Origin of the sequence: Pseudobutyrivibrio xylanivorans DSM 14809 (genome assembly GCF_900141825.1) — a bacterium.
Classification (GTDB): domain Bacteria; phylum Bacillota; class Clostridia; order Lachnospirales; family Lachnospiraceae; genus Pseudobutyrivibrio; species Pseudobutyrivibrio xylanivorans.
Genome location: NZ_FQYQ01000014.1, coordinates 1 through 82,632, shown reverse-complemented (window position 1 = coordinate 82,632; position 82,632 = coordinate 1). Strand labels below are relative to the sequence as shown.

Sequence of the window (82,632 nt, the reverse complement as noted above, 5' to 3'; positions counted from 1 at the left end):
ACAAATCTTGCTAATGTTTGTCAAGCTGATTTTTGGAGATCTTGAGCACTTTGAGAACAGAAAAAGAGTAACCTTAATAAGACCTGCTGTTGCAGGCCGGCAGTTTACGGCTATAATGAAGGCGGACGGATTTACTTGTACAACTCCATTGCACGAGCGTAGTAGATCCGCAGGAACTTATTGACGGCAGCCATCTTGGCTACGTTGTAGGGTTTCCCTTCCTGTTCCTTTTTGAGCAGAAAAAGGTATACAGGATCATCCTGAGGTTTTGTCAGTTTGAGAGCCTGCATAACCTCGAAACAAGCTTTTCTGAGAGCCGGGTTGCCACGTTTAGAGATGTGACGATTCCGGCTCTCAAACTGTCCGGACTGATACGGCGGGGCATCATTGCCGGCATAAGCATTGAGCGCTTTTCCACTGTGAAAACGGCGTACGTCACCGATTTCTCCGAGTATGATGGGGCCGAGCCGGTCACCTACGCCAGCCATGGAACGCAGCACTTTATATTCCGGTATGGTTTCTGCGATGATTCTCATTTGCAGGTTGATCTCATCAGCAGCTTTCTGCGACGTTGATACAAGATCAACACACTGATCCTGAGCCATGGATGACAAAGGGTTTTCACCGCGCGTTGTAATGCTGTTAAGGGCGAGTTCATAGATGGCCAATCCTTTGGCACCGGCATAATAATCTTTCGTTTTTTTGACCAAGACCTGATAGCTGTCAAGGAAACGCGATTTACCCATCTTTCGGATCACGTCAAAGGACTTGAAACGCTTAATGAAGCGCAGAAGAACGCAGTTGTCGGGATCCCGGCTTTTAAGAGGAAGGATAGTCGTAATACCTGGCATCGTTTCATCCAGAAGATTGAGTAGTTGTACTTTGGCAACTGTAAGGGTTGATATCCTCTGGGTGTATTGCCTGGAAAGAAAACGAAGATCTTCATACTTTTGATCAGTAGGAGTGTAAGGAACCAATGTGTAAGATTTTTCGAGAGCATACTGAGCAATCCGTAGGGCATCCCTTTTATCCGTTTTCGCCTTCCGAAGCTCGGTATCGCCATATTTCTTCATCTGGTAGGGATTGATTAGACAAACAGAAAGATCCGCTTCCTGAAAGGCTTTTAGGAGTGGATAATGATAGTGGCTGGTGGGCTCCATAAGTATGGTCGGGGGTTCAGAAGTTCCTTTGATGTAGTTGACTAATGCCTGCAAATCATCAGCGACGTGGTGAACATCAAAAGGCTTAGCACGGATACTACCATCTCCATTGAGGATGGCAACTGTGCTTTTGGATTTTGAAACATCAATACCAACAGCAATCATAGAGAGTATCTCCTTTCGATTTATATTGATTGGATCCGGCTCTTCATGGTTCACTCATATTCTTTAGTTAAACGGGAGAAATACTTTCCCAACTTGCTGAATCGAATGTAGAACGATGAAGGCGGGCTGACACATTTGTCTCCGGGCGTGGTGTCCCAATCGAAGATTCCGTCAGACCAATCACCTTCATCATAAATAAAGAGCAGAGACTATAAAAGCCTCTACTCATATATTAAGAATCGGGGTTTGTAGTGCTCTTTCATAAGAGAAAGAGCTCGGCAACTTCAAATTTATTATTCCAAATATATGTGGGGGCTAATGAAATGTACAGTTTTAGTACCAAGGGGATACATAGCAAGCGAATTAAAATAACAGCAAACGGAAGAAGGATTCCGCTGCTGATATTGAGACCCATAAATGAACCTTCAAATGCGCCGGGAGTTATGTGGATTCATGGTGGTGGATATATGACAGGAATGAAAGAGATGGCCTATATTGGACGGGCGGCGGATCTTGTGAGAAATCATGGCGCTGTAGTTATAGCTCCGGGGTATCATTTGTCGCTGTTTCATCCATATCCTACAGCTTTATATGATTGCTATGACACACTCTTGTATATTAAAGACCATGCTAAAGAACTTGGAATAAACCCAGACCAGATAATGGTTGGGGGAGAGAGTGCGGGAGGTGGATTAACTGCAGCCATCTCAATGCTGGCAAGAGATAAGGGCGAAGTAAAAGTTGCTTTTCAGATGCCGCTATATCCAATGATAGACAATTATGATACAGATAGTTCTAAAAATAATCATTCCAAGGTATGGAATACAAAAAGAAATCATCAGGCATGGGCGGTATACTTGAGGAAAGATGCAAAGAAAGATGTATCTCCTTATGCCGCACCGGCAAGGCAAACAGATTATTCTAATCTTCCACCTGCGTATACATTTGTCTGTACAGCAGAGCCTTTTTATTGCGAAACTTTGAAGTATATTAATGATCTTAAGGCTGCAGGAGTGGAGGCTAAAGTCGATATTTACGAAGGGATGTATCATGCCTTTGACATGAACGAACCTAATAACTCGATAAGCAAAGAAGCTATAAAGAACTTTAATGAGGTGTTTGCTTATGCTAAGGAACACTATTTTGCTACACAGGAGCATTAACTCGGAATATATTTCAATTTTACGGAGTTATCAGTATGAATAAAGAATGGTCTGAACTGAACAAAACAATGCAGCAACAACTCAAAAAGAAGGATTCATATGAAGATGGAATTTCTACTCTTGGTTTGCTACGTGAATATCTTTTTGAGACTTTACAGTCATTTAAAGATGAACTGGAAAGAGAAGATTTTGATGCCATGCCATTTATAAACGCTGATGGTTATCACAGTAAAAATATTGCTTACTCACTCTGGCATGTATTTAGGATAGAGGATATTGTCGCACATTCGGTTATATGCGGCGATGATGAAGTGTTTTTCGCTAAGGGTTATCAGAAGAAAATGAAATCTCCGATAATCACGACCGGTAATGAACTTGTCAGGGAACAGATATCAGATTTTACACGCGAATTAGATATTGATGCTTTATATTCATATATTGAAGATGTGAAAAAGAGTACGGAAAAGATTGTTAAAGAATTGCCTTATGACAGCATGAAACTGAAGATATCTGATGAGCGCAGAAAGCATTTGGAATCTCTTAATGTCGTAAGCAGTGCTGAGAGTGCGATATGGCTTATTGATTACTGGTGTGGAAAGGATATCCGCGGATTGATCCAAATGCCTTTCTCTAGACACTGGATCATGCATATCGAGGCGTGCCTTCGTATCAGAAAGAAGTTAATTGGCAGATAAGTTAATTAGTTTTTTTAGCAATAACAAGTAATATCGGAAGATAAAAGACAAAGACAAATTCCAGTTTGTCGGGATGAACGTTGGAGCATAAAATTGGAATATATTCCAGGTTAAGGAGGATAGATTGAAGAAAGTATTAGTTTTAGGCTGCTCCGGCAGCGGGAAAAGTACATTCTCCATAAAACTTCAGAAGAAGACTAAGCTTCCTTTATATCATCTTGATAATATTTGGTGGAATGCTGACAGGACACATATTTCAAGAGACGAGTTTGATGCGAGTCTTGCTGATGTTGTGAAGCGTGACACTTGGATTATAGATGGTGATTACAGCAGAACATATGAAAACCGTATTAAAGCTTGCGATACCATCTTTTTCCTGGATTATGGAGAAAAAGTTTGCATGGATGGAATTACCGGAAGAGTAGGTCAGGAGCGTCCTGATATGCCATGGACAGAAAATGAGCTTGATCCAGAACTTGTAGAACTGGTTCAGAACTACGAGCATAAGAACAAACCAAAGTTGATGGAACTATTTTCCAAATATCCAGATAAGAATGTAATTACATTTTTTAATAGAGAAGAAGCAGAAAAGTGGATTGCAGAAGGACAACCAGAGGTGTAAATAATGAATAAGCCAGGCATGGTGGATGCAGCATTTATAAATTGCAGGTTATAAAGTAAATTGGGTATGCAAATTAATTGGAGGGGAAATTGAACATAGTAAATGATGACTAATAAAGAAATATTTAAAGAAATAGTTGAAATTATGCGAGAAGATTCCGCAACCTGTAAAGATTACGGAACGGGTAATTCTCAGGAATATGAAAGCCAGATATCTGATGACATGGATCGAAAGGATTTTTTACATCTGGTACAGGAATATCTGGCTACTTTTGGTGTAGAAGGACATCTTTTATTTACAGATTTCAGTCTTGAAAAAATTGGCTTTTCAGTGATGAGGCAGGACGATGTACTATACGTGATAAAGGCAAATAAAGATACAGGGCTTGTCTCGGAAGATAAAATAGTTGCAATCGATGGGTTCTCAATAAAAGAATTATTTCAAAGAGAAAAAACATTTTTTATGGGGGAAACAGCGGAGCGTGAAGGTAAAATTTGGTCTGCAGTGCTAAAGTTTTACAACGTTTTAACTGTTATTCATCCAGATGATTCAAAAGAAGATATTTCTATTATTCATAATACAAAGGGGACAGAGACGGAATGTTATTCTTTTGAAGAATATGATGATACGCTTTATCTAAGATTTGCAGATTTTGCTGATTTGGACGCGATAAATCAGTTATTAAGCAAATGTAAGTGCATTCTGGAAAAATGTAAAAAACTTATTGTGGATGTCCGTGGAAATGGTGGAGGTGCAGATTCTGCATTTGTACCGCTCCTGGAGTATTGTTTTCCAGAAGGAGAATTCGTTACAGACTATTATAAGCCAGAATATCCTATTGAAATTAATTATTCTGTTAGAAATTGTAAAGATCGAATCGAGAATCTAAAAAAATATTTGGTTGGGGATATACCAGAAGAAATGACAGCAATGCTAAATACAATGATTGCCAATAACACTGAAAATATGGGCAAAGGATTTCTTGATGACGATGACGAATTTGCAAGTGGAATTATAGGGAAAAAAGGTCCTGAAAAGGTATTGATTATTACGGATGAAAGCTGTGGTTCTTCTGGGGATGCATTCGCAGAGGTTATGTCATGTTCTCCTAAAGTGACTATAGTTGGAAGATCTACTATGGGAATTACAGATTTTTCAAATTGTAATGTGGTTTCCTTTGATGATTTTAGATTTGTTTATCCGACGTCTAGAGACAAAAGGATTGATTATGGCAAAGGGCTTGCGCATAAAGGGGTACCTGTAGATTATTATATCCCATGGTCTCCTGAGCATATAGGTAAGGATGTGGAGTTAGATTATTGTTTGAATTATTGATAATTTGAAATCAAAGTGCCTGACCACATTCAATAATCGGAATCGTGGATATGGAACAGAGGGATTAAAACTTCTATGTGATGCTGCCAAAGACAACGGGATATTATATTTCCGTTTATAGCGTTACACATGGGATGATTAAGATGCAGTTGGGAGATTTAATGAAAAGAATATTTAAAATTTTAGGTTTTGTTTTATGCGGAATTATCTGTGTGGCACTAATTGCATTATTAGTATCTGGCATTAGGACAAAGCTGATTCAGAATGATTATTCATCAGTCTATACAAATCCTAAGTATCAGAATCCTGTAAAAATTGAAAATATCGATGTGATTACACAGCATGTGTCGTGTGGCTATGCTGTTATTGAGATGTTCTCTACATGGGCCGGAAAAAACATAACAGAAGACAGTCTGTATGATGAATATGGAACCATAGTTACTTCTACGGGAAACAAGTTTTGTGAGGAGATGAATAAGCAGTTCCCTGAATATGACACAGAGATTCATAAGTATCAGAAGAATACTGAGTTCATTGACATTATGTATGATACGCTGTCTTCAGGAAAGCCAGTTCCATTTGAGTGGGCAGCTTTGTATGGGGACGAGTGGACATTGCACTACTCATTAATCATTGGAGCAGATATTCCAAATGATAAAATTACTGTGGCAAATCCTTACGGTTACTATGAGGAACTTACATTAGAGGAATTATTGGATAGAACCAGCTTTAAGGCCTATGAGAATATGCCACTTTTCATGAAAATGGGCTTTGCAATTGGCATGTTTGAAAAGAATACTCTTTTTTCAATTAAATAACTTCACGATTCATTGAGCAGTACCAGATTATGAATGCGTAAATAAAAAGGTACTATATTTTTTGCACTCTGCTTGTGATACGGTAAAAGTAGGACAAGGATAACCTGATTGTGAAAGGAGTTGCCATGAAAAGGAATATTCGATTAGTTCTGTTAGGAGAATTACTATTATTTGTTGCCGTATTTGCACTAAATATTATAGGTGGGAATTGGGGCGCTAGTGCCATATTATGGTTTATTGATATACCATCTTTTCTTCTAATTGCGTTAGTTCTTATACCAGGTCTTTTGATAATGGGAGAGTGGAAGAACTTTACAAAGGCTTTTTCTGTGGGATTAAAGCCTTATAGCTTACTAGAATTGAAAAATATTATTGGGGCTGTGGAAGCTGCTCAGAAATTAACAGTTTTTGCAGCATTGTTTGCAATTATCATATCCGGAGTTTTACTACTTGGAAAGCTGGATGATTTATCTACCATAGGAGCTAATCTTGCAATATGTTTTCTGTCGGGGTTGTATGCGGTGATTCTTGAATTTTTCCTTTTGCCACTGAAGCTTAATGCTGAGCACAAGATGAATGAGGAAATGGATTTTGGAGAATAATATCAATATCTCTAAAGAGCAATATCTTGCAGTAGCCCAGAAATTTGGACTAACAAAGCGTGAACTGGAATTGGGCTTTATGAAGGTATCAGGATTTTCAAATCGTAGAATTGCTTATATGTTAGGTATTTCAGAGCAGACAGTGAAAAATCATTTTACTCATATTTACGAGAAGGCATGGGTTCCAGGTAGAAAAGAATTTATAGAATTATTTATTTCCAATTAACAAAGGAGATTATATTGCCCCAGAAAGCTGTGGCAGCAGCGGAAAGAATACGAAAAGATATTGAAAAAGATCCTGTTGAATATAAGAGTGGAACCAATGTACGAGTGACAGCTACTATAGGTGTTTCGGAATTTACTTCAGGCGCAACTATTGAATCCATGATGGAGGATGCAGATGCCAAGCTTTATTATGGAAAGAAGCATGGAAAAAATCAGGTTGTGGCCGAATTTAGTTAATGTTAAAACCATCGGAATGCAGTTCTGAATGTATTTGGAATTATATTTATGTAACAGTAATTTCACAGAAAATCTGTTTATATACATTGTGTAAAATGTTATTATGTAAAATAGAAGGTAAACATCTAGTATTTTCAATGGGAAAAGTATTGTAGGAGGGGTCTTATGAAATTTTATGTATGCGAAGTTTGTGGTAATTTTGTAGGCATGATTAAAGAGTCTGGCGCTCCAATGACATGCTGCGGACAGAAGATGAAGGAGCTAGTGCCTGGCACATCTGATGGCGCTGTGGAAAAGCATGTACCTGTTTTCACAGTAGAAGGCAATAAGGTTACTGTTACAGTCGGTTCTGTAGAGCATCCAATGGCTCCAGAACATTACATCGAGTGGATTGCACTTGAGACAGAAAAGGGCGCTCAAAGAAAAGTGCTTAATCCTGGCGATAAGCCATGTGCTGTATTTGCACTTACAGACGACGATTCAGTTAAAGCTGTATATGCATATTGCAATCTTCATGGTTTATGGAAAGCTGAATAATGAAGTTTATAGACCTCAGAAGCAAGTGAAATTGTTTCTGAGGTTTTTTGTTACCGTCTTCACTTTAACATGCTAAAGTGTTACTATTGTTCTATACTATTGGAACATGTTTTAGGAGGCAGTTATGTACGAGAAGATTTCGAGACTACTTATGTATGGAGATTTAACTGAGGAAAGCATTCTTTACAAGCTTGGAAGAGCAATAGATTCAGTAGAATCAGGAGATTATAACAAGCGAGAGATTACCCGCGAGATTAACGCGATTTCCAAGGAACTTCTGATGCTTGCGACAGATTATGGCTTTGATGATAATCTCTGGCACAATTACATTGCCTTCTATATTATTACAAATGAAAATCCATTTTCTCTTGTTACAGAGAAAACAGATGTAAAGCCAGGCTCTGTGAATCATCTTGTGGAAAATGATTTCAAGATTTTAAAGGAGCTTTTTGATTATGATTTTTCGGCACTTGAAAGTGAGCTTGGAATACAGAGCTTTTCTGTATTTACAAATTATAGTGCAGTCCAGAAGAATCAGCAGATGTATAACAGAAATGTTAGTGAAAAGGTTAGAAATCTCTCAAAAGCTCTTGAAAATGCAAAGGATGAAAAGGAATTTTTTACCGTAATTACGGATTTTTATAAGGCCTTTGGAGTAGGTATGTTTGGCCTTAACAAAGCATTTCGCCTTGAAGAGACCACAAACAACGATATAAAATTTGTACCAATCAACAACATGGATGAAGTAGTACTGGATGATTTGATTGGATATGAATACCAAAAGCAGCAGCTTATCGCAAATACGGAGAGCTTTGTTCAAGGAAAGAAGGCTAATAATGTACTGCTTTTCGGAGATAGCGGTACAGGAAAATCCACTAGCATTAAGGCTATAGTAAATCAGTACTATGATCAGGGGCTTCGAATGATAGAAATCTATAAGCATCAGTTCATATATCTTTCGAAGATAATTGCCAGCATCAAAAACAGAAATTACAAATATATCATTTACATGGACGATCTTTCCTTCGAGGAGCATGAGATAGAGTATAAATTTCTTAAGGCTGTTATTGAAGGTGGTGTGGAGACAAAACCAGACAACATTTTAATATATGCCACATCAAACCGTAGACATCTTATTAAAGAAACCTGGAATGATAGAAATGACCAGACCAATACAGATGATCGTCATCACTCAGACACAGTGGAAGAGAAGATGTCACTTGTTCACAGATTTGGTGTGACCATCAGCTACAGCAAGCCTATGCAGAAGGAATATATTGATATCGTAATTGGGCTTGCAAAGCGGGCTGGAATAACAATGCCAGAAGAGGAATTGATAGCAAAGGCAAAAATCTGGGAGCTGGAACAGGGCGGCTTATCAGGTCGAACAGCACAGCAGTTTATAAATCATATTGCAGGTACTCAATAGTGAAAAATCACCTTTTTGCCACAAAGCTGAAATTTTTGTGAAAATGCCTTTTAGCATTTACTAATGATGTAAAATGTATTATGTATAGGTGTCGAATATTCATTTTCTAATGATCATTGAACCAAATGGGGGCATTATGGGAAAAGAGGAGTATGTTGAAACTGGTGTGGGCGTGGTGCCTACAGGGTTGCCAGGCGGATTTTTCATCTACGAAGCAGAAGGTGACGAGAAGATTCTTTTTGCAGATTCCAACGTCATAAATCTTTTTGGGTGCCAAACTTTTGATGAATTTATGGAGTTCGTAGGCGGAACCTTCAAGGGCCTTGTCCATCCAGAGGATTTATATAAAATTGAGAATCAGATACAGGCACAGACTATATTTGGCGAAAAACGACACGACTATGTTCGATACAGGATTATAACCAAAAAGGGAGATGTAAGGTACATTGAAGACTTTGGACATCTTCTTCATTGGATGAATGGAAAGAGCTTCTTCTATGTGTTTATAGTTGATGTTGATCAGAATGAATATTTAAATAGCTCCCGTAATTCATATGCAGAAGCAGAGGTTCTTGCAGGAGATAGAGAGACAGATAAGCTCACTGGTTTATTTAACATGTCATTTTTCTACCATAAGGTTCAAATGCTTTTGAATTCCAACGAGGTAGCTCGTCAGGAAAGCTCATTTGTACAATTCGATATTCCTAATTTTAAGCTATACAATGAACGTCATGGCTTCAAAATGGGTGATGAGCTCTTGTGTGATTTAGGTAGAATCATAAAGGATGTTTTCTGTTCTTCAACGGTGGCAAGATTTTCAGATGATCATTTTGTAGTCTACAGTAATGATCCAAAGAATGTAGTAATAGAGAATGTAGAAGAAGTGTACAAGCGAATGCTTCTTGCAGATGATGTTAATAAGAAGGTAAGAGTTAAAGCGGGTATTTATTTCCTTGATGATCAGAGAGCAGAGGTGGGTCTCGCTTGTGACCATGCACGTTTGGCCTGCAACAGCATTAAGAATCGACACGATTTAAATTATTGTATTTACGATGATATTTTACGAGATAAGCTAAGACGTCAGCAGTATGTTATCGACCATATTGATGAGGCCATAGCGCTAGATTATATCAAGGTATTTTATCAGCCGATTATAAGAGTAGCCACAGGGGAAGTATGTGGAATGGAGGCATTAGTTCGTTGGGTTGATCCATCGGTAGGAATGCTTTCACCTCTGGATTTCATCGAGACACTTGAGCATTTCCATCTAATCCATCTTGTTGATGAATTTATGGTTAAAAAGGTTTGCCAGGATATGCGAATGCTTATGGATGAGGGACTTCCTGTAGTTCCTGTATCTGTAAATATTTCCCGACTGGATTTTGACGTGTGTGATGTGCTTAAGCTTCTGGATGATTTCTGTGAGATATATGAGATTACACGAGATTTGATTGAAGTAGAGATTACAGAGAGCGCATTTAATGATAATACAGGTCTTATTAAGCATGAGGTAGCTAAGATTCGAAATGCAGGTTATGAGGTATGGGTAGATGATTTTGGTAGCGGCTACTCATCACTCAACACAATAGCTGAGTATGAATTTGATGTATTGAAGCTGGATTTGATTTTCCTAAGAAGCTATCATAATGCACATACAAGAAAGCTTATGAGTTACATCATAAAGGGTGCTTCGGACTTAGGCATTAAACCTCTTTGTGAGGGTGTTGAATCAGAAGAGCATTACCAGTTCCTTAAGAGTATCAATTGTGAACGTGCACAGGGATATTATTTCGGAAAGCCAGCTCTTTTGGATGAAACACTTGAAAATATAGCTAATAAGGGAATGACATTTGAAGGTTACGGAGAATAAATAGTATATGAACAATTCACTAGTTGATTTTTTGCAGAGTACAAATGAGCTGGCAGTAATTCTCAGGTTGGTGCTTGCAGCAGTATGTGGCAGCTTGATTGGCTGGGAACGAGTGGTTCGTCGACACAGCGCAGGAATAAGGACCTTTTCACTTGTAAGTCTTGGCTCAGCTGTAGCCACATCATTAAATCTTTATTTGGCTGCGATGCCAGGATTTGATGCAGATGTAAGCCGTATACCTGCTGGAGTAGTAAGTGGAATAGGATTTCTTGGTGCAGGTACAATTATTGTAACTGGAAGAAATCAGATTAAAGGCCTTACTACAGCTGCATCTCTTTGGGTGGCATCCTGCATGGGAATGGCATTTGGCGCGGGCTACATTACAGTTGGATTGGCCTGCTTCGCACTTGTGATGCTTGCAAATCTAGTGCTAGTAAGAGTTACCCAGCAGATTGAAGAAAACAGTAGATATGTCAGCATGTATATTGAGGTTGAAGAGACCAATGGAATCAAGCAGCTTCGCAAGAAGTTCGCTGATATGGGATACCAGATTACAAGTATTAACAAGACAAAGGATAAGACCTTATCTGGAAATGATACAGCACTGATGGTGGAGCTGGATTTCGGTACCAAACACTCACATCAAAAGCTGTTTGATGAGTTGAATAATTTGGATTTTGTAAGTTATGTTGAGGAGGTGTAAATACCTCCTCATTTTGTTATAATAATACTCAAGATTATATTCAGAGTCGAATAATTCGGGAGGGTTATTATGGTTAGAGACGGTAAGATTTGGATTGCAAATAGTGAAAGTGGTTCACCAGTTTTTGTTTTACCAAAGATGGCAAACAGACATGGTCTTATTGCAGGAGCCACAGGAACAGGTAAAACTGTCACACTAAAAGTCTTAGCAGAGTCTTTTTCTGATATGGGAGTGCCTGTTTTCCTGGCAGATGTAAAGGGCGATATAGCCGGAATGCTTGAAGCTGGCGCAGACAGCGAGAATATACAGGAACGTATCAAGAAATTTGGACTATCAGACCACGGATTCTCATATCAGAAATATCCAACAACTTTATGGGATGTATACGGTAAAAATGGAATTCAAGTACGAACATCTATTTCAGAGATGGGACCACTTCTTTTGGGAAGAATATTGGACTTGAATGAGACTCAGAAGGATATCCTTACAATCGTTTTCAAAATTGCTGATGAGAACGGCTGGTTCCTTTACGATACAAAGGATTTGAAGGCAATGCTTAATGAAGTAGCTGAAAACAATAAAGAGTACGCTGCTGAATATGGCAATATTGCAAAGCAGAGTGTTGGAGCGATTCAGCGAGCTGTAGTAGCTCTTGAAATGGCTGGAGGAGACCAGTTCTTTGGTCAGCCAGATTTAGATATCAGAGACTGGCTTACACCGGATGCTTCTGGTAAGGGCATGATTCATATTTTAGATAGTCAGAATCTTATTAACAACGGTACATTATATTCAACATTCCTTCTTTGGCTTTTATCAGAGCTCTTTGAGACAATGCCTGAGGTTGGAGATTTGGATAAACCAAAGATGGTATTTTTCTTTGATGAAGCACATCTTCTTTTTAAGGACACACCAAAGGCTCTCTTTGATAAGATTGAGCAGGTGGTTAAGCTTATTCGTTCAAAGGGAATCGGAGTCTACTTCGTTACTCAGAATCCTAGGGATATTCCTGATGGAGTATTGGCTCAGCTTGGAAACAAGGTTCAGCATGCCCTTCACGCATACACTCCTTCAGATCAAAAGGCGGTTAAAGCTGCAGCAGATTCATTTAGAGAAAATCCATCATTCAAGACAGCAGATGTTATTGAGGCTCTTGGAACAGGAGAGGCAGTGGTATCCTTCCTTCAGGAGGATGGGACACCATCTGTGGTTGAAAAAGTATTTATACTTCCACCACAGTCTAAGATGGGTGGTATAGATGCTTCAGTCAGAGATAATGCCATTAAATCTAGCAATCTCTATTCTAAATACGCTGTAGCAGTAGATCCTGATTCTGCTTATGAGATGCTCGGAAGAAAGAATGAGCAGGAGGCTGTAGCTGAGGCTGAGGCAAAAGAGGCAGCCGCTGCAGCAAAACAGCAGGCTAAGGAAGAAGCTGCAGCAGCAAAGGCGGAAGCAAGAGAGAAAGAAAAAGAAGCTAACCGTAAGAAGCGTGCAGCAAAATCAGTAGGAACCACTGTTGCGGGTACAGTTGGCCGAGAGGTTGGTAAAAAGGTAGGCAAACAGCTTGGCGGAAAGTTTGGACAGACTTTGGGTGGAAATACTGGAGCCCAGCTGTTTAGAGGTATACTTAATACTTTGTTGAAATAACTTTTGATATACCGAAAATTTGACTCTATATCCCATGATTGTTAAAATTATATCCGAGTGTAACGATACACTTGGGAGAACAATAATTATGGATACAGCTGTCAAATATAGAAGATATAGTTATAGTAGGAAAAGAAAAAATAGGCTTCTTATTTTCATAGGCGTAGTGGCTTTATTTTTGGCATGCGTCGGAGTAGGAGCCTATTTTTATTATGATTATTCCCACCGTGTTTACGACACATGCGTGGTTGAGCTTGGAGAAGAAGTTAAGGCACGAGATTTTCTTAAGGATGAATCAAAGGAAGCTGTATTTACGCCGGAAAGCGTATTTTCTACAGATGTTGCAGGAGAATACAAGGTTGGAATTGTTTCGAAGCCATATACCTACAAATGTACACTTCAGGTTCAGGATACAGTTGCACCAGAGCTTTCAGTAATGCCTCTTACCCGCACTAAAGAGGAAATCCCACAGGCTAAGGACTTCGTGGAGTCATGTAGTGATTTATCCAATGATGTAAATATATATTTTGCAGAGTCAATAAGCTTTGATAACTATGGAGATATTCCTGTCAAAATAGCTGCTGAAGATCCATCGGGTAATAGAACTACAGCAGATACAGTTTTGCACCTTGTGGAGGAATATGATATTACCCCACCTATAATCGAGGGTCAGCTTGATAAAATAGTTTATGTGGGACAGGGAGCTAGCTTTAAGACAGGTGTGGTAGTTACTGACAATGTGGATACTAACATTGAGCTACAGGTAGATAGTAGCCATGTTAATCTTGATGTTCCAGGAGATTATCCTATTATATATACTGCTGAAGATTCCATGGGAAATATGGATTTGGCAGAGGGAACAATCACCGTTATTGAGGTGGTATATTCCGAAGAACAGGTAAATGAACTGGCAGATGCTGTGCTTGCAGATATTATCAAGCCTGATATGTCAGATTATGATAAAGCTCATGCCATCTATGTATGGATTCAGGGAAATATCGGTTACAGCGAAAGCGAGGACAGGGGTGACTGGTTAAAGGGTGCATATGATGGTTTGAAGAATCGTCATGGCGATTGCTACAATTATTTTGCTGTTGGAAAGGCACTTCTTACCCGCGCAGGTATTAAGAATGAAGATATAGAAATCATACCTACAGCTACCCGTCATCATTTCTGGAGTGTTATAGATTGTGGAGAGGGATGGCGACATTTCGATTCTACACCACGTACGGACAAGACATTTAAGGGCTTCTATATTACAGATGAGGATTTGATGGCATACTCAAACGAGCACTATCGTTCTCATAACTACGACAGAGAGGTGTATACATACTTCAATGACTAAGAAATTAGGAATCATTGGTGGTCTCGGCCCAATGGCAACAGCATATTTCATGCGTAGAATCATTGAGCTTACAGATGCAGCCACTGATCAGGAAAACATCGAAATGATTATATATAACTGTCCATCTATTCCGGACAGAACAGGATACATACTTGGCACCAGTGAGGAAAGCCCACTTCCTAAGATTACGGAGCTTGCCCACAATCTGGAGCATGCAAATGTAGATTATATTGCCATGCCATGTATCACAGCCCATTATTTCCACGACCAGCTTGCCGACAGCGTGTTTATTCCTGTCAGCAACGGAATCAAGGAAGCCGCTCAGTATATTTATGAGAGGGGGATTACAAAGGTTGGCATTATGGCCACAGATGGTACTGCATCAATGCATTTATTTGATTCAGTATTTAAAGATTACGACATTAAATGCTTATATCCTGACGAAGCTGGTCAGAAGCAGGTTATGAGCTTAATATATGATGATGTTAAGGCTGGAAAGCCTGTAGACATGGATAAATTCTTTCAGGTTAAATCTCAGTTGTTGGAGGCAGGTGCAGATATTATTATTTTAGGTTGCACAGAGCTTTCCATTGTAAAACGAGACAATGAGGTAGGACCAAAGGTCCTTGATATTGTTGATGTGCTGGCTGCAGATTGTGTGAAAAAGTGTGCTAAAGCCCGACCTGAATGCGATAATTTGATTACAGAGGTATAGAAATGCAAAATAACGTACTAGATTATTTGGAGGGAAGTCTGGCCCGTGTTCCAGACAAAATCGCATATGCGGATGATGAGGTCACCCTTTCATTTGCAGATGTAAAAAGAATTATGGATTCGGTGGGAACAGGATTATTGAATCGCGGTTGCAAGCGGGAGCCAGTAATTGTTTTCATGAAGAAGAGTCCAAATACTATCGCTACTTTCTTTGGTGTAATCAATGCTGGTTGCTACTATGTTCCAATTGATAGCGAGATGCCAGCTACACGTATTAATCTTATTCTTGATAATTGCAAGCCTAGAGTAATTATCTGTGATGATAGCACAGTGGGGATTGCTGAGGGCTTTGATTATAAGGCAGATATCGTTCTCTTTTCAGATATCGCAAATACGAATCCTGATGTTGATGCGCTTGCGATGGTACGAAAGAAGGCTATTGATACTGATCCAATCTATATCGTATTTACGTCAGGTTCTACAGGAGTCCCAAAGGGAGTTTGTGCCTGCCATCGCTCTGTAATTGATTACATCGAACAGCTTTCAGAAACACTCGGTTTTAACGAGAATACAGTCTTTGGTAATCAGACACCATTATATTTTGATGCATGCCTAAAGGAGCTTTATCCTACGTTGAAATTTGGTGCTACTACATATCTTATTCCACATTCTTATTTCATGTTTCCAATTAAGCTTGTGGAATACATTAACGAGCACAACATTAACACTGTATGCTGGGTAGTTTCAGCTCTTACTATGATTAGTGCTTTTGCAACATTCGATACGGTTGTACCTCATACACTTAAGACTATCGCTTTTGGTAGTGAGGTATTTCCTATAAAGCAGTTCAGACTTTGGAGAGCAGCAGTGCCTGAGGCAAAATTCTTCAATCTCTACGGACCAACAGAAGGCACTGGAATGTGCTGCTATTATCCAGTTGAGAGAGAGTTTGCTGATGATGAGGTAATCCCAGTTGGATTCCCATTTAAGAATACGGAGATTCTTCTTTTAAAGGAGGACAATACTCTTGCGGCAGATGGAGAGCAGGGTGAGATTTGTATCCGTGGAACATCTGTGACACTTGGCTATTACAACAATCCAGAAAAGACAAGCGAGGCATACGTTCAGAATCCGCTTAACACAGCATATCCTGAAATCATTTATCGCACAGGAGACATTGGTCATATCAATGAATATGGCGAGCTGATTTTCCATTCACGCAAGGATTTCCAGATTAAGCATATGGGACATCGCATCGAACTTGGGGAAATCGAAGCCAATGTAAACCTTGTTCCAGAGATTAAACTTTCAGGCTGTATTTACGCTAAGGAACAGGGCAAAATAGTCCTCTATTATGTGGGTGATATCACGGAGGGCGACCTTATTAAGGCTTTAAAAACAAAGCTTCCACGTTACATGTTACCAAATAAGGTAAATCGTCTCGAGGAAATGCCTTTCACAGCTAACGGCAAGATAGACAGAGTAACACTTACAAAAATGTATGAAAATAAATAACGGAGGATTATAAAATGAATGAATTAATCGAAATCTTAAGCGATTTACATCCAGAGGTGGATTTCACTACAGAGAAGGGCTTAGTAACAGGAGGAATCCTTGATTCCTTTGATATTGTATCTCTTATTTCTGAGATTAATGAGGAGTTTGATGTTACTATTGGCGCAGCAGAGCTTACTCCAGAGAACTTTGATTCTGCAGAGACAATTTATGCATTGATCAAAGCTAAATTAGATGATGAGGATTAATAAATGTTATTTACAAGCTACGAATTCCTTGGATTTCTGTTAGTAGTATTTATAATGTATTATTTGTTGCCAGGAAGGGCCCAGTGGTCCTTCCTGCTTCTTGCAAGTTATACATTCTATTTCATGGCAGATCCAAGATATTTGATTTTTATTGCAATCACTACAGTTAGCACATATCTTGCAGCAAAAAATATTTCTGAAAAGAAACAATCCTTTGATATTTGGTTTAAGGAACACAAAAAGGAAATGGAAAAGGAAGAGCGTAAGGCAGTAAAAGCAAAAGAGCATGCTGCTGAAAAGAAGATTTTCCTTTGCTGCCTTCTTTTTAATCTTGGTATTTTGGCTGTTACAAAATATACCAACTTTACCATTGCAAATATCAATTCAATCATAGGTGCCTTTGGAAATCAGGGGACTCTTTCCTTTGTAGACTTGGTTATCCCTATGGGTATTTCCTTCTACACTTTCCAGTCTATGGGTTACCTTATTGATGTTTATAATGGCAAGTTTGAGGCTCAGAAGAACCCATTTAAGTTTGCTTTGTTTGTTTCATTCTTTCCTCAGCTTGTTCAGGGACCTATCAGCCGCTATGCAGATTTAAGCCAGACACTTTTTGAAGAGCACAGATTCGATTGGAAGACGGTATCTTTCGGTTTAGAGCGTATAATGTGGGGATTCTTCAAAAAGCTTGTTATTGCGGATAGAATTCTTGTGGCGGTTCAGGCTATCATAGCATCCCCTGATACCTACAATGGATTTTATGCTTTTGCAGGTGCAATGTTCTATGCCCTTGAGCTTTATGCAGATTTCACCGGTGGTATTGATATTACAATCGGCGTGGCTGAGACTATGGGAATTAAGGTTACTGAAAATTTCAGAAGACCATATTTCTCAAAGAATATTAAAGAATACTGGAACAGATGGCATATCACCATGGGTACATGGTTCACCGATTACATTTTCTATCCAATCAGTGCCAGCCAGTTTATGATGAAGCTTTCTAAAAAATCACGTGCTCGTCTTGGAAACAATCTTGGCAAGAGAGTGCCGGTTTATCTTTCCAGCTTTATTGTTTGGTTTACAACAGGTATCTGGCATGGAGCCAGCTGGAACTTCATCGTATGGGGACTTGGCAACTTTGTAGTTATCATGATTTCTCAGGAACTGGAGCCATTCTACAGATGGTTCCACAGCAAGGTGAATGTGGATGGAACTTTCGGATGGAAATTATTCCAGGTTATCCGTACAGTGCTTATCATGTCTTCGCTTCGTATGTTTGATTGTTATCGCGATGTTCCACTTACATTTAAGATGTTTGGAAGCATCTTTACAAAGTCGAGTCTGTCACAGCTAAATGCAGATGCATTTATTGGAATGGGACTGGAAGCACATGATTATGCTGTTGTGTTTATTGGCATGCTTGTGCTTGTTGTTGTCAGCCTTGTGCAGCGCAGTGGAAGTGTACGTGGAAAGATTGCTGCTCAGGCTGCTCCAGTTCGCTTTATAGCCTGGTATGGCTTGTTTATGGCTACATTAATCTTCGGAGCATACGGAATCGGATACTCCGCAAGTCAGTTTATATATAATCAATTTTAGGCTTCCCCTTGAGGGGAAGCTGTCACCGCAGGTGACTGATGAGGTGTAATTAATGAAAAAGCTTTTAGCTATTATTTTAACTTTATTCATAGCCGTCGCAGGCCTGGCCTTCACCACCAGACTTTTAGAACCAAAGTACATGTCTGGGGTTCTGGAAGGAGCGATGATAAAAGAATACTATGACGATCCTACTGATCACAATGTAGTATTCATCGGTGACTGTGAGCTCTATGAGAACGTTTCTCCAGTGTATCTCTGGGAGAACTTTGGAATTAATTCGTATATACGTGGTAGTGCGCAGCAGTTAATATGGCAGTCATACTATCTTGCTGAGGAAACTATTAAGACTGAGCATCCAGATATAATTGTATTCAACGTTTTATCTATGAAATACAATGAGCCGCAGAAGGAAGCTTACAATCGTATGACTATCGATGGTATGAGGTGGTCTTCAAGCAAGATTGGTTCTATCAAGGCTTCAATGACAGAGGAAGAACATTTCATTGATTATGTTTTCCCATTACTTAGATATCACAGACGTTGGAGTGATTTGAATTCTGATGATTTAACTTATTTCACTCATAGTGACAAGGTTACATTTAATGGATATTACATGCGTGTGGATGTAAAGCCTGCTGAGAATATTCCAGAAGGAAAGCCACTGGCTGATTATCAATTTGGTGATAACGCATATGCGTATTTAGATAAGCTTACAAAGCTCTGTAAGGATAATGACGTGCAGCTTATTTTAGTTAAGGCTCCAACGCTTTATCCATACTGGTATGATCAGTGGGAAGAGCAGATTGTGGATTATGCTGCTGCCAATGACTTACCTTATATTAATTTCCTTGATTTACAGGATGAGATGGGAATTGACTGGACTAAGGATACCTATGATGGTGGTCTTCATCTTAACCTTGCTGGTGCAGAGAAAATGTCTCAGTACTTTGGACAGGTTTTATCGGAGGAATTTAATGTTCCAGACAGAAGAGGTGAGGCAGAGCTTGATTCATACTGGAAACAGGTATCTGAACGATATAACGCTGAAATAGAGCGTCAGAATACTAATTTAAAGTTATACGGAACTGTTCACGGACCAGAGGAGAATGAATAATGAAGTTTGTAATTCAGCGTGTAAATGAAGCATCAGTTGCTGTAGATGGCAATACTATCGGTGCCATTAAGAAGGGCTTTCTTGTCCTGATAGGAGTATCAGATTCAGATACAAAAGAAATAGCTGACAAGATGGTAAAGAAGCTTTTAGGACTTCGTATTTTCGATGATGAGAACGATAAGATTAATCTTTCGCTTACAGATGTTGGCGGTGAGCTTCTTCTCATATCACAGTTCACCCTTTATGCAAACTGCAAGAAGGGATATCGCCCATCATTTACAGATGCAGGTGCACCGGATTTTGCCAATGAGATGTACGAATATATAATCGCAAAGTGCCGAGAGGAAGGCTATCATGTTGAGACAGGAGAGTTCGGCGCCGACATGAAGGTGTCTCTCTTAAATGATGGACCATTTACAATTGTATTAGACTCAGCAGAGATTTGTTAATGGCGTAAAAAAGCTACCCGTTGTGGGTAGCTTAAATTTTTAATGTATTGATACCAAAATATGGGCAATTGTTTTTAATACACTTGGCTTCTTAGTAACCATTTTTACCAAGGTCTCTTCATAATGTCCTTCTTTGTAAGCTCTTACAAGTTTTGATTCCATTCTCTTAATGTTTTCTTCATTCATAGCATTTACCTCCTCATATTAGACTATGAAAATAAGTAGAAAACATTAATCTCCCCAATAAAAATCCACTCAATCGGTGGTGTGTACCTAGAAGTATAACCTATTTAATATGTAAAAATTATGAAAAGGGTTGGATTCTTTTGTGATTTTTATATGTCCACCATTGCGGAAGCCGGGGTGAGACATGGAAATGAAAATAGCATTGTTAAATGATATTTTCGTTTCCCACGGCGCACATCCGCCACGAAGTGGCATAGAATATGTGCGCCTTCCCGTAGTCGAACCGACCGAATCGGCACATAAAAAAATAACCAGAGCTTAATGCTCTGGTTATCTTTTTTAGGATGCGGAAGGCGGGACTTGAACCCGCACGCTCGCAATGAGCACAAGATCCTTAGTCTTGCTCGTCTGCCAGTTCCGACACTTCCGCTTGTCTTAGCGACAAGAAGTATAATATCAAAGACCCGCCTCATAGTCAACACTTAATTCACAATTTTTTTATAAAATTTTTTTAGGAGTTATGTTTACAAAAATATATTATGTGGTATGATAGATGAACAATTGGGATAAATTGAATTGTATAAAATCAAAGAAGAGGTTTATCATGGTTTTTTCGATAGTAGTTATTGCAGTTACATTATTATATTTGGTGCTTTTAGAGCTTTCCAAGAATATAGTCATTGGCTGGGTGGTAGCTTTGATGGCCGCAGCCATTATGTTGGTTGAAAGGTATATGCTGAAGAAACAGAATATTGTTTCGCGAAGAGCTAAGATTATGACCTGGGTAGCTTTTATTTTAGTTCTTTTTGTAAATCTAATTTTTACAAGACCTCCAATTAAGAATGTTCCAGCTGTAGATGTAAAGAATCCACAGATTACAGAGGTAGTTCAGGTAAAGCAGGGATATCTTAGAGGTGTATACAATAAGGATAAGACAGTAAGGGTTTATGCTGGTATTCCATACGCTAAAGCACCGGTTGGTGATTTGCGTTTTAAAGAGCCTCAGGAGCCAGAAGAATGGAACAGAGTGCGTGAGTGTAATGAATTTGGTCCTATGGCCATGCAGACTCGTTCCAATCCATTGATAGATAGTTTATCTCACATATTAGGCTGGCATGATTATCAAGTTAAATTTGGTGACGAGTATCTCGAGGCAATGAGTGAGGATTGTCTTTACCTAAATGTTTGGGCACCAGAGACAGATGATAAAGAGCTTAAGCCTGTAATTTTCTATATCCATGGAGGAAGTCTTACTACTGGTCAGTCTTCTTATTCAGAGTATAGGGGAGAGGATTTGGCAAAGCAGGGAGTAGTATTTGTAAACTTTGCATATCGTCTTGGCGTATTTGGTTATTATACAGCCGATGATTTGAAGGCAGAATCTCCTAATGGTACAACAGGAAACTATGGTCTTTTGGATCAGATAGCTGCATTAAAATGGGTTCGAGAAAACATTGAACAGTTTGGTGGAGATCCAAATCAGATTACTATTGCAGGTGAATCTGCAGGTTCCTCGAGTGTAAATGCTTTGTGCGTATCACCACTTACTGAAGGAATGTTTAATTATGCCATTGCTGAATCTAGTGGAATTGGAGCAATTGAGCCATTCCATACTTTCCGTTCTTATGACGTGGCTTTGGAAGAAGGACAGAAGGTTCGTGATGCTTTCGGAGTATCTTCTTCAGCTGAATTAAGAGATGTTTCTCCATGGAAGCTTGTAAATAACGGCAGCGACCAGTCGGCAATGACAATAGATGGATACGCAATAGTTGAGCAGCCATATCTTACTTACGAGAAAGGCAACAATCACGAGAAGGCTTTGCTTAATGGTTTTAACGCAAAGGAAGCCGATGCATTCTTATTGTCCACAAAAGCAACTGCTGATAATTATGTCGAGCTTTTGGCAGAAGATTTAGGCGACCAAGCAGAGGAAATGGCAAAGGTAGTTCCTGCAAATACTTCACAGCGTGACCAGCATTTTATAGTTGATGCTTTAGGAGATGCGAAGGGAGCACTTAATACTGCGTACTCAGCTATCTGGTTTAGCTATTCACATTATCTCTGGAACAATTATCTGATTGAGCAGGGTGTTCCTACATACGAATACTATTTCACTAAGAAGAATAATATTCTATCAAATTACCATGCAGGGGAGCTTCCATATGCCTATGGAAATCTCTGGAGACATCCGGGGCTCTATGAGGAAGAGGATTATGAGCTTTCCGAGATAATGCAGAAATATTGGGTGAATTTTGCTAAGACTGGAAATCCTAATGGAGAGGGGCTTCCAAATTGGGAGATGCGCTCATCTACGCAGGATAAGCTGATTCAGTTCGATACTGAGATTAAAATGGTAGAAGATCCTAATCAGGAAATCTATAAAGTTATTGATAAATATCAAGAATCTTTGAAATAAATATTAAGGCAATCTCAAAATGGGATTGCCTTTTATTTTTTTGTAATAAAAAGGTAATTTAAATTTAATGGAATAGGGCATATTCTTAGGGTATACTATAGTTGTGAAGTAGGGAGAATTATTATGACCTTTTCAGATTTGAATTTCATTTTTAGAGCAATGCCTCTATTTTTAATAATATATTATGTTTTCTCAGCCAAGCTCAGACCTTGGCTTCTTGTTGTTGCAAGCCTTGCTTTTTATGTAGTAAATGATTGGAAGTTTGTCGCTATTCTTGTTGGAGCTACAATTGTAAATTTCGGATTTGCAAAGCTTGTTTCGAAAAAGAAAAAGGTTGCACTTGCCGGCATTGTCATTTTTAATGCAGGATTATTGTCGTTCTTTAAGGTGGCAGGCAGGCTGAAGCTTGGAATCGCATTTCCTCTCGGACTTAGTTTCTATATTTTCAAGATGATTTCATATCAGGTGGATTTGTATAGAGAGCAGATTAAGACAGTAAGCTTTAGGGATATGTCCGCTTATTTCATTATGTTCCCACAGATTTTATCTGGTCCTATCAGCAGATATTCATATATTGAGGATAACAGTGCCTGGGTTGTTGCGCCAAAAGAAGAGCGCCCATCAAAGGGACAGCGTCTACAGACAGTTTTAGCTTCAGTAGAAGATGGTTTGAAATATTTCGTTATCGGTCTTTTTATGAAGGTTATGATAGCAGATCATTTGGCAGTTCTCTGGTCAGATATCAAGACTATAGGATATGAGAGCATATCTACACCGCTTGCATGGCTTGGCGCCTACGCCTATTCCATGAATCTTTATTTTGATTTCTGGGGATATTCCCTTATGGCAGCTGGTATCGGTGTGATGCTTGGATTCCCATTTATTGAGAACTTTATACAGCCATATGCCGCTAATTCTGTTTCTGATTTTTACAGACGCTGGCATGCTACGTTAGGAAGCTGGTTCAGGGACTATATCTACATTCCTCTTGGCGGAAGTAAGAAGGGCACAGGACGTACCATTTTTAATTTACTGGTGGTATGGCTGATAACAGGTTTGTGGCATGGTATGACTTTAAACTTTATTTTGTGGGCAATGGTTATTCTTGTGATAATCCTTGTGGAAAAGTTTATTCTTTCCAAGTGGGATAAGGCGTTTAAGATTATTGGTCACATTAATGTGTGGGTTTTAATTCCTTGTACATGGGTGATTTTTGCAATTCATTCCGTACGTAAGCTTGGTACCTATGGTCTTAGACTTTTCCCAGTAATAAATAATGGAATAGCTGTAAACCAGAATGACATTCTTTATTTATTACCTTCTTATTGGCCATATTTATTGATGGGTATTATTTTAGTCATTCCTTTTGTGCAGACTTTATATAGAAAGCACAAGGAAAATATTTTAGTTACTTTGGTTTTATTTGTGATGTTTTGGATTTCAATTATTAGTCTTGCAAATTCAGCTGGCAATCCATTTATGTACTTGAGATTCTAGAGGATTTGGTTATGAAGATTAAAAGTTATTTATTGATTATCTTAATAGTGATATCTGCTGTGGGGCTCTCAGTGTGCAGCTATATTTACACTCCTGCAAAATATCAGGAATATTCTGTGGGTGTTGATAAGGAGCCTGTTATGGCACCTATGTTGAAAGGGGCATCTGCCGGTGTATTTCCTTGGTCACCTGTCGAGAAACAGGAGGATCCACAGTCGCTGGCCAAGAAGGATAAAGTCGCGGAGACAAAGCCAGAGGCTAAGATTGAGGTTGTAGAGCCTAAATCATTTACAAAGGTAGATGATTCTTACTTTGATGATGCTGTATTTATTGGAGATTCCAGAATGGTTGGACTTTCTCAGTATTGTCCAGAGATTGATTCCAGAGCTACATTTTTTGCAAAGAAGTCTCTTACAATTTACAACCTTCAAAAGGATGCATGGATCGATGTTGAGAATGGTCCAAAGGAGACTATTTTCGATGCCCTTTCTAAGATTTCTTTTTCTAAGGTTTACATTATGGTAGGAATCAACGAAATTGGTCGCGGAACTAACGAGGGCTATAGAGACGCCTACGCTGATGTTATTAAAAGAATTTTGGAGATTCAGCCAGATGCTCTTATTTTTATTAACAGCACTATGCATGTAACAAAGGAGAAGAGTGATGGCGATGAGCTTTATAATAATGGAAATATTAATGTTAGAAATGCAGCACTTTTCGATTTGATAGACAATCAGCATATTTTTTATCTAAATGTTAATGATATGCTTGATGATGGAGAAGGCAATCTTGATGAGTCACTATCTGGTGATGGAGTGCATTTAAAGGGTTCCTGCTACGAGCCTTGGCATCAGTATTTACTGTTCAACGGAGTGGTTGATTAAGGTGTCAGAATTATCTGATTTAACAGCGTAAAGTTAGTCACTTTAATTTACTAAAAACCGTTGACGCATGGCGGTTTCTTTGATATATTATGTCTTGTCGTTAAGACAAACGAACTTCAAAAGAGTTCTTGCGGAAGTGTCGGAACTGGCAGACGAGCAAGACTAAGGATCTTGTGCTCATTGCGAGCGTGCGGGTTCAAGTCCCGCCTTCCGCATTACTAGGAAATGAAAAAGGCATCAGCTTTAGCTGGTGCCTTTTTTCGTTTCCATGTTTCACCCCGCCGTCCGCATTTGGATAGAAAAGCTTTATCAACTGGTTGAATTTTTTTTTAATTAGTGGGTGCAAAGTGCAATATGCATCCCAACACCAACTTTATTGAAAATGGGATGTATTTTTTCTTTCAGTGTCTATAAATTAATTCTCAGATTATACAAAGTTGTTTCTCAAAATATGCTTTACCAAATGTTTGAATGATACTAAATACATAAATCTGCGATTTGTACACTGAAAATGTAAATTTCTTACATCCCAAAATGAGTTTTTATTGGTTTGGGATGCATATGCGAAAAAGATATGCCACACTAAATAAATCTTCAATTGCAAAGTTACCATTTTTAAGATATTGTAGAATAATGAAAATATGGGGGGGAAAACTAGCTGTGAATAATGTATATAACGAATGTCCAATTATTGAATTTGAAGGAAAGGCTTGAGATGGATAAAATAATAGGCACTATTGTAAAAGGCCATATTGATCGTCCATTAGGCTCGGCTCACCCAGATTATCCGGACATGATTTATCCAATTAACTATGGTTATGTGGATGATGTTTTTGCAGCTGATGGCGAGGAGCAGGATGTATATGTATTTGGCACAAACGAGCCTATAGAAACCTTTGAAGGAAAGGTAATTGCTGTATATCATAGAACTAATGATAATGAGGACAAATGGATTGTTTCATTGGATGGTACCGATTATTCGGACGAAGACATTTTGTCTGCAATTGAGTTTCAGGAGCAATACTTTGAAGGTGAGCTTTTAAGATAACACAAGAATAGGGGGAATAATTATGGCAGCAACAATAATTTATTTATCAATTTCATTTTTAGTTTCATTAATTTTTGTGATTATAGGGATAGTCCAGGTTCATGCAAAAGAGCCAGTAAGTATAAATACAGGAGAAAAACCTCCTAAGGCAGAAGAGTTGGTTAGTGTCACAGAATGGAATCGTAAACATGGTAGAAATTTTATAATATATGGATGTTTATTGTTTATAACAATGGTTTTGTTTGGAATATCTCAGGTATTGATTGAGAATACCATGCTTTCATTAATCATATTTGCCTTGGCAATAATTGGTGAAATAGCTTGGCTTGAGTTTAATCACAATTATCTTAAGAGGAAGCTAATTATAAAGGAATAAAATGAGAATAAGCGCATTCGGGAGAAATAGTTAAATTGGTTTACTTAAAGAATTTTTATTTTGCATCAGGCATAGCTGAGGACTTGTATTTAAATGATATTCAAAGAACTTGCTATGACAGCTTTTATCCTTTTATGATTTTGCCACAGAAGGGGATTGATGAAATAGAGTTTAAAGATGTCACTATCCTCTATGGTGGCAATGGCTCAGGCAAGAGCACAATGCTTAATATAATTGCCGAAAAGATTGGTGCCGAGAGAATGGCTCCTTATAATCGCTCTAATTTCTATGAGGATTACCTGGGCTATTGTGATCTGGATTATATCAATGCACAGATGGAAGAAAAGCTTATTATTACCTCGGATGATATTTTTGATTATATGCTTGATATAAGAAGATTAAATGAAGGGATTGATACAAAAAGGGAAGAGCGATTGGAGGAATACCTGGATTACAAGTATAGCTCTTATCAGTTGAAATCAATAGATGATATCGAAGAGCTTAGAAAGCGTAATGCCGCCAAATCAAAGACTCAGTCCAAGTATATAAGAGAAACCCTATTAGATAATGTTCGTGAGTATTCTAACGGGGAATCAGCCTTTAAATATTTCACCAGCAAGATAAAGGAAAATGGCATCTATCTCTTAGACGAGCCAGAAAACAGCCTATCGCCAGAGATGCAGTTGGAACTGGTAAATTTCCTAGAGCAGTCCGTCCGTGCATTTAGATGCCAGTTTATTATTGCAACACATTCTCCATTTATCTTGTCATTAAAAAATGCTCTTGTTTATGATTTGGATAAAGAACCTGCAGGCCCTAATGATTGGCACAAGCTTAAAAATGTGCAGGCCTATTACAGATTCTTTATGGATAGAAGAGAAGAGTTTGAAAACTAGTTGGAAAGATGTGCCTCTAATACTTCCACTGCATTTCTAACGCAGTCATCGCACTCGCATTTTACCACGCCGGTTTCAACACCCTTAAGGTCCTTGCAGATTGTAGCACCGCATTTGTTTTCAAAAGCCTTTGCTACAGCTGCAGCGTCCCTAAGGATAGGCATACCTTCATATTTCTTCATGCCAAGAACCATCTGCGCTCCACAAAGTGCACCGCAGGTAGCTTCCATGCAGCCCATGCCAACACCAAAGGAGGCTCCCATTTTCTTTAAATCTCCCTCAGAGCATGAAAGCTCATCCTTAAATGAACAAAGCACCGCCTGGCAGCAGTTGTATCCGTTGTGCTTAAGTTCTACTGCTAATTCTTTTCTTTCCATTTTTAGACTCCTATTTATCATTATTTTTTAATTTACAGATTCCCTGTGTCATTGTACCCATAGGACAAAATGTACACCAGGTACGTTCTTTATATAATACCATAACAATCAATCCGATTAACGTTGAAGTTAACATAAGACTGTAGAATCCAAATCCAAACTGAGCTACCCAGTCAGGAAAAAGGCTTCCATTGTAAGCCCACTGCCAAGGAACCTTAAAAGTCCAAAACAGCTTGATGGCTTTTCTTAGTGTGCCAGCACCAGAGAATACAAGATAGGTCTGGAATACCATCGTTCCAAACATTGTAAGGAAGAATATCAAAAATCCATATCTGAACCACTTAGATGATAGCCATGCAGGGGCAGCCTTACCTCTGGAACATTTCATATTTCGTCCTAAAACCCAGAACAGCTGACCTCGACCACACATGTGATTGCAGAACCATTTATTTCCACCTACAATTGCAAAAATCAAAGGAAGAATGAAATCAATCATTCCAAGCCACGCAAAGAGAATATTGAAAAATCCTAAGGCAAAATAAACGATAGACCAAATCCATAGGTACTCATACCAATGACGTTTCATTTTATTCTTAGCCATTTGCCACCTCCTGCTTAATTTCATTAATTGTTATTGCATTGGCAGGACATGCTTTAGAACAAATTCCACATCCTACACATTTTTCTAATTCCACAACTGCATAGCATCCCCTATAAATGTTGATAGCCTTTCGTGGACACTGTAGTGCACATACTCCACAGGCTACACATCTGTCCTTGTCTGGACTTGCTTTTTTCTTAACCATATAGACTCCTATACTTGCTTTGTTTTTGAACTACGTTTATTATATGTGGTAAGGAAAATATATCAACTACGCAAAATAAATTAACCTGGTAAGAAAAAACTTACCAGTACGAGTAAAAGAATATGAGTAAAGAAAAGAAAGAACCATTATGTGAAGATATAGCAGGTGAGAGCTGTGGACTAAAGAAGGTATTAAATATTGTTGGTGGAAAATGGAAGATTATGATTCTTTGTGTCATCGATAATAATGAAGTAGTGCGCTACGGAGATTTAAGGCGTTCCGTTTTTGGAATCACAAATACTATGCTGGCTCAGTCTTTAAAGGAACTGGAGGGGGATGGTATGATTTCACGTGTGCAGTATGATGAAATGCCTGTGAGGGTAGAGTATTCTCTTACTGATAAAGCAAAATCATTAATCCCTATTCTTTTAGAACTAAAACGTTGGGGAGAGGACAATCTATAAAAGGAATTTTAGCCGTGGTGTTGAACACCGCGGTTTTTTTGTGAAAATTAGAGAAGTTATTGCAAATAACATTCAGGGCCAAGGGATTATCTAAAATCGTTTTATAACATAATTCATATTGACAAATTGAAAGTTATGGGGTAGATTCTACATGAAAAGGTTAGTGACGACTAACGCTGGATAGATATATCTAATATAAGGAGAAAAACAATGAAACAGCAAGACAGTAAAGGGGTAATAAAACAATTATTCGTATATGCGAAGAACCACAAGTATCTTACCATTGCCTCATGGATATTGGCAGCTATATCAGCACTTTTAGCGTTAGCGCCATTCTACTACATATGGGCAATTATCAGAGAGGTAATTGAGGTGAGGCCTGATTTTTCACAGGCAGTGCACATCAAGGCATATGGCTGGACCGCAGTTGGAATGTCCCTCCTTTCAATGTTGGTATACATAGCGGCTTTGATGTGCTCTCATATCGCTGCCTTTAGAGTTCAGGTAAATATGAGAGTTGCAATGATGGAACATATCATGAAGCTTCCTATGGGATACATTGAGTCGGAGGGAAGTGGAAAGATTAGAAAGATTGTGGCAGATTCAAGTGCTGCTACAGAAACATTTTTGGCTCACTCACTTCCAGATAAAGCAGTAAGCTATGTCACTCCAGTTGGTCTAATCTTTATGCTTGTTTATTTCGATTGGAGAATTGGATTAATTTGTCTTATTCCTGCACTTTTAGCCTTTTTATCTATGGGCTTTATGATGGGCGATAAGATGAAAAAGGCTATGGCAGAATATCAGGATGCTTTAGGAGACATGACATCAGAGGCAGTAGAGTATGTAAGAGGTATTCCTGTTGTTAAGACCTTTGGACAGACAGTATTTTCTTTCAAGCGTTTCAAAGAAGCAATTGATAAATATGAGGCATGGACAGTTGGTTATACCACAGCGGTAAGAATTCCTATGACTGCTTTTGTAACCTTGGCAAATGCAGTTTTTGCAGCACTTGTTGCCTGTGCCTTTATCTTTGGTGGAGAGGGTATCGCAAATACGTTTATATTTAACATCCTTTTCTATATTATCATCACACCAATCCTTACAGTCACACTTATGAAGGTGGCTTACTCAGGTGAGAGCGAGATGATTGTAATGGATGCCTTAAACAGAATGGATTCTATTCTTAATGTAGAACCTCTTCCTGAGGCTAGCAATCCAAAGACACCTAAGGATGCAGGCATAGTTCTTGATAATGTTAATTTCTCCTATGATGATAAAAAGGGAAATGCCATTGACGGAATTAGTCTTTCAATTAATCCTGGTGAGCATATCGCATTCGTAGGACCATCTGGTGGTGGAAAGACAACACTTGCTTCACTTATTGCAAGATTCTGGGATGTGAAAAGCGGTTCTATCAAAATCGGCGGCGTGGATGTAAAGGATATTGCTACAGCAGACTTGATGCAAAATGTATCCTACGTTTTCCAAGATAGTAAGCTTTTGAAAATGTCTATTTTGGAAAATGTCAGAATGGGGAATCCTAATGCTACTAATGAGCAGGTTGTGCAGGCACTAAAGGATGCCCAGTGTATGGATATCATTGAAAAATTCCCAGAGGGAGTTAACACAATGATTGGAACAGAAGGTGTGTATGTTTCCGGAGGAGAAGCACAACGACTTTCCATTGCAAGAGCATTTTTAAAGAACGCACCAATTCTTATTTTAGATGAGGCTACCGCATTTGCGGATCCAGATAATGAGGCAAAGGTGCAGCAGGCTTTTGCAAATCTTTCTAAGGACAAGACGGTGATTATGATTGCTCACAGACTTTCAACTGTTGTGGATGCAGATAAAATTTGCGTTCTCTCTGGTGGAAAAATTGTAGAAAGCGGTACACATGAAAGTCTTATAAAAGAAGCTGGAATTTACAACCATATGTGGTCAGAGTATAACAAGTCAATCAATTGGAAGGTAGGTAAGGGAGCATGAGATTAGAAGAAAAGTTACAACACAAATATGCCCTTTCTGAAAAAGGTGCAAAGGATATGGTAACAGCATTTGTGGCTTGTACAATTGGAAATCTTGCCCAGATGCTACCAGTAGGAGTTTTGTTTTCATTTTCATCTGATTTGTTAAGTGGAAAATCTCCTGCTGAAAGACCTGTGTTTTACATTGTAGGAATTCTGATTTGCCTTGCAGCAGTATTTATATCTCAGTATTACCAGTACGGTGCAACATTCTATTCTACATATATAGAAAGTGGCGTTAGAAGACGAAGCCTTGCTGAAAAGCTTAGAAGAATTCCACTTTCCTTCTTTGGGAAAAAGGATTTAGCAGACCTGACTAACACAATCATGATGGATTGTGCAATTATTGAGACGGCTTCATCTCACTGGCTTCCAGAATTGGTTGGCGCCATGATATCTACTGTCATTATCGTAATCAGCTTATTCTTCTTTGACTGGAGAATGGCTCTTGCAGCAGTGTGGGTAGTACCAATTTCATTCTTCATAGTTTTCTATTCCAGAACAATGATGCACAAGCTTAACAGAAAAGGAAGCAGATATAAAGTTGCATGCCTTGATGGAATTCAGGAAGCTTTGGAGACTGTCAGAGATTTAAGAGCATACAATGCACAGGAAGCATACATGGTTGGACTCACAAAAAAGATTAAGGCTGTGGAGACTCACAACATTGTATCCGAGTTTGCTAATGCAGCATTCGTATGTAATGCGCAGATGATTCTAAAATTTGGAATAGGAACTGTTGCGGTTGTTGGATCATCACTTCTTATAAAGGGAGAGATTAACGTAATTACGTTTTTCATGTACCTTCTTGTAGTGTCAAGAATGTATGAACCACTTCAGATTTCATTACAGAATTTTGCAGCACTTATCGCAACAGACACTCAGTGTGAAAGAATGGATGAAATCCTTTCCCATCCGGAACAGACAGGTATTTCGCAGTTATCAAATGACGGATATGATATTGAGTTTAAGAACGTTAAGTTCTCCTACGAGGAGGGCGAGGCTGTTCTTCGTGATGTAAGCTTTGTAGCAAAACAGGGTGAAGTAACAGCACTTATTGGACCATCAGGTGGTGGCAAGACTACAGTGTCAAGACTTGCTGCAAGATTCTGGGACATCGACAGCGGAAAGATTACTGTTGGCGGAATGGATGTATCAAAGATTGATCCAGAAACACTTTTATCAATGTATTCTATCGTTTTCCAGGATGTAACTCTTTTCAATAACTCAGTTTTGGAGAACATCAGAATTGGTAACAAGGATGCAACAGATGAGCAGGTTATGGCAGCAGCAAAGCTTGCCCACTGTGATGAGTTCGTGGAGAAGTTACCTGATGGCTATAACACATTGATTGGTGAGAATGGTTCAGAGTTATCAGGTGGTGAGCGTCAGCGTATTTCCATTGCCAGAGCATTCCTTAAGGATGCACCAATCATTCTCATGGATGAGGCAACAGCTTCCCTTGATGTTGATAATGAATCGCTTATTCAGGAAGCGCTTTCAGCTTTGATTCAGAACAAGACAGTTCTTGTTATTGCCCATCGTATGCGTACAGTAGATGGTGCAGACAAGATTGTTGTTCTGAAAGATGGTATCGTAGCAGAGCAGGGTTCACCAGAACAGCTTCACGGAACCAAGGGAGTGTATGCTCATATGCTTAATAAGCAGATGGTAACTGATGGGTGGAAATTGGCATAAAAAACTTTAAATAATTGTGAAATTACACTTGACAAGTTAGCATGTGCTAACTATACTTAGTAATGGTTAGTGGCTGTTAGCAGCTGCTAACCATATTTTAGGGTATACGGTTAGTGCTTGCTAATCGAAATTAGATAAATAAAAGCGAGGAAATGTATGATGCCATTGATTTATGCAGAACCAGGGGAACCTCAGATAATTAAAAAAATCGGTGGTAGCCCTGAGGTGAAAAAACATTTGGAACACCTAGGCTTTAACGTAGGTGGAGAGGTTAGCGTAGTGAGTACACTTGGCGAGAACCTAATCGTTAAGGTTAAAGAGAGCAGAGTGGCAGTCAGCGATGAACTGGCTAGAAAAATTATGATCTAGTAAGAGGAGGAATAATCATTGAAAACATTGAGAGATGTAAAAATCGGAGAGACAGCTACTGTTGTAAAGCTACATGGTGAAGGCGCTGTTAAGCGTAGACTAATGGACATGGGTATTACTAAGAATACTTCAGTATTCGTACGCAAGGTAGCACCACTTGGTGACCCAATCGAGGTTACAGTAAGAAATTATGAATTATCACTTCGCAAGGCTGATGCGGAAATGATAGAAGTGGAGGAGAATTAATTATGAGCATAACAATTGCACTTGCAGGTAATCCAAATAGTGGTAAGACCACTTTGTTCAATGCACTTACAGGTTCAAATCAGTTCGTTGGTAACTGGCCTGGTGTTACAGTTGAGAAAAAGGAAGGTAAGCTTAAGGAACATGATGACGTAGTTATCACTGATCTTCCTGGTATCTACTCGCTTTCACCTTACACTTTGGAAGAAGTTGTTGCCAGAAATTATCTTATCAACGAGCGTCCAGATGCTATCTTAAATATCATCGATGGTACAAATCTTGAGAGAAATCTTTATCTTACAACACAGCTTACAGAGCTTGGTATTCCAGTAGTGGTAGCCGTAAATATGATGGATATTGTCAAGAAAAATGGAGATCAAATCCACATTGATGAATTATCTCGTCAGTTAGGCTGCAAGGTTGTTGATATTTCAGCACTTAAGGGCGACAAGACAGCAGAGGCTGCAGAGGAAGCTATCAAGGCTGCTAAGAATGGTAAGACAGTTCCTCTTCATACATTCTCAGGTCCAGTTGAGCATGCAATCGCTCATATCGAGGAAGCAGTTGTTCACAATCTTCCGGACGAGCAGCAGAGATGGTATGCTATCAAGGTATTCGAGCGTGACGACAAGGTTCTTGAGCAGTTAAATATCCCAGCTGACAAGCTTGAGCATATTGAAAAAGATATCAAGGCTGCTGAAACAGAAATGGATGATGATTCAGAGAGTATTATCACAAATGAGCGTTATGTTTACATCGCTCAGGTAATCAAGTCTTGCTACAAGAAAAAGAACGAAGGCTCTCTTTCAGTATCAGACAAGATCGATAAGGTAGTAACTAACAGATGGCTTGGTCTTCCAATCTTCGCTGCAGTTATGTTCATTGTATACTGGGTTGCTATGGTAGGCGTAGGTGCACCTGCTACTGATTTTACAAACGATTGTATCTTTGGTGATGGTTTCCATCTCTTTGGTATGGATGGCGGATATGGTGATATCTCTGAAAGATATGCTGATGCTTCAGCTATCGTTGATGGATATGACGTTTTTGTAGAGGAAAATGGAAGTGCTCCTGTTGATGAGTTCACATACGAAGTAGAGGATGAGGAGACACTTGAAATTTCAGAAGAGACAGCAAGTATTTCTGATTATGAAGCTGCTGTAAAGACTCTTGAAGAAATCGGCGATGAGCCAGATCCATCAGAGTACGGTACATGGGTACCAGGTATTCCTGCTCTTGTTGAGTCAGCACTTGATGCAGCAGGTACTGCTGATTGGCTTAAGGGACTTATCCTTGATGGTATTGTAGCTGGTGTAGGTGCAGTTCTTGGTTTCGTTCCACAGATGCTTGTACTCTTCCTTATGCTTGCATTCCTTGAGGCATGTGGTTACATGGCAAGAATCGCTTTCGTTCTCGATAGAGTATTTAGAAAGTTTGGTCTTTCAGGTAAGTCATTTATCCCTATGCTTGTTGGTGTAGGTTGTGGCGTTCCTGGTGTTATGGCCAGCCGTACAATCGAAAACGAGCGTGACAGAAGAATGACAATCATGACAACTACATTCATTCCATGTGGTGCCAAGGTTCCATTCATTGCAATGATTGCCGGAGCTATCTTTGGTGGCTCAGCATGGGTTTCAACATCAGCATACTTTATTGGTATGGCAGCAATCGTTATCTCAGGCGTAATGCTTAAGAAGACAAAGATGTTCGCAGGCGATCCAGCACCATTCGTTATGGAGCTTCCTGCATATCATATGCCAACACTTGGTAACGTACTTCGTTCAATGTGGGAGCGTGGCTGGTCATTTATCAAAAAGGCTGGTACAATCATTTTACTTTCAACAATCGTTGTTTGGTTTACAAGCTACTTCGGATTCACAGAGGACGGATTCAGAATGCTTGCAGAGGATGAGCTTGAGTTCTCTATCCTTGCTAAGATTGGTAATGCTATCGCTTGGATCTTCATTCCACTTGGATGGGGTAACTGGCAGGCAGCTGTTGCATCAATCACAGGTCTTGTAGCTAAGGAGAACATCGTAGGTACTATGGGTATCCTTTATGGCGGTGGAGAGTTGACTGCTTGGCAGGCACTTTCACAGGCATTTACAGGTATTACAGGATTCTCATTCCTCGTATTCAATCTCCTTTGTGCACCATGTTTTGCTGCAATCGGTGCTATTAAGCGAGAGATGAACAATGCAACATGGACATGGTTTGCAATCGCATACCAGTGTGGATTCGCTTATGTAGTAGCATTAATGATTACACAGTTTGGAAATGCATTAACAGGTAATGTAAATATTATTGGTCTTATCGTATCAATTGTATTATTAGCAGGTATTATCTACATGCTTTTCTTCAAGAAGTACAAAGAGGCATCAAAGCTTGAGATTGCTTAGATATAATTAAGAAGGTAATAGATATGATTTCATGGATTACAGAAAATATTGGAACAATAGTTGTTTTAGCAGTGCTTATCTTAATCGTTGCTGGCATTATTCGTTCAATGATTAAGACAAAGAAGCAGGGTGGATCTTCCTGCGGCTGTGGATGTTCAGGATGCAGTGGATGCTCATCTTGTAATTCCACATCATCTAAATAACAGTAGATAAATGTGATTGAGGGACAAAATGAACAAGGCATCAGAGGATTATATCAAAAACATATATATACTTAAGCAAGATAAAGCCCATCTTCATTCTGTTGATCTGGCTAAAGAACTAGGCCTTTCTAGAGCCAGTGTTTCCAGAGCCATGTCGAACCTTCGTAAAGACAATATCATCGTCATGAAGGAAGACGGAGAGATTGAGTTCACTATCAAGGGGCAGAAAATCGCAGAAGTGATTATTGATAAGTATGTGACTCTTACCGGATTCCTTCAGGATGTTGCAGGAGTGGACGAGGAGACTGCTAAAGAAGATGCCTGCAAAATCGAGCACTATATCAGTGACGATACCTACGCAGGGATTAAGCAGTTCATAATCGCTCATCCTGAGTTGTAAATTTATAAATGAAAATAAGCTATTTGAGATATACCGGTCTTGAATAGCTTTTTTTTAAATGTAGAGTTAGTGATGACTAACTAGAACTGAATTAACGAAAAAGGGAGGACTTGAAATGAAAGCAGATTACAAAAATTGGATGCCTAAGGGAATGATTAACGGATTTGCATGCGCAGCTATTATTTGCTGGGTGGTATTTTACGTAATTAATAATTTTGGATTGATTACAGTTCAAACTATAAGAAGTGTAGTATCTGTAGTACTACTTGTTTTGTGGGTGATGTTACTATTTATGACAGTTTGGATGATTCTTATGCATCGTGCATTTTCCTATAAAGGGAAGAGACAGATGTCAAAGCAGATTATCGAAGGGGTTGCTGAGTATGTAAATATTCCTGATGGTGGCAAAGGGCTTGATGTAGGTTGTGGTAGCGGTGCACTTACCATTGCTTGTGCAAAAAGGAATCCTAATGCATCTTTCATGGGTATCGACAGATGGGGGAAGGAATATGCTTCATTTAACAGAAATCTTTGCGAGAACAACGCACAGGCAGAAGGTGTAAGTAATGTAAGCTTCCGACAGGGAGATGCTACAAAGCTTCCATTCGATGATGAAACCTTTGACGTTGTCACAAGCAACTATGTTTATCACAACATCCCTAGTAAGGACAGACAGGCCATTCTTTTAGAGACTCTTAGAACATTGAAAAAAGGTGGAACCTTTGCAATCCATGACATCATGTCCAACTCCAAATATGGAGATATGCAATTATTTGCAAAACAGCTTAATGATATGGGCTATGAGAAAGTACAGCTTATAGACACTACAAATGGAAAATTCATGAGCAAGTGGGAAGCCACATGGATGGGATTGTCTGGCTCAACATTGTTGGTGGGTAGGAAATAGGAGGTTATAAAAATGGGATTATTTAAAAATTTTGTTAGTCAGACAAGAAAACCTGAAGGATTTTTAGGTCAGATGATGGTAAATGGAATGAACAGTGGGCATGCTAAAATGGCTGATTGGGGAATGTCACACTTGCAGACAATTGAGCCAGAGTCAATCTTGGAAGTTGGATGTGGTGGCGGAAGAAATGCCTATGAACTTATGCAAAAATATCCTTCATCTAATTTAACTGCTATTGATTATTCTGATGTATCTGTGGAAAAAGCAACTGCTTACAACACCGATATGATTCAGAAAGGACGTTGCACAGTTAAGCAGGGAGACGTATCAAATCTAAACATGAATGAGCAGTATGATCTTGCCACAGCTTTTGAGACTATCTATTTTTGGCCAGGCTTGGAGAAGTGTTTTTCTGAAGTTAATAAAGCGCTTAAGCCAGGTGGAACATTCATGATTGTAAATGAATCTGATGGTACTGATGAGGCGAGCCTTAAGTTTGAAAAAATCATAGATGGCATGACATGTCATACTGTTGCTGAAATTGAAGGAGCACTAAAAGGTGCTGGTTTTTCAGCTATAAAAACAGACCATCATGAGAGCAAACCTTGGATTACTGTGATTGCAGAGAAATGAGAGGAGCATATTAATGCAATTTGAAGAAATAGGAAACATGTCAGGAAAGACGCTTATGCTACTTCCTGGAACATGCTGCGATTGGCAGACAAATTTTGGAACAGTCATATCGGAGCTTGCTGAAAAATATCATCTTATATGTGTAAACTATGATGGTTTTGATGGAAGTGATGATATATTTCCTGACATGATAACTGTAACAGAGAAAATTGAGAATTATATAAGGGAGAATCACTATGGCAGACTTGATGGTGCTATAGGTTCTTCTCTTGGTTCAAGTTTTGTTGGACAGCTTGTTATGAGAAAAAATGTGCATATAGACAATGCCATTTTTGGTAGTCCAGACCTTGACCAAAGTGGAAAAGTAGCTGCAAAGCTTCAGTCTATGCTTGTAGTTCCGCTACTTACCAGCTTTACAAAGAGCGAAAAGAAGCGGAATAAGACTAAAGAAAAATTGAAGAGTTTTTTTCTGATGAATGACGAGACTGCTGAGAAGTTCATGAGCTGTTTTTCAAAGTTCAATCCAGAGTCAATTAAGAATGAGTACTATACTGACTTATTGACTCATCTTGAAGATGATATTGAGGTAGAACATACACGGGCTCATTTTATATATGCCAATAAAATGGGGGAGAAGTATTTAAAGCGCTACAAGAAATATTTTCATGACCCTGATATTAGAGAGTTTGATATGCAACATGAGCAGTGGCTTTTCGGAGAAAAAGAATATTCTGAGCCTGTGCTGAAAGCTATAGATGAATTTATGGATGTGGCAGTTTAAGGGCGGCCAGAATTTTAGAAGCCATTTCTATTAGAATATTGATGGCATAATTTATTTACTAGAAGAGGTGATGGTTTTATGAGAACGGCAGAAGAATATAAGGACTTAACAATTAAAGAGTTTACCAAGGCGGCAGATATTTATGAGTCGAATCAGGCTGGTATTTATGAAATGTGTAAGGATGATTATCCATACATAGCTTCTGAATTAGCTCAAGAAGATTATCAGGATTTATTAGATTGTGGATGTGGTACTGGACCTATGATTTCTTTATTACATGAAAAGGATTCAACAAAGCATTACACAGGTTTAGATATCACCCCTAAGATGATAGAGGTGGCTAAGGCGAAGAATCTTAGGGGTGTAGATTGGGTCGTAGGAGATTGTGAAAATCTACCTTTTGAGGATAATTCTTTTGATGTAATAATTTGTTCTAACAGTTTTCATCATTATCCAAAACCTCAGAAGTTTTTTGATAGTGTAAAGCGTGTATTAAGACCAAACGGAAGACTTATTTTACAGGATTACACTGCTCCAAGTATTGTGCTCTGGTTCATGAATCATACAGAAATGCCACTTGCAAACTTTATCGGACATGGAGATGTGAAAGCGTACTCATTGGATGAAATCAAGGAGTTTTGCAAAAATGCTGGGGTGAATATTGAAAAGCTTGAAGCTGCAAAGAAATTCAGAATGTACCTTGTGGCAAGAAAGCCAAGATAACATAAAAGGCGTGGTTACTTGATGTAGCCACGCCATTTTTATGTTAGTATATGATGTAGTTCAAGAAATGAGAAAAAAGAAGGTATTTGAATGATTAAACTTATTGCAACAGATGTAGATGGAACATTAGTAAAAGACGCTTCTCCTGATATTTATCCAGAGATTATCGAGATGGTAAAGGAGCTCAGAAGACGAGATATTATTGTCTGTATTGCCAGTGGCAGACAGTATTCCAGCATTGAAAAATTGTTCAAGGATGTTAAGGATGATTTGATTTTCATTGCTGATAATGGTGCTCACGTAAAGTGCCGCGGCAAGGATTTAAATGTCGTAAATATGAATCCAGAATATCTTGATGAGCTTATAAAAGAGCTTAGAACTTTTGAAGACTGTGAGATGATTTGCGAGGGACCAGGAATTACTTATATCGAATCAGAAAATCCAGAGTTCATTAATTTTATCGAGACACAGTATAAGTGTGACTACAAGCAGGTAGATGACGTTTTGACAGAAGGTTCAAATATTATCAAAGCTTCTATTTTCAAAAGACCATCTATCAGATCAATCGGTGATGAGATTCTTATTCCAGAGTGGAAGGATCGCCTGAAGGTCACTATGGCTGGTGAAGACTGGGTAGATTTTATGGACAAGTCTGTGGATAAGGGAAATGCTCTTAAGTTTATCCAGAAGTTTTATGGTATTTCACCAGATGAAACTATGGTATTTGGTGACAACAATAATGATATTGGTATGCTTAAGTGCGCTACAGAAAGCTATGCTGTTGAGACAGCACCTGACGTGGTTAAGGATGCTGCAAATCACATTTGTCCTTCATGGAAAGAAAAGGGAGTATACCAGGTATTAGCTGCTAATTTTTCGGAATAGTTATCGTATATACGGAGAGATAGTCATGAGCTTGTTTGCTATCGGAGATTTACATTTACATTTTCAGTCAGAACTGAAAGCCAGAAATCAAATTGAAGATAAGATATGGCAGAATCACGAGGTGATTTTCCAAGAAAACTGCCTTAAGGCAATGAAACCAGATGACACCCTTGTACTTGTAGGTGATCACAGCTGGGGCAAAAATCTTGAGGAATGTCAGATGGATTTAGAATATATCGAGAATCTTCCTGGAAGAAAAATTTTACTTCGCGGAAATCACGACATGTTTTGGGATGCCAAGAAAACTAATCAGTTAAATGAAATGTTTAAGGGCAGACTGGAATTTTTGCAGAACAATTATTTCACTTATGAAGATTATGCTTTGGTGGGCACAAAGGGCTACACCTTTGAAGGACCATTTTATGTGGATAGCTATGGAAATATTCAGGGCTGGGATGAAAAGGAAGCTGAGCATGCTGAGAAGCTAGTTAAGAGAGAGTCAGAAAGATTAGTGGCTTCTTTCGAGGCAGCAAAGGCTGATGGATATAAGAAATTCATTATGTTTTTACATTATCCACCTACCAACATTATACAGACAAACAGCATCTTCACGAAGCTTGCTGAGCAGTATGGTGTATCGCAGGTGATTTATGGACATTGTCATGGCGAAACCAGATTCCACGACAGCATCACGGGAAAGAAAAGAAGAATCAGATATTCACTTGTGTCCGGTGATGCTTTGAGATGGAAACCACTTAAGGTTTTGGACTAGCCCATACAGCTAGTCTATATATGCGATTTCACATTGATTTACAGAATTTTTGATGGTTCTATCACATTTGCATTTTAGAATAGAACCATGAGGTATTTCCGTAATTTCGTAGTTAGTTCAATAGTTATCATTCTGATGTTTTTCTGTTCTGCTGGTAATTGTTATGCAACTGATTTTATTATCGTTGATGTGTCACAGCAGCTTTATTCCTATGAGTCTTTATGTGAAGACATGGTACTTCTTACCTTAGGCCATGAAGATATAATGAGCTATGAGTCCAGAGCCATCACTTCCCAGGGCCGAAATGTATGGCTTATTAAATTTGGCGATTTTCAGGCAGAAAACAAGATTCTAATTACCGCATCGATTCACGCCAGAGAGTATATGTCGTCACAGCTTGTTATGAGGATGCTGGAAGAGTATGTTTTGAATTATGATGTTCCAAATTCAGACGGAATTACTTATAGACAATGCTTTGCTAATACTTGTTTTTACATTCTTCCAATGGTAAATCCAGATGGAGTTACTATATGCCAAAATGGAACGAAATCAATAAAAGCAAATGCAAATGGAGTAGATTTAAATAGGAATTTCCCGCTGGGATTCGGAGATGGACCAAGAGTTGCTAGCGTACCTGGGTTAGCTTATTACCCAGGAGTATCACCACTTTCTGAGCTGGAGACCCAGGCCATGGCAATATTATTAAATGAGAATGACTTTTGCGCTGGAATCAATTATCATTCTATGGGAAATATTATTTATTATGGTGCCAGTACTAATACGCCTGAAGTGGCAGAAGGCTGTAAGAAAATGGCAGACTTAGTTCATGCCATAAATGGATACAGAAGAGAGTATTGTGGAAATGCAATTGGAAGCTTTGCAGATTACTTTGGAACAGTGGAAATGGCACCTAGTGTAACAATAGAAATTGGCACAGCAAATCCAGTTCCAATATCTCAATTCAGCGGAATCTATGCAAAGAATTTGCCAGTTTGGCCAATTGTGGCTGCAACGTCTTCGTTAACTAATTGATATTAATATCTCTGTATTTCAGATAAATCCAGTATTAAATCATCGTAGATTCCAACTGGAACTGGCTCAGAAAAGCCATAGATTTTAACTTCCATATTTTCAGAATCATCAAGGTGCGAGTACACAGTTACTCGCTCTTGTTTTCTGTCGATAATCCAATATTCCCTAACACCTGCATTCTGATATTTTCCAAGCTTAACTATGTAGTCTTTGGTCTTTGAACTAGGAGAGACCACCTCAAGAACCCAGTCTGGTGCACCATAAATAACCCTGTCTTTTACTTTATCAGGGTCACAGACTATAACTACATCTGGCTCCACAACAGTTTTGTCATCCTTGTCTAGCTGGACTCCAACTGGCGAGATTAGAGGCAGGCAATTTCCGCCTTTTTCTCTGACATATTTAATGGCTTCAAAATAGACAAGACCTGCTACACGCTGGTGCCAAATAGTTGGCTCAGCCATATCATAGAAAACACCATCAATAAGCTCAGCCCTTCTATCATCGGGAAGGTTTAGCCAATCTTCTACAGTATTATATTTTTTCTTTGCAAAGACACTTAAATCCAATGCACCGGATTCATCATTTATAAAATCCCTAATGGCATTTTCGATGGCCAATAGTTTATCTGCACGAGGTCGTTTTGTGGCACCGCTGAAAATCTTAGTAATAGTACTATATGAGACGCCTGAAAGCTCGGAAAGCTTTTCATTTGTAATTTGTTTTTCTTCCTTTAATTTTTTTAATTCTAAAATTTCCATATATTTCCAAACGCCTTTCCATTTCTTTCTTGATTTTACCATCTGAATTTTGCTATGTCAATAAATCGTATAATCATATACAATATAAGTCATTAGTGTAAAATCGAAATATGTAAGATATAAGAGAGTAAATGAAAAATGGAGAAATGCTATGAATAAAGAAGAAAAAAATGGTGTCACTTATATGACATTTAATTCACTTAAAAATGCTGGAGTTAAACATGCATTTTCTACTAGGCTAGGAGGTGTAAGCAAGGGCGTTTTTAAATCCCTTAACCTGCACACTAACAGTGAAGATAATGTTGATAATATACATGAGAATTATAAGATAATGTGCAAAGCAATTGATATGAATTATGATCGCATGTGTTTTTCAATGCAGACTCATACAGCAAATGTAATTGTGGTAGATGAAAAGGATGCAGGCAATGGAATTACAAAGCCTATTCCATATAAGGATGTGGATGGAGTTGTCACAAATGTCAAGGATATGCCACTAGTCACAGCCCATGCTGATTGCGTGCCACTGTTTTTCTATGACCCTGTAAAGCAGGTAGTTGGTCTGTCACATTCTGGCTGGAAAGGAACCGTTGGAAAAATCGGCAAAGTCACTGTAGAAAAAATGACAGAAGCTTTTGGCTCAAAGCCAGAGGACATCTTGTGCGGAATTGGACCAAGCATATGCAAAAACTGCTATGAAGTTAGTGCTGATGTGGCAGAGGCAATTGTTGGTGCATTTGGAGAAGCTCACAAGCCACAAATTCTTAGTAAGTCTTTATTTAATCCAACAGATAATAATAAATACATGCTTGATTTATGGGTAGCTTGCAAAATCGCACTTTTAGAGGCAGGTGTTATAGAGGAGCACATAGAAGTTACCGATTATTGCACCAGATGTCATCCAGATTTATTCTTTTCACACAGAGTGATGGGAACAAACCGTGGAGGACAAGCTGCTTTTATTTCGTTGTAACTTTAATAATTTTTAGGAGAATATTAATTATGAAAAAAGTAATTTTTATAGATGTTGATGGCACTTTGGTTGATTATGAAAATAATTTACCAGATAGTGCTGTTTCAGCTATTAGGAAAGCCCGAGAGAATGGGCATAAGGTTTATATTTGCACAGGAAGAAGTGAGGCAAAGGTATATCAGAATATTTGGGAGATTGGCTTAGATGGAATGATTGGTGGAAATGGTTCCTATGTCAAAGATGGAAACACAGTAGTTATGCATCAGTTGATAACAGCGGAGCAGTGTAAACATATTGTTGACTGGTGTCATTCACGAAATCTTGATTTTTATCTTGAAAGTAATAATGGACTATTTGGTAGTGAGCATTTTGAAGAAAATTCCCTGCCAATTTTACAGGAGTATTCATCACGTAAAGGTAGAGATACTAACATAACTGTTCGTCAGATTTTCCCAGATATGATTTTTGATGGAGAGTTGTATCGCGGGGATGTAAATAAAGTGTCTTTTGTTCTAAATAGTTATCAAGATCATATAGATTCAGTTAAGGAATTCCCAGATTTAACAGCAGGCACTTGGGGCGGAGCAGGTGAGAAAGCCCTTTTTGGAGATTTAGGTGTAAAAGGAATATCTAAAAAGCATGCAGTAGATGTATTATTGGAGCTTCTTGGTGTATCAAAAGAAGATACCATAGCCTTTGGTGATGCTAAGGTAGATATTCCTATGTTTAAAGCTTGTGGTTATTCCGTAGCTATGGGCTCAGGTGGCGATGAATGCAAAGAAGCTGCAGACTATATTACAGATGATGTTGATAAAGATGGATTGTACAAAGCCTTTGAATATTTGGGACTGATATAAATCGGGGAGGTAACTATGCACTTTGTGGATGCAAAAGGAATATTAACAAATAGTGGTGGTCACTGCGGTATGAATATTTACCGTGGCTGTTCGCATGGTTGTATATACTGCGATAGTAGAAGCAAGTGCTATCAGTTTACTCATCCTTTTGAAGATATAGAGGTGAAACAAAATGCTCCGGAGCTTTTAGAAAAAGCTTTAAAATCAAAAAGACAAAAGTGCATGATAGGCACAGGCTCCATGTCAGACCCATATATGCACTGTGAGAAAGAATTGGAGCTGACAAAACGATGTCTCGAAATAATTCGTAAATACGAATTCGGAGTAACACTAATCACTAAGTCTGACCTAATTCTAAGAGATATAGATTTATTAGATGAAATAAATCAAACGGCGAAGTGTGTAGTTCAGATGACCCTCACTACCTATGATGATTCCCTTTGTAAAATTCTCGAGCCAAATGTCTGCAACACAAAGCGCAGAATAGAAGTGCTGGAGGAAATGCAGCAGCGAGGAATTCCCTCAGTTGTGTGGCTAACTCCTATATTGCCATTCATAAATGATACTGAAGAAAATATCTCAGCTATCTTACAGGAATGTGCTCGAGTTGGAGTAAAGGGAATTTTAGATTTTGGGATGGGACTTACACTTAGAGAAGGTGACAGGGAATATTACTATGATGCACTCGATAAGCATTTCCCAGGTTTAAAAGATAGATATATTAAAACCTATGGAAATGCATACGAATTGCCAAGTCCTAACGCTAAGGCCCTGAGCAAGTACTTTAAAACCTTTTGCAAAGAACATAATATTATGTTCAATCCAAATGATATTTTTCAGTATCTAAATGATTTGCCAGAAAGATATTCACAGATTTCTATATTTGATATTAATTACTAAATATATAAGGAGCAGAATATGAACACAGAAAGAATAAATGAATTAAGAAAAGAATGGGAAGCTGAGGAGAAAATAGCACATATCCATGGATGGGATTTTTCTCATATTCACGGACGTTATGAAGAGGAGGAAGACCTCCCTTGGGATTATGAAAGAATAATTGCTGAGTATCGCACCGATGACAAAAAGATGTTAGATTTTGACACAGGTGGTGGTGAGTTTTTATTATCTCTTAAGCATCCATATGAAAATACAGCAGCTACAGAAGGATTCCCACCAAATGTGGAACTTTGCAAGGAAATACTTTTACCTCTTGGCATTGATTTCAGGGCATGTGATGATGCTGCAAACATTCCATTTGAGGATGATTCTTTTGATTTAGTTATCAACCGACATGGTGATTTTGATCCTGAGGAGACACACAGAATCCTTAAGCAAAACGGATTATTTATCACAGAGCAGGTTGGTGCAGATAATGACAGAGACCTGGCAGAGATGGTTTTACCAGAAGTAGAAGCACCATTTCCTGAGCTTAAATTATCTGTCCAGAAGGAGAAATTTGAGAAGGCTGGATTTGAAATCATCAGAGCTGAGGAAGCATATCGACCAATTCGCTTTTACGATATAGGAGCCTTTGTTTGGTTTGCTCATATCATTGAATGGGAGTTCCCAGGATTCTCTGTAGATAAATGTTTTGACAAGCTTTTAGAGATGCAGGAAACAATAGATAAAAATGGAGTTTTAGAAGGAACAATCCATAGATATCTTATCGTTGCTAAAAAGAAGTAATAATGGAAGAATAATAATAGGCAGGGCAATTCGCTCTGCCTAGATTTTTTTGAGCACAAAAAACGGGCGACACCAACTCGAAATCTCTTGATTCCTAGCTGATGCCGCCCCTGAAATTCGATCCCAATGGACTGTACCTCTCATTCAGCTTTATTTTTCATTGTTGCTGTCCATTTGAAAACTTTTAATCATTGATGGACCTCATAATGAAATTGTCGCGTGTGTTAAAATTTAAACCTCTGGTGGACTGTCCCCCCATTCTCTAGATTTTAACAAATAACTTTGGTTTTAACATTAATCCTCTGGTGGACCATACCTCCAATCACTAGATTTTAATAAAACCATTTCAATAACTAATTAATGTTTTGGTGGACCGTACCTCCCTTTCTCTTTTTTTCTATAACATCTTTTTGTACTTATTATTATAACGCGCACTCCTTGAATTGCAAGATAAAAATAGTGTATACAAGATAATTGTCAGATAGCTCAATGTTCGAGAGGATGTTTTGTGAAAATTAACGATTGCAAAAAAGGCGAGTTAAGTTCCTTCCAATAAATGCAACAATTTCCTTGACTTCATACCTATAATTCCTTAGAATACTAGATGTTCGCAGAAGTGGCGGAATTGGCAGACGCGCAGGCTTCAGGTGCCTGTGGTAGCAATATCGTGTGGGTTCAAGTCCCATCTTCTGCATAAAAATACCTCTCAGGTTTCCTGAGAGGTATTTTTTTGCAGAAGATGGAACTATTAATATTTCTTTCAAATAAAAAAGGATATCCTTTTTTTTTGAGTAATATGTTTTTTAGAAGTGTGTTTTTACATGATTGGGAGGCTAAAATGGGCACAATTCGAGAAATGATTGAGCAGATGGAAAGGGAGACTTTAAGCCCTTATGCCACACTCAATGAAAATTCACGTGGTCGTGAAAAGGACGAGCCACAATGTGATATCCGTCCTCTATTTCAGAGGGATCGAGACAGAATTCTTCACAGCAAGGCATTTCGCCGACTGAAGAACAAGACTCAAGTTTTTCTCACTCCGCAAGGAGATCATTACAGAACCAGATTATCTCACACATTGGAAGTTTCACAGAATGCCAGAACCATTGCAAAGGCTTTGAGACTTAACGAGGATTTGGTAGAGGCAATTGCTTTAGGGCACGATTTGGGTCACACCCCATTTGGACATGCAGGTGAGGCGCAGCTTAATGCTATGTGCTCCACTGGGTTTGTGCACTCAGAACAAAGCGTCCGTATAGTTGAAAAGCTGGAAAAGGGCGGTCAGGGCTTGAATCTCACCTGGGAGGTTCGTGATGGCATCCGAAATCACCAGACAGAAGGTCACCCAGCCACTCCAGAAGGGCAGATTGTGCGCCTTTCCGATAAGATTGCCTATGTAAACAGTGATGTGGATGATGCAATCCGCGCACAGATTCTTACCGAGGAATCAATTCCTATGAGCGTAAGAAAAACACTTGGTATGACTTCTGCGGTTCGTTTGGATACTCTTATCCACGACGTTATTATCAGCAGTCAGAACAGCCCAGAGATTAAAATGTCACCTGAAATCGCTGAGGCTATGAAAGAACTGAGAGATTTCATGTTTGCAAATGTTTATAAGGACTCTATTGCAAAGGTAGAAGAGGTAAAGGCAAAGCGTATGATTCGCGAGCTTTTCGAGTATTATCAGGTTCACTTTGATGAACTGCCTGATAGATACCGTGCTATGGAGGATGATGGAGAATCTCAGGAGCGCATTATCTGTGATTACATTTCAGGAATGACAGATCAGTATTGCATTACAAAATTCAACGAATACTTTATGCCAAAGGCATGGATTGTCGATGGATTTTAATTTAATAAATTTAGTAAGTTAGGAAGAATAATGGCAATTTATCCAGAGGAAGTTGTCGAGGAGGTGCGCAATCGCACCAACATCGTTGATGTAATCTCGCAATATGTTAACTTACAAAAAAAGGGTAGCCAGTATTTTGGCTTGTGTCCCTTTCATAATGAAAAAACAGGTTCATTTTCTGTAAGTCCACAGAAGCAGATGTATTATTGCTTCGGTTGTGGAAAGGGCGGAAATGTATTCAGCTTTTTGATGGATTATGAAAATATGACCTTCAAGGAAGCTGTGGAAGAGCTTGCACCTAGGTGCGGCGTTACCCTACCGCAAAGAGAGCTTACAGCACAGGAACGACAGCGTGCCGACAGACGCAGCCGCTTATTTGAAATAAATAAGGATGCGGCGGCCTACTATTACAAGATGCTTCGCTCCGATGCTGGAAAGCAGGCCATGGAATATTTTACAAAACGTGAATTAACACCAGACACCATGCATAAGTTCGGTTTGGGTTGCACTAGCAAGTATTCCGATTCCCTTTATAAATATCTCAGGGAAAAGGGCTATGATGACAACATTTTAAAGGATTGTGGTCTTGTCACTATCGATGAGAAACGTGGCGGTCATGACAAATTCTGGAATCGAGCTATGTTTCCTATATTCGATGCAAATGGAAAGGTTGTTGCCTTTGGTGGTCGAGTAATGGGAGACGGAGAGCCTAAATATTTGAATTCTCCAGAAACGGAGATTTTCAACAAATCAAAGACTCTGTTTGGATTATATTTCGCCAGAAAGACCAGACGTGAACAGTTTATACTGTGCGAAGGCTACATGGATGTCATATCCTTGCATCAGGCTGGCTTTGATAATGCGGTTGCATCACTTGGTACAGCCCTTACAGAAGGTCATGCAGGCATGCTTAAAAGATATGTTAAGGATGTTTACCTTAGCTACGATTCAGATGGTGCAGGTCAGAAGGCAGCTCTTCGAGCAATACCAATCCTTAAAAATGCCGGTATTTCATGTCGAATCATCAACATGAGTCCTTACAAAGATCCTGATGAGTTCATCAAGAATCTTGGAGCTGAGGAATATGAAAAGCGCATTCAAAACGCCGAGAACAGCTTTATGTATCAGGTTCGCATGCTTCAGAATAATTACGACATGACTGATCCTGAAAAGAAGTCAGACTTCCAAAAGGAAGCGGCCCGAATGATTGTTATGGAGTTTCCTACTCAGCTTGAGCGGGAAAACTACACAGAGTCTGTAGCAGCCAAATTCAACATCCCTAAGGATGCGTTGGCTAAATATATATTGGAGCTTGGTCAGTCTGGCATTACAGCCAGAAGAGAGTTGGGCTCAGGTGATGACTACCAGAAAAAGTCATTAAAGCCTAAGGATGATGGCATGAAAATGTCCCAAAGGCTACTGCTTACATGGCTGGTTGAGACCCCAGATGTTTATCCGAAGATTTCGCTTTATGTGAATCCAGAGGATTTCGAAGCCGGGGTATACCGGACGGTAGCAGAAGAAGTTTTCAAATACTGTGATGAAGGAAATCCAGTGGATACAGCGAGAATCGTTGATTTGTTCATGGAGGATGAGGAGCGCAAAACAGTCGCGGCCCTGTTCAATACCACAGTTGGAGAGCTTACCGATAACAGTGATCTTAGCAAGGCTCTTAAAGAGACTCTGCTTAGAATAAAGAAGAACTCCCTTGAGCTGGCCCAGAAAAATGGAGCCGATTTAAAAAGCCTTGTGGAGGGGAAGAAGACACTACAACGCCTTGAGCGTTTAGACATTTCACTTTAGAAAGGAACAAAAATGGCAAAGAAGAAAGTAGATGAGTTAATCGAAAACGGAGATTTAAATGCTGCTGCAGAAGCATTTTTAGCTGAAGCAGAAGCAGATGCTGAGGACGTAGACGATATCGAGGATGCTGAATCCGATGATAAAGACGTTGATTTTGGCGATCTCGAAGAAATTTCAGCTGAGGACCTTGAGTTCGATGAGCATGATTTCGACAACATCGATGAGACAGAGGATGATGATGTAGATGAATTCCTTGCATCAGTAGGTGCAAAGACATCTATGGATATGGATGATGAAGATGAGGATGATGACATCGATTCATTCGGTAGTGATGAGCTTGATTCAAAGGTTACTGAGCTTATCAAAATTGCTAAGTCTCAAAAGAATATCCTTGAAGATTACGAGATTTCAGAGTTCTTAAAGGACTATAAGATTGATGCAAAGCAGATGGAGCGCATCCTTACTTACCTTGATAAGAAGGGTATCGATGTAAACTTCTCATCTGGCCCTTCAGATGCACTTTTACTTGCAAGTGATGATGAGGATTTAGAAGACATCGACATGTCAGTGCCTGATTCTGTCAGCATTGAGGATCCTGTACGTATGTACCTTAAGGAAATCGGTAAAGTACCACTTCTTTCTGCAGAGGAAGAGGTTGAGCTTGCTCAGCGTATGGAGGAAGGTGATCAGGAGGCTAAGAATAAGCTTGCTGAGGCAAACCTTCGTCTTGTAGTTTCTATCGCTAAGCGTTACGTTGGCCGTGGTATGCTTTTCCTTGATCTTATTCAGGAAGGTAACCTTGGTCTTATGAAGGCTGTAGAAAAGTTCGATTACCACAAGGGATATAAGTTCTCTACATATGCTACATGGTGGATTCGTCAGGCTATCACACGTGCTATCGCAGATCAGGCCCGTACAATTCGTATCCCTGTACATATGGTTGAGACTATCAACAAACTCATCAGAGTTTCTAGACAGTTACTCCAGGAGTACGGCCGTGAACCTACTCCAGAGGAAATCGCTGCAGCAATGGGAATTACTGTAGACAGAGTACATGAGATTCTTAAGATTTCTCAGGAGCCAGTTTCTCTTGAGACACCAATCGGTGAGGAGGAAGATAGCCACCTTGGAGACTTCCTTCCAGACGAGAACGTACCAGTTCCAGCAGAAGCTGCTACATTTACACTTTTAAAGGAACAGCTTCACGAGGTTCTCGATACACTTACAGAGCGTGAGCAGCGCGTACTTATCCTCAGATTTGGTCTTGAGGATGGCAAGGCTCGCACACTTGAAGAGGTAGGTAAGGAGTTCAACGTTACACGTGAGCGTATCCGTCAGATTGAAGCAAAGGCACTTAGAAAGCTTCGTCACCCAAGCCGCAGCCGCAAGCTCAAGGATTACCTTGATCAGTAAACATAACAAGGATTGTACACAATTAAATGATAAAATTGTCACCAAGATTACAAATTGTATATGACATGATTCCTGCCTGTGACACCGTTGCAGATGTAGGCTGTGACCATGGATATCTCAGCATCGCACTTCTTGAAAACGGTGTTGCAAAAAAGGTGATTCCAATGGATGTCAACAAGGGGCCTCTTAGTAAGGCCTCAGAAAACATCCAGGCTGCAGGCTTCTTGGACCAGTCTGACCTTAGATTGTCTGACGGACTTGCAAAACTATCACCAGATGAGGCAGATGTCATATGCATTTGTGGCATGGGCGGCGCTCTCATTCAAAGGATAATCAGTGCAGGTATTGCTGTTGCAAAATCTGCTAGGCTTATGATTATTGAGCCACAGTCAGAATACTTAGAGCTTAGAACCTTCCTTATGGAACAGGGCTTTGTTATTGATGATGAAGACCTTACCTGTGAGGAAAACAAGATATATCCTATTATTAAGTTTCATTATGAGGCTGATGAGAGCAAACGTGTGACCTATAACACTGCCCAGCTTGAATACGGACCTAAGGTCATAGAAAAGGCACCAGAGCTTTTAATTAAGTTTTTGGATAAAAATGAAAGTGAATATAGCTCAATTATTAACAAGCTTGAGCAAGGGGGCGCTTCCGAGGCTGCATTAGCAAGATGTCAGGAGCTTAGAGCCAAGCTTGAAATAATAACCCAAATCAAAAATTCACTGTAGGAGGGGAAGGAACTATGGCGAAAGTAATTATAGGCGGCAATGAAGAAACTTACGAGGAAGGCACACGATTAGTAGACATCGCAGCCAAGCATCAGTCTGAGTACAAGGATGATATTGTACTCGCAAAGTACAAGGGAAGCCTTACTGAGCTTAGCAAAGCTGTTACAGGTGTGGCAGATTTACAGTTTCTTACAACAGCTGATAAGGATGGACGCAGAGCCTATAGACGAAGTGTAGTATTTCTTCTTCAGCGAGCTCTTATGGATGTTTATCCATTGCCAGCAAATCCATATCTCAGAGTCGAGCATTCTCTTGGACAGGGTGATTTCTGTACTTTGGAGGGCGTTGGCGAGATTACAGAAGAGGATTTGCAGGAGCTGAAAAAGGTAATGCTTGATTTGGTTGAGAAGGATTTACCTCTTAAGAAGTATTCCATCAAGACTACTCAGGCCAAGGAGATGTTCCACAGCTTCAATATGAAGGATAAGGAGCAGCTTTTAAAATACCGAACCAGCTCAAATATTAATGTATATGATTTAGATGGCTGTATAGACTATTTCTATGGCTATATGGTACCGTCTACTAAATATCTTAAGTATTTTGACCTGATCAAATTCGAGAATGGCTTCATGCTTATGTATCCAGATGGAAGTCTTCCAGGCATCGACACAAGAGTTGTTGCTGAGTTTAAAAAGCCTATGAAGCTTTTTTGCGTTCAGCAGGCTGCTTCTGACTTTGGTCAGATAATGGGTGTGCCTACAGTAGGCGCATTAAATGAAGTCATTGCCAAAGGAAAGATTAGGGATTTAGTCCTTTCCCAGGAAGCAATTTTCGAGAGAAATATTGGTGAATTAGCAGCCAACATCGCAGCAAATAAGGATATAAAATTTGTCATGATGGCAGGTCCTTCATCATCAGGAAAGACCACATTTTCTCACAAGCTTTCAGCTCAGCTTAGAGCATTGGGCTGTGTTCCACATCCACTTCCACTGGATGATTTCTATTTAAACAGAGATCAGATGCCTATCGATGAGTATGGCGAGAAGGATTTTGAGGCAATTGAAGGTCTTGATATTCCTTATTTCAACGAGTGCATGGTAAAGCTCCTTAATGGAGAACGTGTTCTTTTACCAAATTTTAATTTCAAAATTGGTAAAAGAGAGTATAATGACCATTACATGCAGCTGGGCAAGAATGATATTCTTGTTATCGAAGGTATTCATGGTCTTAATGACAGAATGAGCTCATCGCTGCCAGCAGAATCTAAATATAAGATTTATCTTTCTGCCTTGACCCAGCTTTCTATTGATGAGCACAATCCACTATCTACAGCAGATGGTAGATTGATTCGTCGTATTGTCAGAGACGCCAGAACAAGAGCTACATCAGCAGAAGAAACTATTGCTATGTGGGACTCAGTTCGCCGAGGAGAGGAGAAGAATATCTTCCCATTCCAGGAAAAGGCTGATTATATATTTAATACAGCTTTAATTTATGAGATGGCTGTGCTAAAATTGTATGTCGATCCGATGCTTTACGCTATTGAGCCTAATCATCCTATGTATGCTGAGGCAAAGCGTCTTATCAAGCTTTTGGATTATTTCCTTCCAATGGCGCCAGATGTAATTCCAAACAATTCACTGGTTCGCGAGTTTATTGGAGGTTCATGTATTCTATAAGAGTACACCTAAAAAGTTCATAAAGGTCCGATGAGTAGTCGCTGCCTGGTGGTAATAGCCAGGGAGAGGAAAGTCCGGGCTTCACAGGGCAAGGATGCCGGCTAACGGCCGGTGGAGGTAACTCCAAGGATAGTGCAACAGAGATATACCGCCCGCTTATGCGGGTAAGGGTGGAAAGGCGGTGTAAGAGACCACCGTATCGCTGGTAACAGCGGTAGCCATGTAAACCCCATCCGAAGCAAGTTCTAAACGGTGCGTACGCGGCCCGCCAGCACCAGGTTGAACGCTTGAGGCTGTTGGCAACAGCAGTCCTAGATAGATGACTACTTTAAAAGACATAACCCGGCTCACAGTCGGGCCTTTTTTTTATCGTTTGTATAAGCTGTGATAATGTGCTTAATAAATAGCATGGTCTAAGTAAACTAGGTAGGCGCTAGCAGGAGGGCCCCATGCCGAGCAAGGGAGGGGCCTACACCGGGCGGGAAGGTTCCCTTGCTCGAGTATGGGAGATGGCCTGCGGGAGCATGTGATTTATATTGACCATGCGAATTGTCTGACTATAGTTTATTATCACCAACAGATTCTACATTTTCGTAAGTTTTCGTGTGAATTATTAACGAATGTGAATTTTCTGTGTCCTGTAGACTAAAATCGTGTTATAATTACATTAAGTAATGGGAGAAAAGAGTTATGGAGGGACACGTTGTTTATGCTTTAGAAGGATGGTGAAAAATGAATTATCAGGTAGGCGATTTTTTAGTTCATGAGGGAAGTGGTGTTTGTAAAATTGAGGACATCGATGATATGGAGCTTATGGGCAAGGGTTCAAAAAAGACCTACTACTGCATGGCACCTGTATTCAAAGCTGGAGCAAAAGTATTCACTCCAATTACTGGTTCGACTATTAGATTACGTCCGGTAGCTGATGTTACTACATTTAACAAAATTCTTGATAATATTGATGATATCGAATGTATCAATGAGCCAAACGACAGAATGCTTCAGGAGAAGTTCAAAGAGGTTATGGCTGAGTTTACACCAGAGTCATTGGCACGCGTGGTAAAGACTGTTCTTATTAGAAAGTGGCAGCGTATCGAATCTGGCAAGAAGGTCATGGCATTAGATGAGAAGATTTTAAGCGTTGCAGGTCGTAAGCTTTATGAGGAAATGGCTTTTTCAATGGGAAAGGATATCCCTTATGCACAGCATTTATTTGAAGACGCCGTAAAGATACATTTTTCAAATAATTTACTTGTAGGTGCATAAAAATAAATGAAGATTTCATATTCTGAATTATCAACTTCAATAAAAAATAATAGTGGTCTTGTTACAGTACTAAATGTGCTGGACAAGGCCATTACTTATATTACGATTTTATTTTATCTTGGGCTGCTTATTTATGCAGCTATCTCTATTCCTAAGATAGGAGCTACCCTTTTGTACAGAAGTATTGTAATACCAGGAGTTTCATTTGTGCTGGTAAGCTTATTTAGAAAAGTGGCCAGCGCTCCTCGTCCATACGAGGTTTATAATTTCACTCCAGCTTTACACAAGGATACAAAAGGAAAGAGCTTTCCTAGTCGCCATGTCTTTTCCATTTTCATGGTTGCGATTACATTTTTCCAGGTTTCAATCCCCGTAGGTGTATTTTTACTGATACTTGGCATTGGTTTGGCAGTTATCAGAGTGGTAGGAGGAGTCCATTTTATCAAGGATGTCGTGGCAGGAGCAATTATGGCAATCCTCATTGGCATAATATGCTTTTGGTTTTTTTGTGGCGTTTTTGGACTCATTATGCTACCATTTTAATAGATACAATTTTACGGAGATTATATATGAAGAAGAATGCAAAGAGGGCGTTAGCTGTGCTGTTTAGCATTCTTGGCACAGTTTTAGGGTTGTACATAGGCGGATATCTATTATTCGTACGCTCTGTTTATTGGCTAATTATTAGTTTTACCAGCGGCACTCTCACTGCGGTGACGCTTTTGGTAAACATTATTAAGATTTTTATTGCATCAACAGTTGGAGGAGCTATTTGGTGCTTATGTGACATCATCGCAGGACATTTTCGTGACATTCCAGAGGATGATTAACATATCGGCGGGTCTTTTTCTCTTATGGGGATTTGGGAAGAAGACATATGATTATCGGTCTTAATATTTTTGACAATAAATGATTGGGAGGTAATATGTAATGACTGGAAACGTAATTGTGGGACAATCAGGCGGACCAACCGCCGCAATAAACTCTTCTTTAGCGGGAGTTTACAGAACAGCTAAGGACCGTGGAGCTGGAAAAGTTTATGGCATGCTGCATGGTATCAAAGGGTTGATGGATGAGCAGTACATCGATCTTTCAGACTACATTAAGAACGATTTGGATGTAGAACTCTTAAAACGTACACCAGCAGCTTATTTAGGCTCTTGCCGTTTTAAGCTTCCAGAAATCCACGAGGATATGGCAACATACGAGAAAATCTTTGGTATTCTTAAGAAGCTGGAAATCGAAGCTCTTATCTACATTGGTGGAAATGATTCCATGGACACCATCAAAAAGCTTTCCGACTACGCTATTCTTACAGGTTCTGATATCAGGTTTATTGGTTGTCCAAAGACAATTGATAATGACTTGGCTCTTACAGATCACACACCAGGCTTTGGTAGTGCCGCTAAATACATCGGTACATCTGTCAAGGAAATCATCCGTGATAGCTATTGCTTAGAGTATGACAAGGGACTTGTTACAATCGTTGAAATTATGGGACGTAACGCAGGTTGGCTTACAGGTGCTTCCATCCTTGCAAAGGGAGAAGATTGTGAAGGCCCAGATTTGATTTATTTGCCAGAGGTTCCATTTGATATTGAAAAATTCAAAGAGAGAGTTCTCAAGCTTTTAAAGACACAGTCATCTGTCGTAATTTGTATTTCTGAAGGTATCCATACAAAGGACGGAAAATATGTATGTGAGCTCGGAAATAATGTAGAGTTTGTTGATGCATTCAATCATAAACAGCTTACAGGTACAGCAGCATATCTTTGCAATTACATTGCAGCTGAAGTTGGTTGCAAGACAAGAGCTATCGAGCTATCTACATTACAGCGTGCAGGCTCACACCTTGCATCTCGTGTAGATATCCTTGAAGCATATCAGGTTGGTGGTGCAGCTGTTCTTGCTGCAGACGAAGGCGATACAGGAAAGATGGTTACACTTATCCGTCATTCTGATGATCCTTACCAGTGCGGAACAGAGGTTAAGGATGTTCACAAGATTGCCAACGACGAGAAGCTTGTACCTCGTAACTGGATTACACATGATGGTACATATGTAACAGAGGCATTTATTACATATGTAAGACCGCTTATTCAGGGCGATGTTTCACCTATCATGGTAGATGGTATTCCAAGACACATCTACAGACCAACAGGCAAAAAATAATAAAAAGATATAAATTCTATTAGTTTTTGGAGGGGACAAATGCAGGTATTTCATGGAACAATATTAACTTGTGATGAAAACAATACCGTTGCAAATTATTTAGTTGAGCGAGAGGGCCGTATAGCCTACATTGGAACTAAGCTCCCTACACAATACGAAGTTGTACCACCTATTGAACTGGGTAACAATGTTTTGGTTCCGGCTTTCACTGATACACATATGCATTATTCGGGTTTTTCCGTTTTGCATAAGATGTTTCCTATCAATGATACGGATTCCAATGCTAAGATTTTGGAACAGCTCAAGGAATATGCAACCCGTACCAGAGAGAATATAATAGTTGGTTTTGGCGCCACTGAGTTTGCCGTATCCGAGGGCCACCTTATTCTTAAGGAGCAGATGGATGTGGCATGCCCTGAAAAGCCAGCCTTCATTATTAAGCATGATGCTCATTCTGGTGTGGCTAACAGCCTGTTCCTGGATGCTATCAAATCAAAGGTTTCCAACCTTAGAGGTTATAATGAAGATACCGGTGAGCTTAAGCAGGAAGCATTTTTAACAGCCTGTGAATTCATCACTCATGGTATGTCCACTAAAAAGGTTATCGATTCTATGGTGGAGACATCGGATTTTCTTGCCAGCAAAGGCATCGGTCTGATTTGCTCAGCCAGCGGAATGGGATTCATTCGTGATTACGATTTCGATATGGAACGTTCTGTTGCCAAGGGACTTGATAACGGAATGCAGGTAAGAGTTGCTTATCAGTGTTCTAATGTGGACAAAATTGCAAAGAAGGATATGACAAGAGTTGTATTTGGAAATCTTGACGGAACCTTCGCCAATAAGGATGCTGCATTAAACGACAGCTATGTAACTATTAATAATAAGGGTGTTTCATATTTTAGTGACGCTGAAGTTCAGAATTTCTGCATCCATGCCAACAGAAGCGGCTATCAAATCGCTTTACATGCAGTTGGTGATGCTGCATTTGAACAGGCTGTCAATGCTATTTCTATGGCCCTTGAGGATTATCCTCGTTACGACCACAGACACATTATCCTGCATGGTTCATTGCCTACAGAAAAGGCATTGAAGATTTGCGCTAAATACAACATTATGATTTCTGTACAGCCATCTCTTCTTACACATATTGATGGCGTGAAGGAATTTGTCGATGGAATAATCTCTGAGGATAGAGCAAAGGGAATTAATCCTCTCAAGACTATTACGGATATGGGAATAAAGGTGTGCTTTAATTCAGATGCACCAGCTTCAGATCCGGACCCAATTATGTGGATTCATGATGCATGTAACAATGCTAACCCAGAAGAATCTGTTTCTGTATACGAGGCACTGAAAATGGCCACAATAAATGGTGCGCTTTCATGCTTCGATGAGAAGGAACGAGGTACTCTCGAAATGGGTAAGAGCTGTGATTTGGCAGTTCTCGATAAGAATCCATATGAGATTCCAGTGGATGAGCTAAAGACAATAAATGTTTCAGAGCTTTATCTCAAAGGAAAACCATATAAACGTTCTCGAACCGGCTCAATGGCCACCATGCTTCGAGGAATGTTTCCACAATAGCGTAAATACGCACTAATTACAAATAAGAGAGCACCCGTAGCTATCAAGCTCTAAGTGTTGCTGAAAGGAACATCTAGTGACTGAAAGCAATATCTTAGGCTTGAGAGCGTGACGAGGTGCTTTTGTGTTTAGGAGAATTATATGTCGTTATCTCTTATTGTCGGCAGCTCAGGCTCCGGCAAATCTACAAACATTTACAGCAGAATCATTGAAGAATCCATGGAAAATATGGATAAGAATTATCTTGTAATTGTCCCTGAGCAGTACACTATGTCTACTCAGCGACTTCTTGTTTCCATGCATCCAAACAAATGCATTATGAACATAGATGTTCTTTCATTTAATCGTTTGGCGTACAGAGTTTTTGAAGAGCTTGGTACAGCGGTTCAGTCTGTTCTGGATGATACCGGAAAGTCTCTTGTGATTCGCAAGCTTGTAAACAATAAACTGGATGATATTAAAGCCCTCAGGAACAACATCACACGAGTAAGCTATATCACCCAGATTAAATCACTTATTTCAGAGATGACGCAGTACAACATTACCCCGGAAAAGCTTCTGAATATGATGAATTCTCCTGTAATGTCTGAAAGCTTCAGAAGAAAAGCTTCAGATTTGCTGGTGATTTATCAGGCATTTTTGGATTTCATAGAAGGTAAATATGTTACCACAGAGTCCATATTATCTACTCTAAATGAGATGTTAGACAGCTCAGAGATTGTCACAGGTTCTACCGTAGTCTTAGATGGTTTTACTGGATTTACACCTATCCAATATCAGCTTGTAGAGCACATGCTTCAGATTTGCGATGAGGTGGCAGTTACAATTACCGCTGATGAAAATACTGCGCTTTTTGAAATGAAATCTGAGGATGATGTTTTTGCAATGTCATCAGAATTTGCTGTTAAGCTTAATCAGATTGCAAAGAGAATCGACAAAGAGATTAATGAGTCGGTGTTCATATCTGATGAAAACGGATGGCTTTCACAAAACCCACCACTTCAGTTTTTAGAGAGAAATATTTTTAGAAATGACATACAGTTTGAGGGAGAGGATGCTGCTGATTCTATTAAGCTTATCAGCCTGAGAAGCCCTCGAGATGAGCTGAAATATGTGGCAATCACCATCAACAAACTTGTTCGTAACGGAATGCGATACAAGGATATTGCGGTGGTGGCACCTAACATGGAAAATTACAGATATCTTTTGCCAGGGATTTGGTCAGACTACAAGATACCGTACTTTATTGATGCCAAAACTGAGATTTTATTCCATCCAATGGCAGAGGCAATCGATTCTTTGTTTGATATATTTGACAATGATTTTAGAAAAGAGGATGTGTTTAGATTTTTAAGAACAGATTTAACAGTCCTTACAAATGATGAGATTGATTTTCTTGAAAACTATGTTTTAGCAACGGGCATTCGTGGAAAAAAGAAGTATTTCCATCCGTTTGCAATCCGTTCTAATCAGTTTAATTCGGATGAAGATTTGATTCGTATAAACGAAATCAGAAATAAATTCATTCAGCCATTTATTGATTTTGATAATGCAGTAGATAAGACAGATTCAGTAAGAAACATCGCTACAGCACTGTACAAATTCCTTATATATTTTGATGTTGAAAACAAAATCAAAGAGAGAGGAAATCTTTACCAGGAAAATGATAATGCTGTAAAGGCGAAAGAATATAGCCAGATTTATCCAATCATCATGGATATTCTTGATAAGATGGTTAACATCTTAGACCAGGAAAAAATGAAGTTAGATGAGTTCCACGACATCTATGAGGCGGGTCTTTCAGCTGCGTCCATAGGTGTGATTCCACCTGCAAATGACAGTGTGATTTTAGGTGATATCGAGCGAACCAGACTTTCAAATATCAAAGTCCTTTTCTGTCTTGGAGCATCTGATGATGCTATTCCCAAAAAGGTGGAAAATGGAGGTATTCTTTCACAGCTTGAAAGAGAACAACTTCTGGACCAGGGCTTTGAGCTGGCACCTTCAGATAGACAGAAATCATTTAGACAGCGATTCTATTTATATCTGATGCTCACAAAGCCAAATCAGCAGCTATTTATTACAATGCCACGAGTAGATGTTGATGGAAAATCAGTAAATCCATCATATCTCGTAGAGGTTATCACAAAGATGTTCCCTCAGGTTTCACTTAAGGAAATTGAGGAATTTAGTATATCAGACAGACTATTGTCAAAAAAGAGTGCCGTAAATTATCTTATCGAGCTTATCAATCAAGCTTCAGTTAAAGGCATCGATGGAATCTCGCCTGAAGATTTAAAGATGTTCAAGAATCTTGTTGAATGGGCCAAGTCTGAAGATGCAGACCTGTTGGATACCATACTTTCAGGAGCATTCTATCAGCATCAGCCAGAGTCAGTTGAAAAGGACATTATGCTGGCGGTTAACGAGGCATTTAATTCAGATGAGACTGTATCAGGTTCAGTTTCGCGTTTTGAACTATACAACGAATGTGCCTATAAATATTTTCTTACATACATACTAAAGCTTCAGGAAAGGGAGAAATTCGAGCTGTCCAGCATGGATATGGGAAACTTTTACCATGCTGCCATCGAGCACTATTCTGACAATCTGAAAAAAGATGGAAAGAAGTGGAAGGATGTTTCAGAGGATGAGCGGGAGGCATATTTAAATACGGCCTTCAATCAGACTTTTGAATCAATGGCTAAGGTTTCCACCCTGGAGGATTCAACTCAGAAATATATCGTAGAATCCATGAGAGATACACTGCGACACACAGTGGAGGTTATCACCACTCAGGTATCTCGAGGCGAATTTGAGCCAGCCTATTTTGAGAAAACAATTGCCGCAGAAATTCGTGACAGGGATAGTGACGAGCTTGTTGCAAACTTAAAAGGAAAGGTGGACAGAATAGATTTAACAGATACTGATGATATGGCAGTTCGAATCATTGATTACAAATCAAGCGGTCATAAGCTGGATTTGGAAGAATGTTACTATGGCCTTTCTATGCAGCTGCCAATATACATGGGCGTTGTTTTGGATAAGCTTAAGGAAAAATATCCAAACGCATCCATGCATCCATCAGCCATGCTTTATTATGAGATGGCTAACAAATACGTGGAGCGCACAGGCACTCTTGCTGGCACAAAAGAGGAGCGATTAAAGCTCAGCAGAATGGAAGGCTTATTGTCAGCAGAAGAGGAGGATTTATATGCCAACGACTCCACAGTAGGTACAGAAGATGGACAGACATCCAAGTCATCTATCGTACCCTACAGTGTGAAAAAAGATGGCAATATCGATGCTCACACAAATGCTGTCAGCCTGGATGGAATAAATACCGTTTTGGAATATGCTAAGTATTCTGCAGCTGAAACTGCCAAGCACATTATAGAGGGAGATTTTGATTGTTCTCCAGCCAAGCTCGGTGATATTGATGCATGTCGATTCTGTAGCTTTAGCAGTGTATGCCATTTCAATGAGAATGAGGAAGGCTATCAGGCTAAAAAGCTTCAAAAGCTTGGCAAAAAAGAAGATGTAATAGAACTTATGAAGGAATCAATGGATTCAAAGGAGTAAATTAACGTGGGTCTTACTAAAGAACAGGAAAAGGTAAGGGATACCAGAAATAAAAATATGTTGGTCAGCGCTGCCGCAGGTAGTGGTAAAACTTTTGTACTTGTACAGCGCATAATATCCGAAATTCTCGATGAGCAAAATCCTATTGATGTAGACAGGATTTTGGTCGTTACCTTTACCAATGCTGCCGCAGCAGAGATGAAGGATAGAATTCGTCAGGCCATTGATAAGGCTGTTTCTGCAAAGGGGGCTGATAAGCGAATCAAGGCTCAGGCTACGCTGATTCATAGCGCTCATATCAGAACAATCGACAGCTTCTGTAGCTGGATTGTTAAGAATTATTTCTACGAAATCGATCAGGAACCATCCTTTAGAATAGGTACTACAGGAGAGCTAAAAATGCTTTCTGACCAGGTTTTTGATGATTTGCTTAGCAAGTATTTAGAGTCTGATGATAAGGAGTTTAGACTCCTTGCAGATGCTTATATTTCAGGTCGTAGAACTGATACATTGAAGAAAATGGTTTTCGATCTTCATGCAAAGGCTGCAAGTTATCCATGGCCTCACGAGTGGTATCAGGATGCACTTCGTATATACGATATCAACTCCGAAGATGAGCTTGAGGAAAGCGAATTTATTCAGTGTATTATCAGGACAACTGACCTTGTTTTATCAGAACTTTTAAAGCGTCTTTCACCTTTAATGATGCTTTATAATGGGGATTATTCTACCAAAGACGGAACCATAATTTCCGAGGAATATTCTTACATTCAGGCCATAATAAATGCAAAAACATATAAAGAAAAAGTAGGATTGTACGCTGGCTTTTCACCTGCAAGATGGGATGCAAAAAAGTCACCTTTAAATCCAGATGACATAGAACGAATAAAAGAAATCAGGGAATTGTATAAGGGCGTAATCAAGGATTATGGGAACGACTTTTTCGCTATGAATACCGATGAATTATTCGACTGTATTTCCTTTGTTAAAAAGCAAGCTACAGCCCTGATTAGATTTACCCAGGATTATACCGACACCCTTCTAAAAATGAAGGAGAAAAAGAATATATATGACTTCAATGACATAGAACACATGGCATTGGAGATTCTAAGAAATAAGGATTCGAAAGAGCATGAGATTCGCCCTGTTGCCATTGAGCTTGCCAACCATTTTAAGGAAGTTATGGTAGATGAGTATCAGGACTCTAATGAGCTTCAGGAACAGATTCTTACCACCATCACATCCGGAAATAACTACTTTACAGTAGGTGATGTAAAACAGTCTATCTATGCATTCAGACAGGCTAGTCCAAAGCTTTTCATCGATAAGCTTTATTCTTATCCAATGGATGATGAAAATGCAGATTCAGTTCGAATAGATTTGGATTACAACTTCCGAAGCCGTGGAGAAGTTTTGAATTTTTGCAACCAGATTTTTGCGCCTCTTATGCAGGCAGATATGGGTGGCGTAATTTACGACGAGCGAGCAGCACTTAAGGTAGGAGATAATACTTTTAAGGGCGAAGGAAAAAACTATGAATCTGAAATAATAGTAGCATCTCAGGACAGTGAAGCAATGAGAGAGCTTGCCATAGAAGATGCAGATTCGCTGGAGGCTCTTGTTGTAGCTAAAAGAATTAAAGAACTTAAGCGTGACAATTTCCAGGTCAGCTTCAAAAATGGTGATGAGCGAGATCTTCGCTCTATGAAGTATTCCGATATAGTTATTCTTATGTCGGCGGTAAAGGGGCACGCTGAAAAGTTTATAAGTGTTTTAAAAGAAAAAGGAATTCCTGCATATGTGGCAGAGGAGACAGGTTTCTTTGAGAGAGAAGAAATAGAGACTGTTTTATCCATGCTTACCTGCATAGATAATCCATTTAACGACATTCCTCTTGCAGCGGTTTTACACTCACCTATGTTTGGATTTTCATCAAACAGACTGGCACAGATTCGTGCCAAAAAGCCTGATGGATTCTTATATAATTGCCTGATTGAATATCAGGAAAACAAACCATCAGATGACATTGCAAAGTTTTTGGATACATTAAATCGTTTCCGTGATATAGCAATCGACACACCTATTCATGAGGTTATCGAAATGCTTTTGGAGGAGACTGGCTACGGTCTTTATGTTCGCGCTCTTCCTCTTGGAAAGATGGCCTACGCTAATTTGGAAAAGCTTGTTGATGAGGCTGTCAGCTTTGAAGGCACCAGCTTCAAAGGCCTTTCTCGTTTTGTAGAATACATAGAAGGACTTCGTACTTACGAAGAGGATTTAGGCCTTGCAAAAACTGTTGGAGAAAATGATGATGCTGTTAAAATAATGACCATTCATAAGAGCAAGGGATTGGAGTTCCCAGTTGTTTTTGTATGTGGATGTGGTCGTGGAATGGCAAATGAAGGTGGCAAATTCTGCTATGATGACAGCCTTGGTCTGGCTCTGAATTATCAGAATCCAACCACAAGAATCAGCTGCACCACACCTTTCTACAGCATTGTAAAAACAAAGCTTAATGAAAGTGCAAAGGGTGAGTTTTTCAGAAAGTATTATGTTGCTCTTACACGACCTGTAGATAAGTTGATTATTACAGCCACAATGAAGCCTACAAAAGACAAATCCGTTGCAGATATTATTAATGGATTTACGGCTTCATCTAACGTGGTTGATTACCTCACAAAAGAAAAGGCACAGTCTGCTATCGAGCTTATGATTCGAGGCTTGAATGCTACAGGTGTCTCCTATAATAAGAGCGTCGTGGAATGTGGTCAGCTATTTGTGGATGAGGTCAAGAACGCAGTCCTTCGTGAGGATGCAAAAAATGCCATCCAGAGATTGGTGGATGAAGCACAGCTTTCTTCAGATAATGAAATTGTAAATACGTTAGCATTTAAATATGACGCTATAGAAGATAGCAAATATAAGAGCAAATATTCTGTTTCTGAAATTAAACACACAGCAATGGAATCCGCCTATGAGCAGAATGTAGATGCAGCACCAGCATTCATTCACAATGAAGAGGAAAGCTACATTCCAAACTTTATGAGAGCAGAAATCAACGAATCTGCAAATGATGAAGCGGACTCTAAAATTCCTGCAGGTGCACTTTACGGAACTGCTATGCACCGCTTTATGGAATGTTTTGATTTTGCAAGAAGTGATTTCAGAGAATCATTTGATGAACAGCTCCAATACATGAAAGACGTGCATATGCTTTCTGATGATGAGCAGACGAGAATCAACAAATATAAGCTCAAAAAATTCCTGTCTGATGACATAGCAAAACGCATTTCTGGTGCGGCAGAAAAGGGCTTATTATTCAAAGAAAAACCATTTGTTTTTGGAAGCAATGGAAGAGACTTATTTGATGATTTAGATGCGTCAGATGAGCTGATTTTAGTTCAGGGAATTATTGATGTTTTCTTCCAGGAGGATGATGGAATAGTTCTTATGGATTATAAGACAGATAGAGTTGCCGAAGAGAATGAATTAGTGCTAAGATATGAAAAGCAGTTACAGTTATACAAGTCTGCAATCGAAAAAGCTTACAACACCCCTGTGAAGGAAATGCTTCTATATTCCTTCGCATTAGAGAAAGGAGTTACGATATGTACGACAAATTAACAATCAAGGCTTTCCTTGACAATCAGCTTAAGCTCTTCCCAGAAAAGGTGGCTGAAGATGAGCAGGAGGCAGCCGAGTTCCTAGAGGACGTTTGCGCCACTGTATGTAAAAATAAAAAAGAAGTAATGGAATATCTCGAAGATGCAATGGATATCTCAGGAATGTCTGAGGAGGAAATTCTTTCCTCTGAGGAAGTTTTTGCCATTGGCGACGGAAGATATCTTATTGTAGAGGGATAAAAATGAAGTTAGCAAAAAGAATCTGTGCAGCATGTCTTGTGGCATCTATTTCTTTGTCATTTTCTGCCTGCACATTCCAGGATAAGACGGTGTATTTCGACACCTCCAGTGGAAGAAATACAGTGTTTAAAATTGGTGATATGAAGTGCTCAAAAAAGGAAGCACTTCTTTATCTTTTAAATGAAAAAAATATTTATGGTTCAGTTGATGGTGTAAATCTTTGGACTGAAGATTTTGATATCGACACTATGACAGGTTCAATTAAAGATTTAACCATCGAACATTTAACACGTGTATACGTATTAAATTTATATGCAAAAGAGAAAGAAATAACACTTACAGAAAAAGAAGAAAAAGCATGTGAAGATGCAGCAAAAGAATATTATTCTTCACTTAATTCTGCAGAGCGTTCTTTTACCGGAGTTAGAAAAAAGGATGTAGCAAACGCCTATAAAAAATATGCTCTTGCAACAAAGGTTTACAAGGAACTTATGGATTCTGTAGATGAAGAAGTTTCTGAAGATGAAGCACGAGTTATGGAAGCATTTGTTTTGTTTGTTTCAGACGAAGCAAAGGCAAATGAAATCCAGGGCATGATTGATTACGGCTACACTTTTGAGCGACTTGCATCCACATATACAGAGCATGATTCTTACCAGGTTACTTTCGCAAGAGGAGAGTATTCCAAGGCTATTGATGATGTGGTTTTTAACCTTGATACAGACGAAGTTTCTACAGCTATTGCTGCTGATAATGGATACTACTTTTTCCAGTGTCTGGATAAATATAATGAGGAATTATCAGAGGCAAATAAAGAGGTCATAATTGAGAAAAGACGTCAGCAGGTTTTGGCTGATATTGTAAAAGATTTGGAAGAGAAAAATTTCTCTGATATGAACACAGAACTTTGGAACAATATCGTATTTACGGATGATGTTTCTGAACTTACAAGTGCAAGTTTTTTCAAAACATTAAGTGAGTATTTATAAAATATAAGTGCACTTTGTATTAAATCCATTTTATAATTTGTTTTTATTTGTTAAATTGGTAGAAAATTTTTACAATAGACTAGCATTTAAAAGAAAGAATGACTATAATACTATTTAAATAAAAAACAAAAACTTTTATTGCTCAAATAGGAGGGTGAAAAAATGGTAACAAATGCAAAGGTTACAGTTGATGATGTAAAGAAGTCTGCAGCATCTGCAGCTACAACTGTTAAGTCTGCAGTAGCTAGTGCACCAGCGACTACAAAGAAAGTTGTTGACGAAGTTAAGAAAGAAGTAGCAACAAAAAAAATAGCTGCTAAAAAAACAGTTGCAAAGAAAACAACAGCTAAGAAAACAACTGCTAAAAAGACAACAGCTAAGAAAGCTACAACAAAGAAAAAAGCAGTTACAACAACAGCAGTTGTTCAGTATCAGGATCGTGAGTTTACAGAGGCTGAGTGCTTAAAGAAAGCACAGGCTCAGTTCAAGAAGGATTACAAGGGTAAGACTCTTGAAGAGTTAAACATTTACATTAAACCTGAAGAGCGTAAAATTTATTACGTAGCTAATAAGGACAGTGTGGGATCTGTAGAGCTTTAAGATTTTGTTTTATTTATTATGATGTAGCGTAGAGTCATATCGTATATACGATATGACTCTTTTTTTATAGGCTTCCCCTTGAGGGGAAGCTGTCACCGAAGGTGACTGATGAGGTGTATTATTAGCACTCTTATTTATAGAGTGCTAATTTTCTATTGACTTCGTAAACATGCAGTATTATCATAAGTTTTAGTGAAAATAGCTGTAACTAACAAGCTATGATATTTCTTAAGCGAGGCTTTCTTCAGCCGAGTGTAGAAATCATCATGCTTGTTAGTGTAACAGCGAGAGAAGGAGTAGAAATTATGAGTAATAAAAAAGGTAGTTTATCTATTACAAGTGAAAATATTTTTCCAGTGATTAAGAAGTGGTTATATTCTGATCACGACATTTTCTATAGAGAGCTTATTTCAAATGGCTGTGATGCCATCACAAAGCTTAAGAAGTTAGACATGATGGGAGAGTATTCTCTTCCACTTGATTACAAGGCAAAGATTCAGGTAATCGTTAGCCCTGAGGACAAGACACTTACATTCATCGATAACGGACTTGGAATGACATCTGAAGAGGTAGATGAGTACATTAATCAGATTGCATTTTCAGGTGCTACAGACTTCCTTGAGAAGTACAAAGATAAGGCAGATTCAGATCAGATTATTGGTCACTTTGGTCTTGGTTTTTATTCTGCATTCATGGTTGCAGATGAGGTTCACATCGATACACTTTCTTACAAAGAAGGTGCTACACCAGTTCACTGGGAATGTGATGGTGGTACAGAGTTTGAGATGGGCGATGGCGAATGGAATCAGGTAGGTACAAAGATCACATTATTCTTAAATGAAGATTGTCTCGAGTTCGCAAACGAATACAGAGCAAGAGAAGTCATCACAAAGTACTGTTCGTTCATGCCTACAGAGATTTATCTTTCAAAGAAGGATGCACCAGAGGAATATGAAACTATAGATGCAGCTGACAAGAGAGATACTGATAAGGTCATTGAAGAAATTCATGAAGAAGCAAAGTTCGAAGAAAAAGAAAATGAGAATGGCGAAAAGGAACAGGTAGAGGTTTCACCTGCAAAGGATAAGCTTAAGATTGTTAAGCGTCCAGTTGCTCTTAATGAGACACATCCTCTTTGGACTAAGTCTCCTTCAGAGTGTACAGACGAAGATTACAAGGCATTTTACCGAGATGTATTCCATGATTATAAGGAGCCTCTTTTCTGGATTCACCTTAACATGGATTATCCATTCAATCTCAAGGGTATTTTATACTTCCCTAAGATTAATACAGAGTACGATTCTATTGAAGGTACAATCAAGCTTTACAATAACCAGGTATTCATCGCAGATAACATTAAAGAAGTTATTCCAGAGTTCTTGATGCTTCTTAAGGGTGTTATCGATTGCCCAGATCTTCCACTTAACGTATCACGTTCTGCACTTCAGAATGATGGTTTCGTTACAAAGATTTCTGAGTACATTACAAAGAAGGTTGCAGACAAGCTTACAGGCATGTGTAAGACTGATAAGGAATCTTATGAGAAGTATTGGGACGATATCGCTCCATTCATCAAGTTCGGTTGCTTAAAGGATACAAAGTTCTGTGATAAGATGAACGACTACATCTTATTCAAGGACATCAACGATAAATACACCACACTTCCAGAGCTTCTTGTTAAGGAAGAGGAAGAGAAGGCTACAGATGAAAACGGCGAGGCTGTAGAGGCAGAAGTTGTAGAAGAAAACAAAGATGCTGATGAGACTAAAGAGCCAGAAGATACTAGAAAGACAGTTTATTATGTAACTGATCTTCAGCAGCAGTCTCAGTATGTAAATATGTTCAAGGAGCAGGGACAGAATGCAGTCATCCTTGACCACGCTATTGATACATCATTCATCACACAGCTTGAACAGCGCAATGAGAACTATAAGTTCTGTCGTATCGATGCTGATGTTACTGACACAATGGTTGAGGAGACATCAGAGGACGAGCTTAAGTCAGAGACAGAGACTCTTACAGATGTATTCCGTAAGGCGCTTAATAACGAAGGACTTGAGGTTAAGGTTGAGAAGTTCAAGAACAAGGATCTTTCTTCTATGCTCACAGTATCAGAAGAGAGTCGTCGTATGCAGGATATGATGAGAATGTACGCTATGGGTGGCATGGATATGAACATGTTCGGTTCTGCATCAGAGACACTTGTCCTTAATGCAAACAATGATCTTGTTCAGTACATCCTTAACAATAAGGACTCAGAGAACGTTCCAACATTTGCAGCTCAGCTTTATGATCTTGCTAAGATTGCTAATGCACCTCTTTCGCCAGAGGCAATGACTGAGTTTGTAGCACGTTCAAATAAGATCATGATGTTACTCACAAAATAAGAATTGTTACAAAAATTAGAGGTTGTGCACTTGCATAAATCTATAACGGCAGACGGATTAGTCTGCCGTTTTTTTACTATTATCATGAAAATATGCGATTTGTCGCAATAATTGCTAACTAATGTGATGATTGTGTGAAGAAATTGTTGAAATACTATGTGCATTACTATATTATAGGTCTATGGGGAGAGCGCAAGGGTATTTTATTGCGCATGAGCACACGGGGGAACGGTATGGCCACAACTGGTACAAAAAAATGGTGGAAGAACGCGGTTGTATATCAGATATATCCGCGCTCATTTTGTGATAGCAATGGCGATGGCATAGGCGATTTGCCAGGCATCATTTCTAAACTTAATTATCTTAAGAATCTGGGAGTTGACGTCATATGGCTCAGCCCGGTTTATCCAAGCCCAGGCTATGATAATGGCTACGATATTTCTGATTACAAGGGCATTAATCCTGAATTTGGAACAATGGAAGATATGGAGCGACTAATCAGCCGAGCAAAGAGACTAGGCATAAAAATAATTATGGACCTGGTCATAAACCATACCTCTGATGAGCACGAATGGTTTAAGAATGCCCTGGCAGGAGATCCAAAATACAGGAACTATTATTTCTTTAGCGATACACCTAACAACTGGGGTTCCTTCTTTGGAAATAAAACCTGGACCAAGACGGAAAATGGCGATTATTATATGCATCTGTTCAGCGAGAAGCAGCCAGATCTAAACTGGCAGAATCCAGATGTTTATGATGAAATTACAGATGTGATGCGTTTCTGGCTGGATAAGGGGATTGCTGGATTCAGATGCGATGTAATTAACATCATATATAAGAATTCAATTAAAAATGGCAGACGAAGATTAATTCTTACAGGTCGTGAGCATTATCTTAACACAGAAGGTTGTCACGAGTTGCTAAAGAGATTCAATAAAGATGTATGGTCAAAATATAAAACATTTATTGTTGGAGAGACTATATTTGTTACACCAAATGAAGCTAAACTTCTATGTGATGAAGATAGAGGAGAGCTGGATGCAATATTCTTCTTTGAACACATGGATGTAGATAGCAGAGGTGGAATAAAATGGTTCAAAAAACAGTATAAGCCAAATAAGCTTATTAAAATTATAGATAAATGGCAAAACGCTTTAGAATTTCCAGCAAACTATTTAGAGAATCATGATCAGATTCGTTCTGTAAATCATTTCGGAAATACGAAGGAGTATTGGGAGAAGAGTGCCAAGCTTTTATGTGGCTTGAACCTCAGCCTAAAAGGAATACCTTTTATTTATGAAGGTGAAGAAATTGGAATGACTAACGGAGACTTTATAGGTCTTAGGGATATTAAAGATATCGAATCCTATAATGTTAATCAGGCAATGAAGCGATTATTATTAACCCATAAGCTCCGAAGAAAATTAATCCTAAGAACATCCCGTGATAATGCAAGAACTCCTATCCAGTGGGATTCTTCAGAAAACGCAGGATTTACCACAGGCACACCTTGGTTAAGAGTAAATGAAAATAAATCATTTATTAATGTAGAAGCAGAACAGGAAGATGAGTATAGCATCCTGAATTTCTACAAGCAGATGATAGAATTCAGGAAAAATTCAAAAGCTATAACAGAGGGCGTTTATAGAAGAGTTGCAGCACCAAACGACGTGTACATATTTACAAGGGAAGCAAAAGAAGAGCGCCTTTATATTTATTGTAATCTCTCTTCATCAAATCGCCATGTAGAGTTCTATGGCGACCGCATCATCTTCGGAAACTATCACGCATACGACCGGGATAACTTCTACCTCAAACCATACGAGTTTCGCATCGTCGCATCAAACATATAACGAAAAAAGCCAGCCTGTACATCGTGTACATGCTGGCTTTAATTATGTTATAGATGACTTTCGATGACTCGGTAAGCGCGAGCAAGGAGGCGCCATACAGTGCATGGGTGGGGCCCACGCCGGCGGGGGGACCCATGTGCTGATATGGAGGATGCCTTGCGGGAGCATGTAAACCTTGGATAAGTCATCTAGGCATCTTTTAAGTTTTTATTTGCTGTAGAAAGCATAAGCTTAATTCTATTGAGCTGGTTTACCTCTGATGCACCTGGATCGTAGTCGATGGCTACAATGTTTGCATCTGGATGCTCATGTCGAATTCTCTTGATTACACCCTTACCAACTACATGGTTTGGTAAGCATCCGAAAGGCTGGATACATACAATATTGCTTGCTCCATTTTCAATGAGCTCAAGCATCTCGCCAGTAAGGAACCAACCCTCACCAGTCTGATTTCCGATTGATACAATATCCTTTGCCTGCTCAGCAGTATCTTTAATGTAAGCTGGAGCTGTAAATCTCTTAGACTTATTAAATTCATCTCTTGCAGCACTTCTAAGCCACTCAAAGAATTTAATTCCAAGATTTCCAATGTGCTTAGACATCTTGCTTGCTCCAAGATTATCAGCCTTAAATGTTGAATCGTAGAAGCAGTAGAGTAAGAAGTCTGTAAGATCTGGAACAACTGCCTCAGCACCTTCCTGCTCAAGTAAATCAGCAAGATGATTGTTTGCTGCTGGAAGGAACTTAACAAGAATCTCACCTACGATACCAACTCTTGGCTTAACAAGTCCTTCAATGATAGGAAGATTATCGAAATCACGAATCATTTCACGGCACATCTTCTTGTACTTTCTATGTGAAAGCATCTTTGGAGTACCAACGAATTCTACAATTTTCTTTTTCCACTTCTCGTGAAGCTCGTTAGTAGAACCAGGAACTGCTTCGTATGGACGAACTCTGTAAACACAACGAAGAAGAATATCTCCAAATGTAAGAGCGTAAAGTCCATGCTGGATAAGGCTTGGTGTAAGCTTAAATCCAGGGTTTGGCTCAAGTCCACTAAGGTTAAGTGAGATAACTGGTACATCTGGGTAGCCAGCCTTAGCAAGAGCTCTACGGATAAATCCGATGTAGTTTGAAGCACGACATCCACCACCAGTCTGAGATATCAAAAGCGCAGTACGGCTCATATCAAATTCCCCTGTGTCGATGGCAGCCATGAGCTGTCCAATAACCATAAGTGAAGGATAGCATGCATCGTTGTTTACATATTTAAGACCAACATCTACGCATGTACGTGTAGGGATGTCTGGTACCACAAGATTGTAGCCGGCAGCATTAAATGCAGGCTCAATCAAATCAAAGTGGATAGGTGACATCTGTGGACAAAGAATTGTGTAATTCTTCTTCATGTCCTCTGTAAACATTACACGGTTATAGTTAGCTGGAACGATTGTGCGCTCCTGCTTCTTCTTTTTCTTTACACGAAGTGCAGCAAGTAATGAACGAACACGAATACGTGCAGCACCAAGGTTGTTAACCTCATCAATCTTAAGGCAAGTATAAATCTTACCTGAGTGAGTAAGGATATCTGAAACCTGATCTGTAGTAACAGCATCAAGACCACAACCAAATGAGTTAAGCTGAATCAAATCGAGGTTGTCATGCTTCTTAACATAGTTTGCTGCGGCATACATACGTGAGTGGAACATCCACTGATCCATAACGATAAGAGGACGCTCAACCTCACCAAGGTTTGAAATTGAATCCTCAGTAAGAACTGCAATACCGTAGCTGTTAATAAGCTCTGGAATACCGTGGTTAATCTCAGGATCTACGTGGTAAGGACGACCAGCAAGAACGATACCGTGTCTGCCAGTTTCCTCTAAATACTTGAGAACCTCAGCACCCTTTGCATACATATCATTTCTGAAATGCTCCTGTTCAAGCCATGCAGCGTGAGCAGCAGCACGAACCTCGCTCTCAGAAATATCAAACTCTTCCTTAAATACCTTTGCAAGCTGAGAAGCAAGAATGTCCTCACTTGTAAATGCCATAAATGGATTAAGGAAACGAACCTTTCCACTTGTAATCTCATCTACGTTGTTTTTAATGTTTTCAGCATAAGAAGTAACGATAGGGCAGTTGTAGTGATTATTTGAATCAGGGAACTCATTTCTTTCATATGGAATACATGGATAATAAATGAAATCAACATTTCCCTCGTTGATAAGCCACTGAACATGTCCGTGAGCAAGCTTTGCTGGGTAGCACTCTGATTCTGATGGAATTGATTCGATACCAAGCTCGTAAACCTTACGGTTAGAACGTGGTGATAATACAACTCTAAATTTCAAAGCCTTGAAGAATGTAGCCCAGAAAGGATAATTTTCGTATAAGTTAAGTACTCTAGGAATACCAACTGTACCACGAGTAGCTTCCTCCTCTGAAAGTGACTCGTAATCAAACAATCTGTTGTATTTGTAATCGTAAAGGTTAGGAATGTTTTCTTTATTCTTAACACCGCCTGCACCCTTTTCACATCTGTTTCCTGTGATGAATGAACGTCCGCCAGAGAAACGATTGATTGTAAGGAGACAGTGGTTTACACAACCCTGACAACGTGTAAGCTTTGTATCAAATGTAAGATTGTTAATCTCATCAATACCAAGAGTAGTGGTAGTAGGATTTTCCTCGTAACGCTCCTTAGCAATAAGAGCACAACCAAAGGCGCCCATGATACCTGCAATATCAGGACGAACCACATTTACACCAGCTGTTTTCTCAAGTGAACGAAGAACAGCGTCATTGTAGAATGTACCACCCTGAACAACGATATTCTTTCCAAGCTCAGAAGCATCTGAAAGCTTAATAACCTTGAATAATGCATTCTTGATTACAGAGTAAGCAAGACCTGAAGAAATATCTGCTACTGAAGCACCTTCCTTCTGAGCCTGCTTAACCTTTGAATTCATGAATACAGTACAACGTGTTCCAAGGTCGATTGGATTAAGAGCAAATAAAGCTTCTTCTGCAAAATCCTGAACGCTGAAATCAAGTGACTTAGCAAAAGTCTCGATGAAAGAACCGCAACCAGAAGAGCAAGCCTCGTTAAGCTGAACGCTATCAACAACACCGTTCTTAATGCGGATGCACTTCATATCCTGACCACCGATATCAAGGATACAGTCAACTTCAGGATTGAAGAATGCTGCAGCATAGTAGTGAGCGATTGTCTCTACTTCTCCATCATCAAGCTGGAGAGCTGCCTTTAAAAGTGCCTCACCGTAACCGGTAGAGCATGAATGTACGATATGTGTATCCTCAGGCATGATAGAGTAAATCTCTTTTAATGCCTTAAGGGATGTAGCAAGTGGGCTACCATTGTTGCTTGAGTAGAAGGAATAAAGAAGTGTTCCGTCATCACCTACAACAGCAAGCTTTGTAGTAGTAGAACCTGCATCGATACCAAGGTAAACATTTCCATGATAATTAGCCAGGTCACCCTTCTTTACTTCTGCTAATGCGTGCCTGTCCTTGAACTCACGGAAATCTTCCTCTGATTCAAAGAGAGGTTCAAGTCTTGCAACCTCGAAATCCATCTTAATTCCTTCAGAGAGCTTATCAATGAGCTCATCCATAGGAACGTGATTTTCTTCTTTTGAATTAAGAGCAGAACCGATAGCAGCAAAAAGATGTGAGTTATCTAAGTCGATTGTATGCTCATCATCTAGCTTCAATGTACGAATGAAAGCTTCTTTAAGCTGATCCAGGAAGTGAAGAGGACCACCAAGGAATGCAACGTGTCCGCGGATTGGCTTACCACATGCAAGACCAGAGATAGTCTGATTAACAACCGCCTGGAAAATAGAAGCTGAAAGATCTTCCTTTGAAGCTCCTTCATTAATAAGAGGCTGAATATCTGTCTTGGCAAATACACCACAGCGTGCAGCGATAGGATAGATAGCTTTATAATCCTTTGCATATGTATTAAGACCAGGAGCATCTGTCTGTAAAAGTGAAGCCATCTGGTCGATAAAAGAACCTGTACCACCAGCACAGATACCATTCATACGCTGTTCAACATTTCCATTTTCAAAATAAATGATTTTTGCATCCTCGCCACCAAGCTCGATAGCTACATCTGTCTGTGGAGCATAGTGAGTAAGAGATGTGGAAACAGCAATTACTTCCTGTACAAATTCAACACCAAGATGCTTTGCAAGAGTGAGTCCGCCGGAACCTGTAATCATAGGTCTGACCTCGATCTTTCCAAGCATTGACTTGGCTTGTGTTAATAAATCGGTAAGAGTCTGCTGAATATTAGCGAAATGCCTCTGATAATCCGAAAATAAAAGATTGTTTTCTTCATCTAACACGGCAATTTTTACTGTAGTAGAGCCGATGTCGATGCCGAGTTTAAACTGTTTGTTTTTCATAATCATTATTGTTCTTTCTTATTATATGTATAAATTCTAACCTCAGCTATTATAAATGTAGATGCAAAAATATACAATAAACAAAACATAAAAATTGTTTCAAAGGCTTCCCCTTGAGGGTTGCTAGGCTCCAGTGGAGCCTGTTTAGCAACGACCGAGCCGGGAGGCGAGACAAGCTGTCACCGAAGGTGACTGATGAGGTGTTCAATTTTCCTCTTTACAAAATGCATTCATTGTTGTACACTTTCAAAGTACAGGGCGTACATTTTTATGAGGAAGAAATTTCTCGTAAAAAAAAACGCTTTTTTTTATTTTCAGGAGGAAATATGTGGCAGCTATACCATTGTGCAATAGTTGGGAATCATATTTGAATATTTAGGAGTTGAAAGCACCTTATTACATAAGGGTGTAACTTTCGACTCCTTTTCTATTTGGAAAAGAAAAAAAGGCAGAGTAGTAAATAAATAATAAAGGAGTATATGATGACAAAACACGTATTTGTTACTGGTGGTGTAGTATCAGGTTTAGGAAAAGGTATTACAGCAGCGTCTTTAGGACGTCTACTTAAAATGAGGGGTTATAAGGTAGCTTCACAGAAGCTTGATCCTTACATGAACGTAGACCCAGGTACCATGAGCCCTTATCAGCATGGTGAGGTTTTCGTTACAGATGATGGAGCAGAGACAGACCTTGATCTTGGTCACTATGAGCGTTTCATTGACGAGAGTCTAAACAAATATTCTAATCTTACTTCTGGTAGAGTTTACTGGAATGTCCTTAATCGTGAGAGAAAGGGAGAGTACCTTGGACAGACTGTTCAGGTAATTCCTCACATCACAGAAGAAATCAAGAGATTTATCTACATGGGTGCAGAGACATCTGATTGCGACGTACTCATCACAGAGATTGGTGGTACAACTGGTGATATCGAGTCACAGCCATTCCTTGAGGCAATCCGTCAGGTTTCACTTGAGAAGGGTCGTGAGAACTGCTTATTCATCCATGTTACTTTAGTTCCATGGCTTTCAGGCTCAGAGGAGCATAAATCTAAGCCAACACAGCACTCTGTTAAGGAGCTTCAGTCACTTGGTATCGCTCCAAACATTATTGTTTGCCGTGTTGATCATCCACTTGAGCAGTCTATTAAGGATAAGATTTCTCTTTTCTGTAATGTTAAGAAGGACTGCGTAATTGAGAATGATACACTTGATTGCTTATATGAAGCACCACTTATGATGCATAAGTATGGTCTTGATGATGTCGTTTGTCGTGAGCTTGGCCTCGAGAATCGCGAGCCAAAGATTCAGGAATGGGAAGACATGGTTAAGACAATCAAGGGTCTTAAGAAGACTACAAAGATTGCAATCGTTGGAAAGTATGTTGCTCTTCACGATGCTTATCTTTCTGTTAGAGAAGCTCTTTATCATGGTGGATATGCAAACAACGCACACGTTGAGGTTGAGTGGGTTGATTCAGAGGAAATCACAAAGAAGAATGTTAAGGAGAAGCTTGGAGCTTGTGACGGTATCTTAGTTCCAGGTGGTTTTGGTGACAGAGGTATCGAAGGTAAGATTATTGCTTGCCAGTTTGCACGTGAGAACGATATTCCTTATCTTGGAATTTGTCTTGGTATGCAGGTTGCTGCTATCGAGTTTGCTAGAAACGTATGTGGACTTGAGGATGCTAATTCTAGAGAGTTCAACAGCACAGGAAAGAACTGCGTAATCGACCTTATGGAAGAGCAGATGGCTGTACTTCGTAAAGGCGGTACAATGAGACTTGGTGCTTACCCATGTGCAGTTCGTCCAGACACAAAGCTTCATGAGGCATATGGTCAGGATAATATTTCTGAGCGTCACAGACATAGATTCGAGTTTAACAATTCATATAGAGATGTAATGACTTCAAAGGGACTTACAATTTCTGGTACATCACCTAACGATGAAGTAGTAGAGGCAGTAGAGGTTTCTACAAACAAGTTCCACGTTGGTGTTCAGTTCCATCCAGAATTCAAGAGCCGTCCAAACAAGCCACATCCATTATTCGCAGCATTTGTAAAAGCCTCTATCAAATAGCCTTCCCCTTGAGGGGCTGAGATGATGCTTTTAAGCATCATCTGCCACCCTGGCGAAGGGAAGGGGGACCGCGTTAGCGGTGGATGAGGTGTTAATTAAATAGTTATTAAATATTTTTTAATAATAAGGAGAAAAAATATGTTAGAGAAAAGATTCAAACTTAGTGCTAACAACACTACAGTAAAGACTGAGATTCTTGCCGGTCTTACTACATTCATGACAATGGCTTACATCATTGCCTTGAATCCAAACATCCTTACAAACTACGGAGCAGGTGGCGCAGAGCTTTGGAATGGTGTATTCCTTGCTACATGTCTTTCATCTGCAGTTGCTATGTTTGTAATGGCATTCCTTGCAAACAAGCCATTCTGTCTTGCTCCAGGTATGGGTCTCAACTCATTCATGGCAATCGTTATTGGTCAGCTTGTTGCTACAACAGGAATGGGCTATGTACAGTCCTTCCAGTCAATGCTTTGCATCATCCTTATCGAAGGTGTTGTATTCCTTATCCTTTCACTTCTTAATGTTCGTGAAAAGATCGTTGATGCAATTCCACTTGGCATCAGACTTGGTATCTCACCAGCTATTGGTCTTATGCTTCTTAACATTGGTTTTGGTTCTAACGTTTACATTGCTGATTCAAATTTCAATCAGTTCTTCGTAATGAAGGATTTCTTTGGAGCTCTTACAGCTTCACATGCTAGAGACGTAATGACAGATGCTTATCCAGTAATGGTTCTTTCAGCAATCACAATGTTCGTTGGTCTTTTTGTAATCGTTGTTCTTGCATCTAAGGGTGTAAAGGGCGCAGTTATTATTGGTATGCTCGCAGCTTCAGTTCTTTACTGGGTATGCGATGCAGTATTCCTTGGAAGCAACCCATTTGCTTCACTTGCAACAGCTTCATTCGTTCCAGCATTTGGTGATATGGCTTCAACAACACTCTTCAAGTTCAACTTTGCTGGACTTGCTCAGATGGGTTGGTTCACAGCAGTAACACTTGTTATCACATTCTGTATCATTGATATGTTCGATACAATCGGAACACTCGTAGGTACAGCTTCACGTGCAGGAATGGTTGACCGCGAGGGAAATATGCCAAACATGAAGGAAGCACTTCTTTCTGATTCAGTTGGTACAATCGTTGGTTCATGCACAGGTACATCTACAGTTACTACATTCATCGAGTCAGCTTCAGGTGTAGAGGCAGGCGGACGCACAGGTCTTACAGCACTTACATGTGGTATCGCATTCCTTCTTTGCATTTTCCTTGCACCAATTGCTGCAATCATTCCAGCAGCAGCTACATCAGCAGCTCTTATCTATGTTGGTGTACTTATGATGACAGGTCTTAAGAAGGTTAACTTTGATGATCTTTCAGTTTGTGTTCCTGTAACAATCATGCTTATTGGTATGCCAATCTCAGGTTCAATCGGACACGGTATTGGTCTTGCTATGATTTCTTACACAATCATTAAGGTATTTACAGGCAAGGCAAAGGAAGTTTCTGGTCTTACATATGTAATCTCAGTTCTCTTCCTTATCAAGTTCTTCTTAGCAGTATAAAATGAGGCTTCCCGTTGAGGGGAATAAAAAAGCGTATTGCATTTCGCAATACGCTTTTATTTTTTATCTTTTTCCATATTTTCTAAAGCAAATTCACACGCTTGTATTACAAATCCTGAGAAAGTCACGTCTTTACCAGTGATTGCTTCTTCGATTCTGTGTATCAAATCTAGTGGAAATCTCACCGTTTTGTTTTCAGTTTCTTTTCTGTCTGATTTTAGTATAAATGCCATATAGTTCTCCTTTCTTCATACATTTATGTTAATTGTGTGAAAAAATTATGAAACAAAGCAAATTGCATGGCAATTGCATTGCAAATAGCAATGCATAGAGTTACAATACTTAACAGACACGGGTTTAACCCGAAAAATTGTAGAAAGGGGACTTTTACATGAAGAACAGAAAGTTTTTGGCAACTTTTTCGCTCTCTCTCGTAGTCGCTGCAGCTACAGTATTCTGTAGTATGCCTGTACAGGCAGCAGAGATTACTATGGCGAAAACAGCTGCCGCCGTAACCTATGGAAACACCTCATCTTCTGAGGCAGCTCTTCTTAGGAGCATATTCGATTATGAATATTACAAGAAGATGAATCCAGACGTTGTTGCAAAGTTTGGAGATAGCAGAGAAGCCCTATTCAATCATTTCGCTAAGTTCGGAATCTATGAAGGACGTTCTTTAAGTGCTAACTTCAACGTAAGTGCTTATGCTAGTGCTTATCCAGACCTTAAGGGTAAATTTGGTGCGGATATCGTAAAGTACTACATTCACTACGCAGCAGTTGGTTCTAAGGAAGATCGTCCTATCACTACTTTAAAGGCAGCTGCAGATGCAGGTATTACAGTAACTTCTGTAGCAGATCCTACTGTAGTTCTTACACCAGCAGCAATCAAGGCTGCAGAGGCTAAGGGCATCACAGATCCAGCCGCAGCTATGGCAGCAGCTCCTGTTGCTTCATCAGGCAGCTCTAGCTCAAGCTCAGGCGGTGGCGGCTCAGCTTCTACAAAGCAGAATGCTACAAAGCCAGAGGATAATAAGGAAGAAACACCTAGCGAGCCAGCAGCAAATGTGGCTGTTACGGGTGTAACATTAGACAAGATTACAGCATCTATAGAAGTTGGTGAAGAACTTGCGTTGAAGGCAACTGTTAAGCCAGAAAATGCAAGCGTAAAGAAGGTTACTTGGAGTTCATCTGATACTGCAGTTGCTACTGTTGCTGAAGGTAAAGTAACAGGTGTAGCAGCAGGAACAGCTACAATTACAGTTACAGCAGATGGTGGCAAGACAGCTACATGTACTGTAACAGTAACAGAGCCATCTGAGCCAGAAGAGCCTGTAGCTGTAGAGAACATAACAGTAACAGCAGCAGGGGATGCAACATCAATCACTAAGGGACAGACATTACAGCTTACAGTAGAAGTTACTCCAGAAAACGCTACAAACAAAGAGGTAGAGTGGTCATCAGATGTTGAAACAGTAACAGTGAGTGCTACTGGTCTTGTATCTGTAGAAGCAGATGAAACAGCAACTGAGGTAACAATTACTGCAACAGCAAAAGATGGAAGCGAAGTAAGTGATAATATTACATTTACAATTGCAGATCCAGTAGCAGTAACAGGTGTTACTTTAAATAAGTCAACAACATCTATTGTTGAGGGAACAACAGAGACATTGGAAGCTACTGTAGCTCCAGTCGATGCAACAAATAAGAATGTTACATGGTCTTCAGATAATGAAGATGTGGCAACAGTTGAAGATGGTGTTGTAACAGGTGTAGCTGCAGGTACAGCAACAATTACAGTTACAACTGAAGATGGAGATTTTGAAGCTGAATGTGAAGTAACAGTAACAGCAGACGAGACAGCACCAACACTTAGTTTAGTATCTGCAACAAGAACAGCAGCAGAAACCGCAACACTTGCATTTACATCAAGTGAGGCAGGTACATACTATTACCTCGTATTAGCAGCTGCTGCAGAAGCACCTAATGCAGCTACAATAAAGGCTCAGGGAGATGCAGTAGCGAAAGGAACAGCCGCTGCTACAGCAAGTGCAAATAGTGTATCAATCACAGGTTTAACAGCTGACACAGCATATAAGGCATATGTAGTAGTTGAGGATGCAGCAGTAAATATTTCAGACGTATCTACTACAGACATTGCAAGTACAGCAGCAGAACCACCAGAAGATTTTACATCATTGGCAATTGGAGTAGAAGGAAATGTTTTTACAGCTACAGCTAGTCCTTCAGAGGGTGTGACATATCAGTGGTAT

At 39.3% G+C, this 82,632-nt stretch carries 73 protein-coding genes, 3 tRNA genes and 1 other RNA gene; 68 read left to right on the top strand and 9 right to left on the bottom strand.

What is annotated here, in order from left to right:
• Nucleotides 1-131 precede the first annotated feature (131 nt).
• Nucleotides 132-1,325, bottom strand: coding sequence for an IS110 family RNA-guided transposase (locus tag BUA88_RS10740; RefSeq protein WP_072917368.1), 1,194 nt, complete (start codon nt 1,323-1,325; stop codon nt 132-134).
• Between the two features lie 323 nt (nt 1,326-1,648).
• Here BUA88_RS10740 and BUA88_RS10735 point away from each other — a divergent pair, with 323 nt between their 5' ends.
• The 20 genes from BUA88_RS10735 to dtd all read left to right on the top strand — a co-directional run bounded on the left by BUA88_RS10735 (nt 1,649) and on the right by dtd (nt 20,189).
• Nucleotides 1,649-2,488, top strand: coding sequence for an alpha/beta hydrolase (locus BUA88_RS10735; RefSeq protein ID WP_072917637.1), 840 nt, complete (start codon nt 1,649-1,651; stop codon nt 2,486-2,488).
• Between the two features lie 35 nt (nt 2,489-2,523).
• On the top strand, nt 2,524-3,183 hold the full coding sequence (locus BUA88_RS10730) for a phage head-tail adapter protein (protein WP_072917633.1): 660 nt from the start codon (nt 2,524-2,526) through the stop codon (nt 3,181-3,183).
• A 124-nt stretch (nt 3,184-3,307) separates the two neighbouring features.
• Nucleotides 3,308-3,805, top strand: coding sequence for a P-loop NTPase family protein (locus BUA88_RS10725; RefSeq protein ID WP_028247711.1), 498 nt, complete (start codon nt 3,308-3,310; stop codon nt 3,803-3,805).
• 102 nt (nt 3,806-3,907) lie between these two features.
• On the top strand, nt 3,908-5,140 hold the full coding sequence (locus tag BUA88_RS10720; protein ID WP_083572490.1) for a S41 family peptidase: 1,233 nt from the start codon (nt 3,908-3,910) through the stop codon (nt 5,138-5,140).
• A gap of 161 nt (nt 5,141-5,301) precedes the next feature.
• The gene (locus BUA88_RS10715; protein ID WP_072917625.1) at nt 5,302-5,958 is read left to right on the top strand and encodes a C39 family peptidase; all 657 of its coding nucleotides are present in this window, start codon (nt 5,302-5,304) and stop codon (nt 5,956-5,958) included.
• Nucleotides 5,959-6,083: 125 nt separating this feature from the next.
• Nucleotides 6,084-6,560 carry a hypothetical protein gene (locus BUA88_RS10710; RefSeq protein WP_072917620.1) on the top strand — a complete coding sequence of 159 codons (477 nt, stop codon included), beginning with the start codon at nt 6,084-6,086 and terminating at the stop codon, nt 6,558-6,560.
• Entirely contained in the window at nt 6,550-6,786 is a 237-nt protein-coding gene (locus tag BUA88_RS10705; RefSeq protein WP_159430895.1) for a helix-turn-helix transcriptional regulator, read from the top strand. The genes BUA88_RS10710 and BUA88_RS10705 overlap by 11 nt, the downstream gene beginning before the upstream one ends.
• Before the next feature lie 14 nt (nt 6,787-6,800).
• Nucleotides 6,801-7,022 (top strand): GGDEF domain-containing protein, encoded by a 222-nt coding sequence (locus BUA88_RS10700; RefSeq protein ID WP_072917612.1) that lies wholly within the window; start codon nt 6,801-6,803, stop codon nt 7,020-7,022.
• A gap of 165 nt (nt 7,023-7,187) precedes the next feature.
• Nucleotides 7,188-7,559 (top strand): desulfoferrodoxin family protein, encoded by a 372-nt coding sequence (locus BUA88_RS10695; protein ID WP_072917608.1) that lies wholly within the window; start codon nt 7,188-7,190, stop codon nt 7,557-7,559.
• 124 nt (nt 7,560-7,683) lie between these two features.
• Nucleotides 7,684-8,988 (top strand): ATP-binding protein, encoded by a 1,305-nt coding sequence (locus tag BUA88_RS10690; RefSeq protein WP_072917603.1) that lies wholly within the window; start codon nt 7,684-7,686, stop codon nt 8,986-8,988.
• Between the two features lie 136 nt (nt 8,989-9,124).
• Nucleotides 9,125-10,858: a GGDEF and EAL domain-containing protein gene (locus BUA88_RS10685; RefSeq protein WP_072917599.1), complete on the top strand. Its 1,734-nt coding sequence runs from the start codon at nt 9,125-9,127 to the stop codon at nt 10,856-10,858.
• A 7-nt stretch (nt 10,859-10,865) separates the two neighbouring features.
• Nucleotides 10,866-11,561: an MgtC/SapB family protein gene (locus BUA88_RS10680; protein WP_072917594.1), complete on the top strand. Its 696-nt coding sequence runs from the start codon at nt 10,866-10,868 to the stop codon at nt 11,559-11,561.
• A 69-nt stretch (nt 11,562-11,630) separates the two neighbouring features.
• Nucleotides 11,631-13,208: a helicase HerA-like domain-containing protein gene (locus BUA88_RS10675; RefSeq protein ID WP_072917591.1), complete on the top strand. Its 1,578-nt coding sequence runs from the start codon at nt 11,631-11,633 to the stop codon at nt 13,206-13,208.
• Nucleotides 13,209-13,296: 88 nt separating this feature from the next.
• A complete protein-coding gene (locus tag BUA88_RS10670; RefSeq protein ID WP_072917586.1) occupies nt 13,297-14,553 on the top strand; it encodes a transglutaminase-like domain-containing protein in 1,257 nt (418 codons plus the stop codon).
• Entirely contained in the window at nt 14,546-15,268 is a 723-nt protein-coding gene (gene cuyB, locus BUA88_RS10665; RefSeq protein WP_072917583.1) for a cysteate racemase, read from the top strand. Before BUA88_RS10670 ends, cuyB begins: the two co-directional genes overlap by 8 nt.
• 2 nt (nt 15,269-15,270) lie before the next feature.
• Nucleotides 15,271-16,782, top strand: a complete 1,512-nt coding sequence (locus BUA88_RS10660; RefSeq protein WP_072917579.1) for an amino acid adenylation domain-containing protein — start codon at nt 15,271-15,273, stop codon at nt 16,780-16,782.
• 14 nt (nt 16,783-16,796) lie between these two features.
• The gene (locus BUA88_RS10655; protein WP_072917575.1) at nt 16,797-17,030 is read left to right on the top strand and encodes an acyl carrier protein; all 234 of its coding nucleotides are present in this window, start codon (nt 16,797-16,799) and stop codon (nt 17,028-17,030) included.
• A gap of 3 nt (nt 17,031-17,033) precedes the next feature.
• The gene (locus tag BUA88_RS10650) at nt 17,034-18,626 is read left to right on the top strand and encodes an MBOAT family O-acyltransferase (RefSeq protein WP_072917571.1); all 1,593 of its coding nucleotides are present in this window, start codon (nt 17,034-17,036) and stop codon (nt 18,624-18,626) included.
• 52 nt (nt 18,627-18,678) lie between these two features.
• Nucleotides 18,679-19,740 (top strand): SGNH/GDSL hydrolase family protein, encoded by a 1,062-nt coding sequence (locus tag BUA88_RS10645; RefSeq protein ID WP_072917566.1) that lies wholly within the window; start codon nt 18,679-18,681, stop codon nt 19,738-19,740.
• Entirely contained in the window at nt 19,740-20,189 is a 450-nt protein-coding gene (dtd, locus tag BUA88_RS10640; protein WP_072917561.1) for a D-aminoacyl-tRNA deacylase, read from the top strand. Before BUA88_RS10645 ends, dtd begins: the two co-directional genes overlap by 1 nt.
• 39 nt (nt 20,190-20,228) lie before the next feature.
• Here the strand turns inward: dtd and BUA88_RS16175 are convergent, their stop codons facing one another.
• Nucleotides 20,229-20,375: a hypothetical protein gene (locus BUA88_RS16175; protein WP_159430894.1), complete on the bottom strand. Its 147-nt coding sequence runs from the start codon at nt 20,373-20,375 to the stop codon at nt 20,229-20,231.
• A 345-nt stretch (nt 20,376-20,720) separates the two neighbouring features.
• Nucleotides 20,721-20,805, bottom strand: a tRNA-Leu gene (locus BUA88_RS10635).
• Between the two features lie 174 nt (nt 20,806-20,979).
• On the opposite strand from BUA88_RS10635, the gene BUA88_RS10630 reads away from it, so the two are divergent.
• The 7 genes from BUA88_RS10630 (at nt 20,980) to BUA88_RS10600 (ending at nt 27,492) form a co-directional block, all read left to right on the top strand.
• Nucleotides 20,980-22,791 (top strand): carboxylesterase/lipase family protein, encoded by a 1,812-nt coding sequence (locus tag BUA88_RS10630; protein ID WP_072917557.1) that lies wholly within the window; start codon nt 20,980-20,982, stop codon nt 22,789-22,791.
• A gap of 123 nt (nt 22,792-22,914) precedes the next feature.
• On the top strand, nt 22,915-24,288 hold the full coding sequence (locus BUA88_RS10625; RefSeq protein ID WP_072917553.1) for an MBOAT family O-acyltransferase: 1,374 nt from the start codon (nt 22,915-22,917) through the stop codon (nt 24,286-24,288).
• An 11-nt stretch (nt 24,289-24,299) separates the two neighbouring features.
• Nucleotides 24,300-25,172, top strand: coding sequence for a GDSL-type esterase/lipase family protein (locus BUA88_RS10620; RefSeq protein ID WP_072917549.1), 873 nt, complete (start codon nt 24,300-24,302; stop codon nt 25,170-25,172).
• 130 nt (nt 25,173-25,302) lie between these two features.
• A tRNA-Leu gene (locus tag BUA88_RS10615) sits at nt 25,303-25,387 on the top strand.
• A gap of 500 nt (nt 25,388-25,887) precedes the next feature.
• Nucleotides 25,888-26,220 carry an inorganic diphosphatase gene (locus BUA88_RS10610; protein WP_072917546.1) on the top strand — a complete coding sequence of 111 codons (333 nt, stop codon included), beginning with the start codon at nt 25,888-25,890 and terminating at the stop codon, nt 26,218-26,220.
• A 22-nt stretch (nt 26,221-26,242) separates the two neighbouring features.
• Entirely contained in the window at nt 26,243-26,596 is a 354-nt protein-coding gene (locus tag BUA88_RS10605) for a hypothetical protein (RefSeq protein WP_072917542.1), read from the top strand.
• 35 nt (nt 26,597-26,631) lie between these two features.
• Complete coding sequence (locus BUA88_RS10600) at nt 26,632-27,492, top strand: AAA family ATPase (protein WP_072917539.1); 861 nt, start codon at nt 26,632-26,634, stop codon at nt 27,490-27,492.
• On the opposite strand, the gene BUA88_RS10595 is transcribed toward BUA88_RS10600, so the two are convergent.
• Genes BUA88_RS10595 through BUA88_RS10585 form a run of 3 tightly spaced genes read right to left on the bottom strand, consistent with a single transcriptional unit; the run spans nt 27,489 to nt 28,675 of the window.
• Complete coding sequence (locus tag BUA88_RS10595; RefSeq protein WP_072917536.1) at nt 27,489-27,869, bottom strand: C-GCAxxG-C-C family protein; 381 nt, start codon at nt 27,867-27,869, stop codon at nt 27,489-27,491. The two genes, BUA88_RS10600 and BUA88_RS10595, sit on opposite strands and share 4 nt — an antisense overlap.
• A 10-nt stretch (nt 27,870-27,879) precedes the next feature.
• Complete coding sequence (locus tag BUA88_RS10590) at nt 27,880-28,470, bottom strand: 4Fe-4S binding protein (RefSeq protein WP_330390274.1); 591 nt, start codon at nt 28,468-28,470, stop codon at nt 27,880-27,882.
• Nucleotides 28,463-28,675: a 4Fe-4S binding protein gene (locus BUA88_RS10585; RefSeq protein ID WP_072917533.1), complete on the bottom strand. Its 213-nt coding sequence runs from the start codon at nt 28,673-28,675 to the stop codon at nt 28,463-28,465. Before BUA88_RS10585 ends, BUA88_RS10590 begins: the two co-directional genes overlap by 8 nt.
• Nucleotides 28,676-28,797: 122 nt before the next feature.
• Between BUA88_RS10585 and BUA88_RS10580 the strand changes: the two genes are divergently transcribed.
• From BUA88_RS10580 to BUA88_RS10510, 15 genes are all read left to right on the top strand, one after another.
• The gene (locus BUA88_RS10580; RefSeq protein WP_072917530.1) at nt 28,798-29,139 is read left to right on the top strand and encodes a winged helix-turn-helix transcriptional regulator; all 342 of its coding nucleotides are present in this window, start codon (nt 28,798-28,800) and stop codon (nt 29,137-29,139) included.
• 210 nt (nt 29,140-29,349) lie between these two features.
• On the top strand, nt 29,350-31,131 hold the full coding sequence (locus BUA88_RS10575) for an ABC transporter ATP-binding protein (RefSeq protein WP_072917527.1): 1,782 nt from the start codon (nt 29,350-29,352) through the stop codon (nt 31,129-31,131).
• On the top strand, nt 31,128-32,867 hold the full coding sequence (locus BUA88_RS10570; protein ID WP_028247743.1) for an ABC transporter ATP-binding protein: 1,740 nt from the start codon (nt 31,128-31,130) through the stop codon (nt 32,865-32,867). The genes BUA88_RS10575 and BUA88_RS10570 overlap by 4 nt, the downstream gene beginning before the upstream one ends.
• 156 nt (nt 32,868-33,023) lie before the next feature.
• Nucleotides 33,024-33,236 carry a FeoA family protein gene (locus BUA88_RS10565; protein ID WP_028247745.1) on the top strand — a complete coding sequence of 71 codons (213 nt, stop codon included), beginning with the start codon at nt 33,024-33,026 and terminating at the stop codon, nt 33,234-33,236.
• Between the two features lie 18 nt (nt 33,237-33,254).
• A complete protein-coding gene (locus BUA88_RS10560) occupies nt 33,255-33,482 on the top strand; it encodes a FeoA family protein (protein ID WP_072917523.1) in 228 nt (75 codons plus the stop codon).
• 2 nt (nt 33,483-33,484) lie between these two features.
• Nucleotides 33,485-35,878 (top strand): ferrous iron transporter B, encoded by a 2,394-nt coding sequence (gene feoB, locus BUA88_RS10555; protein WP_072917519.1) that lies wholly within the window; start codon nt 33,485-33,487, stop codon nt 35,876-35,878.
• Nucleotides 35,879-35,901: 23 nt separating this feature from the next.
• Nucleotides 35,902-36,081 carry a FeoB-associated Cys-rich membrane protein gene (locus BUA88_RS10550; protein WP_028247748.1) on the top strand — a complete coding sequence of 60 codons (180 nt, stop codon included), beginning with the start codon at nt 35,902-35,904 and terminating at the stop codon, nt 36,079-36,081.
• A gap of 28 nt (nt 36,082-36,109) precedes the next feature.
• Nucleotides 36,110-36,481, top strand: coding sequence for a metal-dependent transcriptional regulator (locus tag BUA88_RS10545; RefSeq protein ID WP_028247749.1), 372 nt, complete (start codon nt 36,110-36,112; stop codon nt 36,479-36,481).
• 115 nt (nt 36,482-36,596) lie between these two features.
• Nucleotides 36,597-37,388, top strand: a complete 792-nt coding sequence (locus BUA88_RS10540; protein ID WP_072917514.1) for a class I SAM-dependent methyltransferase — start codon at nt 36,597-36,599, stop codon at nt 37,386-37,388.
• 12 nt (nt 37,389-37,400) lie between these two features.
• Complete coding sequence (locus BUA88_RS10535) at nt 37,401-38,021, top strand: class I SAM-dependent methyltransferase (protein ID WP_072917509.1); 621 nt, start codon at nt 37,401-37,403, stop codon at nt 38,019-38,021.
• Between the two features lie 13 nt (nt 38,022-38,034).
• Nucleotides 38,035-38,802: an alpha/beta fold hydrolase gene (locus BUA88_RS10530; protein WP_072917505.1), complete on the top strand. Its 768-nt coding sequence runs from the start codon at nt 38,035-38,037 to the stop codon at nt 38,800-38,802.
• 78 nt (nt 38,803-38,880) lie between these two features.
• Nucleotides 38,881-39,525: a class I SAM-dependent methyltransferase gene (locus BUA88_RS10525; protein ID WP_072917499.1), complete on the top strand. Its 645-nt coding sequence runs from the start codon at nt 38,881-38,883 to the stop codon at nt 39,523-39,525.
• Nucleotides 39,526-39,615: 90 nt separating this feature from the next.
• Nucleotides 39,616-40,410 carry a Cof-type HAD-IIB family hydrolase gene (locus tag BUA88_RS10520; RefSeq protein ID WP_072917492.1) on the top strand — a complete coding sequence of 265 codons (795 nt, stop codon included), beginning with the start codon at nt 39,616-39,618 and terminating at the stop codon, nt 40,408-40,410.
• A 25-nt stretch (nt 40,411-40,435) separates the two neighbouring features.
• Nucleotides 40,436-41,182, top strand: a complete 747-nt coding sequence (locus BUA88_RS10515) for a metallophosphoesterase (RefSeq protein ID WP_072917487.1) — start codon at nt 40,436-40,438, stop codon at nt 41,180-41,182.
• An 87-nt stretch (nt 41,183-41,269) separates the two neighbouring features.
• Nucleotides 41,270-42,214: a M14 family metallopeptidase gene (locus BUA88_RS10510; protein WP_072917483.1), complete on the top strand. Its 945-nt coding sequence runs from the start codon at nt 41,270-41,272 to the stop codon at nt 42,212-42,214.
• Nucleotides 42,215-42,216: 2 nt separating this feature from the next.
• Here BUA88_RS10510 and BUA88_RS10505 read toward each other — a convergent pair whose 3' ends face one another.
• Entirely contained in the window at nt 42,217-42,975 is a 759-nt protein-coding gene (locus tag BUA88_RS10505; RefSeq protein ID WP_072917652.1) for a Uma2 family endonuclease, read from the bottom strand.
• A 151-nt stretch (nt 42,976-43,126) separates the two neighbouring features.
• Here BUA88_RS10505 and pgeF point away from each other — a divergent pair, with 151 nt between their 5' ends.
• The 23 genes from pgeF (at nt 43,127) to BUA88_RS10390 (ending at nt 72,280) form a co-directional block, all read left to right on the top strand.
• Entirely contained in the window at nt 43,127-43,948 is an 822-nt protein-coding gene (pgeF, locus tag BUA88_RS10500) for a peptidoglycan editing factor PgeF (protein ID WP_072917479.1), read from the top strand.
• Nucleotides 43,949-43,977: 29 nt separating this feature from the next.
• On the top strand, nt 43,978-44,805 hold the full coding sequence (locus BUA88_RS10495; RefSeq protein ID WP_072917474.1) for an HAD family hydrolase: 828 nt from the start codon (nt 43,978-43,980) through the stop codon (nt 44,803-44,805).
• Nucleotides 44,806-44,820: 15 nt separating this feature from the next.
• Nucleotides 44,821-45,705 (top strand): SPL family radical SAM protein, encoded by an 885-nt coding sequence (locus tag BUA88_RS10490; protein WP_072917469.1) that lies wholly within the window; start codon nt 44,821-44,823, stop codon nt 45,703-45,705.
• An 18-nt stretch (nt 45,706-45,723) separates the two neighbouring features.
• Nucleotides 45,724-46,494, top strand: a complete 771-nt coding sequence (locus BUA88_RS10485) for a class I SAM-dependent methyltransferase (RefSeq protein ID WP_072917465.1) — start codon at nt 45,724-45,726, stop codon at nt 46,492-46,494.
• 610 nt (nt 46,495-47,104) lie between these two features.
• Nucleotides 47,105-47,188: transfer RNA gene (locus tag BUA88_RS10480), tRNA-Leu, on the top strand.
• Between the two features lie 144 nt (nt 47,189-47,332).
• Nucleotides 47,333-48,349: a deoxyguanosinetriphosphate triphosphohydrolase gene (locus tag BUA88_RS10475; protein WP_072917461.1), complete on the top strand. Its 1,017-nt coding sequence runs from the start codon at nt 47,333-47,335 to the stop codon at nt 48,347-48,349.
• Nucleotides 48,350-48,379: 30 nt separating this feature from the next.
• On the top strand, nt 48,380-50,152 hold the full coding sequence (gene dnaG, locus BUA88_RS10470; protein ID WP_072917457.1) for a DNA primase: 1,773 nt from the start codon (nt 48,380-48,382) through the stop codon (nt 50,150-50,152).
• A 285-nt stretch (nt 50,153-50,437) separates the two neighbouring features.
• Entirely contained in the window at nt 50,438-51,565 is a 1,128-nt protein-coding gene (gene rpoD / locus BUA88_RS10465) for an RNA polymerase sigma factor RpoD (protein WP_072917647.1), read from the top strand.
• A gap of 26 nt (nt 51,566-51,591) precedes the next feature.
• Entirely contained in the window at nt 51,592-52,299 is a 708-nt protein-coding gene (locus BUA88_RS10460) for a tRNA (adenine(22)-N(1))-methyltransferase (protein WP_072917452.1), read from the top strand.
• Between the two features lie 14 nt (nt 52,300-52,313).
• Entirely contained in the window at nt 52,314-53,978 is a 1,665-nt protein-coding gene (locus BUA88_RS10455) for a nucleoside kinase (RefSeq protein ID WP_072917449.1), read from the top strand.
• 22 nt (nt 53,979-54,000) lie between these two features.
• Nucleotides 54,001-54,344: RNase P RNA component class A (gene rnpB, locus BUA88_RS10450), an RNA gene on the top strand.
• Between the two features lie 366 nt (nt 54,345-54,710).
• Nucleotides 54,711-55,244, top strand: coding sequence for a CarD family transcriptional regulator (locus tag BUA88_RS10445; RefSeq protein ID WP_072917445.1), 534 nt, complete (start codon nt 54,711-54,713; stop codon nt 55,242-55,244).
• Between the two features lie 6 nt (nt 55,245-55,250).
• Complete coding sequence (locus BUA88_RS10440; RefSeq protein ID WP_072917441.1) at nt 55,251-55,787, top strand: phosphatase PAP2 family protein; 537 nt, start codon at nt 55,251-55,253, stop codon at nt 55,785-55,787.
• Between the two features lie 26 nt (nt 55,788-55,813).
• Nucleotides 55,814-56,074 carry a hypothetical protein gene (locus tag BUA88_RS10435; protein WP_072917436.1) on the top strand — a complete coding sequence of 87 codons (261 nt, stop codon included), beginning with the start codon at nt 55,814-55,816 and terminating at the stop codon, nt 56,072-56,074.
• Nucleotides 56,075-56,174: 100 nt separating this feature from the next.
• Nucleotides 56,175-57,416: a 6-phosphofructokinase gene (locus BUA88_RS10430; RefSeq protein ID WP_072917432.1), complete on the top strand. Its 1,242-nt coding sequence runs from the start codon at nt 56,175-56,177 to the stop codon at nt 57,414-57,416.
• Between the two features lie 39 nt (nt 57,417-57,455).
• Nucleotides 57,456-59,003 (top strand): amidohydrolase, encoded by a 1,548-nt coding sequence (locus BUA88_RS10425; RefSeq protein WP_072917428.1) that lies wholly within the window; start codon nt 57,456-57,458, stop codon nt 59,001-59,003.
• Between the two features lie 141 nt (nt 59,004-59,144).
• Nucleotides 59,145-62,585, top strand: a complete 3,441-nt coding sequence (locus tag BUA88_RS10420; RefSeq protein WP_072917425.1) for a PD-(D/E)XK nuclease family protein — start codon at nt 59,145-59,147, stop codon at nt 62,583-62,585.
• A 6-nt stretch (nt 62,586-62,591) separates the two neighbouring features.
• Complete coding sequence (gene addA, locus BUA88_RS10415) at nt 62,592-66,209, top strand: helicase-exonuclease AddAB subunit AddA (protein ID WP_072917422.1); 3,618 nt, start codon at nt 62,592-62,594, stop codon at nt 66,207-66,209.
• The gene (locus BUA88_RS10410) at nt 66,194-66,448 is read left to right on the top strand and encodes a glyoxalase (protein ID WP_072917419.1); all 255 of its coding nucleotides are present in this window, start codon (nt 66,194-66,196) and stop codon (nt 66,446-66,448) included. Before addA ends, BUA88_RS10410 begins: the two co-directional genes overlap by 16 nt.
• 2 nt (nt 66,449-66,450) lie before the next feature.
• The gene (locus BUA88_RS10405) at nt 66,451-67,437 is read left to right on the top strand and encodes a peptidylprolyl isomerase (RefSeq protein WP_072917416.1); all 987 of its coding nucleotides are present in this window, start codon (nt 66,451-66,453) and stop codon (nt 67,435-67,437) included.
• Nucleotides 67,438-67,599: 162 nt separating this feature from the next.
• Nucleotides 67,600-68,037 (top strand): DUF6465 family protein, encoded by a 438-nt coding sequence (locus tag BUA88_RS10400; RefSeq protein ID WP_072917413.1) that lies wholly within the window; start codon nt 67,600-67,602, stop codon nt 68,035-68,037.
• A gap of 305 nt (nt 68,038-68,342) precedes the next feature.
• Nucleotides 68,343-70,424, top strand: a complete 2,082-nt coding sequence (gene htpG, locus BUA88_RS10395) for a molecular chaperone HtpG (protein WP_072917410.1) — start codon at nt 68,343-68,345, stop codon at nt 70,422-70,424.
• Nucleotides 70,425-70,657: 233 nt separating this feature from the next.
• Nucleotides 70,658-72,280: a glycoside hydrolase family 13 protein gene (locus BUA88_RS10390; RefSeq protein ID WP_072917406.1), complete on the top strand. Its 1,623-nt coding sequence runs from the start codon at nt 70,658-70,660 to the stop codon at nt 72,278-72,280.
• 188 nt (nt 72,281-72,468) lie between these two features.
• Here the strand turns inward: BUA88_RS10390 and BUA88_RS10385 are convergent, their stop codons facing one another.
• On the bottom strand, nt 72,469-76,719 hold the full coding sequence (locus tag BUA88_RS10385; RefSeq protein ID WP_072917644.1) for a 2-hydroxyacyl-CoA dehydratase: 4,251 nt from the start codon (nt 76,717-76,719) through the stop codon (nt 72,469-72,471).
• Nucleotides 76,720-77,201: 482 nt separating this feature from the next.
• Between BUA88_RS10385 and BUA88_RS10380 the strand changes: the two genes are divergently transcribed.
• Both BUA88_RS10380 and BUA88_RS10375 read left to right on the top strand, forming a co-directional pair.
• Complete coding sequence (locus BUA88_RS10380) at nt 77,202-78,794, top strand: CTP synthase (protein ID WP_072917403.1); 1,593 nt, start codon at nt 77,202-77,204, stop codon at nt 78,792-78,794.
• A gap of 138 nt (nt 78,795-78,932) precedes the next feature.
• Nucleotides 78,933-80,360, top strand: coding sequence for an NCS2 family permease (locus BUA88_RS10375; protein ID WP_072917398.1), 1,428 nt, complete (start codon nt 78,933-78,935; stop codon nt 80,358-80,360).
• 56 nt (nt 80,361-80,416) lie between these two features.
• On the opposite strand, the gene BUA88_RS16350 is transcribed toward BUA88_RS10375, so the two are convergent.
• Nucleotides 80,417-80,593, bottom strand: coding sequence for a YlcI/YnfO family protein (locus tag BUA88_RS16350; protein ID WP_200798863.1), 177 nt, complete (start codon nt 80,591-80,593; stop codon nt 80,417-80,419).
• Between the two features lie 158 nt (nt 80,594-80,751).
• Between BUA88_RS16350 and BUA88_RS10370 the strand changes: the two genes are divergently transcribed.
• The coding region (locus tag BUA88_RS10370) for an Ig-like domain-containing protein (RefSeq protein ID WP_143151426.1) at nt 80,752-82,632 on the top strand (1,881 nt) is incomplete at its 3' end.

Coding starts and splice junctions, on each gene's coding strand:
- BUA88_RS10475 (WP_072917461.1), top strand. CDS start 47,333: ATGGGCACAATTCGAGAAATGATTGAGCAGATGGAAAGGGAGACTTTA.
- BUA88_RS10435 (WP_072917436.1), top strand. CDS start 55,814: ATGAAGAAGAATGCAAAGAGGGCGTTAGCTGTGCTGTTTAGCATTCTT.
- BUA88_RS10495 (WP_072917474.1), top strand. CDS start 43,978: ATGAAAAAAGTAATTTTTATAGATGTTGATGGCACTTTGGTTGATTAT.
- BUA88_RS10515 (WP_072917487.1), top strand. CDS start 40,436: ATGAGCTTGTTTGCTATCGGAGATTTACATTTACATTTTCAGTCAGAA.
- BUA88_RS10715 (WP_072917625.1), top strand. CDS start 5,302: ATGAAAAGAATATTTAAAATTTTAGGTTTTGTTTTATGCGGAATTATC.
- BUA88_RS16350 (WP_200798863.1), bottom strand. CDS start 80,593: ATGGCATTTATACTAAAATCAGACAGAAAAGAAACTGAAAACAAAACG.
- BUA88_RS10695 (WP_072917608.1), top strand. CDS start 7,188: ATGAAATTTTATGTATGCGAAGTTTGTGGTAATTTTGTAGGCATGATT.
- BUA88_RS10645 (WP_072917566.1), top strand. CDS start 18,679: ATGAAAAAGCTTTTAGCTATTATTTTAACTTTATTCATAGCCGTCGCA.
- BUA88_RS16175 (WP_159430894.1), bottom strand. CDS start 20,375: ATGAATGAAGAAAACATTAAGAGAATGGAATCAAAACTTGTAAGAGCT.
- BUA88_RS10565 (WP_028247745.1), top strand. CDS start 33,024: ATGATGCCATTGATTTATGCAGAACCAGGGGAACCTCAGATAATTAAA.
- rpoD (WP_072917647.1), top strand. CDS start 50,438: ATGGATGATGAAGATGAGGATGATGACATCGATTCATTCGGTAGTGAT.
- feoB (WP_072917519.1), top strand. CDS start 33,485: ATGAGCATAACAATTGCACTTGCAGGTAATCCAAATAGTGGTAAGACC.
- BUA88_RS10520 (WP_072917492.1), top strand. CDS start 39,616: ATGATTAAACTTATTGCAACAGATGTAGATGGAACATTAGTAAAAGAC.
- pgeF (WP_072917479.1), top strand. CDS start 43,127: ATGAATAAAGAAGAAAAAAATGGTGTCACTTATATGACATTTAATTCA.
- BUA88_RS10605 (WP_072917542.1), top strand. CDS start 26,243: ATGGCAGCAACAATAATTTATTTATCAATTTCATTTTTAGTTTCATTA.
- BUA88_RS10405 (WP_072917416.1), top strand. CDS start 66,451: ATGAAGTTAGCAAAAAGAATCTGTGCAGCATGTCTTGTGGCATCTATT.
- BUA88_RS10550 (WP_028247748.1), top strand. CDS start 35,902: ATGATTTCATGGATTACAGAAAATATTGGAACAATAGTTGTTTTAGCA.
- BUA88_RS10380 (WP_072917403.1), top strand. CDS start 77,202: ATGACAAAACACGTATTTGTTACTGGTGGTGTAGTATCAGGTTTAGGA.
- BUA88_RS10675 (WP_072917591.1), top strand. CDS start 11,631: ATGGTTAGAGACGGTAAGATTTGGATTGCAAATAGTGAAAGTGGTTCA.
- BUA88_RS10375 (WP_072917398.1), top strand. CDS start 78,933: ATGTTAGAGAAAAGATTCAAACTTAGTGCTAACAACACTACAGTAAAG.
- BUA88_RS10425 (WP_072917428.1), top strand. CDS start 57,456: ATGCAGGTATTTCATGGAACAATATTAACTTGTGATGAAAACAATACC.
- BUA88_RS10420 (WP_072917425.1), top strand. CDS start 59,145: ATGTCGTTATCTCTTATTGTCGGCAGCTCAGGCTCCGGCAAATCTACA.
- BUA88_RS10735 (WP_072917637.1), top strand. CDS start 1,649: ATGTACAGTTTTAGTACCAAGGGGATACATAGCAAGCGAATTAAAATA.
- BUA88_RS10670 (WP_072917586.1), top strand. CDS start 13,297: ATGGATACAGCTGTCAAATATAGAAGATATAGTTATAGTAGGAAAAGA.
- BUA88_RS10390 (WP_072917406.1), top strand. CDS start 70,658: ATGGCCACAACTGGTACAAAAAAATGGTGGAAGAACGCGGTTGTATAT.
- BUA88_RS10680 (WP_072917594.1), top strand. CDS start 10,866: ATGAACAATTCACTAGTTGATTTTTTGCAGAGTACAAATGAGCTGGCA.
- BUA88_RS10410 (WP_072917419.1), top strand. CDS start 66,194: ATGTACGACAAATTAACAATCAAGGCTTTCCTTGACAATCAGCTTAAG.
- BUA88_RS10655 (WP_072917575.1), top strand. CDS start 16,797: ATGAATGAATTAATCGAAATCTTAAGCGATTTACATCCAGAGGTGGAT.
- BUA88_RS10690 (WP_072917603.1), top strand. CDS start 7,684: ATGTACGAGAAGATTTCGAGACTACTTATGTATGGAGATTTAACTGAG.
- BUA88_RS10525 (WP_072917499.1), top strand. CDS start 38,881: ATGAGAACGGCAGAAGAATATAAGGACTTAACAATTAAAGAGTTTACC.
- BUA88_RS10595 (WP_072917536.1), bottom strand. CDS start 27,869: ATGGAAAGAAAAGAATTAGCAGTAGAACTTAAGCACAACGGATACAAC.
- BUA88_RS10545 (WP_028247749.1), top strand. CDS start 36,110: ATGAACAAGGCATCAGAGGATTATATCAAAAACATATATATACTTAAG.
- BUA88_RS10620 (WP_072917549.1), top strand. CDS start 24,300: ATGAAGATTAAAAGTTATTTATTGATTATCTTAATAGTGATATCTGCT.
- BUA88_RS10590 (WP_330390274.1), bottom strand. CDS start 28,470: ATGGCTAAGAATAAAATGAAACGTCATTGGTATGAGTACCTATGGATT.
- BUA88_RS10455 (WP_072917449.1), top strand. CDS start 52,314: ATGGCGAAAGTAATTATAGGCGGCAATGAAGAAACTTACGAGGAAGGC.
- BUA88_RS10440 (WP_072917441.1), top strand. CDS start 55,251: ATGAAGATTTCATATTCTGAATTATCAACTTCAATAAAAAATAATAGT.
- BUA88_RS10400 (WP_072917413.1), top strand. CDS start 67,600: ATGGTAACAAATGCAAAGGTTACAGTTGATGATGTAAAGAAGTCTGCA.
- BUA88_RS10570 (WP_028247743.1), top strand. CDS start 31,128: ATGAGATTAGAAGAAAAGTTACAACACAAATATGCCCTTTCTGAAAAA.
- BUA88_RS10740 (WP_072917368.1), bottom strand. CDS start 1,325: ATGATTGCTGTTGGTATTGATGTTTCAAAATCCAAAAGCACAGTTGCC.
- BUA88_RS10575 (WP_072917527.1), top strand. CDS start 29,350: ATGAAACAGCAAGACAGTAAAGGGGTAATAAAACAATTATTCGTATAT.
- htpG (WP_072917410.1), top strand. CDS start 68,343: ATGAGTAATAAAAAAGGTAGTTTATCTATTACAAGTGAAAATATTTTT.
- cuyB (WP_072917583.1), top strand. CDS start 14,546: ATGACTAAGAAATTAGGAATCATTGGTGGTCTCGGCCCAATGGCAACA.
- dnaG (WP_072917457.1), top strand. CDS start 48,380: ATGGCAATTTATCCAGAGGAAGTTGTCGAGGAGGTGCGCAATCGCACC.
- BUA88_RS10445 (WP_072917445.1), top strand. CDS start 54,711: ATGAATTATCAGGTAGGCGATTTTTTAGTTCATGAGGGAAGTGGTGTT.
- BUA88_RS10485 (WP_072917465.1), top strand. CDS start 45,724: ATGAACACAGAAAGAATAAATGAATTAAGAAAAGAATGGGAAGCTGAG.
- BUA88_RS10660 (WP_072917579.1), top strand. CDS start 15,271: ATGCAAAATAACGTACTAGATTATTTGGAGGGAAGTCTGGCCCGTGTT.
- BUA88_RS10610 (WP_072917546.1), top strand. CDS start 25,888: ATGGATAAAATAATAGGCACTATTGTAAAAGGCCATATTGATCGTCCA.
- BUA88_RS10460 (WP_072917452.1), top strand. CDS start 51,592: ATGATAAAATTGTCACCAAGATTACAAATTGTATATGACATGATTCCT.
- BUA88_RS10630 (WP_072917557.1), top strand. CDS start 20,980: ATGGTTTTTTCGATAGTAGTTATTGCAGTTACATTATTATATTTGGTG.
- dtd (WP_072917561.1), top strand. CDS start 19,740: ATGAAGTTTGTAATTCAGCGTGTAAATGAAGCATCAGTTGCTGTAGAT.
- BUA88_RS10490 (WP_072917469.1), top strand. CDS start 44,821: ATGCACTTTGTGGATGCAAAAGGAATATTAACAAATAGTGGTGGTCAC.
- BUA88_RS10540 (WP_072917514.1), top strand. CDS start 36,597: ATGAAAGCAGATTACAAAAATTGGATGCCTAAGGGAATGATTAACGGA.
- BUA88_RS10585 (WP_072917533.1), bottom strand. CDS start 28,675: ATGGTTAAGAAAAAAGCAAGTCCAGACAAGGACAGATGTGTAGCCTGT.
- BUA88_RS10510 (WP_072917483.1), top strand. CDS start 41,270: ATGAGGTATTTCCGTAATTTCGTAGTTAGTTCAATAGTTATCATTCTG.
- BUA88_RS10385 (WP_072917644.1), bottom strand. CDS start 76,719: ATGAAAAACAAACAGTTTAAACTCGGCATCGACATCGGCTCTACTACA.
- BUA88_RS10535 (WP_072917509.1), top strand. CDS start 37,401: ATGGGATTATTTAAAAATTTTGTTAGTCAGACAAGAAAACCTGAAGGA.
- BUA88_RS10580 (WP_072917530.1), top strand. CDS start 28,798: ATGAGTAAAGAAAAGAAAGAACCATTATGTGAAGATATAGCAGGTGAG.
- BUA88_RS10730 (WP_072917633.1), top strand. CDS start 2,524: ATGAATAAAGAATGGTCTGAACTGAACAAAACAATGCAGCAACAACTC.
- BUA88_RS10530 (WP_072917505.1), top strand. CDS start 38,035: ATGCAATTTGAAGAAATAGGAAACATGTCAGGAAAGACGCTTATGCTA.
- BUA88_RS10685 (WP_072917599.1), top strand. CDS start 9,125: ATGGGAAAAGAGGAGTATGTTGAAACTGGTGTGGGCGTGGTGCCTACA.
- BUA88_RS10430 (WP_072917432.1), top strand. CDS start 56,175: ATGACTGGAAACGTAATTGTGGGACAATCAGGCGGACCAACCGCCGCA.
- BUA88_RS10720 (WP_083572490.1), top strand. CDS start 3,908: ATGATGACTAATAAAGAAATATTTAAAGAAATAGTTGAAATTATGCGA.
- BUA88_RS10505 (WP_072917652.1), bottom strand. CDS start 42,975: ATGGAAATTTTAGAATTAAAAAAATTAAAGGAAGAAAAACAAATTACA.
- BUA88_RS10625 (WP_072917553.1), top strand. CDS start 22,915: ATGACCTTTTCAGATTTGAATTTCATTTTTAGAGCAATGCCTCTATTT.
- BUA88_RS10710 (WP_072917620.1), top strand. CDS start 6,084: ATGAAAAGGAATATTCGATTAGTTCTGTTAGGAGAATTACTATTATTT.
- BUA88_RS10650 (WP_072917571.1), top strand. CDS start 17,034: ATGTTATTTACAAGCTACGAATTCCTTGGATTTCTGTTAGTAGTATTT.